Origin of the sequence: Variovorax sp. dw_954, from assembly GCF_018449755.1 — a bacterium.
Classification (GTDB): domain Bacteria; phylum Pseudomonadota; class Gammaproteobacteria; order Burkholderiales; family Burkholderiaceae_C; genus Variovorax.
Genome location: NZ_JAAVVD010000021.1, coordinates 1 through 114394, shown reverse-complemented (window position 1 = coordinate 114394; position 114394 = coordinate 1). Strand labels below are relative to the sequence as shown.

Sequence of the window (114394 nt, the reverse complement as noted above, 5' to 3'; positions counted from 1 at the left end):
CGTCTTGGCGATCACTTCATCGACGCGCGCATCGTCGATGGTTCTTGGCGGACCGCTGCGCGGCGCATCCAGCAGGCCATCGAACCGATGAGCAACGAACCGTGCCCGCCACTTACTCACCATCTGCGTATCTGTCCGAGCAGCCCCGTTGCTTGGTGGAATATTCAGATGTCCATCACGTGGCGCAGCATGTGGAATGGCACTCGCCCGGAGGAGGCGTCCTCGCATTCTGAAATGACAGTGCGAAAGCGAACCATCGAACACGCGTTCGGAACTCTTAAGCTGAAGTTCCACGACCAGTCAGGCGAGATTCCCTTGTGATTCAAGCACTTGCCTGAATTTGCGGGGATGGTTTCTGTCTACGGAGTGATGGCCTGGGCGAGCGCGAGGGCGCGCTGATGCAAGGGCTGCGCGGTGGTGACGATGTCGAAGGTCGGCGCATCGGGGGCGCCGTCGGGCGTGCGGCAGGTGTTGCGCACGACGGTGGCGAGTTCGTTCATCAACGTTGCGAAGCTGTGCGCGGGGGTGCCGTCGGCCAGCGTATGGGTTGAGACCTTTTGCTGCGCTGTCCCGGAGCGTTTGGCAGGGGCCACCGGATCGCGCGTGGCCTTGGCCTGTTGATCGGTATCGGCGAACATCAACTCGCGCCAGGCCTCGCGCAGATGCCACTCGACGTAGTAGGCCAGCATGCACAGGAAGATGTGCGCGCGCACCCGGTCGGCCAGGCGGTGGTGAATCGGACGCACCTTCAGATCGATCGTCTTGATCGAGCGGAATGCGCGCTCGACATTGGCCAGCGACTTGTAGTTGCGCACGCACTGAGCGGCGTCCATTTGCGCGGCGGCCACCGAGGTGCGGATGATGTACAGGCCGTCCAGCGCGGCCTCGCTGGCGATCTCCTCCAGCTTGCGCGTCCAGGACAAGGCGATGTCGGTGATGCTCAGCTCGAAGTGCTTGGCGACCTTGTACTGGTTGATGACGCGACCCACCCGCAGCCCGATGGCATCGGCCCCTTGGAGCTTGCCCGCGTGCACGCGCTGCTGGACCTTGGCCAGGTTGGCCTCGGTGGCGGCGAGCAGTTCCTCGCGCTTGTGCGCGCGCAGCTTGGCCAGCGCATCGTTGCGACACGCCACCAGGCGCTCGCCGGGATAGTCGGGCGAGGCGAGTTCCACCAGATTGCGCTCATCGAACAGGCCCAGTTGCAGTTGGCCCTGCTCGACCAGCGAGCGGATCGAGGCGCTCTTGAGCGCCGTGATCCAACCCACGCCGTCGCTCTCGCGTTCAGGAGACACGATGGCCCAGAGCTACGCACAGATCCAGAAGCAGATCGCATCATTGCAGCGACAGGCTGAAGCAATTCGCCTGAGCGAACTTAAAGGCGTTATAGACCGCATCAAAGTCGCAATCGCGCACTACGGTCTGACACCTGCGCAGTTGTTCGGCTCGACCAAGTCGCCCACGTCGAAGAAGACCGTTTCAGTCACTGAAAAGTTTGTCGACGGGAAAGGCAACGCGTGGTCAGGTCGTGGGCCCCGACCTCAATGGCTCCGCGATGCAATTGCGGCGGGAGCGAACATCGATGATTTCAAGCCTGCTCCGGTCTCAAGCGCTGTCGCCGACAAATCCTCAACAGCGGTGGCCAGCGCTACCGTTAAGAAAGTAAAGCGCGCGGCATCAAAGGCCCTATATGGCGACGATATGGGCAACACTTGGACCGGACGCGGACCCAAGCCAGGGTGGCTGAAGTCAGGGCTGACCGCTGGCAAAGATCTTAAGGACTTTGCAACGCAAGCAGACTGACCACGTCGCATCATTGGGGTTGCGGCAGGTCCACCTAGACTGCCAGTCGAAGCGGAGGTTCAGACTGTTTGCGGTTCGGAGCGCTTGTAGATGGTGACCGCTCAGCGCTACGTTGCAGGAGTCGAGCAGCCAGACGACCGCCCTGCTTGCTTCCATCGTTGGCCGCTGTTAGACATGTAGGGAGCCACGACTCAATCTAGGCGACGTGGAGTTCGCAGTTGCTGTTGTGACGTCTCCCCCGAATTCCGGACTTTTCAAAACTAGAGGTACGGTTGCTTTCCGGTGGCCCGAAGGGGCGCAAGGAGAAGCAATGAAAAGGTCGAGATTCAGCGAGGAGCAGATCGCGTATGTGTTGAGGCTGGCCGAGTCGGGGACGCCTGTCGTCGACGTGTGTCGCCAGATCGGCGAATTTGCGACGTCGTCCGCGTCGATGCGCCTTGTGATGCTGGCGGGCGAACAACATAATCAGCCCGGCAACTGCAATTCAAGAAAACAGGAATGCCTCGTCGTCTTGCTGTGCAAAGCGCGAGGCAATTCCCACCTGATGCCCCAAGCCCCCGCCGGGCGACTCGTGAGCTTGGCAACCTGAAGAAACGTGCCGTACGAATCGGGCGCAGTCAGGCATGAAGTCGGTCGGTCCGAGCCTGCGCGTGAACGTTTTTGATCCGGCGGACCATGTCAAAGTCCCTGCCATCGGCAGGCCCAAGACCGCAAGCATCCAGTAGACCCCGCAGTCCAAGGGAATGCGCATTGCGCCACGCCCAACATCAGGGCAGTGGTCTTCGAAGGAGTGAGCCTGTTCTCCGCCCCGTTGTGATCGAGGTGATCGCGCGCACCGGGTTACCGCCAAGCGCGTCCGACCACGACCCGCGCGCACCGGCATTCAAGGCATGCCGCGCAGTTCAGAAGGCCTCACCGCCGGTGGGGGGCCGCTACGGATGTTGGATCCTGTGTGAGGTCCCGAAAGCATCACCAGACGTTGCCGCGGCCTGCGCAAGCCAGTTCTTCAGTTCTTCAGCACCTCGCAGAATTGTTGCTGCCACTCGGGCCGCGAGAGTTGGTGGTCCGCCCCTCCGATGACATCGTGCTGCATGAGCGTGCGCCATACAGTGCGCGGGCATAGCTGTCGCTCACGGCATGCGGCACGATCTGGTCCAGGCCGGATTCGACGAGCAGCCCTCGAGGTGGACGAGCAACTCTTCGCCTCCGAACCGCGCGCACGCGCCGAGCGCCTTGTTCTGGCGCGGTTTCAGCGGACGCTTGCAATACGCCGCGAGGTCCTCCTTGTCGAGTTGCCGCCTTGGGCGTGGTCCAGCCCTCGTCCGACAATCCAGTTGCAGCGCGTGGAAGCGGTCCAGCAGACCGGACTGCGTCAGCCGGTCGACCAGAGGCTCTGGGCAGGTCAGACGGATCACGCCTGCGGCGTTGCGCTTGGAAACGACCAGCTCCTGTTCGAAGTCGCCGACGGCGACCTCGACCTCCCGCGGCCTGCAGCACTTCCGTGCCGAAGTCGGTGAGCCGGTAGCCGCCGGTGTGGCGCTGGACCAGCGCACAGCCGATGTTCGTGATGAGCGACAAGTTCGTCGACCTGCGCACCGGCGGAGGCCGACGTCGCGCTGCGCTCAGGCGACACCGACGATGCGGTGATGGTCGGGCGCAAGGTCGGCGACTCGCTGTGGCCCGTCTATGCGAGCAGGGACTATGTGGCGCGGCATGGCCAGCCCGCATCCATCGATGAACTTGCGGCGCACCCGCTGGCGGGGTTCGAAGAGCCCATGGCAGGCCATCGAGCCATCGAGCCATCGAGCGAGCCAATGGCTGCTCCAGGTGGCACCGGCCGTGAACATCGTGGCCCGCAGCGTCAGCGTGCTCGGGCTGCTGCTGTCGGTGAAGGCCGGTGTCGGCATTGCGCCGCTGCCGACTGCCCTCGGGGATTCCGAGGCGGACCTGGTCCGGGTGCTCCGGGCCGATTCCGGCGCTATCGCGGGACTGGCGCCTGCTGGCGATGCCCGAGATCCGGAAGACGGCGCGCGTCAGCGCCTTCTTCGACTTCATGGTGGCGGAGTTCGAGGCTCTCAAGCGATCATCACGGGCTAGCGAGGCAAGCCTCGGGCGCGCACGAAACGCACCTGCGCCATGTGCGGCAATTCGTCCCGCACCAGTTCCCGGGCGTCGTCGTCGACGCATTCGAAGAGCGCATCAGGGATCTCGTCCTGTTCCAGCGAGAACAGGATCTCGATGGCCTCCTGCTGGGCTACGGAGAAGGTACCGGTACGGTGCTGGAACTTGTCGGCCGCTGCGATGGGCACCAGTTCGCACAGATCGAGCAGTTCGAGCACGTGCTTGACTTGCGAGGGCGTGAGGGGCTTGGGGATCGCGGATGACTTCTTCATGGCAAATGAATCCTTGAGAGACGTGGCAGAGGACTGTTCCCGGGGTTGTGGAGCAGTCTCTGCGCCAGTGCTTAAGCGTCGCTGAAGTCGGCTTTGCCATGAGCCCTGCGGATCGCAGGAACCCGATCCCGGCGTGTGGAAAGTCTCCTCACGGCGCTGATCCTCCGCGGGCCGTCGCGCCATTGCGTCGGCATCCGCCGAAGCGACGCATCCGTCTCTATCAGGCGCCGCAGCGGGAGGCTCCGCAATCCGCGCTGATGCCAGGCTCTTCCCCGTTTTCTCCGGCGCTTGGCTTTTGGGCTGCGCCGAATAAACGGTTCACGCAGACCCTGCCGCGCGACGCGGGCCGCGGCTACGCCGCCTTGCGCAGTGGCACCGCCACGCGAACTTGCAGCGCGCAACAGACCTCTACCAGTTCCGCGGCAACGGCCGCCGGTTCACGGAGAAGTTCCGCCACATCGCGTTCTCCTACGCAGTGTCCCTCCAAGCGCACATAGATCCGCGGGAAATTCCCCCCGAGACCACGTGCCACATCAAGCAGGCAATCCGCCAGTGTGGCAAAGCCCTCGTCGACATAGGACACCGGTGGCACCACGCCATGCGCACGCGGCGCCCGAACGCCGTAGGTGTAGGTCGACGCGAGCTTCCGCAGTTCGACAACTGGCTGCATCACACGATCGGCTTTCGCAACAATTTCGAGCATGGCCCAGTCTAAGGGCCGCCGCCGCCGCCGCGACAACGGCTTTGGCGTTCCGACCGGCGGCATGGGCACGGGCAGAACAACCGCACGATTTCTTTACCTTACATAACCAGTGCAACGCCGGGCCTGTACGACAGGTATTTGCGGAGCCGCTGTAGGTCCTTGCCTAGCGCTTCGCGAGCGCGACGTGCCGGCTTGGGCGCAGGCACCGTCGAAGGCGACGCCATCGCGTGCTGCTGCGCGCCAATTGGGCAGACATCGAAACGCGCGAGTTCCTCGACACGATCACGCCCGGGCCGGCGCAGAAGAGAGGGCACGGCTGAATGCGCCGTGCGTCGCCGCATTCATCGTGGGCCTTGCGGAGTCGAAACGCGCTCCGAATTGCGGAACGCTTTCCCGAACCGGCTTCTTCTGCTCCGCTACTAGGCGAACGCGATCGAGCGGAGCGACCTGCATACCGACAGCAACCCGGCCATGACGCATCAGACAGCCAAGTTGGACGGATCACAACATGACGTCGCCCCCGTTGGGCGACAAGGTCTGGCCTGAGTAGAAAGCGCCGGCGTCCGACGCCAGCAGCAGGGCCGTCGGCGCGATCTCGTCGACAGTTCCGAAACGGCCGATCGGCAACTGCCCCTTCTTCATGTCCAGCCATTGGGCGCTGTGGCTGCGAAGCAGTTCCGTGTCGACGGGGCCGGGTGCGATCGCGTTCACCATCACGCCGACGGGAGCACCTTCGTAGGACAGCGCTCTCGTGAAACCAACGACGCCGGCCTTGGCCGCACAGTAGTGCGCAAGGCCCGGTGCGCCCTTGTAGGCCAGTTGCGATGCGATGTTGATGACACGGCCATGGTTGCGCTCGACCATGCCGCCGAAGAACGCCCGGGTCACCAGCATGGTCCCCCGGAGGTTGATGCCGACGATGCGGTCCCAGTCGTCGTCGCCCGTCTCGCTGAACGGCCGATCCCCGCCTCCCACGCCCGCGGAGTTGACGACGATGTCGACTTCACCGAGCACCGACCGGGTCCACTGGGCGAATGCCGTGACGGCGACCGGGTCGGACACGTCGCAGGAGGCCGCGTGAACCGACAGCCCCCGGCTGGACACCCGTTGATTGAGTGCACGGACTCCGTCTTCGTCGCCAACGTGGCAGATCGCGACCTGCGCACCGTGTTCGACAAAGGATTCCGCGATCGCTGCACCGATTCCGCGGCTGCCGCCGGTGATGACGGCCCGGCGGCCGGTCAGATCGAAAGTGTTTTTCACAGGGATGAATCCGGTTTGTAGGGGTGGAAGCAGTGCCAGTGCTGCGCGATCTCGACGCGTCGGGTGATCCATACGTCAGGGAACCGGGCGACGTGATCGAGAAATCGTTCGAAGGCCGCCGCTCGCGCGGGATGGCCCACCAAGCGCATGTGCAGGCCCACCGACATCATCTTGGGCTGGGACTTGCCTTCTCGATAGAGCATGTCGAAGGCATCGCGCAGGAAGCCGAACCATTGGTCCCCCGTGCTCACGCCGGCGGCGAACTGGCCGTCGTTGTTGGTGAGCGAATAAGGCACGACGAGGTGGGGTTGGCCCTCCACGAGCTGCCAGAACGGCAGTTCGTCGCCGTAGTAGTCGGAGTCGTAGAGGAAGCCGCCCTCCTCCTTCAGCAGGCGGCGGGTGTTCACGCTGGGCGAGTAGCGGCAATACCAGCCCAGCGGACGCTCGCCGATCGAGCGCTTCAGCGATTCCACGGCGCGACGAATGTGTTCACGCTCCTCGGCCTCGGAGAGAAGGTAGTGCTTGATCCAGCGCCATCCATGCGAGCACACGTCGAACCCCGACGCGCGGATGGCCTCGCACACTTCTGGATTGCGTTCCAGTGCCAATGCGCACCCATAGATGGTCGCCGGCATCTGGCGCTCCTGCAGCAGGCGAAGGATGCGCCAGAAGCCGACGCGGCTTCCATACTCGAACAGGCCTTCGGCCGCGAGGTCGCGCCCCGGCACGCCGCTGTTGAGTCCGCTGCTCTCGGTGAACCAGGTCTCCGTCTCGCTTTCGCCGTCCTGCAGGGATGGCTCGGATCCCTCTTCATAGTTCAGGACGAAGTTCAAGGCGAGTCGTGCGCCGCCGGGCCACTGGGGGTCGGGCGGGTTCCGGCCGTATCCGACGAAGTCTCGTTCAAGGTGATGCATGGTGACTGTCTTTCAAGGCGTATGGCAATGCGATGGCGAGCGGCGGAATGTTGGCGAAGCTTTCGTCGCTCCCGGTTCCGTCGCGCCACATGAAGATGGCGTGCGTCGACGCGCGGTCGAGCACGTGCAAGCCCAGGTGCCACGTGCCGGGAGCGTAGGTGACCGCCTGGCTTGCCGAGGCAACGAATGCACGGATATGGGCTGCGTCCGGCTGCCCACTGTCGTCGGGGGCGACCACCACCAGCCAGCGGGCGGCATTCATCGGGACGAAGGTTTGCGAGGAATGCGCATGGCGCTCGAGACTGCGGACCACCAGGCTTTCCCCGAGCATCGGCGCGTTGCGGACCAGGGACAGCGACGGCTTGGCGTGCGGTCGCGCCGTCGAAAGCGCGCCGTCGAAGTAATCGCGCCCCGGCTCGATGGGCGAAGGATGGACTGCGCCGAACGGTGCGAAGCGTTCGGCGTTCAACTCGACCGGATGCACACGCCTCACGATCGAACCTTCCTCTGATTGGCCAGCCATGCCGAGTAGCTCGCGATGCCTTGCTGTAAATCGACATGTGGTGAGTAGCCCAGATCGCGGCGAGCGGCTTCGATGCTGAATCTCGCCTGCTTCTCGTCGACGGGGTCGTCGCCGGCTTTCAGCTCGATGTCGGCATTTTGGTGGACGACCCTCACCAGCCGCGCAACCTCGCCGAGCGCAACCCGGCCATCGCCCGTGATGTTGTAGGCGTGCTGTCGAAGCTGTGGCGCATCCAAGGCCAGGAGCAGTCCGTCGACGGCATCGTCCACGTGGATGAACTGTCGAGGGAAGTCGAGGCCAAACGCCATGCGCGTGGGCCGTTGCGCCTGCGCGTCCTCGATCATCGTGCGGATGACGCAATCGGTGGTGCGCCGAGGGCCGTAGACCCAGGAAAGGCGCACGCTGACACCCGACAGCCCATACTGCTCGGCGTAGGCCTTCACGATGTATTCGGATGCCACCTTGCTGGCACCGTAGAGGCTGCCGGGCCGCAGCAGCACGTCTTCCTCGATCGACGACTCGCCGTCGGTCACTGTGCCATACGCGCTGGTGGACGAGCAGTATACGAAGCGGCGGGCTGCATGCACGCGGGCCAGTTCGAGCATGTTGGCTGTCCCGACGATGTTCACCTGCACCATCGAGTACGGGCTGTCCCTGGCAACCATCGGACCGGAGTAGGCGCCGCAGTGAACCACCGCATCGATGCCGTCTTTCGCGAGCGCGTGCAAGCAGTGGACATCGCCGAGGTCGCAAGGCTGCACGTCGACACCATCGGCAATGGATTGCGCTTCCCGGTCCAGCGCGATTACCGGACGACCCAGCCCCGCGAGCTTCTGGACCAGGGCGCGACCGACGAGTCCGGCCGCGCCGGTCACCAATGTCGGCTTTTGCGACAGCCCGGTCATTCGTGCACCTCCATATGGGGAAGGTTCTGGCGAGGCTGCGCACGAACTTCGATGGGAAGTTCGGCATCCAGCAGTTTGCGGGTGTAGGCCTCGACAGGACTGGCGAAGATCTTCTCCGTCTCGCCCTGCTCCACGATCTTGCCGTGACGCATCACGGCCACGTAGTGCGCCAGCGATCGGACGGAGTTCAGGTCGTGCGTGATGAACAGCGCGGACAGGCCCATCTGCGCCTGGAGGTCGCGCACGAGGTCGATGATCTGTGCTCGCACGCGGATGTCCAGCGCGGTCGTCGGCTCGTCGAAGATGACGAAGTCGGGTCGGACCGAGAGCGCTCTCGCAATGCCGACACGCTTTTGCTCTCCCGCCGTGAGCTCGTGGGGATACGACTCCAGGCGGTTGCGTCCGATGCCGACAAGGTCCAGCAGTTCCAGCACCCGCGAGGTCTGGTCGGCACGCGTCATGGCTTCGCCCAGCTTGAGGGGCTCCGCCACCAGGTCGCGTACGGTCCATCGCGGATTCAGCGCGACGTAGGGTTCCTGGAACACCATCTGCATTCGACGGCGGATCGGCCGGAATCCGCGGTCGGACAGCGGCAGCGTGTCCTGGCCGTCGAAGCGGATGACGCCGGAGTCGGCCGCGAGCAATCGCACCAGGCATTGGCCCATGGTCGTCTTCCCGGAGCCGCTCTCTCCGACGAGCGCCAGCGTCTCGCCCTTGCGGATCGATAGGGAGACGCCATCGACCGCCCTGACGACGGACTTCGAGCCATCGACCTTGAAGGTCTTCACCAGGTCGACCACTTCGAGCAATGGCGGTCTTGATCCGCCGCCGGCACCGGCGTCGCCCGATTCGTCCATCGGGGTGGGCCGGACGCTTGCCGCCTCCAGGAGTTCACGGCTGTAGCGTTGCCGCGGCCCCTCCTGCAGGAAGGATCGCACCGGTGCCAGCTCGATCAGCTGGCCCTTGCGCATGATGCCCACCCGGTCGCAGTAGCTGGCCACCATCCCGAGGTCATGGGTGATGAGCACGACGCCGAGGCCCAGTTCCCGCGCCTTCTGAACCATCAGGTCCAGGACCTGCAACTGGATGGTCGCGTCGAGGCCGAGCGTCGCGTCGTCGGCCAGCAGTACCTTCGGCTGCGCGATCAAGGCCATCGCGATCACGACGCGCTGCGCCATGCCGCCGGAGAGCTCGTGCGGATAGGCGTGGGCCCGCGCCTCGGGGTTGACGATCCCGACCTGCTCGAACAGATGGATCGAATCCCGCCACGCCTGTGCCTTGCCAATGCCGCGATGGGCCCGGAGCACGCGTGCGATCTGCTCGCCGACCTTGACGACCGGGTCCAGCAGTGCCTTGGCGTTGGTTCCGATCAACGCGACGCCAGCGCCCCTGAGCATGCGCTTCTCGGTGTCCGTCATCGTCGCAACCGGTTGCCCGGCCACGAGGACCTCGCCGCCGCTGATCCGGCCCGTGCCGGGCAGCATGTCGATGATAGCGCGGGCGAGGACCGACTTGCCGGCCCCCGTCTCGCCAACGATGCCGATGATTTCACCTTGCTTCAGCGAGAAGCTGACCCCTTGCAAGGCGGGTGTGTCGGCGTGCGCGAACGATACCGACAGGTTGCGCACTTCAAGAAGCGTGGGACTGGCGTCGCTCATGGTTGGGTCCTAGATTGCGGGTCGAACTTTTGCTTGGCTGAATCGCCCAGCAGCGCGAAGGTCAGCACGGAGAACACGATCGCCAGCCCGGGAAACAAGGCGATCCACCAGATGCCGAGGATCATCTGCTGCGCGCCATTGCTCACCATCAGGCCCCACTCGGGCACGGGCATGCGAACGCCTGCGCCGACAAAGGACAGCCCGGCGGTCAGAAGGATCGCCATGCCGATGCTGATCGAGATCTGCACGATCGCGGGAGTCAGCGCATTGGGCAGGATGTGACGGAACATGATGTCGACGTCGGTCGCTCCGCTGCAGCGCGCTGCCGCAATGAATGGCCGCTCGCGCAGGGAAAGGACTTCTGCCCGGATGAGGCGGGCGAACACCGGCGTGAACAGAACCGCGAGCACGATGGCCACGTTCCAGATCTCCTGCCCCATGACGGAAACCAGGACCATGCCGAGCACGAAGACAGGGAAGGACTGGACGAAGTCGAAGATTCGCATGGCCAGGGAACTCGCCCAGCCCCGGTAGTACCCGATGGCCAGGCCGATCGGGACGCCGAGCGCGAATGCGATGGCGACGGCCGTCACGCTGATGAGAAGGTTGATGCGGGTGGCAAAGACGACCCTGGAGAAGATGTCCATGCCGGACACATCGGTGCCGAAGAGGTGCTGCCAGGAAGGCGGCTGCAGGGAATTCATCGGATCGGCAGTGACCGGCGAATACGGCGCGATCCACGGCGCGAAGACGATCGCCACCACCTGGATGAGCAGGAGGACGAGACCGATGGACATGCCTCGGCCGCCCGTTCCCCGGAAGAATGCGTTCAGTCTGTTCATACTTCAATCCTTGGATCTGCCAGGCCGTAAAGGACGTCGACGACGGTATAGACGACCAGGATGAAAGCCGAGGCCACCAGGACAAAGCCCTGGAGCGCGGGATAGTCGCTGTTCATGACAGCCGATACCGCGTATTGCCCCAGGCCGCCCCAGGCGAAGATGGTCTCGACCAGCACCGCCGCCCCGAGAAGGAACCCGAACAGGAAGCCGACCATGGTGATGATGGGCGGCAGGCTGTTGCGCAAGGCGCTTCGGATGAGTTGCGCTTCCGTGAGCCCGCTGGCGCGGGCGTGCCGGATGTACTCGCTTCGATAGTTCTCCGCAAAGACCATCTGCGTCATCTTCATGAGTGCGCCGGCGTTCACGATGGCCAAGGTCAGGACGGGCAGGCAGAGCCGTCCCAGCGCCGATTGAAAGGCGGTCAGGTCGCCCGCCAGCAAGGAATCGATGGTCAGGAAGCCCGTGATGACCGGCGGCGCGGACACGATGGCATCGAGGCGGCCAAAGGGCGCCGGCGCGATCCCGAAAAGGTAGAAGAGGAAGTAGATGAGCAGCAGGCCGACCCAGAAATCGGGAACGGCGCCTGCGGCAAGGCCGTACACCTTGCTCACCCGGTCGACGACACCCTTGGGACGAACCACCGACACGATGGCCAGGCTGACGCCGATCGCGATCGTTAGCAGCATCGCGTACGTGATGAGTTCGAGGGTGGCCGGCACGCGGTCGAACAGATCGACTGTCACCGGGTTGGCCGTGAACATGGAGGTTCCCAGGTCCCCGTGCACCACGGTTGCGAGATAGCTCACGAACTGGGTCCACAGGCTTCCGGTCAGCCCGAGCCGTTCGCGAAGGCTGGCAATCTGTTCCGGCGTGGCCATGTTGCCTAGCATGAGCAAGGCAGGATCACCGGGCAACAGGCGGATCAGGAGAAAGGTCGCCAGCAGCACGCCAAACATCTGGGGGATCAGGATGGCGAGACGCGACAGGACGATTCGCAACGGTCGCGGAAGCGATCGAAAGGTCGAGCGTAAGGTGAACAAAGTGTCACTCCTTGGTGGATCTGGACAGGATGCGCCGCAGCGCATCCCTGGAGGATTCGGCGTGGGGCTACTTCTTGTAGAAGTCGTACCAGCTGTTGCTGTTGGGCGTGTACCAGCTGTAGCCGGCGACACTGGCGCGCGTGGCCAACTGGTAGCCGGGGTTCATCAGGAAGACCCACGGCGACTTCTCCATCACGATTTCCTGCACGCGCTTCATGCCTGCATCGCGCTTGGCCATGTCGTTGCTGGACAAGCCTTCGTTGATGAGCCGGTCGACCTCTGCGTCCTTGAACTTCGGGTAGTTGATCAGCGAGGCACTGTTCAACCAGAGATTCGCGACATAGGCGGCGTCGGGAACGATGGCCATGTCGCGGAAGAAGTACATGGGGATGGTTCCCTTCGAGTACCGCTCGACCAGCGTGGAGGCCGGGAGCTTGACGAGTTCGACATCCACGTTCGCACGCGCAAAGGCGGTCTTGAGGATGACGGCGATCTCTTCCTCGATCTGGTCGCCGGTGCGGTAGCCCAGTTGCGTCTTGAATCCGGCTTCGAGGCCGGCTTCCTTGAGCAGCGCCTTGGCCTTGGCGACGTCTTGCGTGTAGTGGAAGTACTGGTCTGTGAACGAGGGATAGATCTCCGAGATGGGGCTCTTGGTTGGCCGAGCCTTGCCGTAGTAGACGGCCTTCAGGATCTCGTCACGCGGGACCAGGTAGTTCAAGGCTTGCCGCACCTTGACGTTGTCGAAGGGCGCGCTCGTGTTGTTCATCTCGACGCGATGGATGTAGTTTCCGAACACCTGCCAGACCTTGAGTTGCGGATTCTTCTCGAGGGTCGCCAGTTCGCGCGGCGACAGCCATTCGGCCACATCGACCGCCCCGCCCTGTAGTGCGGCCAGCCGGTTGGCCGAGGTGGGCATCTCGCGGAAGATGATCTTCTTCAGTCGCGGCGCGCCACGGTAGTAGTTGGGGTTCGCCTCGTAGACCACCTCCTGCCCTGACTGGAACTTGGTGACCTGGTACGGCGCGAAGGATGAAGAGTGGTTCGAAAGCCAGCGCGAAGCCCAGGGATCCTCGGCGACGACGTGCTTCCTGGCCTCGGTGGCGTCGAGGATTCCCAGGTCATTGTTCACCCAGATGCGCTCGATCAGCGGTGACGTCTTCGGCAACGTGACCTTGACGGTCATGTCGTCCACCTTGGTGAACGAATCCTCGAACTTCTTGACGCCGAGGATCTGCGTCATGTACCAATGGAAGTTGGCATTCTTGTTCCAACCTCTCTCGAACGACCACATCACATCGTCCGCCTTCATTTCGTTGCCGGCCGCGCTCTTCACGCCCTTGCGCAGGAAGAAGGTGATGGAGGTCTTGTCCTGGGAAACTTCCCACTTCTCCGCGAGCCCGCCGACCAACCTGTCGAAGTTCTCGACCTGAACCCCATCCACGGTCTTCGCCTCATAAGCCAGCAGCCGCTCGTAGATGTTGCGCTTGGCCTCGTGCGTCGCTTCTGTCGGCGGATATTCCTGGTCGAGCGATTCCGGGGTTCTGGGGCCAGCGACGACGAGGATCGACTTCGCGTCCTGTGCGTGCGCCGGCGCCAGCGCCGCGCAGGCGAGGAAGGCTGCCAGGCCGAGGCGATACGCAGGCTTCAGGAACCGACGGTGCGGCGGTTGGGATTCGATGGTCATGGATGCTCCGGGTGTTGCTCAGGGGTTGATGGGATGGGGAAAGATCTCGTCGCGCGGCGCACGCGCAAGGACCGAGGGGCGACCTGCAGGCAGGAACTGGCCGCGATGGCGGGGGCCCACGAACGCCCGGCCGTCCCACATCACCTCGCCTCTCAGCAAGGTGCAGCCTGGCCAGGCCTTGAGTCGCATGCCTTCGTAGGGCGTGTAGTCGACCTGGTGGTGCAGTGCCGTGTTCGTGATCACGACGTCGCGCTCGTCCCAGATCACGAGATCGGCATCGGCGCCGATGCAGATGGCGCCCTTGCGGGGATGCAGTCCGTAGGTCTTGGCGGGGCCGGTGGCCGTCAACTCGACAAACTTTTCAAGGCTGATGCGACCGGACAGGACGCCCTCGGAATAGAGGAGAGCCATCCGCGTCTCCAGGCCCGGAATGCCGTTGGGGATGTGCCTGAAGGCCACCTGGCGGCCTTCAGGTTGCTTGCCTTCGGTGCCTTCGAACTTGAAGGGCGCATGGTCGGAGGAGAACACGGTGAAGAGTCCGTCCTTCAGGCCGTCCCAGATCACTTGCTGGTTGGCCTTGTCGCGCGGCGGCGGACTGCAGATGCACTTCGCACCGTGGTAGCTGTCGTCGATGCCCAGATCTTCCGCCGTGAGGAAGAGGTACTGAGGGCATGTCTCCGCGAAGATGTTGAGTCCCTGCGCCCGCCCCCACCTGATCTGTTCGATCGCTTCGCGGCCCGAGACATGAACGATCAGGATCGGCACGTCGACCAGTTCCGACAGCGCGATCGCGCGGTGCGTGGCCTCGCGCTCGACCAGCATGGGACGCGACTGCGCATGGAAGCGCGGCGCGGTGCGCCCCATGGCTTCGAGCCGCCTGGTGAGCCACTCGATGCAGTCGGAGTTCTCGGCATGGACCATCGCAATCGCCCCGTGCCGCTTCGCAATGTCGAGGACGTCCAGGATCTGCCCATCGTCCAGCTTCAGGTCGTCGTAGGTCATGTAGACCTTGAAGGACGTGTAGCCGCTCTTGATGAGGGCTGGCAGTTCCTCCCTCAGGACGACGGGGGTCGGATCACTGACGATGAGGTGGAAGGCATAGTCGACATGCGCCTTGCCTTCTGCCCGCTCGTGGTAGTCGAGCACCGCGCTCTTGAGACTGGAACCCTTCTGCTGGGCCGCGAAGGGAATCACCGTGGTCGTGCCTCCGCAGGCGGCGGACAGGGTGCCGCTGTCGAAATCGTCCGCCATCCTGATGGGTGACGGGGACGGCTGATCCAGGTGGCAATGGGCATCGACGCCGCCGGGCGTCACGATCCGGCCGCCTGCATCGATCTCCCGCGTGGCTGCGGCGAGCCCGACGCCGAGTTGGACGATCTTTCCGTCGCGAATGCCAATGTCGGCATCGAACACGTCCGAGGCCGTGGCGACCCGCCCGCCACGCACGACGACATCATATGAACATGCAGTCAATTAACTCTCCATGCACCAAAATAATCAACAAACCTTGCACATATTGTCGACAAAATATTGTATTTCAAGCAACTACTCGTTGTCAACGCTATTGTTGAATCCTGTGACGACAATAATTTTGTGCGCTCTGCCCCGTGTGTCGAACGAGTGGAAACCCTTGGTACGAGGGCGTAGGAGCGAAGGTGCTGGTCGCACCTGCCTGGGCGCTGCCATCTCGACGAAAGATCACTCGACCCTCGAGCGGATTGCCGTTGAGGTTTGAGGCACATTCGCACACGAAACCGGGCCACCTGCATCAACAACCAGGCGGGATTGGATTGTCGACAACCCTGTTGGCGATCCAGTTGCAACCGGGATAGACTTCAGTTTTGGCCCGGAAAATCCATCGATGCGAGCTGCTTCCCCCACTGCCATCCCCTCCACTCGTCAAGACAAGGAAGGGAACGAGGAGATCTATGAACGGATCTACGTCGCCATCCTTGAACACCGCCTGCTCCCCGGCTCCAAACTGCCGGAAGAAAAGATGGCCAAGGTGTTCAACGTCAGTCGCTCGCGCATCCGTGAGGTGTTGTCCCGACTCGCGTACGAAAAGATCGTCGAGCTGATCCCGAACCGCGGCGCCTACATCGCCAGCCCAACAGTCGCTCAGGCGCGCGACGTGTTCGAAGCCCGCCGCGTCATCGAGCCAGCGATCATCCACAGGCTGGTGCAGAACAAGAGCGAGCTGGCACTCGAGGGGTTGCGCAAGCACCTTGATCTCGAAGCGCTCGCCAGGAAGCAGAACGACACGCGGTCCGTGATTCGACTCTCCGGCGAATTCCACAACCTGTGCGCCAAGCATGCGGGCAACGCGGCATTCACACGAAGCCTGCGCGAACTCACCAGCTTGACCTGCCTGATCATCCTGCTCTATGACGCCGCACTTTCCGACAGTTGCCGAGCCGACGAGCACGCTCTGATCGTGGAGGCGATTGCAAGAGGAGACGGCGTGCAAGCCTCACAGCTCATGCTTCATCATCTGGATCACATCGAGAGCAGCCTGGAGCTGACCGACCGGTTGAATGCCGAGGTCGACATCGACGCCATATTTGGTGCGCCGCGGGTCGACGCCGCAGCCTGAAGGCTTTGCGTCGTAGGTGCTCGCTCTTGCCAGGCATCGCAATCCGCACCGCCCCCCCTCATGCCCTGCAGCACCTTGAATCAGCAGTTGGCGTTCCTGCGCGAGATTGATCGACTGAAGAGCGTAATTCGACAGTCGCCGCTCCTTGACCGAAGCCGCAAGGAGAACAGCGCGGAGCACTCCTGGCACCTGGCGATGTATGCCCTGCTCCTGCAGGAATACGCCGCTGGAACGGTGGACGCCGCACGCGTGATCCAGATGCTCCTGATACACGACATCGTTGAGGTGGACGTCGGAGACACGCCGATCCATCACGTCCCTGCAGGCGCATCGCAGGCCGAGCTGGAGGCACGCGCCGCAGTACGCCTCTTCGGCATGGTCCCGGGTGACCAGGGCGCCACCTTGCTCGCACTCTGGCGCGAGTTCGAACTTGGACAGTCCGATGATGCGAAGTTCGCCAAGGCCCTGGATCGGGTGCAGCCCCTTCTCGTGAATATCGGCACCGCCGGCGGCACCTGGACGGAAAACAACGTCACGCTCGAGCAGGTTCTTCAACGCTATGGCCCGACCATCGCACGAGGTTCGCCGACGCTATGGGCCGCTTGCGAGCAGTGGGTGCGAGAGCACTTTGCAGCGCGCGACGAGCGTCAAGGAGACTCCGCCTCAGTGCCGAGAGCCAACCCCGATCCACATCAAGTCCTGTCCGACGACCAGTGAACCGCTGAATCCCTGCTGCGCCTTGGACCAGCGTGCCGGGTTGCCGTCGGCGGGGGCAAGGTGCGACAGGACGAGCGTCTTCGCCTTGGCTGCCTGAGCCACCGCGCCCACCTCTTCAATCGTCGTGTGCGAGTGGAGCAGGTGGTGCGCCTTGGCCGCCTGTGAGGCGTTGCGCGGCATTGGCAGCAGTTCGTCGACCCAGCGCGTATCGATGACTTCGTGAACCAGCACATCGGCCTTGTCGGCAAGTCGAATCAGGTTGGCGCTCGGACTCGTGTCGCCAGAGAACACGATCGAGCCATCTGCCGTATCGAAGCGGTAGGCGAACGACGGATAGACCGGCGGATGGCTGACCAAGGTCGCGGTGACCTTGACCTTGTCGTCCTGGTAGACAAGGAACGGCGGCATCTCCGGCGCAGGATTCCTGTTTTCATCCACGACGACGCCTGCGGGGAGCCTGATGTCTTCGACCTGGACCAGCGAACGAGGATCAGGCTTTTGACTGTCCCTGATGTTGTCGTTGATGTCGATCGCGAACGCGCTGTAGATGGACTCGGTCATTCGAACGGTGCCAGGCGTCGGGTCCTGTGGACTGACGACCGCCACGGCTGCCTGCCTTCCCTCCATGGGCACCATCGACCCGCGCGATCCGGGGCCGAATATCCTGACTGGACTGCGTCGCGTGCTGAGGCCGTCCGAAGTGCCGAACATGAAGAGTCCCGGGTAGCCCACCACTTGGTCCGCATGCAAATGCGTGATGAAGGCGGCCCGAAGCGCAGCGAGCCCCCCGCCTGGATGCTTCCCGCCGAGCCCTGCCTGAAGGAAGTGACGTTGCCATCCCTCACCGAAGTCAACGAGGTAGACGTCGCCATCGACCTCAATGGCCGACGAGATGCCTCCCAGCTTCGTCCCATTCCATGAAGTGCGACCACCCGCGGTGCCAAGCAGCACAAGCTTGGTTCGGTAGTCGTGCTGGATCGTGCGAGCCGCGGACGCGGACTGCGCAGCAGGGGTGGTGAACGTCGTGCAACCCGCCATCCCGACCAACGCAACACATGCGCAGGCGAGAAGCGCCAGAGGGCCGTACACGGTCGGATGTCGTGCAATATTTTCCATCGGGGTCGAAGACTGGACTTGAATGCTCCGGCAGCGATCAGAAGGCATGGCGGATGCCAACATCGAACCCCGTCGACATGCTCGGCGCCCAGCGCGAATTGCCTTGCAGGTACGAGTAGGTCTTCAGGTTGACCGAGGCGCCCATCACCGACGGGTTGTTCTGACCGTCGTCAACCTTGATTCGCGCGACGGTGGTGTACAAGGCTGTTCGCTTGGAGAGGTTGTGCACGTAGCTCAATGCAACTTTCGTCGCCTTGGACGAGAGTTCACCGAGGCTTGCTGCGGGTGGTGACAGGAGGGTGCCGGCGACGTTGGTGGACCTGACCTGGCCATAGGACGCACGGATCAGCCCGGGGCCTACGGGAACCGTGGCGCCGATCATTGCGCCGCGGTAGCTGTCCTGGTAGGCCCTGTAGATCGGGCCGGCCTGCGGCGAAGTCGTCGAGACGCGTTGATCGTCCTTGAGCCTTGAGAACTCGCCAAACAGCTTGACCGGGCCGAAATCGTAGGACGCCCCCAAGTTGAGCGTCTTGATCGTGTCTTTCAGCGCGGCGGTATCCGTTTGCACGCTCTCCGCGTATGCGAGCGCTATATCCAGGCCGTTGGAAGCGTAGCCGAATCGACCACCCGTGTAGCGGGCGCGCACGCTGGGGTTCGGATTGGGCGCATTCGAAGTCTTCACGCCTTCGGGCAGTGCGTACATGACCTGCCCGTAGAACCCTCCAAGACCGGACGGAAGAAAGTATCCGATGCTGTTGCTGGCACGCGTGTAGTTGTCGGTGTTGCCCGACAGACCACCGTTCAGGCCTGTCCCGACATAGGGCGCGCTGAGCGATGGCCCGGCTCCGGGCATGAGTCCGGCATTGACGACAGAGAGGTTCTGCGCGACTTGGTAGAGCAGGCTCGCGCCGACTCCTACAGCGCCCATCGGATCGAAGATCACGTCGTTCCAGAACGTAGGAACGTTGTCGCGGCCAAGCCGCAATTCGCCAAGGCCACCTGTCAGACTCAGCGTTGAGCGGCGCTGGAAGAAGCCGACATTTCCAACGTCGTTGGCCAACGATCCTTCCAACCAGAATCCGGCGGCCAGTCCTCCTCCGAGATCTTCGGAACCGCGAAATCCAACGCGGCTCGAGTTGTAGCCAGAGTTGCCCAAGACGGTTTGGCTTTGGCTAGGCGGCGGCGTGGTAGCCGGGCTGCCGGGCACCACATTGCTCTTGACGGTGTAATGGCTCACCGAAGCGTCGACGACACCGAACAAGGTGACGGATGACTGCGCCGTCGCACTCCCGGCGATGGCAAGAACACTCAGGGCGGCTATCGAACGTTTCACGGTGGTTCCTTCTCTTTGGTTCAAACAAAAATCTGCAAGCGGCATCCGGCACGCGCGCTTGCGCCTGCGCGGCATGAGCGCTTCGCTCGAGCGATGGCTGATGGGGTTGCAGGGGGCGCCAGGCTTGGCGCCGGGGCGGGGCGCTATTGCGCCGGGCTCACTGACTTTCGAAGGGGAGAGGCGACGGTCAAGTCGTCGCTGTCGATGTGGGTGCCGCTCTCGTGGTCGCGTGGTTCCACAAGGGGTCGATAGCGGCCAAGCGAGAGCGCGAGGCCTGCCGCCAGCGCGAGCAGCACGGGCATGATCGCGAGTGGCATTGCGTAGGAGCCGGTGTTGTCAAAGTAGATTCCGACAACGATGGGCCCAGCGACGGCACCCAGTCCGTAACCCGCAAAGGCGATGCCGAACAGCGAGCCGAACGCGTCGAGACCGAAGTACGACCGGATGAGGTACGCGATCATGTCGCCCTCCGCACCGATGGTCAGGCCGACCAGGAAGCACGCCGCCAGCAGCAACGGATAGGTGTCGGACACACGGATCAGGTAGGTGCCGACGGCACCCGCCACGAAGAAGCCGCAGGCAACGAACGGCGCATGAATCCTGTCGATCAGGACGCCCGTCAGGATGCGACCGACCAGGAGCCCTGCCCCGACTGTCGAAGCGCTCCGCGCAGCATCCATGGCAGCGAAGCCCTTGCCGACAAGCATCGAAGGAAGATGCGGCCCAAATGACAAGGTCGCGGCGGAGGCCAGGACGAATATCGAGAAGATGGCCCAGAGGCGCCACGAGCGCAGCGCAGCCGCAAATGAACGGCGATAGGCGTGGCCATGCGCGTGCGCCAGATCCTTGTCGAGCTGCGTGCGACGTTCCTTGATCAGCAGCCAGGCAGGCACCGACAATAGCAGCGAGCCGCCACCCAGGACAACGTAGGCGGTCCGCCAGCCCAGGGCCGAGACCAGTGCCTGCGTGAGGCTCGGCATGACGATGGCGCCAGCGCCCAGGCCGCACATCGCGATGCCCACGGCCAGGCCCAATCGTTTGTCGAACCACTGCGGCAGAACGGCGAGGTATCCCAGGACGGACGTCGCTGCGCCAGTGATTCCGACGATCAGTGAAATCCCCGCCCACATCAGCTTGCTGCCATTCTGCAAACTCATCGAAGCGACGCTCGCGGCGAACAGCACGATGGCAACTCCGATGACGCGCTTCACGCCGTAGCGGTCCATCAGTCGCCCCACCAGCGGACTCACCAAAGCGAGTCCGAGCATCGATGCCGCATAGGACAGCGATGCATCGGCGCGGCTCAAGCCGAACTCATGCGATACCGGGCCAAAGAAGATGCCGGCCGTGCTGTTGAAGACCGGTGCGAAGCCCGCAAACATGCCGATCGACGCCGCAAGGACGACCGCGAGGTAGGTCCAGCGGGACGGTGTATCTCGGCGCGCTTTTTTCATCTTTGTCTCCATTGGTTTTGTTGCATGGCTCACGGCGCATGGCCCACGGTGCGCTGCCTGCAGCAGCATTAATTGATGCACCATTAATATGACTTTAGATTTTATTTGATGGTGCGTCAATTAATCGCTGCAACTTCGGTACGGGTGGTTACCCTCGCGCTGCACGCCAATGTCGGCCAGCGGGCGTTTCAAGCGCGGTTTTCGGGAGTTGCGAGCCTCCTGTTTGGAGGCATCGAACAGGCGAGAACGAAGGCGGGCGTGCTTCAGGGCAATCCGCTCAGCGAGGATTTACCAAGTCAAAGCCAGCTTGCCGATGTGCCCGTGGGACTGCATCAGCGCATGCGCATCGACAACCCGATCGAAGGGGAACTGCTGGTGAATGACAGGCACGAACCTCTTCTCCTCGAGCAAGGGCCAGACCACTTCCGACATCCCCCTGAGCACCGATCCCTTCGCTGCGGGAGACAGGGGGCGCAGCACGGAACCGAACAGCGACAGTCTCTTGCGCATGAGATCGACCAGGTCAAGCTCGACCTTGCGTCCGGCCAGCGCGGACACATAGACCATCCTGCCGTCGCGCGCGAGGACCTTGATGTTCTTCGGAAAGTACGAACCACCGATCATGTCGAACACCACATCGACGTGCTTCCTGACAGAGCCACCCGTGAGGACTTCTTCGAAGTCTTCCGAGCGGTAGTTGATGGCTCGCGTGGCGCCCTCCTCCTCGCATCGACGGCATTTCTCGTCGGTGCCAGCGGTGCAATAGACCTCCGCGCCCCAGGCCGTCGCCAGTTGGATCGCAGCGATACCGACCCCGCTCGATCCACCGTGCACGAGCAGTCGTTCACCGCGCTTGAGTGAAGCCTTGTCGAAGACGTTGAGCCATACCGTTGCGAAAGCTTCCGGCAGCACGGCCGCCTGCGCGAACGTCATGCCGCTCGGCATTGGCAGGCATTGAACTGCGGGCGCCGCCACGTACTCGGCGTATCCGCCCCCCGCCAGCAACGCGCAAACGGCATCGCCCTCCTTCAGGCTCACGACATCCTTTCCCACCTGCACGACTTCACCGGCGACTTCCAGGCCAAGGATGTCGGTCGTGCCCGGCGGCAAGGGGTACAGGCCGGCCCGCTGCGCAAGATCGGCGTGATTCATGCCGGCTGCGCGCACGCGAATGAGAACCTCGTCAGGCTCGGGCACGGGCTGCACGCGCTCGGCAAGGCGTAGGACTTCCGGCCCGCCTGCGCGTTCGACTTCGATGACCTGCATGATCGCTCCCGCGCCTATGCCAGCAACTTGCCGAAACCCGGCGTGGCCGCATCCAGCCCGAGCAAGTCCAGCATGTTGCGAACGGTGCAGACGGAGGTCGAGGTCACCGGAATGCCGAGCATGTCCTGTGCCTTCTGGATGGCTGGGATCGATTGCATCTGCACGCAGGCGGAAAGCACCACGACATCGACGTTGGCCGTATCGAGCCGCTTGACGTCATCGAGCAGGCGCATCGGATCCCGGCGCCCGACTTCGAGGTTGTCCGGAATCTCGAAGCTGACGCGATCCTGGACTTCGATGCCTTCGTTCTCGATGTATTCGACGACCTTGTCGGTTAGCGGCTTCATGTACGGCGCAAGCAGCGAGATGCGCCTGGCGCCGAGCGCCTTCAACCCATGGATCAAGGCGCCCGCAGAGGTCATGACCTTGGCGTCCGACTTGTTTTCATTCGCCACGCGCCTGAAATCCGATTCGACCTGGCGGTGATAGCCCAGCCCCTGCGCCATGATGGCCACCAGGCACGCCGTGCTCATCACATCGACGCGCGCGTCGGCCAGTTCCGCGGCGCAGCGCAGCCCCTCGCGGTTCATGGCGGCCAGTTCCTCCACCGTCACGCGATGCATGCGCATCCGGCTCGAGTGAAAGGAGAAACGTTCCGGCCGCAGCGCTTCGCGGGCGCGAAGCATGGCGGGAATCTCCGTTTCCATCGTGGTGTTTGAACTGGGAACGATCTGGCCAATACGAAAGAGAGTGGTCATGACAACGAATGCCTTCGGGAATCAGGTGTGGGTACGGAACGGGGCGAGCGCATCGAGCAGCGCGGGGGGAACGGGGGCGCGCACTCGCGCGTCGCGCCGGATGCAGATCGGAGAGAAGCGTGCGCTGAAGATCCGGGTACCGGCCTGGACCGCCTCGATGCGAAGGTCGTACCCGTGCTCCCGCACCTCGGGTACATCGAGCAGCATTTCGAACTCTTCCTCGGGCCAGAGCACCCGATGAAACTCGAGCGCCATGCCTTTGCAGGGTGTGTCGACGCCAAGGGCCTGGCGCCATGCGGCGGGATCTCCTTGCGCCAGTTCGGAAGCGAAGAGCGCCGCGGCATTCAGCACGTACTCCGTGAACTTCCCGGTGTAGACCACGCCGGCGGGGTCGCAGTCCGACCAGCGCACACGGCGACGAACGACGAAGGGCCGGCGTGAGACAACCGACTCGTAGCTGTCGATCATGCGACCTGCCCATGGGCTGCATCGGTGGACGAGGCGCCCTTGCTGCGTGCCGCTTCGATCTGTCGAACCAGTTCCGGATAGGCCTCCGCCAGGCGCTCGTCGCTCACACGCCCGGTCCGCGTCATGAATGCGTGGATGAACTCGTGCGGTGAATACTGGCGCATCCATTTCGCGATGTCCTCGTACCAGCGATAGGACTTTTCGGACGCGCCGATCAGCTTCGACTTTTCCTGGCCGCGTGTCTTTGCGAAGCGGCCGAGACGGTCCACGGGCGCCACGCCAGGGTCGTCGCCGTCGGCCACCAGCGCGTCGGCCAGCGCAATGGCATCGTCCATCGCGATGCGGGTTCCCGAGCCAATCGAGAAGTGCGCGCTCGTCTCCGCATCGCCTATCAACACGATGCGACCCGACGTCCAGTGCGCATTGCGGATGACGGGGAACTGCCGCCATGCAGAGTTGTTGGAGATCAATGGATGACCATCGAGCTCCGGCGCGAACACCTTCTCGAACAGCGCCTGGCGCTGGTCGGCCGACATCTCCGCCATGCCAAGGCGCTGCCAGGTGGCGTCATCGCACTCGGCCACGAAGGTGCTGTTCGACGGGCCATAGGGATAGTAGTGCGCGATGAACGCCCCGCCCTCGTATTCCCGAAACACCAGGGCGGCGGTTGCGAACGCCTTGCCGACACCAAACCACGCGAAATGATTTGTCAACGACTCGCGCGTCGTGCCCAACTCCCGCTCGTACGCTGCACGAACGACCGAGTTGATGCCGTCGGCTCCAACAACGACATCGGCGTCATCCAACCCGAACTGGCGCAGATCGTCGGGGTGCTGGATGCGCGTGCCAAAGCGGATGTCGACGCCAGCGCCGGTTGCGGCTTCCTGGAGCACGTGCAGCAGATCGATGCGTGCAATGGCGCCTCCGCCGGCGTTCGGGCGCTTCACCGCGATCGGCGTTTCCCTGGTCGTGATGATCTGGTGCGTCGTGAACGTCATCTTCGCGAGCATGGCGTTGTACGTCGCCTCGTCAGCAGCTTTCAGTCGGTTCAGGCCGGTCTCTGCCAGGACGACGCCGAAGCCGAAAGTCGAATCGGCAGCGTTCTGCTCGACTACGCTGACCTGCCAGTCCGGACAGCGCCGCTTCACGAGAATTGCCAAGTACAGCCCCGAGGGACCTGCTCCCACGATTGCGATCTTCATGATGCCGGCCTTTCCTCGCAGATGACCAGGTCGTCGTTGTCGAAGTGCTCGACGTGACCGACCAGGCCCCCGGTCAGGGCGCCGTGCCAGACCGCCGGCTTGAATCCCAATGCCTTGCGGTTCAACCGGATGTGCGTCGCTCCGTCCAGGCGGAAGTAGCCCAGCTTCGGACCACTCACCCTGAGAGAGTCGACGGTGCGCGCATGCTCGACCAGCGGCAGGAACTCCGGCACGTCGAGGACAAAGATGGCGGGCATCATTGCACCTCCATGTCTGCGGCCAGGCGCTCGCCCTTGCCGCGCCACACGTCGTCGATGGACGAAAAAACGGTTGTCCCTTCGCGGCTTGCGTTCTCGAGTGCGATGCCCGCTTCCAGCGTCCGGTTGGCGTCCGCGACATCAAGTTCAGTGAAGGGGCGAACCTGCCACGTGATCTCGAGCGAATAACCGTTGGGATCGTTGAAGTAGATCGATTCGATCACCTCGTGCCGGATCTGATAGTTGACCTTGAGTCCGGCCCCTTCGATCTTCGCGCGACATGCCAGGAGATCCTCCCGCGTCTCCACGCGCCAGGCGGTATGCGTGGCGCGGTAGCGATAGTCGTCGCGGGCGGTGGCGAACTCGGGCGCCTCGGTTCCAATGTAGTAGAAGAAGGCGATCGTGCTGCCCGTTCCGCTGTCGAAGAAGAAGTGGAGGAAGTCGGCATGGTCCTCCGGCCCCCAGCCCCGTGCGGAGATGGCATGCACCAGCGGCAAGCCAAGCAGGTCGCGATAGAAGTGAACGGTTTCTGCCAGCTTCCAGGTCGGGCGCGCCGTGTGGTGGACGCCCACGAGCGGAAGTCCTGAGGTGGGAATCATGTTGAGCTCCTTGCTTCGGAATGGTTGTTCGCGGCAACGCCCCGTTCGGCTGCCAGTTTGTCGACGATGACCTGCCTGAGCAGCGGTTTGCTCAACTTGCCGGTCTTCGTGAGGGGAAACTCGTCCAGGACCTCGATACGTTCTGGCCACTTGAACTTGGCGACACCAACTTCGCTGAGGAAGGCGCCGAGGTCTGCAACGCTCGGGGCCTCATGGCCTTCCCGGACGACCATGAAGGCACACACCCGCTCGCCGAAGACAGGGTCGGGCATGCCGACGACAGACGTCATGGCCACTGCCGGGTGGCGCGAAACGACACCTTCGACTTCTTCGCAGTTGATCTTCTCGCCGCCGCGGTCCACCACGTCCTTGGTGCGCCCGCAGAATTTGTAGTAGCGCTGGCCCTCGATGTCCCGGAACAACATGAGGTCTCCGGAACGGTAGAAGCCGCTTCGCGTGAAGGTCTCCTTGTTCCGCTCCGGCGCGCGGTAGTAGCCATGGATGGTGTAGGGCCCAGCGAACGCACATTCGCCTTCAACGCCTTCTTCCAGGATCTCTTCCTCCGTTCCGATCCGGAAGAGCTTGACCTCGTCGTGCGGAGAAACAGGTCGGCCCACCATGGAATCGCGTACGACTTGCGGCTGGTCATCCCGCGTCATCATGATGACACCCTCGGTCATTCCGAAGATGTGGTAGGCGGGCACGCCGAGGATGCTGCGTAGCCTCGGCGCACCGGTCGACGAAACGACGCCGCGCAACTGCTTCACCGGCATCTGGCCGGACTCGATGGCCGGACGCAGCTTCTCGAGGATCGGCCCACCCAGGACTGCCCAGGTTGGCAGGTAACGCTGGAAGATCGCCGTGAGCGATGCAGGCTGCAGATCGCTCGCCACCGTGACGGCACCACCGGTCAGCAGGAAGGGACCGAAGCAGCATCCCATGTTGAGGTTGTGCATCATGGGCAATGGCATGAACAGCACGTCGTCGGCCCGGTAGCCGTTGAACTGCGCGACCGCGCGCATGTTGTAGAGGTATTCGTTGTTGAAGCGCGGAATGATCTTGGGAACACCGGTCGTGCCACCCGACAGCTGGAACACCGCCACCTGGAATGGGTCGAGTTCGACATTTGCCAGCGCACGGCGCGCCACGTCCAGCGGCATTGCATCGATCATCGAATGCATGCCATGCGCATCGGAACGCGCCACGCCTCGGGCCTGGATGATCCATTTCAAGCCCGGAACCCGGGACCGCATCTGCTGCGCAAACGCCACGTCGTCGAACTTGCCGTCGTCGCCCTGGACGAAATGCGCGCGTGCTCCGCTGAGGCCCGCCAGGTACCCGATCTCGTGCTCACGGTGCGCAGCGAGCGTCGCAACCGGAATGAGGCCTGCCTTGAGGCAAGCGACGAATCCGATCACGAGCTCGTTGGAATTGGCAAACTGGAAGATGACCCGATCCAGTGTGCGCAGGCCCAAGGCGAGAAGAGCCGCCGCAAACCGGTCCGTGATGTCGTCAAGCTGCCGATACGTGAGGTCCCCTGCGCTCCCGCAGAGCGCCGTGCGATCGGCATGATTGGCGAATGACGCTCGGAGCCCGTCGGCCAGCGATTCATGTGTCAGCGCGCCGGCCTCGAGATAGCGTTGCAATCGCTCGATCGGGGGATAGACGACGCCTTCGATGGGCGAGGCGACGCCGATGCGGCGGGAGACGTTCGTTGCAAGAGTGTTCATTCCGGGATTGCTCCGATCGATTTGACGACGCCGCCAAACAGCGCCTTTTCACGTTTGACAAAGGCCTGTGCAGCCGCCACCGAGCCGGGCGTTGCGTAGGTTCCGAATTCCGCGAACTTCGCTGTCACGTCAGGCATTTGCAGCGCGGCGTTGAGCTCTGCGTTCAGTCGCTCGACCACGGGCTTCGGCGTGCCCTTGGGAGCGGCGATCATGAACCAGCCATAGACGTTGAGGCCCGGCACCGTGTCCTGCGCGAGTGGAATGCCTTCCAGCCCGGGCAAGACCTTGTCGGAAGCGACTGCGAGTGCGTGCAACCGGCCCGACTTGACCAGTTGCAACAACGGGCCAACCCCATCCGTGTACATCGAGATGTCGCCCGAGACGACGGCCTGCACGCCTTGCCCGGTCGTGGCAAAGGGAACCTGCTGGAAGTGCGTTCCGGTCTTCATGGCCAGCAGCTCGTTCGCGAGGTGCGGGATGGACGTGCGCTGCGGGTTGCCGATCGACACCTGGTCGGGCGCTGCCTTAGCCGCCTTGATCGCCTCTGCCAGCGTCCTGGCCGCGAACTTGGGCCCTGCGACGAACAGCATGGGCGTGACGCCGAGCACGGCCACCGTTTCGTAGTCGCGCTCGATGTCGTACTTTCCTTCCTTGTAGGTCAGCGGCGTCACCGTGGCAACGGCCGCGTGGACGAGCGAGAAGGTGTAGCCGTCGGCGGGCGACTGCCTGAGCTGGTTCATCGCGAGGATGCCCCCAGCACCCGGTTTGTTCTCGACGATCACGGGCTGCCCCATTGCCAACGCCAGCTTGTTGCCGATGATGCGGGCGATGGTGTCCGGCGCGGTACCGGGCGCGGTTGGAAGCACCATCTTCATGGGCTTGGTGGGAAAGGCTTGCGAGAACGCAGGGACGCATTGCAGCGTCAACGCGAGCGCACAGGTCCATCCGGCGAGGTGGTTTCTTTTCACGGAGTCTCCTGAATTCATCGGGATGCGGCGGCCCTGTCAGGCCATTGCCTCTTCTCGCAGCCACGACTGGACTGCACGACCGACGGCAACCTGCCCGGACTCCTCGCCCTCCACGAGCGGCATGCCGTGGTGATTGCCGCGAATCTTCTGGCGCGACTTTTCTGTCGTTCCAAGGGATTCGAAGATGGCATCCATGTCGGAGGGAAAGGCTGCCTGGTCTCCCGTGTACTCGAGCATCAAGGTCGGCAGCCGGAGTTCCTGGCCGCACTTTTCGAAGCTTGCGTTCGAGCTGAGGCCCGACCAGGTCGAAAGCCACGACTCGGGCGTGACCAGCCGTGCAAAACCGACGCTCCCGAGGTTCGATGTGAACGGGTCCTGGCCCCAGAGCGTCCCGACGTCGCGATCGGAGGGGTCGAGGCTCAGATCCCAGCAGCGCAGGTCCGCGTCGGTGCGCCACACCGGAAAGATCGGCGTGTGGGCGACCTTGCGCCGCAATGCGCCCGGGAGGGTTGCGTCTGGCCCATAGGCCTTGAGCTCCTTTCGCGCCGCGGCACGTTCCCGCAGAAGGGTCCTGGCGTGTGCGTCGATGCGCTCGACCCGAGCGCGCTGCGCCGCACGGTAGCGCGTTGCGAATTCGGAAGCGTAGGAAGACGATGCCGGCGCAGCACGATAGCCGTTGATGGGGTCGAAGGGATCCAGGGCTTCATCGACCGACATCGGATCGCGCTCGTCGGTCACCGAGGCATCGATGCAGTTCATCAGCAGCTTGCCTTGTCCCGGATGAGGCGACACGAAGATCAGCCTGTCCGGGGGTGGCATGTCGGCTGCCGCCAGCTTGACCGGACGGCCTCCCGGCGTGGCAGCGAGCCGTTCGGCGGGGGCGCGCAATGCCTGCTGCGTATAGAAGGCATAGAGGCCAGCGCCGCCAGAGTTGCCGAGCAACACCACTTCCTCGAAGCCAAGCGTGCGCAGGTGCGCGACGCCCGCTGCGACATCGAGCAGTGCAACCTCGTGTTCCAGGCGCAGGTCGTTGCCGATCGATCGCGGCGCCTGCACCCAGCATGCGCATCCCGCATCGAGCACGTCTGGCACCAGGTAAGGGGTACCCGAGAACTCCCGGGGGTGCATCAGGCACACGACTGTCTTCTCCTTGCCGGTCAGCGAGTAGAGGAAGCCCAGCGTGCGCTGGTTGTCGGCTGTTCGCAAGCCGTGCGGCCTGACGTTGTAGGGCCGGTCCATCCGGGCCGGGTTCCAGCCGGCGCCTCTCAACCCTGCAGTTACTTTGGCCTTCGCTCTGGGAGCTTCGATCATGCTGTTGTCTCCGTTAATTAACTACGCATTAATTAAATGTAGGGCAAAATTAATGGTGCGTCAAACAGGCAGAAAGCCCCTATGAAGACATCAGGCAAGACATTGAACCCAGTGCCCTCCGCCGTGCCGGCAGGGCGGAAACCACGGGCGCCGAAGAGCGGGATCGAGACGCCGGCAGTACCGCGTCGGCGCGGCCGTCCGAGCAAGGTCGATGGCCTCGATCCTTCGGTCACTCCGATGATTTCGAGGGAAGAGATCCTCAACAAGGCTGTCGAACTGGCGATGGTGGAGCCGCTCAACGAGTTGTCGATCGTCGGACTGGCGCGGCACTTCGGCGTGACGCCCGCCTTGATCCACTACTACGCCGGCAGCAGGGATGAGTTGATCTCCGGGGTGATCAACCGGTACTTCATGGACCGCGTCCAGCAACTGCGTCCGCTGACCAAGGAGAACTGGCGCAGCAACATGGAGGATCACGCCCACGCGATCTTCGACGTCATGAGGAAGTACGGCGGCGTACTGCGCTACCTCATGTCCCACAACCGCTTCCGCCTCTTCCAGCAGGTGGGCCCCGGCGAAACTGACTACGGGATGGTTTATCTCAACAGGATTGCCAGCATTTTCAGGGCGGGAGGCTTCACGCCGGAACAATGCGCATTGGGCTACCACCTGTTCATGCAGTACGTCATGACTTCCGCATACGCCGAGGTCAATCGCCAGTTGCCGGCGGAGCATGGCGAGTACATCCGCAGCCGCATCCGGATGACCTCGGAAGCGGAGTACCCTGACGCGCACTTCTTCGCCGAGGCGTTCTCGAAGGTCGACACGAAGACGGCCTTCGACGCGGGCCTGAAACTTCTGCTTGATGGCATGGAGCGTTGGCTCGCGCAGCCGGCCAAACGCGCGACGGGTCAGCGCGCTCGGAATTGAGCGATGACACGGAGTTCGCCCCGGTTCCGATGGGAGCGCCTACGCCGGGAAGTGGACTCTCCGACTTGAAGGGCACGGTGCCTGACGCGAGCCGCATCGCGAGCGTCGAGTACAGACTCTGAATGCTGTCATTCACGACTGTTCCACGGCGCTCGCGATTCGGAAAAGTGAACAGGCTACGATTGCCGCATGGACCTGCGTCAACTCCGCTACTTCGTCGCACTCGCTACGCAGCAGCACTACGGCAGGGCAGCAGGCGTCCTGCATGTGACGCAGCCCGCGCTTAGCCGTCAGATACAGTTGTTGGAAGAGGAACTCGGCGTACGACTATTCGAGCGTCACGCGAGGGGCGCCGCCCCAACCGAAGAAGCACTCCTGTTGCTCGAGCGCGCGGTATTCCTGCTGCGTTACGCGGAGCAGATGAAGACCGACCTTGTGGTGCGCCAGCGCGAACCGCGCGGGCCCGTGGCTGTAGGCCTGTCGCCAGGGCTCGCTCAGCAGCTGACCGTGCTGCTCACCAAGGCCGTACTCGAGCGTTTTCCCGACGTGCGCCTGCGCATCATCGAAGGCTTTGCACCCTCGCTGCAGCAAATGCTGGCGCAAGGCGAAGTGGACGTCGCTTTGCTGATCGAGCCTGTGGAGCGAGCGAACGTGCAGAGTATCCCGCTGATGAAAGAACAGGTCTGCCTGATTGCACGGCATGACGACGCGCGCTTTTCCAGGTTGAAAAAGGTTCGAGTGCGCGACCTCGATGGCGTGCCGCTGGTGATGACGGGCCGGATCAAGTCGGGCGTGAGGCTCGAGCTGGAGGTGGCAGCCGCGCGCGCAAAGATCGAGCTCAACCAGGTGGTCGAAGTCGAGACGGCCGAAGTGGCACGGCGGCTGGTCATGGCCGGCGTTGGCGTCACGGCCCACTTCGCCGCTGCCGTGCAGGAAGATCTGGACGCCGGCCGGCTGCGGGCCATTCCCATCGACGGGTTGTTCCTGCATCGCGTGATCGCCCGCGCGTCGGACCGCCCCGCATCGCGGGCCACCGAGGGCGTGATGGAGGTGCTGCGAGAAGCAATCGAGGCGCATGTGCGCGAGGGACGCTGGCCCAACGCCACCCTCGCCTGATCAGAGCGCCGATGCCGGCGGCTTATCGACCCGATCAGAAGATGTGCTTGGACGCGCTTGCCGGCCGCCCCTAACCTTGTGCCTCTCCTGAACCGCCTGGTTGCAGGAATCACAAGAACAGGAGACAAGCATGCTTCAAGACCGCAGGTCCTTCATCGGCGCACTGGCCGCCACGGCATTGGTGCCTCGCGGGGCGCAGGCCCAGGGCTCACAGCCGCTTCGCATTGTGGTGCCTTTTTCTGCCGGCAGCGGCACCGACATCACGGCGCGCATCCTCGCCGACGCCATCACCAAGGGCACGGGGCGGCCCGTGATCGTGGACAACAAGGCCGGCGCGGGGGGGTCCCTGGGCGCCCTCGAGGTGGCGCGCGCACGGCCGGACGGCAACACGGTCCTCTACACCACCGGCGGCTTCACGACGAACGCGGTGCTGATGAAGAAGCTGCCCTTCGACTCGATTGCCGATTTCACGCCGGTGACGCGCCTCACGCGCTCGTCGGGCTTCGCTCTGCTGGTCAGCGACAAGTCGCCGTACAAGACCATCGACGAGTTCATCGCTGCCGCCAAGGCCAAGCCGGGGTTCCTCAACTTCGGTTCGTCTGGCGTGGGCAACACCACGCATGTCATCGGTGTGCTGTTCTGCAAGGGCGTGGGCGTGGACCTGGTCCACGTTCCTTTCAAGGGCACGCCGACCACGGACCTGATCGCCGGAACGGTCGACTGCGCTTTTCTTTCGCCTTCGGTCGCATACCAGCAGATCAAGGCTGGGCAACTGCGCGCGCTGGGCATCTCGGGCACCACGCGATCCACGCTGTTCCCCGAGGTACCCACCTTCGCCGAATCGCGCCTGAATGTGCAGGACATCCCGGCCTGGAGCGGCGTGTGGGCACCCGCCAAGCTGCCGGCCCCGCTGTTGGAGTCCCTGCACCAGACCATGGCCAATGCCGCTCAGGCACCCGCCTTCGTCAAGTTCGCCCACGAGAGCGGTGCCGAGCCGGACGGCCAGCGCCCGGACGCTTTCAAAGCCTATGTCACTGCGGAGATCGAGCGCTACCACCAGCTGCTGCCCCCGCTGGGCATCGAGATGAGCTGAAGGGGCGTGACCTTGTCGGACACTCTGGAACTGAACGAGACACGCACTGCATACGAAGTGGAAGGCAGCGGGCCACCCCTGCTGCTGCTGCACGGCGCCGAAGGCAGCAGGCGGCAATTCGCACTCGTCCGGCCCGCGCTCGCCGAGCACTTCACGGTCATCACCTACGACCAACGCGACTGCGGTGACACCGCCAATCCCGAACAACCCGCCACCCTGGCGATGCTCGCCGACGATGCCAAGGCGCTGCTAGATGCGCTGGGCCATTCGACGGCCCATGTGTTCGGCACCTCTTTCGGTGGACGTGTCGCGCAGGCCCTGGCAGTGCGGCAGCCGGATGCGATCCGGCGTTTGGTGCTGGGCAGCACCTGGCCGCTCCAAGCGTCGCTCGCGCAGGCCAATCCTGAAGTAGCGCAAGCGCTGGCACGGCTGCGCGGCGAGCTGCCCGAATCGGCGGTGCAGATGGCTGAATACTTCTACCCGTCGGCCTACCTACAGGCGAATCCGGTCGCCCGGCGTCACTTTGCTTCGGCGCCAGTACGTTCGGCGCGTTCCGAACGGCGGGCCGCGGCCACAGGCGAAATGCCCAACCTGGACATCAGCCGCATCGCGAAGCCGACGCTGCTGATCGCCGGTGCGCTGGATCGTGTAGTGCCCACCGCACTCACCCTAGCCCTGGCCCAAAGCATTCCTGGCAGCCGAAGCATCGTGCTGCCCGACGTGGGCCATCTGGCCGTGACCCAGGCGCCGGCTTTGGTGGCCCGGCACCTGATCGAATTCCTGGCCTGAGCGCCTGAACCTGTGTGCGCCACGTGGCGCCTGGAGACCTGACACATGCTGGAGATTCCCGTCCTGATCATTGGTGGCGGCCCTGTGGGCCTCACCGCTTCTGTCTATCTGTCGCACTTCGGCGTCGACTCGCTGCTGATCGAGCGCCATGAAAGCACGGCCACGCTGCCCAAGGCCCGTGCGCTCAATGCCCGCACCATGGAGATGTACCGTCAGATCGGCCTCGAAGACGCGATTCGCGCCGTCGCGATGCCCGCGCGGTTCAATGGCATGGTGATGTGGGCAGAGAGCCTTGCCGGACGCGAGATCAATCGGCTGGTCCCCACGCGCGGAGCAGCCAGCCAGGCGTACTCGATCACGGGCAACTGCGGCTGCTCGCAGGACGTGCTGGAGCCGGTGCTGCGCCACCGGGCCGAAGCCGATGGCCCGGGACGTATACGCTTTGGCACAGAACTGGTCGGGTGGCACGTCGAAGGCGATGGCGTGCGTGCACGCATCCGCGACCGCGAAGGACGGGAACAAGACGTCCGTGCCCGTTACATGATCGCGGCCGACGGGTCGCAGAGCCGCATCCGGCGAGAACTGGGCATCGAGCGCGACGGCGAGCGCGACGTGTACGACAGCGTCAACATCCATTGCCGGGTCGATCTTACGCCCTGGGTGACCGAGCGGCCCGCCGGGCTGTACCTCATCGAGCAGCCGGAACTGCGCGGCACTTTCATGACCATCAACGGCACCGATCGTTGGGGCTTCCTCGTCACCTCGCTGGCGCACTACGGCTATACGCCCGAGCAGTTCACTCCCGACTTTTGCGTCGAGATCATTCGCCGGGCCGTGGGCGCCGGCGACATCGCGGTCGATGTGCTTGGCGTCGGCGCATGGAAGGCCTCGGCGTTGGTCGCCCAGCGCTACCGCGCAGGGCTTGTGCTGCTTGCCGGCGACGCGGCGCACGAGATGCCACCGACCGGCGGCTTCGGCCTGAACACCGGCGTACAGGACGCCCAGAACCTGGCGTGGAAACTGGCGGCTGTCGTCAACGGCGAAGCTGGCGACGCCTTGCTGGACACCTATGACACCGAGCGGCGGCGCGTCGGGCAGGCGGTGACGCAGACGAGCCTCCTGAATGCACTGTCGATGGGTCGCACGGCTCGCCAAGAGAAGGCTGTCCTGCCTCGCAAGGAATTCCTCAACGAGGTCGGACTGATCTTCGGTGCCAACTACGCCGCCGGGGCCGTGATGTCTGACGGAACCGAACACCATGTCGAAGACCCGGTGCTGCAGTACGCGCCCAGTGCAACGCCGGGTTGCCGCGCGCCGCATGTGGCACTCGCACCGGACGAACACACCCAGTCCACGCTCGACTACCTGGGTCGCGGGTTTGTGCTCCTGACGGCGCCCCGGGGTATGGCGTGGCGCGATGCGGCGGCAGGGCTGTCGCCGCCGCGCATCGAATGCGTGGTCATCGGCGACGAACGCCAGAAGGACGGCGTCGACTGGCTGCAGGCCTACGGCATCGACGCAGACGGTGCGGTGCTGGTACGGCCGGACGGCCACGTGGCCTGGCGTTCGCGAGGCGGCGCAAAATACGCGGCTGGAGTTCTTGGCAACGCGATGGACACGGTGTTATGCCGTGCCACGCAGGGAAGCACCGCATGATCGCCAACGTTTCGACACTCCATCACTTCACGGTGGGCTGCGCACCCGCCGACCTTCCGGTGCTGCTCGCGTTCTATACCCGCACACTCGGCTTGACGCAGGGCTATCGGCCGAACCTGCGGTACCCGGGTTACTGGCTCTACGCCCGCGGCCATGCCCTCGTGCACCTGAATGCATTGCTGAAGGAAACGCCGGCGCGTGGCGGCGGCGGACTCGACCACATCGCGCTGGTGGCACACGGGCTCCTGTTGACCCGCGAGTCGCTTCATTCCGCGGGCATCCATTTCGATGAGTCGCCGTTGAAGGGGACGCACCTGCACCAGGTCTTCCTCGAGGATCCGCTGGGCCTGAAGCTTGAGTTGAACTTTGACCTGGAGGCCGAAGGACTCCTGGCCGCGCCGTCGTTGCCATGAAGACCTCGCCGTCGGCCACAGAGGCGGCCTGGCGTACGCCGGCGGAACGGATGTTCATCGCGCGGGACGTGAGTTTTCGCAGCGGCGAGACCTTGCCGGAACTGCGGCTCAGCTACACGGTGCTTGGCAATCCCGCAGGCGCTCCGGTGCTCGTGCTGCACGGCACAGGCCGCGGCATGCTGTCGCCGGAGTTCGGTGGCCAGCTCTTCGGAGCCGGCCAGCCGCTGGATGCAGCCACGCATTTCATCGTGTCGGCGGATGCCATCGGTCATGGCCGCAGCATCAAGTCCTCGGACGGGCTGGGCACCGGCTTTCCGCGCTATGGCGACGAGGACATGGTCGACGCACAGCACCGGCTGGTGACCGAAGGCCTCGGCCTGCACAAGCTGCGCGTAGTGCTAGGGCGTCCATGGGCGGCATGCACGCGTGGCTGTGGGGGGTGCGCCATCCGGATGTTATGGACACGCTCATTGCGCTCTGGTCGCAGCCCGCGCCGATGTTGGGCCGCAACTGGTTGATGCGGCGCGTGATGAATCGATGCCATCCGGAATGATCCGCAATGGCAGGAGGGGCAGTACACCGAGCAGCCGCCCGCAGCCCGCGCCGGGGGGGAAGCCTTCAATGTGGCATCAATGGCGGCACGCTGGCCATCGTAGAGGCCGCGCCCGACCGCGAGGCTGCCGACCGGTGGCTGGCTGTCTTGCGGGCGCGACGCCTCGACACGGACGCCAACGACCTGCTCTACCAGTACGAGGCCGCACGCGACTACGATCCGTCGCCCGGTCTCGATGGACTTCGGGCGCCCGTGCTGACTGTCGTGTCCGCCGACGACGAGCGCAATCCGCAGGAAACCGGAACCTTGGAGCGCGCCATCGGCCATCTGCCGAACGCACGGCTTTTCGTCGTGCCGTCGAGCGCCAACACCTGCGGGCATGGCACGGTGCGCTTCGCGAAATGGTGGTCGGAAGAACTGGCGAATTTTCTAACTACAGTACTATCACGGCGGCTCTACTGCTGCGCGAGCTGGCGTCGCTGGTCAGCGACTCGGCCTTGCGCCGGCGGCTTCGCCACTGCGCCGCTCCGACCTGCTCATGATCGATGAGGTCGGCTACCTGTCGTACTCGAACCGCCATGCCGATCTGCTGTTCGAGCTGATCAGCCGGCGCTACCAACACAAGAGCGCACGGTGGCCACCACGAACAAACCGTTCGCAGAATGGGCCGAGGTGTTCCCCAATGCAGCCTGTGTCGTCTCGTTGATCGACCGGCTGATGCATCGCGCCGAGGTCTTGCGCATCGATGGCAAATCCTATCGCCAGAAGGAGGCCGACGAACGGGAGGCGGCGCGCAAGGCCGAGCGCGCTGCACGCAAGCCGTCGCCGCGCGCGAGCAAGGCCCCGTAATGACGCGACGCTCGACCCTACCGTCGCCGTTGTTCATGGTGCCGAGCCACTGGTCGCCCGAGCAGGCGCTGGCGGTGCTCGAGAGCCTGCACGCCGTACGTGAGGCCGTCTGGGCGGTCTACGGGCCGCAGGCCCAGCAGGCCTGCGCGATCAGCTTGTTCCCAACAGCGCACCGCCGGACTTCGACCACGACGCGCCGTTCTGATCTTGCGGCCGCAAGGCTCGACACAACGATGGCCCCTACGGGCCCATCGCCACTTCATCACTCGAATGTTGTTCGGTCACTGATCGCAGAAAACCGAGCCCTCGCCAGCGAATAGACGCGGATTTACACCAGCGCCAACAGCTGGCGGCTTCGTGCCTTTGCCGAAGTAACCGCCTCGGAAAAGCGGGCGCGCGGGGACGCAGGCGACGCCGGACTACGAGGGAACACTGTCTAGTTGCTTGCAACGGCCGCTTGGTTCGACCGTGCCCTACAGATTCTGCTTGGTCTTGGCCCTTGGGCCTTGAGTCGGCTATCGTTACGCGTACGATGCTGACGTCGTAACCCGAGGTGATGTCGGCCCTTCTACTGTCCGTCGGCATCGCGAGATGCCTGCCGCCAGCACATTGGGCTTGTAGCTGATAGAAAAGTCATTGGCTTCACAGTTCTCAGGGGGCGCCGCACCGGCCAAGGGCATGATGGCGTCGCTTCGAATCACGGTTGAGAACAACGGCTGCCGCGTCTAGCGGCAATCTGACGCGCAGGGCAACCCGGTCTACGTGGGCCAGGGCACGCACGTCGAGCGAGCGGTTTCGCATCAGGCGGGCGCCTCCAACTCGCGGTTTCGAGAGTGGCTGGCCAAGAACGAGCGGCAAGCGCAGGTTGAAATCATTGGGCCGCTTGGCTCCAAGGAGATGGCGGATGCGGTGGAGACGGCGCTGATTTCTGTGTGCAAACCAGCTGGCGCACTGAAGGACAAGTTCTTCAACGACCACCCTGGAGTCGGCGCCTTTGCGTTTCGACCCCTCGGCGTTCCACCGGAACTGGCAGCGCGTACCACCCAACCTGTGGGCACGGAAGACCTGGTCAAGGTCGCCCAGGAGTATGGGCCGCTCCTCTTCGTGCGGGTGAACAACAAGCCGGCGGTCAATGAAACGGAGGGCGTGGTGCCTGGCTACGACCTGGCAAATCCGCCAACCGACCAGCAAATCGCTCATCGGATGCGCGAGGCCTGGCAGCTTGCGTCCCGCATTCCTGGATTGATTGCGAACCCGGACACCTCGCCGGCGCTCCTCGTTGGAGTGACAGGAGGGCCTGGTACCCAGACCATCATCGGATGCGCACCCATCGACCGCGGTGGCTGGAATGAGGCCAAGCGCATTGACGGCAACCTGGTCATCGTTCCCCTGGCTGGTACCACCATTGATGTGGCAGAGCTGCGTGGTAGGCCCATCCTGCGCGACGCCGGACTGCGGTTTGACCGAGCCAAGTACGCCCACTTCCGTCTCTTCGGACCGAAGGGTTCTTGGTCAAGGCTGGCAAGTCCGCCGACTAACCGCGCGGTCAAGTATGTTGATGAGCTGCGGCACCGATTTGGCTGCGCACTGCAAATACTCGGCCACATTCGTCGCGCGAATTCTCAGGGGAGAAAAAGCCGCCGATCTACCCGTAGGGCGGCGTTCTCGGTTCGATCTCGCCCTCAATCTGGGCACGGCACGCGAGCTCGGCCTCTCGCTGCCGCAGTCGGTCCTCGCGCAGGCTAACATCGTGATCGAATAAGGCGCACGTCCCGCTCGGAAGTGTCAGGTCAGGTTCAAGAAATGCTTGAACGACTGTGAAGAACGCCTGACCTAGTCGTGGTCATCGCCTGGGTGACGGCGGCACTGGCTACCAAGCAGGCCGCAGCCAGATTCCGATCGACACGTACTCCGTCAACTTGAGGGAGCTTGCTTAGGGGGCAGCGAACCGACCGGCGACTTCGCAGCCGGATCCAGCCATCAGCTTCGCTTGCTTGTCGTGCCCCGGCGTCGTGAAAGAGGGCGCGCACGGGGTGAGACGAGGATTGACCGTGCCCCCGACGTTCGGGCGCCGGTTTCCGAGCGATCACCGGTCAACGATCGCTGCACGTCAGGTCGTCAACCCGTCCCGTCTGCAGACGATATGCAACTCCTCCACGAAGACGTCATGCACCCTGGTCGGCGACGCACTTGGGCGCAAGGTGCCGACTCGGCGCTTGCGTGGCCACTCGAGCGGCAGGGCACGCAACTCTTTCGACTTCAGCCAGGTCTGCACCTGCGCCCGATAGAAGACCGATAGGAGATCGGACTCCAGGACCATCTGGCGCCGCAGCGGAACGCTCTCGGTCTCGAGGACGACGTGTGGCACGGCCAAATCACGGAGGCGAAGGAAGTCTTGTAGGAGGTGCCGGGAGGCCTGCCCTTCCGGGCCAATGATCCAGCGCGCGTCGGTCAGCGCGGACGAGCGCACTTGCTTCGCCGAAAACAATGGACTGCGGGCGCTGCATGCGATGATGGCCTCCTCAATGTAAACCGTTTTTTCAACGATCGTTGGTCTGGGCGGCTGATCCGGAAGCGCTCCGAAGATGAAGTCGATCTGCGCGCTGAGAAGCTGGTCCACCATGCCCTGAAAGGACGCGACCTCGACGCGAATCGTCAGTTCCGGGAATGCCTCTTGGGTTTTCAGCAAGGCCTGGGCCGTGGGCACCAGCGGCGGCACTTCTGCGATGCCGATCGTTACCCGGCGCCGTTGGCCTTCGCGCAGCAACTTCATGCTCTTATCGGCACGCTCCAACTCCCCGCGAATGGCACGCGCGTGCTCGATCAGCGCGCCACCGGCTGCCGTCAGTTGCACCCCGCTGTTCGCGCGAACGAACAGGGCAGCGCCCAGGTAGGCCTCCGATCCCTGCAATGTCTTCGACAGCGCCGGTTGCGCGATGTGCAGCGCGCGCGCTGCCTGGCTCACGCTTCCATGCTCCGCGATGGCTAGGATGCGCATTAGGTCACGAAGCGGAAGCGGCATATCAAATAGTGATGGCAGTATCGGATATTGGTATTTTGCGGAATATACCCCTCCCACTAACCTTGGACTGGCCACGCGGCGCATCGACAGACATGCGATCCTGAAATGCGTGGTGAGCAGAGGAGACATATGCAGCAGTCGAAAAGCGCGATCGTTAGCCATTGCCAGCAGCTTGTCGCGGCGTTTGCGGTCCTTGTGGACGCGCGATGCGGTGACGCGGTGGCCGAACTGTTCGCGCAGGACGGTCGGTTCGAACGCCGCGGCGCCACCTTGGCGGGGCGTGAGGAGATCCGTGCAGCCCAGTCGCGGCGCCCGCCAGACCTGTACACCCAACACCTGTGCTTTCAATCACACATCGAGGTGATTGATGAGACGTCAGCGCGTGGCGTGACGCCTTTCCTCCTCTATCGCATCCAGTGCGCCGACCCGGCTGCGCCTGCGTTGCCACTGAGCCTCGCCGCACCGGAGATGGTTGGCCGATTCGAGGACGAATTCAGGCGGACCACCGACGGCTGGCGAATCCAGCACCGCCGTGCGGTGCTGGTACTGGCCGGGCAGTCCTGACGCTGAGGACGCGGGAAGGCAAAAGCGCATCCTTTTCCACAAGGAAACAAGCCAAGCAGCCATCTTGAATGACGAACTCAGGCGATCCCCGCAATCTCATTGCTCCAAGGCATCCTGGTGCAAGCGATCGCGATCAGGACGATCAGCAGCTTGTGCATGCAGGCCAGGAAAGCGACCTTTTTGGGCTTGCCAGCGGCCAGCAGCCTTGCGTAGAAAGCGTTGAGCACGGATTGAAGCGGGTTCCTACCAAGGAAGGGCGACCCGGGCTGCGCAGTGGCGAGTCCCCGTTCACTGAACGACGTGCTTGCCTGCACTTCGATCACTGAGGTTCGAATAATTTGAAAGATAAGGAGACAATCGTGAAGCAGAGACTATTGCGGCTCAGTCGCCTATTGTGCGCCGCCGCACTGGCGGTGGCGCAGGCCGCACTGGCGCAAGGCACCACGTTCCCCGACAAGCCAGTCCACATCATCGTTCCGGGTCCGCCAGGCGCTGCGACCGATGCGATCGCGCGGGGGCTCGGCGAGTTCCTGCGGCCGCGGCTGGGCCAGGCAGTCGTTGTCGAGAACCGGCCCGGCGCCACGGGGATCATTGGTACTTCGTACTTCGCGAAGTCGCCCGCAGACGGGTACACGCTGCTTCTCACCAACAGCGATCCGGTCATCATGAATCCGCTTCTCTATGACAAGCTGCCTTATGACGCCGAGCGCGACCTGGTGCCGGTCGCGAACCTTGGCATCATTTCCGGCATCGTCCTGGCGCATCCTTCCGTGCGTGCCAACTCGATGGTCGAACTGATGGAACTTGGCAGGGCGAAGCCGGGGTCGGTGAAGTGGGCGACATTCGGCGTCGGCAGCTTCGTGCACGTGTATGCGGAATGGCTGTCCAACTCGGGCGGCGCGGGCTTCCTTTCCGTGCCGTACAAGGGCGGCGGTCCGGCCTTGCAGGCCACCATCGCCGGCGAGGTGGATGTCACGCTGTTTGGCATCGGTCCAGCCATTCCCCTGATCGAGGCTGGCCGTGTCAAGCCGCTGGCGATCCTCGGCCCCAAGCGCAGCCCCTTGCTGCCGAATGTGCCCACCCTGGCCGAGCAGGGCTTTCCCCAGTACATCACGACCTGGCTCGGCCTTTTCGCCCCGCGCGGCACGCCGCAAGACGTCGTGCGCAAGATCAATGGCCTCGTGAATCAGGCCATGCAGGATCCGGCCTTCAAGACCAGTGTCATGGATCCGCAGACCATAGACCCGATGGTCGGAAGCCCGGAGGATTTCGCGGAGTTCGTGCGCAAGGACCGCGCCGTGGTCGGGCCCATCGTGCGGGAGTCGAAGGTCAAGATGACCATGGACTGATCGTATGCTGAAACAGATCGCAACATGAAACTTGCCAGAATTCGACACGGCGCGGAGGTTCGCTGGGTTGCTGCGGGACACGAGGGGCTGCGCATCTTGTCGCAGCAGGACGTCATCGACGCCTTGCGTCACACGGGCGCCCCCGGCGGCTGGACGGATGCCGCCGCAATGTCGTCCGAGCTGTCCGGCGCGGCGCTGGAGGTGCCCTTTGTCGAGGACGCCGCGCTGTTCTGCATCGGGCTCAACTACAAGGAACATGTGGAAGAGGTCGAGCGTGACATGCCGCCTTTTCCCTCAGTGTTCCTGCGGCTTGCCCGCAGCGTGGTCGGACACGGGTACCCGCTCGCCATGCCGTCCTCGTCGACGGCATACGATTTCGAAGGCGAGGTGGCGTTCGTCATCGGAAAACCGGGCCGCCACATCGCGCTGGCCGATGCCTGGGACCACGTGGGAGGCTTCACGGTCTTCATGGACGGCAGCGTCAGGGATGTCCAGAAGCAGTCGCTGACGGCAGGAAAGAACTTCCACGCCAGCGGGGCCTGCGGGCCCTGGATCGTGACCAGCGAAAAAATCTCGGATGTGGCCGCGATGCGCATCCGCACGACAGTGAATGGGCGCGAGATGCAATCCTCTTCGACCGACAAGCTGATTTACTCGATTCCGCGCATCGTCCACTACCTGTCTACGTTCACAGAGCTTCGCACCGGGGACATCATCGCCACGGGCACACCGGCTGGGGTCGGAGTGTCGCGCGAGCCCGCGCTGTGGCTAAAGGCCGGTGACGTGGTGGAGGTGACGGTAGATGGCGTCGGTGCGCTGCGCAACACGGTAGCGGCGGACGCGTCTGGCGGCCAGGTAGGCGACGTCCAAGGATTAAGACAGGAAGGTGAGAAATGAACCCAAGTCATGCGATGCGTACCCTGCCCGAGCAAGACCGTCCGCCCGAGAAGCTGGCGCACCTTGTCTTCAAGAGCAGGGACAAGAAGGCCATGATGGACTGGTACGCGACGGTCCTGCTCGCGCGAACCGTATTCGACAACCACTTCATCGGCTTTCTGTCTTTCGACGACGAGCACCATCGAGTGGCGGTGATCGAGATCCCGTCGCTGTCGGGCCCCGCGCCTGCCGCTTCGGGCTTGCACCATGTGGCCTTCACCTACAGCAGCCTTGGCGACCTGCTGCGCACCTTCGTGCGTCTGCGCGACGCTGGCATCATGCCGCACCATTCACTCAACCATGGCCCGACAACGTCCATCTATTACACCGACCCCGACGGCAACCGAGTCGAGCTGCAGATCGACAATTTCGCGGACATGGAGGAAGCGACGGCCTGGCTGTCATCGCCCGAGTTCGAGGAAAACCCGATCGGGGCGAACTTCGAGCCAGAAGCCCTGCTTTCTCGCTATCTGGCAGGCGAGCCGGAGGCGGACCTGAAGCGCCGTCCGAACGTGGGTCCCCGTTCAGCGCCGTCCCGCTAGCGTCGCCGACGACTGGACGCAGCTGTCGCAGCCGTACCGCTGTCCCTGGGGCCGCAGACCCGGGGAGCGCGCGGCTGTCTGCCAACGCAGACCCATTGAAGAAAGAATTTTCATGAACCCAACAGCCGGGCAGCCACAGGGCCCATCAGTCCATCCCGTGCTCATCGTAGGCGGCGGCCCGGTTGGCCTCATGATGGCCCTCCTGCTTGCGCGCCAGGGCCACCGGTCCGTCGTGTTCGAAAAGCGCACGCCGCGTGAGTCGAGTGCGCCCAAGGCCCATGTTTTCAATCCGCGCACCCTGGAGATCTGTCGCGCGCTTGCGATCGACGTCGACGCGCTGCGCGGCGCGTCGGGCCACGGACCCCGCAGCCATCATGCCTTGTTCATGCGCACGCTGGCCGGGCCCTTGCTCGGCAGCCTTCCGCTGGACAGCGAGACGGCCCTGTCGCCTGCCGGGGCCAGCCCGACGCCTCTGCTGAACATCGCGCAGCCGGACTTCGAGCGCGTGCTCCAAGCGCATGCCGCGGCCATGCCCCTGATCGACCTGCGCCACGGCCACACCTTCGTCGACTGCCGCGAGGAGTCGGGTGTTGTAGTCGCCCAGTTCGAATCGGCGGGGGAGAGCTACGTCGAGCGCGGCACCTACCTTGTCGCAGCCGACGGCGCGGGCAGCTCGGTGCGCGAGCGCCTCGGAATTCCGATGGGTGGGATTGCGTCCGTGCGGGCGCGCATCACCATTCATTTCGAGGCCGACCTCCGGCCGATCATCGGCGATCGGGAAGGCGTTCTGTACTGGATTCTCGGTCCCGATGCACCCGGGACGTTCATTGCCTACGATCCCGCCCGTACCTGGGTCTACTCTCCGCGGCTTGCGGCCGAACAGTTCGACAGCGCGGATTTCCCGGACGAGCGCTGCCTAGCAATGATCCGGCGGGCCATCGGCCGCGACGACGTGGACATCCGCATCAGGCATGTGCTGCCCTGGATGATGTCCGCGCAGGTCGCGCAAGAATACCGCGCAGGTCGCTGCTTCCTGGTGGGCGACGCAGCACACCGCTTTCCGCCGACAGGCGGCCTCGGCCTCAATACCGGCATCCAAGACGCGCACAACCTCGCCTGGAAGCTGTCGGCGCTCCTGCGCGAGACCGCGGCCGATGGCGAAGTGCTGCTCGACAGCTACGGCGCGGAGCGCCGGCCGGTGGCGGAGATCAACACGGCGCAGAGTCTCGCTAATGCGCAGAAGCTCCAGGGCCTGTTCGCGCTGGCGACAGGGGTCCTCGCCGATGGGCCGCCTTCGAGCGAAGGGCGCGCCACTCTGGCGGCGGAGCTGGCACTGCACAAGGAGCACTTTCTCAGCGAGGGACTGCAACTCGGCTTCAGCTACGGACCGCCAGTCCATGGGCCCGCCGATCCCCTGCGCTACGAGCCCTCGCTAGAGAGGGGTGCACGACTGCCGCATGCGTGGTTCGAGGAAAGCCCGGGCACGCAGCGCTCGACGCTCGACTTGCTGGATCCGGCGCGCTTCACGCTGCTCACCGGCCGTTGCGCCGACTGGAGCGACGTGGCGGGTGCGCTTCCCGACTGCCGCGAAATCCGCTTGCCGGCGAAATCGAGCTTTTTGACGGGCTGGCTAGCGCTGGAGGCCATCGGTGACAGCGGTGCGCTGCTGGTGCGGCCGGACGGGCACGTTGCGTACCTTGCCGGCGACGCTTCGGCAAAGAGCCAGCGCGCGCTGTGCGATGCGTATGCAGCATTCGGCCTGCGGCTGGGGCAGGAAAATGTGCAGCCCTCTGGGTGCGCCGTGCATTCAGCGACAAGGAGCTGACCACATGAATGGCGCCAAGAGTTTGGTGAAGACCCTGCTGGCCGCGGGCGTGGATACCTGTTTCGCCAACCCCGGCACCAGCGAGATGCACTTCGTGGCGGCGCTGGACCAAGTGCCCGGCATGAGGTGCGTGCTGGGACTGCAGGAGAACGTCGTGACCGGCATGGCCGACGGCTACTACAGGGTGACACGCAAGCCCGCCTGCACGCTGCTGCACTGCGGCCCCGGGCTGGCCAACGGCATGGGCAACCTGCACAACGCGCGGCGGGCACGCAGCGGCATTGTCAACATCGTGGGCGACCAGGCAACTTGCCACCGCCCCTTCGATGCCCCCCTGACGGCGGACACGGCCGGCATGGCACAGACCGTGTCGGCTTGGGTGCGCACCAGCACCCGCACCCCCGAGCTCGGACGCGATGCGGCAGAGGCGGTACGTGCTGCGCGCAGCTATCCCGGCCAGATCGCAACCCTAATCCTGCCGGCAGACGTCTCCTGGTCGGAAGGTGGCGAAGTCGGCACGCCCTTTGCGGCGCCGCCAGCTGCGGCCATCGACGGCGCTGCTATCGATGGCGCTGCCCGCATCCTGCGCGCCCATCAGGGGGACGTGCTCCTGCTGCTGGCCGGCAATGCCGTGTTGGCCGCATCGCAGCGCCTAGCCTGGCGCATCGCCAGCGCCACTGGGGCGAAGGTAATGGCCGACTACGTCACCAGCCACTTGGCGCGCGGACGCGGCAATCTGCCGCTCGAGCGCGTCCCCTACGCCATGGAGGCGGCGATCCGGGTTCTAGCGCCCTTCAAGCACATCATCCTGGTCAACGCTCGCCCGCCCGTGGGATTCTTCGGGTATCCCAACATGCCCTCCGTGCAGCACGCGCCCGATGCGCAACTGCACGTGCTATCGCGTCCAGATCAGAACCCGGATGAAGCTTTGCGCGGATTGGTCGAGGTCCTGAGGGCGCCCGACGTGGCGATGCCAGATCCCGGCCCCCAGCCGGAGGCAGGAAGTGGCGCGCCGACGCCCGAGGGACTGGCCCAGACGTTAGCGGCCCTGATGCCTGAGAACGCCATCGTTTCCGACGAAAGCATTTCCTACGGCCGCGGCTTCTACAAGTCCACCCATGCAGCACCGGCGCACGACTGGCTGCACTTGGCCGGTGGGGCCATCGGCGATGGTATGCCCGTGGCCACAGGTGCCGCGTTGGGAGCGGGCAAGAGGCGGCGGGTCATCAGCCTGCAGGCCGACGGTTCGGCGATGTATTCGCTGCAATCACTGTGGACGCAGGCTCGCGAGCGATTGCCGGTGACTACCATCATTCTGAACAACGGCAAGTACAACATCCTGATCGGCGAGTACGGGAACGTCGGCGCGTCGCCAGGCGAAACCGCCATGAGCATGCTGGACCTGGGGAACCCCCCGCTTAGCTGGGTCAAGCTGGCGAACGGCATGGGGGTGGAGGCCGCACGCGCGACCACGCTGGATGAATTGGGAAGGCTGATGCGTTCCAGCTTCGGACGAATTGGGCCGTTCTTGATCGAACTGATGGTCTGAGTCGCCAGGCGTCAGCGGGTGCCGCCGTCACAGGGGCCGCGCGACCCAGCGCGCCGACTCGCAGGATTGCCATATGCCGCGATCCGCGCGCAAGGGCGCGTCGCTGATGCGGCCCTTGCGGCGCAGGTCCCTGATCGGCATCGCGGCCGTACCCTGCTTGATGACCGGATCGGAGCGAACGCCAGCCAACAAGGCCCTACGCGAGTGCCTGGGGAACTCACAGGCCAGCATCGCCGCCACTGCTCAGCCGGCTACGCCTTGATGGCCGGCCATCAACGTCGAGCGCGCGTATCGACTCTATCGCGCGAAAGGTCTGATGGTGCGCAAGCGACGAGCAGTAGAGAAGTCGTCTCTGGCGCGGCGCGAGCTGCCTCGTGAAAGTCCCGAGGCCGCAGCCCCATAGAGCCGCCATTCGCGGCCGACTTGTCGCTGGCCCCGCGACCGCTCAATGCCAGACAGCGTGAGTACGTCCGGAGGCGACCACTGGCGCGCCGTGCTTCAGCAACGGGATCGGCGCCCCAGCCGTTGCGCTTCGCGGCGGGGACGACCAAAAGTCGCGCCTGCGAAAACGCGCATGGCCTCGAACCATTAAACGCACTTCCCAAGTCAATGAGCCTCCCGCACAGTCGCTGCAACGACAACGCCCGGAGACAACGTGCCAGGTTCCCATTCAACACGCGGTGCAAGCCGCCGACTGGCTGCGGCGCGATCCCGTCCCGGGCCGCGCGGCACGCCTGCTGAATTGCCTGTGCGCCGGCATCGCAGCGATCGCCGCGTCATTGACCGCCAGCGAGATTGTGCTGTTGCTGGCGTCCGGTTTCTGGTCGGACGAGGTCACAACAGTGGCACTGATTGGGTCGGCGTGCTTGGCGCAACGATCGCAGGTCATGGAAGGCACACATTCGCATCAGCGCCTTGGTCTCCGCACTGCCACGGCATCGCGACAAGTTCGACAGCGTGGCGACACTGGTGACGCTGGGGACGCTGTTGCCAGTGGCAATCGAATAACTGCTTCGCTGAATGGGGCCAGTCGTCACCCGCGCTCGGCATTCCGAACGCGGTGCGTCACGCGGCGCTGCCGGTCGGCCTCGCGCTGATGCTTATCTCCAATAGCCCAAGATCAGCATGCGCATCATCAATTCGGGATCGATCAATGGCCGTCCAGTGTGGCTATGGACTGAACCCAAGGACCAGCGCACGTAACAAGATGCAAATCATCGAAGCCTTTCCATTGCGGAGAAGCTCTGAGTCTGATGAAAAGCCCCGCGCTCCAAGCAGTCCGGAACGCTTGGCGAAAATCCGCGGCACAACGACAATGCCTCGCAATGACGGCGAACGAACCGGGAGCGAAAGCGCTACTGCCTCCAGACTTTCCCCATCGCGACTTTGTCACCCGCTCTGGCGCGACGATGCGGGTCCCTCGTCATGTCGTGCGAATCGAAATCAAGGATGGAACACGCGGATGGCAAGTGCGATACCGCGGCCGCACCAGATTCTTCTCCGACCGGAATCGGGAATTCCCGTTCGGCACGCCGCAGACTTCACTCGCGCGCGCCATAGACTTTCTCGCAGACATCTACGACGGCCCAAACCCACCATTGAGGAATATCGAGTCACGAAACAAGCTGTTCCCAACGGGGACTCCTGGCGTTCGCATCCGCCACAGAATGGAGAAGAGCGGTACCTGCCTCGTGACCTACGTGGAAGTTGATGCGTTGGAACGCGGTGCCGGCTCAAGACGCTTCTACGTCGGAACGAGCAGGACGGTGACCGAAGAACGCCTTCTGCACCAATTCGGTCTTGCCGTGGCCTACAGGAGCCAGAGCGTCGCAGAACTCCTGGAGAGACGCTCCCGCCCACCCATCACTTACGGCAGAGAAAGCGATCTAAGGCAGAAGGCGCCATAGACGGCAAACAGCGGCGTGTCCGCCGGTGCCGCACCCCGAGCATCGCCGTCAAGTTCCGGGGGCCGGCCCGTGAACACCCGCAATCGCTGCGGAGCCGCCGAGCAGTGGTCGATGATGGCGGACCTTCCGGCAAGATCGTCACCAGAGCCGCCACCAGGGGCGGGAGCGGGCGTCCAACGGCCTGGTGTCGAGCGCCATCATCGAAGATGTCGGGGTACCGAAGCGGCGGCGGATTTCGGCCTCAAGTGCGTGCGCGAAGCCGCGAGCGCGCTTGTCGCCGTGCAGCGCGCGCCGGCGCCATTCTTGGGCTTGAGCCAAGAGCGTCTCGTCAGGAAGTTCGCTGATTTCTGACATGGATGGATTTTCGTGCATGGCGCAACTCGGCCGACGCCTGCTCGCGCAATGGGAGCCGGCCCAGTCCGACGCGGAATGCGAGTACAACTTCCCAGGGTGCAACCCGCAAGCGCGCCAAGCGCGACGACTGCAACCTGTCACCTCGCCGCCAGTGGCGCAGGCCGAGGCCGACTAACCCAAAATCCGGCAGGTGCCCATCCCTATGAGCCCGTTCGGGGGTCTGAAGGGGCCGATGGCAGGCGCAATGCGCTGGCTGATGTAGCGCAGCATCGCCGCCCACGGGTCCTGCGTTTGAACTGCTCCGCAGTTGCCCTGACATGCGCCAAGGCCGCACGGATATTGGCGATCAGCGGTTTGAGGATGTGCGCCTTGCCGTGCAGCAGCGTCAGATACAGCGTCGTTCGCCCCGCATGGCTGGCCGCCTTGCCCACCGCCGCCAGCATCAGCGGGCGACTCGTGATCGCCTCCATGCGCGCGCTGGGTTTGGCCGCCCGGCAGTACCAGTCCACCAGTTGTAGACCAGCGCACAGGCCCGTGCCGCGGTCTGGCAGCGCCCGAGGTCCTGCGTGGTGAAGCCGCCCATGCCCCACAGGTTCTTCAACTCGTCGAAGCCGTTCTCGCAGTCGGCACGGTCCCGGTAGAGTTGCCCGATGGCTTCCAGCGGGTAGGCCACATCGGTCACCATCACCGCGTACTCCCATAGCCGCCCACCCTCATGCACGCTGGGGCTGGCCAGGTCCAGGCGCAGTTGCTGACCACCCCTGCCATCGTCCGCGCGCCGCTCGCGCGCGAGACCGCCGCGGATGCGCTGGCGCACGATGACCACGCGGCGCTTCCTGCTCCAGCCGTGCAATTGCAGTTGGTCTTCGATCATCTGGCAGCCATGGTTGTCCGGCCGGCTCCAGTCCTGGCGGGCGAACAGGCGCGCCACCAGGCGCTGCACGTTCTTGGTCTGCCTCAGGCGCAGCAGGTAGGGCTGCGAGCGGCTCTCCAACTCCAGCAGGATGGCTTCATTGCCGTAGCCCGAATCGCCTCGCACCAAGGCCGGGTGCTTGTCGCCCAACTCATCCAGCAACCGTCCCAACGCAGCTTTGGCGTGGGCGCTGGTGTGCTGCTTGCCCGAGCTGACCTGAACGTCCAGCACCAGACGCAGGTTGCCCACCCAGAAGGTGTGCAGCACGTGGCTGGGCCGCGCGGGCTTGCTCGGGTTGTAGCCCAACTCGGCGCCCTCCTGGCGGCCATACAGCGGCTTGATGCTGGCGTCGATGTCCAGGCTTGTCCAGTGCCTCGCGCACGGAGTGCATCAAGGCGGGGCGCATCCATGCGGCACTGGCCGCTTCGTCCATGCGCTCCAGCGCCCGGCGCAGCGCGTCTTCGCTGACGACTTTGTTCATGCCCAAGGCCTGCGCGGCAACGGTGTCCCCGCGCAAGGCGGTGATGTGGGCATACCGGCGATGGCCCGCCAGCAAGCCCAACATCAGGGTGCCCAGGACGTCGCGCTTGTCCGGCGCGTTGCCACTACGGTATTCCAGAGGGCAGGCCGACACCCAGCGATCGAACACGCCCGTGGCCGCCAGGAACTCCGCGAAGAAGACCAACTGGCCGTGCGGCGTGACCGCCGCACCTTCGTCCCAGTGCACGTGCATGCGCCCGCCCAGCGTGTCAACCACCTGCGCCGGGTTGACGTGCTCATCGCCCCGCGCGAGGGCCCCTTGTCGTTTGCGTCTGGCTTCACCCATCGGGTGAGTCTGCCAAATCAGCCGCGCTCCGCGCCAGTGCTGGATTCCCGCAGCTTTGGATGACGGTAACTGCCGTTTTTAGGCTAACTTGTGCGCAACGACGCGGTGCGCATCGAAGCTATGCAACGCGGACGCGCGTACCAGAGCATGTCGTCATCGACGCCAACGCCGGACGATCGTGCAGGTGTAGCAGTTGCAAGCGAAGCGCCTATGTATCGAGTCGGCGACGGCCGAGCCGGTTAGGGACTGTTGGCGATGACTACGCCAGCTCAGGATCATGAGCCGATCGCAAGGGCAAAAGGGTCACAGCACCAATCGGCGTTCGACGGGCTTGCGTGCGAAAAACGCGCCGTGGCGGTTATCGGATGCGAAGACGTATCGCGACGCCGTGGCGGTAACAGTGTCGCGCCATTTATTGCCCCCGATTCGTGCACGACACTGCTGATCACGGCGTCCGTCCGGACATGAGCAGTTCCCGATGACAACGCAGCAGCACCAGAGCTTGGCCCCTCCCTGTCATCTTGCTGTGCCGAGCTTGGGAAGTACCTCCTCAGTGAACTCTTTAGTTGCCTGGATAGTGGCCGGCCGCGATGTCCTCCAGCAGCGTCGCATGTGACCCGCAGGAGACTCCAGAAGCGTTTCGCATTGAGGTGCGTAAGACAGCCCTCGGCCAATTTGCTGCGCGGTGAATTGCGCCGCGATACAAAACAACTCGTATTGCCATCAAGATCGAACAAAGCGGCGCCAGGCCATCGCCTGGCAAGAGCCGTTGTTCGGATGCTCTGGCAGGAGCGGAAAAGCGACAGCCTGCGGCATCGAGGATGCAAATCATATCGGCACTTGCGCATCCTCTATCAGCGCCTGCAAGCTGTCCGTCGTCATTCTTGCTTGCCAATCTGACGTGAGTGTGAAGTCTGGAGGCGACGAGACGATGCATCTTGCGCTGGCCCACGCTGGGGCGCATTTCTGTTGGTGACCTCGGGTCGCGGAACCCGCTTGATCAGAACGGCTTAATTGCGCACCAACCGTCCGTCAGCCTGGCTCGCGCTCTGAAGCATCCTCGCAACACCGTCACATCGCCGACATTGCGGAAATCTACCGTGCCTTGCATATTGACAAGTTTGTCGGAGAGTTCGCGATGAAAATGTGCATGGTGCTCATGATGCCGGTGGCCGCTTTGGCTGGCATCGGCACAGCCTCGGCTCAGTCCTCCATCGTCATGTTCGCTGTGGTGGACAACTCCATCAGCAGCTACCGGAACCAGGCCAACGGCCCGTTCGGTACCTCCGTGACGACAAGCCAGACCGTTTTGACCAACTCCGCCCTCAGCTCCAGCCGGTTCGGCTTTCGCGGCAGGGAAGACCTGGGCGGCGGGCTGGGAGCCAGCTTATGGCTGGAAGCGGGTTTCAATTCCGACGACGGTTCGGGCGTTGGGTCGAATGGACTCATCGCGTTCAACCGCCGCTCGACGGTCAGCATCGACGATGGCGACTGGGGTGAGTTGCGCCTGGGCCGCGACTACACGCCGACGTACTGGAACGACAATCTCTTTGACCCGTTCGGCGTGAACGGTGTCGGGACAAGCCTGATCAGCACCGCCAGCGGACAGACTTCGCCAGGCAGCGTCAGAAGTGGCTGGACGAATGGGCAATACTCCCGCGCCAACAACTCGATCGGCTATCACTTGCCGGCGCTGGGTGGCTTCTACGGCCAGGCCATGTATGCCTTCAACGAGAAGGTCACGTACGACCCGGGCGGCACGACGCCTCCGGGCGTGGCCGCGATCGCCGCCAATCCGGCGCTGGCAGCCACCCCCGACAACGCGCGCGCCGGCAAGTACGTCGGGGCCCGCGGTGGCTACAAGAACGGACCGGTGGACGTGGCGCTGTCATACGGCGAAAGCACCGTCGGATCCAACTACTACGTCGGCTCGACCGCCACCATCAAGACATGGAACGTCGCTGCTTCGTACAACTTCGGCGTGGTCAAGCTCTTCGGCGAGTACTCGAACAACAAGATGGAAACGAGCCTCGCGACCAACACCTTCAATCCTTTAGGCGTCACCAAGCCGGAATTCGACGGCTTCCTGATCGGGGTGACAGCACCTATCGGAACGGGCGACCTGCGCGCCTCGTATTCCGCGGTCCGGTACAAGAACATCAACTTGAACACATTCGGGTTCAACCCGGACCCGAAAGCGGACAAGTTCGCGATCGGGTACGTCTACAACTTTTCCAAGCGCACGGCCGTGTACGCAACCGTCGCCTACCTGAGCAACAAGGACGGCGCCGGTCTGACTGTCGGGGGCCCGAGCTACTACACGCAGCCAGTCGCAGGCGTTGCGCCGGTGCCGGACAAATCGTACGGCTACGACCTGGGTATGCGCGTTTCCTTCTGATTCGCCGCGCTTCGCGGATCGAGCGCGGCAGTTGGCGCACTCAATTGTCGACTGGACGCTCGCCGGAAACGACACACCCAAGAGCCTTCCCTGCCGATCGTGCGCCCAAGCCCACCAACCAGACCGCCCACGAGCCTGCGCTCGCAACGACATCCGCCATTTTGCGGATTGCATCGTCGGCGCCCAGGATGATCCGATGAAGGTTGCGGGGCCGGGTGATTTTGCATAGACAGCCCACGTACCCTTACAGGCCCAACTGATCGTTCATCTATCGAGCGAGTTCCTCTCGCCGCCAGGACGCCCACCGACTGCGACTGCAATGCCTTCGACCGGGCGTTGATGATGTTGCAACTTCTTGAATCTGTCTGATCGTGGTTCCGTGCGCAAATGTTGCCCTCGTCGGAGGCGAATCTCCCGAGGTTCAGGCTGGAGGCCGACATGCACCACCCTACGCAATTGACAAACGCTCTCATGCAGGTCCCTGCAGCGCAATATTTGCGAATGTCTACGGATCACCAACGGTACTCGATTGCGAACCAGTGCCTTGCAATTCGCAACTATGCAGACCAACGAGGCATGGTGGTTGTCCGGACCTACGCTGATGAGGGCAAGAGTGGCTTGGATGCCGTCGGACGAGACGCGTTCTTGCAGTTGATTGCAGATGTCGAGAGCGGTCAGGCTAACTTTCGCGTGATTCTTGTCTTTGACGTGAGCCGCTGGGGCCGGTTTCAGAACACCGACGAGAGCGCCTTCTACGAGTACCGTTGTACACGGGCCAGAATACCAGTCGTCTACTGCTATGAGTCTTTCGACAACGATGGTAGCCCCTTGGCCACGCTGATCAAGAACATCAAGCGGTCCATGGATGGAGAGTACAGCCGGGTGCTGTCTGCCAAGGTGTATGCGGGGCAATGCCGTTTGGCCGAAATGGGGTACTTCCAGGGCGGCCCGCCCGGATATGGACTGCGCCGTCGCTTGGTCGGCGCCAACGGCGAAGCCAAAGGCATCTTGGAGGCTGGAGAGCAGAAGAATCTTCGTGGGGATCGCGTTGTGCTGATTCCCGGGCCGCCTGCAGAAACGCGCCGCGTGCGGCAGATTTTCTCCGCCTATGTCGAGCGAACCCTCTCGGAAGAGGCAATCGCGCAATGGCTGAACCGACTGGGTGTTCCTACGGATCTCAATCGTCAGTGGACAAGACAAACCGTGCACAACGTGTTGACCAACGAACGGTACTTGGGATGCTCGCTGTACAACCGACGTACCGCAAAACTCAAACAGAAAAGTACTCGCAACGCCCCTGTTCTATGGATTCGGCGAGAAGGAATGTTCAAGCCCATCGTAGAGGAAAGCCTCTTTGAGCGCGCCCAGGCGCTGCTGGCGTTTCGCTCCCATTGCGATGACGCGACCATGCTTCGCTTGTTGCGAGAGTTGTTCGCGCGTATCGGGAGCATCTCTGTGGCAATCATCGACGAACAAGACGATATGCCGTGCGCTGCGACATACCGCATGCGATTTGGTAGCCTGCCGAAGGCCTACGCTCTCGCCGGATTGGAGGCGGATCGAGACTACGCCTACATTGACTTGAAGCGAAGGCTCCGTGCGTACGGCGCGAAGGTGACTGATCGGATACTGAGGAGCCTCGAATCGGCGGGTTGCGAAGTCCTTCGGAGCCTTGGAAACTTCAGGTGCAACGGCTTGGCAGTGGCCTTGACGGTTGTTCGTTGCGGCAAGGCGCCCGATGGAAGGCCACAGTGGCGAATACCGAAGGCCCCGCGTGAAGCGCCGGACTTGCTCGCAGTGGTGAGAATGGCAGTGGGCAACACCGACCCGCTTGACTACTACCTGATACCGCGAGAGGAGTGTCAGTGGCTACCTGTGCGCTCGGGATCGGACGGATGCGCGCGATTCCAGCAATACAAAATTCAATCGTTCGACGGTGTGGAACAAGCCCTGCTAAAGACCCTTACCCAAGGACGCCGCTACGTCGACGGTCATTAGAAAGCTGCGCCAGTGGCCCGGCCTCAGGGGGTCGGTGCTTGCGACCGGCAGCTCGGCATCGTGCTTGAAAGCACTGCGCAAATCCAGGCTGCCCTTCTCGCAGTCGAGGTCGCGGCAGGGCGTGTCGTTCCATTTCGAGCACGTCACGAGCGTCTGCGCGATGAGCGGCTCCCGTACAGGAAATGCTGGTAGTTCAAGTCTTCGGCCAAACCTGCATCGCGCGCCGAAGCCAGCATGATGTCTCGCGCAAATGCCGCCACGGCCATGGGAGGATCGCTGGCCACATCGAACACGTCGGCGACGAGGGCATTGTCGTGTTGTTGTAGTACGCTCGTTTCGCTCGAAAGTACTGGGTAAGGTATCGGTTCCTCATGGCCGGCGCCCGACTTCCCGACCGGCGCGATGTTGGATGCGATGACAGATTGCAACAAGATGCATGGTGCTATTTCCGACCGTGGAGGCCAACGTTGAACCGGCTACGCGACATTGCGCTGTCTGTCGAGGAACAGGAGCTCGGCCGTTTCTGGTGGGTGCTCATGGAATCGTCAGGAGACGACATTTGGAGCGAGCTGGCCTCATCCCAGGTTTCGGAAGCCAGTTGGATAGACGCTTTCCGCGCCGGCTGCCTGGCACTCGGCAAACTGGTACCCGACGCGATCATTTGCCTTCACCACGGACGCTTCTCCGCCTGATGCTCGATTTGGCTTTGCCGTTCACCGGCGACCCCTCGGTCAAGTCCTCATGAACGGCCAGGTTCGAGCGCTTGCGCGACCAGGGGATCGCTCAAGGTGCGTGCGATCGACACAGTTGTCACAGAGCATTCACACTCACATTTCGTGCCGCGGCAAGAAAAGCCCCGTCGAAGACCTGCCCTTGAATCGCCGCCGTTCAACTGCCGTCTGGAGCGGCGCAATGAAGCGCCAACAAAGCCCGAAGCGGGGGCAGCAACCGCGCAAAGCAGCAGTAGACAAAATCAACAAGCCGCGAAGCGAAGCTGAGAACCTCGCTCCGATCACCTCGCGCGATCCAAGTGCGCCGAGTTTCAACAGCCTGCTGAAGCTGCTCCCCTGGTGCAGCAGCGCCATCGGAGATTTCGAACGCAGCTCGATGCCCCAGACTCGCAAAGCCCAACGGGGGAAGCCGCACTACAACTCCATGGATGTCATGCGCACGATCTGTGCCAACTGTTCCAGCACCTGCGCTTCGCGCTTCTCAAGGTATCGACGGACCGCAGCATTGTCCAGCAACTTGACGATGTAACCCCTGACCACCACGAGATTCAGGATGTCCTCGCCATAGGTGTTCTCGGCCATGCGGTACTGATCCTGCAAGTTGCTCATCTCGCGCTCCATGCACGCCATCTGTTCCTGGCTTGCACCGCGACGTTTTGCGGGCCGCCTGCCTTGCACGAGCATGTCCGCCGCGGTGGCGGCCAGCATCGCTTGCGCATACGAAATTGTCGTGTTGTTGGCTGACACCATCAACTGCATGCATTCGACCTGCCGCGCTGGTTTCATCTTCCGGAGCGCGCTGGAGACCTCGGTCGAGAACTGGCGGTCCTTCATCATCGCGATCGCTTCCTCGCAAATCCCGTCGAGCATCGACATCTTTTTTGTGATCTGCCGAACATCGACGCAAAGGGACCGGGCGAGGCGTTCAGGCGAAACACCCCGCTCGACTGCACGTCGTATCATCAGATGCTCCTGAACCGTCGAGAGCCGATTGACGCGGTTGTTGTAGGTGTAGCTTTCGTCATTCGTGGCGACTAGACAGGGAGCCTCCTGGTGACCCAGGCTCCTCAGCGCCTCGAGACGCAAATGCCCGTCCAGCAGACAGTGCTGCCCGGTCTTGCGGTCGACAGGCGCGATCGATAGCGGCTCGATCATGCCGATCGCCTGGATCGATGCGCAGATCTGCTTGAATTTCTGGGTCTGCAGGAGCCCGCTGGGCAACTTGTGCGAGGGAAGAATGCGCGCCAAGGCGATGCTCATCGGCTTGGGCAGGAACGCTAGCGCGACGTCTGTCACGTGGCGCTCCCATCATCGACCGCGCGCTCGAACACGCGTCCGTCCAGGTAGCGCGGCAGCGAGTCAAGCCCTTCTGCGCGAAGCAGGGTACGGAAATGTTCTTGCGCGAACAACTCGCGCAGGGCGCCGACCACGAACAGCAACCGCTGCTGCGCCAGCGCGGACTTGCGGACCAGCAACTGTTGGCGTTGCGCTTCCTTGCGATAGGCCCGCACCAAGCTGGTCGCGGTGACGCCATCGGGCTTCTCCGGCATGCTTCGCACCACGGAGGGGCCGAATAGCTGGCGCTGCTGAATCAGGCGGCGCGCGTCCAGCAGTTGCCGGCCTCGCAATTGACCCGTCTCGTACGCCTCATGAAGCGCCGCCTGCACGGCCTTGTCGTCGTTGCCCGCGCTGACGATCTTGAGGGCTGCCGAGAGCGGGATCTGGCCGCGTCCGACTCCTGCCAGAAGGCGCTCCTCGCCGCGCGCGACCAGCAGGAGAATGTCGTAGACGTATTGGGTCGAAAGACCGGTCTTCGCCGAAATTTCCTTGGCGCTGTGCCCGCGGCCGTCAAGTTCCGTGATGCCGGCCAGCAGTTCCAGCGGGTTGTACTTGCGCCGCGCGATATTCTCGGCCAGGCTCATGATGAAGGCATCCTCGTCGCTGACCGTGACGACCAGCGCGGGAATGCGAGCCTCACCCAATTGGCAGAACGCCTTGAAACGTCCTTCACCGCACACCAGCAGGTAGGTCTCGGCGCCATCCGCGCCGGCGCGGGGTGTCACCGTGATGGGCTTCTTCAGGCCAATCGCCTGGATGTTGTCAACGATTCCACCGAACACCAGTCCGTTCCTGTCGCGCGCATTCAGGACTTTGATTCGGTCGAGCGGGATCATTCGCAAGTCCCGCGCTGGCACACCCGCGTTCATGCGCATCTCCGAAGCGGGGTCTGCGACGCCATCCCGTACAGATAGTCCAGCGTTGCAAAGCGGTAGCTCTCCAACTCCACCGCGTTGCGTTCGGTCAGGCTGATGGGCACTTGCCCGAAGTCAAGCCGAGGCAGCAAGTAGTAGTCAAGGGCGGCGTCGTTGGCAGGGGTCAAGCGGACTGCCACGGTAACGTCCGGCAGGAGGCTTGTGTCGAAGCGCACCTTCCAGCGCCGGCGAGCGCCGCCCGCGTCGCAACAACGCGCCAGCACCACGGAAACGCTGAACTCGTGGTTCACGTCCAGCAAATCGGTGGCGGGGTCCCGAAACGTCCGCCCGCTCATCGCAATGATGCGGCTCTCGACGTCGGCCACGATGGTGGGATGAAACTTGCGCAGAAAGCGGTTGATCTCCAAGTAGCGATAGTCCCGGCCGGGCGCATAGCCGATCAATCGGTACGCGCGCAACAGGCTGCCGAACCGATGGGCGTATGCCGACGAGGGTGGCATGTCCTCAGCTTCGTCGATCACGATGCCGGAGAGAAAGCCCCGGTGCTCGTAGAGCCCCTTAAGCCGAGCGAGCAATTCATCGTCCGTGAAACGCAGTGCCCGTGCACGAATGATGCCTTGTGCGGTGTAGAAGACATCGGCATCGACAATCGCTTCAAAGGCGCTGTCCTTGCGGATCCAGTGCTCGGGGCTGTTCTCTACACGGCGCTTCTTGAGCTTGAAGGACCGGCGGTTGTAGACGTTGTTGCCGATGTATTTCTCGTTGGTCAACAGTTGGTGCACCGTCGCGCGTGACCACGCATGGCCCCGGTCCGTGGCGATGGACAGCTGGTTGAGTCGCCTCGCAATTTCGGTCTCGGGCAGCCCGCCGTCGACAAACCAATCGAAAATCCGGCACACGACGCCGACTTCACCCTCGGGACCTGGCTGAAGGATCACACGGTCTGTCTGCAGGCTTTTCTGCTCGCCGCGTTCGAGCAGTCCCTTGACCTCGCCAACCTGGTCCACCAGCACGCGGCGCAAGCCATATCCTGCCGGGCCCCCCTGACGGAACCCCAGTTCGACCAGCCTGCATTGGCCTGCGAACACCTTGGCGGAGAGTTCGCGGCTGTACTCGCCGGCCATCGCTCGCTTGACACCCTTCACGATGGTGGAGACAGGAGACCCGTCGTTCTCGAATTGCTCGGCGCAATAGGCCACCTGTATGCCCGCCCGCCGGCACAGATATTCGTAGTAGGCGCTTTCGTCCGCGTCCTGAAAACGCCCCCATCGACTGACGTCGTAGACCAGAATGACCGAGAACGCGACTGGGCCCGCCTGGACATCGTCGATCAATTGCTGCAAGGCATGCCGGCCGTCGATATGGAGTCCACTCTTGCCTTCGTCAGCGTAGGTCCTGACGATCTCGATGCCGCGCTGCATCGCGTACTCTCTGATGGTGTCGGACTGGTTGCGTGTGGAGTATTGCTGGTGCTCCGTCGACATGCGAACGTACTCGGCCGCGCAACGGCGCGCGCAACCGTCGGGCCGGGCCGTGTCAGCGGGATCGTGTTCCATCGCCAAGCCCCTTCAGAGAGTGGAAGGTGAATCGCGCGCGGCGTGCGCGATCTGCTGGCAAGGTAGCAGTTCCGGGGCGCAGCATCGATCAGGTCCTCTCTTTGCAATCTTCGGGCGCACGTTCGAACTCGCCGGACTGCCGGGCCACCACCGTGAGCCGCACCATCCAGACACCCATCTTTGCAACGGCGGCGGCATCCGTGCTACGCAATTCATACAGCCCATCGGGCAGGGTATGCGTATCGCAAGCCGAAGCGTCCATCCTTGCAATCCTGCGTGGCTGGCGCTGGACGTTGCGGACCTTCTGCTGCCTTCGGTTCTGCGCCGCGTAGGCCGGATGACTCGCGCGGTACTCTCGCCAGTAGCCGGGATTGCGCCCCGCCCACGCCCGTTGCGCCTGCGACTGGTTGTCGAGATAATCCGGGTCGCTGCGACGCTTGGCCTGCTGCCACAGACGGCGTCGTTCGCGCTGGCAATCGGGTTGCGCGCAGTACGACTGGCGCGGTGCCTGGGCTCTCGGCACGAACAGGTTTCCACAGGCCGTGCACCAACGACTCTCCATGGCGTGCTCCGTTTCCCAATGAACCAGCGACTGCCGGACAACATGGCCAACCAGGATCGCGAAGCGCGCATCGCGTGGTGGGCATCCCGCGCTATCGTCGATCGGCAATACGGCCTCGTCGCATTGGACGGCACGCGAGCGCACCCAGTGCGCATGTGGCCTCAAGCCCGGCAGGCGGTTGCGCGGCCACTGCTGCTATGCCAATATGGCGCGCAAGCACCATGATGGAAATTCGCGTGCGCTGGTCACGAGCGCAGTTCGACGAGGATGGCCAGCCGGTCACCAGCGGGTTGTGGATTCCGGACAACCCGATCAATCGCGAGCTGGCCGAGCGCATGGTGCGCGCCGGCGACGAGGTTTACGGCGAAGGTACACACTGGCTCGAAGAGCGCGAGGCGTGACGTCAGGCGCCCATTGCCTGCGCGATGCGTTGCCTTCGGAGAACCGTCGGCGTGCTTGCCCGTCTTTAGCAAAAGGAATCTTGATGCCCAAGTTGTTCATTCCGGCCGCGCATGGAAGTCGGACCGAGATCCCGCTCCGGGCAAATGCCAACTCCCTGGCCCGGGCCGCGCAGAACGACATCGTGGTGGACTCGGTCAGCGCAAGCCGCAGGCACGCCCGCATCATCGTGGCGCCTGCCTTCGTCACGATCGAAGACCTCGGCAGCAGCAACGGCACGTACGTCAACGGCGAGCGTGTCCAGAATCAGGTCCTCGCGGATGGCGATGCAGTGCGCATCGGTACTTTCGAGATGCGTTTGTGACTGACAACACCCAGGAATTCACAAAAGTGGAGGCCCTGAGGCTGCCGACCGTTCCTGGCCTGCTGGTGGACCTCGAGCGCGACTCCCCAACCATCCGCGACGTGCCGCACGGCCGCCGCAGCAAACCTTGAGGACAGGCGCGGCACCCCGGGGCCCCATGCTGCGCTCACTGATCCCCTACTTCGTACAGTCCGCGTCGACACCATCCCCACATGAGAAACCGCTACTTCCCGCAATACTTCCGCGCAGCAAGGCCGTACTACAACAACGCATTCGTCGCCGCGGTCTACAGGGCTGCGCACGATCCCTCGGTACCTGTCGTGCAGCTGGTGCGGGACACGATCATGGCCTCGGCCGAGGCGAATGGCATCGCCGCCAGCGTGAACCGGCAACACTTCCTGCACCGCGAGTCCCCAATCGCGCAGACCCTCGTGACGCTCGAGTGGAACGACACCCCGTTGTACGACATCAGTCCCGCCCTGCTCGAGGCCCTGACGCACTCCGACACCGGCGACACGCGCATCGCTGACCTGCGTTTGCCGAACCACATCTACTACCTGCACTGGGGGCCGCAGCCCGATCTGTTGCTTTACGGCAAGAACCCCGTCGAAGGCGCTATCGTGGCAACCGTCGAAACGCAGTGGCATGTTGCGCTGATCGCGCGCACGTCGGAATCCTGGCTGTCGATGAGGGAGCGGGATAACTTCCTGCTCAAGTTCCCGGAAGCATCGCGCGCACTGCCCTTCGATCGGGCGGTCGACCTCGCCATCGGGGCGGCGAGCGACGAGTTGCGCGAGGTCTTTGCAGCCTCGCAGGCGGGCCGCAACGACTGGAACATGTCGCTGGAAATTCGTGACCAGATGGAGAACGATCTGCGGGTCAACACGCCCGTGCTGAAGCAGGCGCTGTCGCTCGCAGGCAATTGCATGGCATACCTGACCACCTATCCCGGCGATGCGCGGTTCGGATGGGAAGTCGATGCGCCCGCGAAGATGGTTGCAAAGCTTGGCCAAGGCGAGAAGGAAGCCAGGCGGACCGCTTCCAAGATGAAGTCACTGGGATACCTGCAGGTTCACCGCGTCGGACTGGACTTCCAGCAATCGGTGGAGGCCGTCGAAGCTGAGCATGCGCATGCGGCAGGCGACGGCGAACATCCGAGCCGGCGGCCGCATTGGCGTCGTGGGCACTGGCGCCACCAGGCACACGGCCCCCAGCGCGCCCAGCGCAAGCTCATGTGGATGCGGCCCACGCGCGTGCTCGGGGGACCGGCGATGTCGCATTTCTGAACGCGGCACGGGCGCCTCGCGCTCCCTTCTGCGAGGTCACCGAGTGCGAGATAAGAATCATCGCGCGATGCGGCGGACTGCGAGAGTCGAGAAGGTCCAATACCGGCCGATGGAAATTCAATGGGCGGTCGGTCGGGACTGAGGGTCATTGCAAGTGTGTCTGGCTGCGCAGGAATGGGACGACTGCTTCCAAGACCGCGGTCGGGTTGTCAATCATCGGCCAGTGCCCGCTGTCCTGGAGCCGCACGACGCGCTGGACCGCAAACCATGCGCGTTGCATCTCGGCAAATCTGATCGGCACATACGGGTCGCGCGCGCCCCAAACCACGAGCGCAGGCAGCTTTGCGACGGAAATCTGGCTAATCCACCTTTTGGACAGTGCCCCAATATCTCCGGTGTTGCGATAGAGCTTGAGAACGGCCCGTCGCGTTCCTGAATCGAAATTTCTATACATCTCATCAAAGTACGCATCGGGCAGCCCACGCGGATTGCCATGGCGCAGCGCGAGCCTCAACGCGGGCCGGGTCGTGGCAATGAACAATGCACCAAGCAACGGCGTACGCCAGATCTTCGCCATGTAGTGCCAGCGGTATCCAGGCATGATTCCGATATTGATGAGCGTCACGCTGGCGACCCTTCCAACGTGTTGCGCCGCCCATTCGAGGCCCCAAAGACCACCAAAATCGTCAGTACCAAGTGCACGCGCTCGATGCCTTCTGCAACCAGCAACATGTCCAGATGCCTCGCATAGCCAGCAACCGAGTAGTCGAAGTCGCCTGGCTTGTCGGCTTGTCCAAAGCCTGGCATGTCGGGTGCAATGGCACGGCTTAAGGTCTGGACCTCCCGCAACAACGAAATCCAGTCCTTAGACGACCCCGGGTTTCCATGCACGAAGACGATGGCCTGCCTCGATGGCGCCTCACCTCCTCGCATGATCGGTGACCGGATACCTGCAACGGTCAGTTCAGCTTGTTCCATGGTGCCGCGCTCATGGGGGAAGTCGAATGCGAATGCTGCCCTGTTTTCGCATTGCCTCATAGCCATGACGAGCACGCAGACAACGCCCGCTGTGCACAACACCTTGAGTCGCCTTTCCAGGAAGCGAGGGCGCTCCAAGACTGTCTGCTGTCCCTCGAATTTGTCCGCCGAACGATGGCAACCATCGAAAGCTTACTTCGACGCTTGTTTCTCGCGAATTTCCGGTGTGCACTCGGAACTTGGCCTTCGCCGTCATTGAAGAAATCTGAGTCGGGGACAACAGCGATCGTCGCTGACGGCGGCGGCGACGCACGACAGGACGCCGTCACGCGCGAACGACTGCTTCCCGATTTCGCGAAATGGCGTTCAGGGCCCGACTTTTTCATAGCACCTTGCGCTGCCATTGGCAGCAAGCAATCGCGAGCCCCAGTTCGCGGCCGCCGGCCGAATATCCGGTCATGCGCGGCTGTGAGTTCACCGTCGAACCCGGCCAGCGCTCCTTCGGAGTGTTGGGCAGGGTGTCCCATAACAGTTTTCAGCGCAACCCGGCAACAGGTACTCCAAGCCAATCGCGAGCCGCAGAGCTACGAGCTGCTCTATAGCGACATCCGCAAATTCTGGCGACATCGGGATTGCGGAATGCAATCTGAGGCTGAGGTCCTGGTGCCCACCCGGTAGCCCGTAAGCCCTCTTACGAGTTAACAGATCGAAAAGCGGTCATTACCGTGATGAGCCGCGCAGACCCCAGCACGTAGACACAGGACAGAAGCGTCATGGAAATTCTCCGAAACGGCAGCTTCGCGAGTTGTAACAGGCCGACTCTGAGATTCAGGACGGCGAGGGCAAACCCGGCCAGTATCAAGCCAATACCAAGCGTCCGATCCACGGCAATCCAGCCCATCAAACCCGTTGAATTGGCATTTTCGAAAAGTCCTGCGGCAATCAACAATGCGCACAAAATCAAATTCTGAACATTCTCGAAAATCGACTTAATCAGCCTTCTTTTTTGACTATGACTCATTCTCATTCTTAAATTTTACTTTTTAGAAAGGCGTCGACAACGGCATGAAACAGCGATGAGCCCCAAAGAATTGCTGGAATTGATCGACGGCGCTATTGAATCGGAAAAACTGTTTTCCGAAGCTGCAAAATGCTCGCGTGCAGGCGAGCCGGTGGTCGCGCGGGACCGTCGATCATATAAGGGAAAACCCTTGTCACTCTCAGCGAGCCCCGAAAATGTGTACCAATTCGCAAGGAGCAAGGATGGACGATGTCTTTGCCCTGCGGCCTCCGGCGCCGCTGAAACCAGGGTCACTCCCATTCCTTGGTAGCTCCACAGCCCGGAGAAGGCTGAGATACACGGTGCTCAGCGAGCCACTGCGGACAGCCGATTGGGCGCAGTGTCGCTCAGGGCCTGCAGGCCACAAGAGGCTGATAGGCTGCCCACTCCACGCCCCGTTGGGCCAGAACGGATTTCCTCAACTTCTTGACGCGGTCGCTCAGGCCAACGAGACGGGCAACGTCTGCATCACTCTGGAAGCGGCCGTCGATTCAGAGGCCGACGCACCTCCAGACGACCGCAACCGGCATCACAGCGTGAGTTCGCCGGGCGGACGGGAAGGACGGCTCTCGCTGCTTATGGAGAGCTTTCCATAAGCAGCGTTGAACTAAACCGCTGGCTCGCGGTAGTGCCTGATCACAGGCGAGCGCCAATCCAACGCTGTGCATTTCCCGCGAAGTCTCCGATGGGGAACGATGTAGTTGCTGTTCGCAGCGCTTCATCCGTTCACTTGCAAAGGAGCTTCACCATGACACCGCTACGCCAGCGAATGCTCGAGGACATGGGCATTCGCAATCTCGCCGAGAACACACAGGTGTCGTACCTGCAACAGGTCTCGCGCTACGCCCGACACTTTGAACGCTCCCCTGAGGAGCTTGGACCAGAGCAGATTCGGACCTATCAGGTGCATCTGACGAAGACCCGCAAGCTCGCTCCGGGCTCAGTCAGCATCGCGACGGCGGCGCTGCGTTTCCTCTACAAGGTCACGCTCAAGCGCGAGTGGGCGCCCGACGCCATCCCGATGCCAAAGAAGCGTAAGCGCGCAATAAACCACGTTCTTCCCTCAAGCGCGATGAGGTGTGAGGCTACGTACCCATGTACAAGAACGTGGGCACGTAATGTCAGAGTTGATTTTGGATTTGGCCAGGCGCCTGGTAGTCGGGCACAAGCGCGATGGTCGCAGCATCTATGACGAGCAGGCCAAGCGCGAGCTGGTCCTCGCGTGTCGCGAGCCCGGGGCATCGATCGCGAAGCTTGCTCGCGATTGCGGCGTCAACGCGAACCAGGTGAACAGTTGGGTTCGCCTGTATGAGCGACAGTTGGCCAAGAGCACGGCGCCGAGCGTGGACGTTGTCGATGCGAAGACGCCGGCATTCGTGGCACTCGAAGTCGCAGCGACGCGCCAGGAAGAGACGTTGTCCATGGACATGCAGGCACGCCTTCCCAACGGAGTTGTGGTCGACTTGCGTGGCTGCGACATGCAGCAGGCATTGGCGATGATCGAGGCGCTCGGGAGAATGCGGTGTTCCGCTTCGAAGAAGGGCTGAAGGTCTACCTGCATCGCGAGGCCATCGACTTCCGGGTCGGCCTCAATGGTCTGGCAATCCTCGTCGAGCAGTCCCTCGGGCTGGATCCGTTCGCCGCGGCGGTGTACGTCTTCAGGAATCGGCGACGTGATCGCGTGAAGATTTTGGGTTGGCAGCGCAACGGATTTTGGCTGTTGATGAAACGTCTTGAGGAAGATCGTTTTATCTGGCCCGACGTCCTCACCGTGCCGACGTTGACGGTGGAGCAACTGCACTGGTTGCTCGATGGCATTGACCTCGCGGTGGTGCAGAAGCACCCTCGTCGCTTCTACGAGCGAGTGGCCTGAACGCTCAACGGCAGCTTGCAAAAAAGTTGTCGAATTCTTCCTCGACAATGCGATGTTCGAGGAACGCCTGCAGGTCATGTTGATCGAAGCAGGCGATGGTTCAAATGCCCACCGCCGAAGAATTCGCAGCCCTGCAGCAAGCCTTGGCCGAGGCCACTCGGCGCAGCGAATCTCTCGTCGGCGAACTGCGCGTCGTGACCACCGAGCGGGACCTGGCACTGGAGCGGCTGCGCGCATTGCAACGCCAGTTGTTCGCCGCCAAGAGCGAGGCTCGCGGCACTGAGCAGAAGGACCTGTTCCTCAACGAGGCCGAGGCACTCGCGCCAACCGCGCAAACACTGCCGGCCGAAATCGATGATGAGGACTCAACGCCAGTCGCGGGCCACCAGCGCAAGAAGCGCGGACGCAAGCCGCTGGACCCCGCACTGCCGCGCGACATCGTTCGCCACGAGCTGCCTGAGTCCGAGCGTGTCTGTGCTCACGACGGCCACGCGTTGGTGGAGATCGGCGCCGAGGTCACCGAGCAGATGCATGTCATCCCCGAGCAGGTGCGCGTGCTCCAGCACCATCGCATCAAGTACGCGTGCCCCTGCTGCGACCTGAGCCTGAAGGTCGCGCCGACACCAGCTCGCATCATCCCGCGAGGTCTGCTCACCGAGGAGGCGCAGGCCTGGGTCATCACGGGCAAGTACCAGTTTGGCATGCCCCTGTACCGCACGGCCGTGCTGTTGCGTCGCTTCGGCGGCGACATCGTCAGCAACACCTTGGCCGCTGGCGTCGTGCGCATCGGCCAAGCCGTGCAGCCCATCATCAACCTGCTGCGTGACCACCTGCTGGACTCGGACCTGATCTACGGGGACGAGACGACCGTGCAGGTGCTCAAGGAACCTGGGCGCAAGGCACAGACCAAGAGCTTCATGTGGGCTCAGATGAACGGCAGCGGGCCGCCGGTGCGACTGTTCGCCTATGCGCCGGGTCGCGGTGCTGTGCATGCCGAGAAGCTGTATGCCGGCATCCGGCGCGGCGCAACGCTCGTGAGCGACGGGTATCAGGTCTACGACGGCATCGCCGCGGACCATGGCCTGACGCATCTTGGATGCTGGGTGCATGCGCGCAGGCCTTTTATCAAGGCCGAGGAGTCGATCCCGAAGGCCGCCCGGTCGCCGGACCAGCTGGCCACACGGATCATCAGACTGATCGGCAAACTTTATCGCGCGGAGGCGCTGGCCAAGGGGTGGGCGCCGCAGCGCCGTCAGCGGCTGCGCCAGCGCTACAGCACCGCAGTGGTCAAGCAGATCGAACAGCTGCTGCTCGCGAACCTGCACGCCGTCGCGCCCTCGAGCCTGCTGGGCGAGGCGCTGCACTATCTGCACGGGCAGTGGCCCAAGCTCATCCGGTTCCTGGACAACGGGACCTGGCCGCTGGACTCCAACCCGGTGGAAAACGCAATTCGCCCATTTGTTGTTGGTCGCAAGTCGTGGTTGTTCGCCGACACCGTTGGCGGTGCGAACGCCAGCGCCAATCTTTATTCACTCATCGAGACGGCCAAGGCCAACAAAGTCGAGCCGTATCACTACCTCGTTGCCTTGTTCAAGAAGCTGCCACTGGCACAAACGGCCGACGACTACGAAGCCCTGTTGCCTTGGAACATTGAGCTGACCGCCTCGTAGTTGAATCGTAAGTCTGAAGAGGACAGGCCTGGACAGCTGAGCACTCAGCAGAACGCCGGGTTCAAAAGGTCAATCCCTGCGCCTTTGCACTTGATCCATGGCCCCGAGGGATGGTCTTCACCATCCCACGCCAAGAGAGCGGCCTGAGCATCGCCGCGCTGCTCATAGCAGTATCGACGCTCGTATCCGACAACGTCCATTCCAACGACGATCGCGGTGGTGAAGTTGAATCGCTTTACGGCACACAACTTCCCTTTGAGCATGCGCAGGTCCGTATACCCGCTTGCATCCAACGACTCGATCAAACTGGAGGCATCAACTGCAACGCGCGGCTGCGCGCCGACAGACCGCGAGTGTTCAGGGCTTGGGGTAGAGGCCATCTTCATCATTGTGACTGCGCTGGAACGAACGCTGATGACCCAAATCGAGAACGATCGGTAAGGACGCGCTTAATTGATCGCCTACAAAGAAGCCGCTCAAGCTGCCGGTCGTGCTCAGCCCCGAGGAGGTCATGCATTTCCTTGGGTGTGTCAACAACCTCAAGCAGCGCACGATTCTCACCACCGCCTATGCCGCCGGCCTGCGCGTTTCTGAGGTAACGCATCTGAAGGTGACCGACATCGACAGCCAGCGCATGGTGCTTCGGATCAATCAAGGCAAGGGCCGCCGTGACCGCTACGTGATGCTCTCGCCACGATTGCTGGAGGTGCTGCGCTCGTACTGGAAGGTGGTGCGACCCAAGACCTGGCTGTTTCCAGGCGACATCCCCGGCCGACCGATCACTACGGATGCCGTGGAACTGGCGTGCCGCAGAGCACACCGCGCGGCCTGTATCGCCAAGCCGATCACCCCGCATTCGCTACGCCACGCGTTCGCTACGCATCTGCTGGAGTCGGGCACCGATGTTCGACGCATCCAGTTGCTACTCGGGCATCGCAGCCTATCGACCACTTCACGCTACCTGAAGATCGCGACCAGCACGGTGTGCGCAACAACCAGCCCGCTGGATCTGTTGCCTGAGGTCCCGCTGCTGCCATCCGAGCCGACGCTGCCCCCGGTATTCTGAGCCGGCAGCGATGCGAGCCACCGGGCTCGAAGTGGCGGACATCTTCCGCCAGGTCGGGCCTGCCTACCGTCAGGACCACGCTGAGGCGATCAGCGGCGGGCAGCGTCGCGTCATGCGCGCCATCGAGCGTTGCCGCACGGCGGCGCTGGGCGGCCACGTCGAGCAGTGCGATGCCTGCGGCCACCAGCGCATCGCGTTCAACAGCTGCAGGGACCGCCACTGTCCGAAGTGCCAGTCGCTGGTTCGCGCACGGTGGCTCGAAGACCGGCAGGCGGAACTGCTGCCGGTCGAGTACTTCCACGTCGTCTTCACCGTGCCGCAGGAGATTGCCGCCATCGCGTACCAGAACAAGGCCGTGGTCTACGACATCCTGTTCCACGCCACCGCCGAAACCTTGCGCACCATCGCCGCTGATCGCCGGCACCTGGGCGCCGAGATCGGCTTCATTGCGATCCTCCACACCTGGGGCCAGAACCTGCTGCACCACCCGCACCTGCACTGCGTCGTGCCCGGCGGCGGGGTGGCCCCGGATGGCCAGCGCTGGATCGCCTGCCGCCCGGGCTTCTTCCTGCCGGTGCGCGTGCTGTCGCGGCTGTTCCGGCGCCTGTTCCTCACGCAGTTGCGGCAGGCCTTCGACGAGGGAGAACTGCGCTTCTTCAACAGTCTTGCGGCGCTACAGGATCCGGATTCCTTTGCCCGCTACCTCGCTCCGGTCGCGAATGCCGAATGGATCGTCTACGCCAAGGCGCCGTTCGGTGGGCCTCAACGGGTGCTGGACTACCTCGGGCGCTACACCCATAGGGTGGCGATCTCCAACAACCGCCTGATCGACTTCGCCGACGGCCGGGTTGCCTTTGCATGGAAGGATTACCGTCACGAGTCGCGTCGCAAGGTCATGTGCCTAGACGCGCAAGAGTTCGTTCGTCGCTTCCTACTGCATGTACTGCCGACGGGCTTCCAACGCATTCGCCACTATGGTCTGCTGGCCAACCGCTACCGCGAGATCAAGCTCGAGCGGTGTCGCCAATTGCTGGCCGAGCCCGCACCGGTCGTCGAGTTGCCGGCTGCATCGATGGACTATCGGGACCACTATCAGCGCCTCACGGGCGTGTCGCTGCGCGACTGCCCGCATTGCGGGCGTGGTCAGATGGTGCGCATCGAATCCTTCTCGGCTGGCACCTTGCCACGGGGTCCACCGAGCACGCCCGCATGAACATGATCTCGAACCGTCAGTGCCAGCACTTCTCGCCACGTCGCGCCCAGCGACAGGTCTCCCTTTGCGTGTTCGCGCCAATGATCGCTGAAGGTATCAGTCGGTACGCGCACATGGCACTCCCATCGCACACGTCACTGTCGCTGGCCCTCAAAGTCGGGATCAACCGGACCGCCCTGACGCCGCAGGTCTCCGCGACTTCAGCAGGTCGGCGCTGATTCAATTCCCATAGCACCACCGCTGCGCAGGCGGTTCAGTTCAACGGGATCTTTAGCCAACCGCCCGCGGACGAGGCGCGTCTTCTCGAAACAACGACTGCGCGCCGCAGCCGCTCGGCTAAAGACTCTCTGCATTATGCACAGCGCGTAGTTATGAACAGTTGGTCCAGCAGCGCGACGTTGCCGGCCTCGTACGGAGACGGCGGTCGCGCCTCTGAACTGAGCGAAATCACAACGTCTTGAGGAACTTCAACAGCTCGTCGTCTGCCCGGAACCGACGTGGGACCAAGTTGGGATCCTGAAGCCTGGCTAGCGCCTTCTCCTTCATGGCGAGATCGGCCTCTACGTACTGATGCGTTGTCGCCGGACTCTCGTGTCCGAGCCACAGGGCGATCACGCTGATGTCCACGCCCGACTGCAGAAGGTGCATGGCCGTCGAGTGCCTCAGGCAGTGCGGTGAGATAGTTCTCCCGGCCAGGCTCGGCATCGTGAGCGCGGCGGCCTTGACGGCCAATGCCAGGCGCTGCGTCACGTTGGATCGCGTCATCGCCTGTCCTCCACGGTTGGGCAGCAGCGCCGACGTGGGAGTCAGGTCCGGGTTGAACTTCAGCCAGGCGCGGATCATCTTGACCGTTGATCGCCAGAGCGGCACAGACCGCTGCTTGCGTCCCTTGCCATGCAAATGCACGCAGGCGGCAGGGGCCAGCACGACGTCGCCCACCTTCACGCCGATCGCCTCCGACACGCGGGCGCCGGTGTTGTACAGCAGGGCCAGCAGCAGGTTGTCTCGCTGGCTCACCCAATCCGCTCCCGGCGCGCCGATCACGGCCAGCATCTCCTCGCGTCTCAGGAACTCGAACATCGGCCGCTCGAAGCGCTTCATCGGCACGCCCAGCGCATGCTCGACGATCCGAAGCGCCGTTACGTCTCGCCGAGCCGCGAACTTCAGGAACGAGCGCAGCGCGGCCAGTCGCGCATTGCGGCTGCGGACGGTGTTGTGTCGATCGCGTTCCAGATGATCGAGGAAGTCCAGGATCAGCGCGGGCGTCAGGTCGGCTAGCAACAGCGTTATTGGTGTCTTGTGCAGGCGCGCCTGGGCGAAGTCCAGGAACAGCACGAACGCGTCCCGGTAGGCCGCAACAGTCTGTGGGCTCAACGCGCGCTGCTGTGTCAGGTGCTCGGCGAAGAAGGACTGGACCAGCGTCGCGAAGCTCGGCGGAGCCGGCTTGCGGTAGTCAGAGCTACTCATTGTCACTCTCCGCGATGTTGGCGAAGCTCTCGAATTTAGCGCCGGCCAGCGCCATCAACTCTGGCACGCCGCTCAGGTACCAGTAGGTGCTGGAGATGTTGATGTGGCCCATGTACGTGGACAGGGCCAGCATTCGTTGGTCGAGGTTCGCTCCCTGTTGATGCCATAGGATCATCCGCCTCACGGCGAAGCTGTGGCGTAGGTCATGCACTCGGGGTTGGCCATGGCCGCCGCGATCGATCCAGCCCAACTGCTCGCGCAGCTGGCAGAACATTCGATGCACCTACCGGTCTCCCAACGGCTCGCCGCGGCGCACGCCGCGCGAGCTGACGAAGAAGGTCATCTGCGGCTTCGGATGCACGTGCTGGCGGCGCAGGGCTCGGTAGGCCGCCAGCGGGCTGATCACACTGGGGTGCAGCGGCACCATGCGGGACTTGCCGAACTTGGTCTGCTGTATGGTCAGGACACCGCCTTCCAGATCCGCATCCGAGTCGGCCAGGTTGATCGCCTCAGAGACCCGAAGTCCGGCCGATGCGATCAGGCCGAACAGCGTCGCATAGGTGGCGGCACGAAGGCCATCCGAGGGGCCGAGTCGACGGGCCGCGACGATCAGTGCCGCGATCTCGGCTTCGCTGTAGATGTGAGGCGCCACGCGGCGCGGGATCGGACCGAAGCTGGAATCGTCAGGCACTTCGACGGTCGGATCGAACTGCTGCAGCCAGCGCATGAAGGGGCGCAGCGTTGCCAGTCGACGCGCTGCGGTGTCGACATTGACCTGACCGCCCACGAGGTACCGGGGCTGGACCTGGCGCGCCCACTGGACCATCACGTCCACCGTCAACGCGCTGTCCCGGCCCTCGCCGGCCATGAACCGGGTGAAGTGGCGCACGGCGAGATCAGAAGAACAGGGCTTGAAGCCGAGACGCCGGCGTTCAGCCAGGTACTGCTCGACCTTGGCGGTGAGGTCGATGCTCGCGGGTGACGGGGCGCTCATGATGCGCTCCCAGGCCAAGGCAGAGCGACCTCGGCAAGCAGTTGCAAGTCGAGCTTGGCGTAGATCAGCGAGGTGTCCAGCGATCGATGCCGAAGCACATCGGCAACCTCCTTGATCGAACTGCCGTTGTTGACCAGACGACAGGCCAGCGTGTGACGCAACGAGTGGCAACTGCGCGAGATGCCGGCACTTCGCAAGGCACGCCCGATTGCACGGCTCACCCCGTCGACGCCGATGGGCTTGTCGTGTGGCGCCAACCGACGGACGAACAGGGACGACAGCGTGGTTGCAGGTCGCTCGTGTCTCATGTACTCCGACAGCGCTTGTCCGGTGACCGCCGGCAGCGGCAGGACGTCCTGCCGCTGGGACTTCGTCCTCTTCAGGGTCACCGTGCCGGCGCGCCAGTCGAAGTCGCCAATCTCCAGCTTAGCGATCTCCCCCACTCGCAGTCCGAGATCCAGAGCCAGGCGCACCATGGCCACCAAGCGCAGCAGCGCCCCCTTGACCTGGGCACAATGCACTTCGAGCCGCTGGACTTCCTCGGTCGTCAGAGTGCGCGGCAACGATGCCTGGCTCCATCGCACCGGCGACGAGATGGCGCCGAGCAGGGCATTGACTGCGTCACCGCAGGTCCCGCGGTATCGGAAGTAGGCGCGCAGCGCCGCCGTGACCGCGCTGGCGTGCGACGCGCTGTTGACCCGCGTAAGCTCCGTCGCGATGAAGCCGCGAACGTCTTCCGGCTGCAACTCGCCGATGGCGATGGCCTTGCCCGCGACTTTGCGTTGCAGCAGCTGGCTGACGCGCGCGAGCCGATCCTCTCGGGTGCCAATTGCCAGGCCCCGGGCGTCGCGCATGTGGATGTTGTAGCGGGCCAGTTCCTCGGCCACGGGACCGCTGGGCCGAGGCAGTTCAACAATGACATGCTGCTCCCGCAGTAAAGCCAGCAGATGCCCGAGACTGGCGCACAAGTCATTGCGTGTGCGCAGAGCCGCGGGATGGCAGTCGCAGCGCGGCAGATGGGAATCCAGGAACTGCTCGACGATGGCCTCGTCGATTTGCTCGGCAGACAGTTGGCACTTCGTCATCCAGTGGGAAAAGTGCGACCAGGCACGCAAGGCCTTCTCCGAACTGCCTTCGGCGTACCGACCGCGCTCCAGCAATGCCTGGAATGCCTCGACGTACGAAGACAGCGGGCCGTCGAGCAACCAAGCCCTGGCCAACGGGTGCATTGAGTGGATCAAGTCCATGGCGATCTCCAGTTGTGAAATCGCCATTCCTGCACCGGCCACGAACTTATGTCCAGTTCAACGGCACCCTCATGGCAGTGCGCCCACGGAGATCGAGGCCTGCGGCCGGATCAAGCCCGAGAACTGTTCATAACTAGGCGCTGTGCATAACGCTGCAGTGCGGTCTCAGGACCGCCACCCCATTAGAAAAGCTCAGCCACTGCCCGACTGAGGCCTCCATACCCGGTGCAGCGGCAAAGGTTCCCGCACATGAGCTCGCCAGCCTCCGCCGCGTCCGGTCTCGGGATGCGCGTGTGCAGGTAAGTCATCGTCATCACCATGCCTGCGGAGCAATAACCGCATTGCACCGCGCCGCAACGTGCAAGGGCATCGCGAACCGGTGTGCTTGCCGGATCGACCGCCGTGGCCTCGATCGTCGTCACACTTCGGCCTTCGAGCTGCCACGCCATCACGAGGCAGGAATTGACGGGTTCGCCGTCGAGCCACACCATGCAGGCGCCACAGCGCCCGATCTCACAACCGGGCTTGGCTCCGACCAGGCCGAAGTCTTCCCGCAGCATCGGCAGCAGGCGGCGCTGCACCTCGCAGTACACGGTCACCGCTGTCTTGTTGAGCTCGAAGTGCACTTCCATCATGACGATTGCTCCAGAAAATCCAGCACCGTGTCCGCTGCCACCGGCAGCGCCTTCACGTGCATACCGAGCGCCACGCCCACCGCGTTGGCGATCGCCGGCACGGCGATGTTCACGCCGATCTCGCCAGCGCCCCGCGGACCGACGACGTCGCCTTCAGGCAGGTCCTCGATGGCCATGACCTCCATCTGCGGCATGTCGGCCAGCGTGGGAATCAGGTAGCCGTCGAGATTGCGCGCGAGATAGCGGCCAGCCTGCATGGCCAGCGACTCGATCGTAACCATGCCCTGGCCGATCAGCGCCCCGCCCTCGATCTGGCCCAGGAGCCCCATCGGCGACACCACGGGGCCAAGCGCCGCCGCGATCACGAGCCGTTCGACCCGCACGGCTCCGGTCCAGGTGTCGACAGCGACCTGCGCCAAGGCGGCGCAGGCACCGAAGACGAAGTGCGCCGCTTCGATGTCGCTGGGTGTTTCCTCGCCGTGCAGCTCGATCAGGCATTGCGGTCGCGCGTCGCCCAGTGAGGCGGCAAGCGCTGCGTAGCTCAGGCAACGTCCTTCCGCGTTCCACAGTCCCCCGGCGCCAGTGCGCAGCGAACCGGCGTCTGCGCCAAGCATGGACGCCCCCATGGCGCACAGGCGCTCCTGCCATGCCGGGCCTTCCGTCGTCAACGCACGCCAGATCAACGTGGTGGCGCGCGACGCCGCAACGGGCCCCGAGTCGGGCGCGAGCCCAGAGTCTCCGATGACTGCCCGCACGTCGTCGCCGCCGCAGCCCAGGCAGCGCACCGCGAGCGCGCGCATGCTGCCGACCAGGTTCTGCCCGAGCTCGGTGAAGCCCGTTCGCAGCTCCACGGCGCCGTCCTCGCCCAATGCGACGACGAGTCGTGTGCCATTGGGTCCGCCGCGGCCGAATCCATCGCTGCGATGCACCAGTGCCAGACCGACTCCGCGGCGCAAGCGACCTTCTGTCCATGTGCGCGGTCCCTGCCACATCGGATGCCGTGCGACCGCTTCGAGCGCCAGCGAAGGCCCGTTGGAAGGAACGACGACCTGCCCCAACGGTCCCGGCCCGTCGGGCGCTTCCAGGTTGATCCTTCGAAATGCCGCGGCGTCCATGCCCACGGCCTGCGCCAGGCGGTCCACCTGCTGCTCCAGCGCAAACTGCACCTGTACGGCGCCGAAGCCGCGGAAGGCGCCCGCGATGCCGTTGTTGGTGTAGGCCAGGCGCCCATCGATAGCGACGGCGTCGTAGCGGTAAGGCCCGACCGCATGCTCCTGCGCCGCATCGAGCACCTCAGGCCCGTGGGTCGCATACGCGCCGGTGTCGGCCAGGATGTCCACCTCGTGCAGGCGCAGCAGCCCTTGCGCATCGCACCCGGTTCGCATGCGGATGCGCATGCTGTGGCGCTTGACGCCCAGGTCCACGGACTGCGGCCGCCGCAACTGGAGGCGGACGGCCCGGCTCGCCTTCCAGGCCAGCAATGCGGCAATGGGCTGAATGGTCAATTCGTCCTTGCCGCCATAGGAGCCCCCCACCGGCGTGCCCACCACGCGCACCCGCTCGGGCGGCAGGGCCAGCATCGCGGCGATCACCTGGCGGTCGCGCTCGGGGTTGTGGCAGCCGAAGTGCACCACCCAGCCGCCCAGCCCGTCCGGCTCGACGACACCACCTTCGGTCTCCAGATAGGCGTGCATCTGTCGGGGCGACTGGTATTCGGCCTCGACCATGTGAACGCAAGCCTGCCGCGCCGCATCGGCATCGCCGCGACGGTGCGCTGTCGCGTGGAGCAGGTTGCCGCCGTCGTGGACCGCAGTGCTCCCCGCAAGGAGCGCCGCCGCCATGTCGTCCACGAGCGGCAGCGGCGCGTACACCACGCGGATCAGCGCTGTCGCCTGCTCGGCCAGTTGCAGCGTTTCTGCGGCAACGGCGGCAACCGGATCGCCCACGCAGCGGACCTTGTCGTCGCACAGCACCGGCCGATCGAGCTTGCGCAATCCGTAGCGCGCCTCGCCCGGAATGTCGGCGTGCGTGACCACCGCGTGGACGCCAGGCAGCGCGAGTGCCGCCTGCACGTCGATCGACACGATTCGCGCATGGGGATGCGCACTGCCGAGGATGGCGCCATGCAATTGCCCGGGGCGCAGGCGATCGCTCGGGTAGCCCGGATTGCCGCCGAGCTTGGCCAGCGCGTCCGGTCGGGGTGGGTGGCGGTCGAACTTATCCAGCACGAGTGGCTCCGCTCAGCCTGCCGGCGATCACGGCGGCAGCGAGCCGCGCCAGCGAGGGACTTTGTGCAAGATCGGCCGCGCAAGCATCACGCAGCCGCAGTCCGGTGGCATCCGTGGGCACGGCATCGTGGAGCGCCAGTTCGACATTCGGCAACCGTCGGGCGCGCAGGCCCGCCCCCGACACGGCAGCACGCGCATCTTGCAGGCGCCCCTCTGGGTCCAGGTCGGCGCTCAGGGCGACGGTGAGGCGGGTCGGCGAGAACGCGGCGCGATGGCCGACCTTCTCGAAGAAGCTGACGCGGCGAGGACTTGCAACGTTCACCGTCAGCGCCACGAGCAGCGTTCCATCGTCGCGCTTCAGCCATTGCGCCAGGGGCTCGCCCTCGTCTTCCGCCAATTCGACGTTGGCGCCGAGGGCCAGCAGTGCGGGCAGCGTGTCGCCAAAGCCCCAGCCCGCGTTGCCGCCGATCGTCGCCAGGTGCCGCACCGAGAGCGCGGCGATGCCATTGCACGCATCGATGAGCAGGGGCGCATGCAGACCGACCAGTGCGTCGCGACGCAGCGACTCGAGCCTTACCGCCGCGCCAATGCGCAAGCTGCCCTCTGACAGCGATATGCCTTGCGCCGCCGGCACGCGAGTCACGTCGAGCAGCGTCAGGGCCGCCGGCGGAGACGAGTCCCGCGCGAGTTGCAACGCCGTCCCTCCCGCGACGAAGGCGCCTTGCGCGCCAAGTTGGCTGCGCCGGCGCTGCGCAGCGATCGCGCTCGGCGGAAATTCGATCGCCGTCATCCAGGTCCTAGCGCGACACCCAGAACGCGCGTTGCATGGCCACCGTCTCTTGCACGATCTCATACACAGGGCCGATCAGGTCCACCGGCTTCTGGCAGTGGTCGAACACATGGCGGGACGACACACTCATGGTCGGGTTCTCGGCATGGCTGCCGGTTTCCGACAGCAGTTGCGCTTCGGTCATGCCGAACACCACCCGCCCGATATTGGCCCAGTACGACGTGCCCGCGCACATGCAGCAGGGCTCGACCGCCGTGTAGAGCGTGCATTGCCACAGGAACTCGGGCGTGTAGTTGGTGGCGGCCACGCGTGCCAAGGTTGATTCGGCATGGTTGACCGTGTCGATGTTGCACTGCTCCAGCAGCACCGTCTCGTGGTCAGGCGCGACGAGCACTGCGCCAAAGGGGTGATGACCCATGGCCACCGCACGCTGCGCGACTTCGTTGGACCGCCGCAGGTGGCGCATCATCTGCTCGTGGGTGGGCCGTGGACCTTGCGAGGGTAGCGTGGCAGGTGTGTTCATGTTCATGGCGGAATCAGTTCGGGGCCGACAGGCTCCACGGGAACAGGCGGCGATGCAGCCAAACGATCAGGCCATACAACAGCAAGCTGCTGCACACCAGGACGGCCAGCGACGCAAAGGCCACCGGCACCTTGAAGGACGACGTGGCAAACAGGATGAGATAGCCCAGTCCCTTTTCCGCTGCGACGAACTCGGCCACCACGGCACCGATCACCGCCAGCGTGATCGACACCTTGAGCGCGGCGAAGATGTACGGCACCGCGTAGGGCAGCCTGATCTGCGTGTATTCACGGGAGCGCGGTGCGCGCAGCGAGCGCGACAGCTCGATCAGCTCCGCCGGAACGGCCGCCATGCCCGTCGCTGTCGAGATCACCAGCGGAAAGAAGGCAATCAGCGTCGTGATGACCACGCGCGGCAGGTTGCCCGCGCCCAGCATCACCACGATGATCGGCGCGACGGCGACGATGGGCGTCGACTGCACGACCACCAGCCAGGGCATCAGCGTGCGCGACAGCAGCGGCGAGCTGGTGAGCGCCATCGCCAGCGGCAGCGCGATGGCGATGGCGACCACGTAGCCGATGAGCGCGACCTGCAAGGTGGCGGCCAAGTGTTCGCCCCAGCGCGCCAGTCCGAGATCGGCGGCGGCATGGAGGATCACGCTCGGCGCGGGCAGCACGAAGACCGGGATGGGCAGGGTCCGGCAGGACAGCTCCCACAGCGCGAGCACCACGATGAAGGTGCCCAGGGAAGCATGGCGACTTAGAAAATCACGCATCGCGATCACTCGGGTTTGCGCGTGAAGACCTTCACGCGGATGTCGTTCGCAAGGTGCGTGAAGACTGGGTCTGACAAGGTGGCCAGGTTGCGCGGCCGCGCCAGCGGCACGTCGATGATCTCCGCAACGCGGCCCGGGCGCGCGCTCATCACCACGATGCGGTCCGACAGCAGCAAGGCTTCCTGGATGGAATGGGTGACGAACACGACCGTCTTGGGACGCTCGCTCCAGATGCGCAGCAGTTCGAAGCTCATCTCGTCGCGCGTCAGCGCGTCGAGGGCCGAGAAGGGCTCGTCCATCAGCAGGATGTCCGGATCGTGCAGCAGTGCGCGCGCAATGGCCGCGCGTTGCTGCATGCCGCCAGAGAGCTCGCCGATGCGCTTGCGCGCGAAATCGCGCAAGCCCACGGTTTCCAGCAGCGACTGGGCGCGCGCCTTGTCACCGTCGTCGATGCGCCCGTACTTGTGCCGCATCGGAAAGGTGATGTTGTCCAGTACGTCGAGCCACGGCAGCAGCGTCGGTTTCTGGAATGCGAAGCCGATCTCGTCGCGCGGTTCGGTCACGGGCATGCCGAAGATCGACACCGCGCCCGACGTGGGCTTGAGCAGGCCGCCGACGAGGCGCAGCAAGGTCGACTTGCCGCACCCGGAGGGGCCGATGAGCGATACGAACTCATGGCGCCGCAGGCTCAGGTTGACGTCGTGCAGCGCCTCCACGCGACTGCCGTCGCTGGAGGTGAAGACCTGCCCGACGCCCTTGAACTCGATGACGGGCGCCAGGGCGGCGGCGTCCGCGACCGGAGCCTGCGGGGCGTTCAACGTAGCGTTCACCAGCGATGTCCCTTACTTGGCCACGAAGCTGCGATCGACCAACTTTTCGGGGTCGACCTTTGCAGGCGGATAGTTCATCGATTTGGCGACCCAGGTCCAGGTGGCGGCAAGCAGCTTGGGTTCGAAGGTGCCCAGGCCGTCGCGCTTGGAGATCTCGTTCTGCAGCAGCGGCACGGAGGCGCGGAACTCGTTGGCGACGACTGCCACATCGGCTTCAGGCACGGAGGCCTTCAGGTCCGCGGCCGCCTTGTCGGGATTGTCGATCGCGAACTGCAGCGACTTGCGCAGCGCCTTCATGTAGCGTTTGAGCACCTCGGGCCGCTCCTTGATGATCTTGTCGCTCGCCATGGCCGACCAGCCGTAGCCGTCGAGGCCATAGGACGACCACGGCACCACGACCAGTTCCTTGCCGGCCTGCTTGAGCACGGCCTGCACCGCCGGCGCCACCGTGACCCAGTTGATCGTTGCATCCACGCCGCCCTGGGCCAGCATGGGCGCCAGCGTGCTCGGGTCCACCTTCAGCAGCTTGATCTTCGACGGGTCGATGCCGTTGCTTTCGAGGACGACGGGCCACAGCGAGTTGGACGAAGAGAAGGTCGACGTCGCCACCGTCTTGCCGACGGCGTCCTTCAGGCTGTTGATGCCGCTGCCCTTGGTGGTGAATAGCGCATCGGGCTGCTTCGAGTACAGCGACATGACGGCCTTGACCGGCACGCCGCTTTCCGCGGCCGCCATCATCAGAGCGGAGATGCCACCGAAGCCCACGTCGGCCGCACCGGTTGCGATCTTGGTGATCGCATCGGACGAACCGCGCCCGGGCAGAACGGTGACGTCCAGGCCTTCAGCGGCGAAGAAGCCTTCCTTGAGGCCTGCATAGACGAAGCTCTTGTCGCCGCCGGGCAACCAGTCGAGTTGCACGGTGAGCTTGTCGGCGGCGTGCGCGGCACCGCCGAGCAATGCGCTGCCGGCAAGGAACAGCGAGGCAACGAGGGGGCGAAGGCGATGGTTCATGGGGTTCTCAGGTGGTCGAAGTGGAGGAAGAGTTAAGGGCTTGAAAAGGGCCCGCATGCGAATGCAGCATGGCCTCGAGGTGCGGCAGCAGCAGCTCGGTGAGCAACGCGGGCTGCGCCAGTTGGGGGACGTGGCCGCAATCCATCGACACGCAGGTCGCGCCGGGGCTCAGTTGCTGCATGCGTCGTTGCAGGGGCAGCACCACCGAGCGGTCGTCGCGGCATTCGACGTACACACGCTGCACACGGCCAAAACGGTCGGCGGTCAATTCATTGCGCATGGCACGGCCGCTCTCGGGCTGCGGTCGCAGCAAAGCGGCGGCGCCTGCAGCCGCCGCCGGCTTGCAGTCCTGCAAAAAGCAGCGCAGCGCGCCTTCGGGCCGAACCGTCGTGGTGTCTCGCGTGGCGTCGTACTCCAGCCAGGGCGTGATGCCGGCAAGTTCCGCTTGCGGCATGGCGGCCTGCACGTCGGCCACGACATCGACGAAGCTCATGCCCGAAGGCAGCATCATCCCGGCCAGGTAGACCAGGCCCGCGACGCGATGCGGCAACGCTTGCGCCACTTGCGAGGCCGTGATGCCACCGCCACTGTGGCCGACGACGACCACCGGCGCTCCGATGCGCTCGACGATTTGCGATACGTGCGCCACATAGCTTTCCAGCGACGCCGCTTGCCCGCCCAGCGGCGGCCAGCCGTTGCCGGGCAGGTTCACCGCGTGCGGCTGCCATCCTTTCCCCAGCAGCCAGGGCTGCCAGGCGTCGAATGCCCAACTGCCCTGCCATGCGCCGTGGATCAGCACGGCATGGCGTGCGTTGCGCTTCTCAGCCATAGGTGCGGCGGTAGCACTCGCGCAGATGTTCCTCGACGGTGACCGGCGCGAAGCGCGGCGCCTCGCCGGGCGTCAGGCACGTGGGCAGGCATTCGACGCGGTGCGCCGGATTGCCGGTGAAGAAGTACGGCACCGAATGGCGCTCGCGGCCCGACGCGTTGATGACGCGATGCAGGGTCGACTGGTAGCGGCCATTGGTCCAGCGCGCGAACAGGTCGCCGATGTTGACGACGTAGGTGTCGGGGATGGGCGGCGCATCGATCCAGCGCTGCTGCTGCGCGTCCCGCACCTGCAAGCCGCCGGTTTCGTCCTGCAGCAGCAGCGTGATGCCGCCGAAATCGGTGTGCTCGCCGCAGCCCTTCTCGCCGGGCGAAGGTTTGGGTGGCTGGGGCGGATAGTGAAGCAGCCGCAGCGTGGCGGCCGCATCCTCCAGATAGCCGTCGAAATGATCCGGCGTCAGCGACAGCGAGACCGCCAGCGCCCGCACCAGCAGCGTGCCGAGCGCGTGGGCCTCCGCGAAATACTCGCTCATCGTCTCGTGGAAGCCGGGCAAGCCATCGGGCCATTGGTTCGGACCCGTGTTGAACCGGCCCGCGAGAACGCGTGGATCGTCCGCAGGCGTTTCCTCGCCGATGTAGAAGCTTTCCTTGAGGTCTGGCGGCGCGCCAGCTTCAAGGGTTTGCGCGCGCAGCGGTTCGTACCCGCGGTTGCATGGCGAATGCGCCTTGTCGACCAGAAGCTTGGCCGACATCGGCTCGTCGAAGAAGGCCTCGGTGAAATGGAAGACCCGCTCGATCAACGCGCGTGGCACACCGTGGTTGCGCACGTAGAAGAAGCCCTGCTGCTCGCAGGCAGAGCGCAGCGCGGCGGCCACGTCCTGCCAGTGCGCCGGGTCGCCGTCGCGCAGGACCCGGACGTCGATCACGGGAATGCCGGGTTGGGGCGCTTCGGCCGGTGTCGGGAGCGTGGCCGTGAAGGTGTCGCTGCTCATGTCTGCGTTCGTCGTCGAGTGGTCGATGGACGCAGTCTAGGAAGCGCAACGCGCTCGCGATAGCAGAGAGTTTGGCGCGGGGTGATGCCGAATCGGCAGCAGCACCGCGCCGAAGCGCATCAGCCCGCGTTGTTGGGCTCCTCGGCTTCGCGCCGCTCGATCTCTTCGGCGACGATCCGGATGAACGCATCGACGGCGGTCGGCAATGTCCGTCCGGCCCGGACGTACACGCCCAGTTCCGTGGTGAGCCGGATCTGCGCCTTCAGCGGCACGTGGACCAGCAGACCCGCAGCCATCTCGCGCTCGAGCCCGAGCCGGGTCTGAAAGCCCACGCCCACGCCGCGCCCCACCATGCTCTTGGCCAGCTCGACCGATGCGGTCTCCAGCAACACGGTTAGCGCGCGCTTGTGGTGCGAGATCAGCGGCTTCATCACCGCATGGATCGACAACTGCGGCGCGGCAAGGATCAGCGGATAGCGCGCGCAATCGGCGAAAGTGACCTGCGACAGCTGCGCCAAGGGATGGTCCGCGCGCACCACCGCGCCAAGCCCGAAGCGGCCGACGGCGCACTGACGCAGGGCCTCGTTGCGCTCCAGCGCAAAGCCGATGGCCACGTCGGCATCGCCGCCGATCACGTCGGCGGCCGTTTGCGCGGAGCCGGCGGAGCTGACCTGGATCCGTATCGTCGGATAGCGCGTCATCATCCGCTCCAGGCATGTCGGCAGCAGGTCGGCATTGAGCCCTTCGACCGACACGACGCTGATCGAGCCGCGACGAATGCCACGCAGCATGTCCAGTTCGCTGGCCATGCGGCGCTCGTCCTGCAGCACGGTAATCACATGCAAGGAGAACACCTCTCCCGCGGGCGTGAGCTTGAGGCCGGTCGACATGCGCTCGAACAGCGGCGAGCCGATCTCGGCTTCGAGTTGCAGCAGTTGGCGGTTGACGGCCGACGAAGCGACGTGAAGCCTGCGCGCAGCCTCCCGGATGGAGCCGCACCGGCGAATCATGTCGAAGTAGTTGAGCGAGCGGGCGTGAATGTTCAAAGTAGCCATCGAGAGAAGATTCGCGCGTGTGCCAGACAGGGATGCTTGTGCGCGATAGTTTGACCGAATCGATGACGGCCATCGCAAATCTTCTGGTTGTGGGCCAAGCCGCCGGTTGGCAGTGAAAGTCACGGCCTCGTGTCTTGACCGGGGTGCTCGTCACGCACGCAAATGCGTGTTTCCGTCAAGTGCGGCTTCAGACTGGTTGCGGCTGTTCGAGATCTGAGCTGAACGGCGGCAGCAGCTAAAAGCTGAGGTCGGCATCTGGCCCGGTGCTCGACTGCTGTTCCTCGAAACTTGACATTCAATTGCAGGGCCCCAGTAGCGGCGAACCGAAATCACATTGAACGGCAGGTTCGGCACGTCGTGAACTGGCGTTCGAGGCCCTAAGCAGTCTTTGAGGTTACCGATCGCGCTGCCCGAAAGCTGTCAAAGGAATGCGACGCCGCCTCATCCGCCAGTTAGAAGGCCCGGAGTTCGCAGATCCGTTGAGCAATGCTGCGCTTGTCAGCGCCGCACTCATAGCAGAAACACGCCCCTGAGCCTCTTAACGAGCGCCCGCCACCCGGCCGGTGTCATTTCGGGCAGCACGACGCGGCTCGGCGCAAAGCCGAGACCATTGAATCCGATCTCCGTGGCCTCAGAGAGGAGCTGCTTGAGAACGTACTCTGTGACCGCGGTATTACAAAACCACGCCGCCACCAACTCGAGGTGGCTGCCGCGCTCGATGGATTCGCGGAGTGTCACGAGGCCGCCGCCAAGCCGCTCTAGTTGCCCGCTCGGCGAGATCGCGTCGGCACGAAATCCCTTGCACGCTGCGCTTGTGCACATCTCTTTGGCTTCGCCCAAAAGCAAATGTTGCCAAGAATCCGACGCGTCTAGCTTGGCGATTGTCTCAATGAGGAGACCGACCTTCATGCTCGACTCCAGCGATGATTGGTATTCGATGCGTAGCCCGCTGACCTCATTCAACACAAGCCCGGGCACCACGATGCTTCCCGCAACGTCGCTGGAACTTGTCGCCGATCTCACCGCGGAGGGCGAGTGGGGAATGCGTATGGTGTATGGAACGTCCACGCGCCACGAACCATCGGCCTGCACCGCAATCTCCGCCTTCAGGCGGCCATTCTCCGTGAGAATGCCGCCGCTTTTTATTCTCAACAAGTCGGTGTAGGCCGAGCGGGCGTGCTCTGGCACAGCCGCTGCGACCGGTGTCTTGGATCCTCGCCTTGAGCGCCCGCGCCCTCGTGTCCGCAGCCCGAGCGCGGCCAACTCCGCCTCAAGGGCCGCGATCTCGCCATCGAGGAAGTCATCGTCGTCTTCGCGAGTGAAGTAGCGATACAGGAATGCCGAGAAGACGTGCTGGCGCCAGAGCTCATTGTCTACACGGGGAAAGCGCCTGTCGGCCCCGGTCGCAGGGTACACAACGAGACGATTCCAGAGATGGAGAGCGCCGTCCTCGTCGCAGAGGTGTTCGGGGAGGTTCGTCGTCGCGACATCACGCCGCTCAATGCGGGTGCCGAGTTCTACGTCGTAGTCCCTGTGACGACGTCCCGTGTGCGGGAGTGGGCGGCTCGACTCGACAAAGATCGGCGGAATCGGCAGGGCCGGCAACGCGCGGACATACTTTCGCAAATCGAAATACGCTGATGGGTCCTCACTGAACCACGCCATCATCGCGTCCTGCAAATCGACATAGTGCGCGAACAGAGCGATGCAGTTGGCAATGGCCGGCGGCAGAGGCGCAGTCGTGGGCGGGTACTGCTTCCGCAGGAAAGCCAAGAATCTTCGGCTTTCCACCTGTGCGCGCGCCATCGATTCGCCGATTGTGCCGCCGCTCGTTAAGCGATGTGCAGTAAGGACAACATCTTCAACGTCTGCCCAATGGCCTACGTCGATTGCGGCTTGTTTGAGCCGCACTAGGATGTCCCAGAAAGCATCCGCTGGAGGCAGATCGCTGCAGAGCGACGCGTGGACTACGAGCGACATCGAATCGCCTGGAAACTGGCGGCCGCAGACAGCGTCGAGCAGGTCGCGCACAATCGTATAGACAGGCGTTTCCTTGGGTGCAATCAGCGTCCAGAAAGGTCGAATCGCGTCGACTCCGAAGGTTGTCCGGATAAATTCCTCCTGCGCGAGGATGGCGCTAGCCTCGAGGAGCGCAACTGCGGAGATTCCACCCTCGCGATGCACGCCTAGATTTGCGGCTTCGAGCTTCCGCTCCAACTCACCGGCTATGGCGACGAACTCATGGATCGCCTCGGGGGCGGGATCGATCTCTGGAAATCGCTTCCGCACGACTGGGCGGTCCTCCGTCCAGTGATGCAACGGGACGAATGCCTCGCTCCGTAGAAGGAGGAGATCTGGTGCTGCACCGGCGAAAAACGCGAGGCATTGGGAAATTCGCTGTCGAAAGTGGAAGCCCCCGTAAGGCGTCAGCAGCAAATCATGAAAGTGTCGCGCTTCGTGAGCGCGAAGGGAGAGGGATGCGGCGAGCCCACCGGCCTGCGCTCCGGCAGCAGACTGGATTGCAACGCGGTGGAGTGGGCTGGACGCGCCTCGAAGCGCTTGGACAGTGAGCTCGGCGTGTGCCAGCGCGGCGCTCGGGTCTTCGTTTGTCAGGAGCGCATCCAGCCTGACGACGAGAGCCAGCGAGTCCGTTTCAAGTCGCCCTCCGGCGGATGATCTCAGAGCATCCAGGCTCATACGCCCTTGCGCCCCTAGATTCGGCGCGACTTCCAGCGACCGTCGGGCTGCTTAGCGACGAGTGGATGGAGAGAGCCGTTGACTTGCTCCACCTGCGTTAGATTGTTCAGCAGCAGCTCGACTTCGCCCTCATCGAGCGCGAGATCTTTCGCGCGCGCCTGGAGATCCGGTATCGATTGTGGACCCGCCACCTCGAGCAAGCCGAGGACCTTCACTTGTTCGGGAGTCAGTGAACTACCTTTTCGCCAGGTCTTCCACGTCATGGCTGCGAATGCGCCGAGTGCCGCGACAACGACAGGGGCTGAGATGCCGGCACCAACGGCCGCGCCGACCACTGCGCCGACAGCACCTATGGCCTCGACGATGGGCAGATCCTCGTTTCGAATGACCCACGTCCCCAGACGAAAGTTGAGGCCTTGGCCGGCTGCGTTCAATTCGCTCACCGCCTCGCGCTCGCCGCGCACAAAACCGTCTTCGAGCACCGCGAGCACCTCGGGTAGGTGGACATCTTCCTCCACTCGCGCGCGGATCGCGTCGCGGAAGGAAAGTTCAGCTTCGGCGTGGTCGGGTCGGGACATGCAGAACGGACATTACGCGCTTTTGCCCGCTGCCGCTAGATAGACCTGCGGTTCACCGTCGTCGCCGGATGCGGGAAAGCCGAGTTTTCAGATCCCTCGTGCAGCCGTTGACAACTGTCTCTCGGATGGCGTCAGGTCGCTCATCGGCTTAGCCTCCCTGAAGCGGACTGCCGCGACCGGCTGCTCATGGCCGGGACCGCCTGTTCGCCAAACTGGCCGATAGCAGCCCTTGGCCAAGCGGGCGACTACGTCTAAGGTCAAGTCTCAGGCACGGCCGCGAACTGATGCTCGCCCAGAATCGGACCTACGGCCTGACCTAGTACAACATCCTATAAATACCTTTCATTGATATGGGATGTGAGGTAGTCTCGGGTGCATGAGTCGAGGACGACAAGCGCAGGCGATCAAGCTATCGCGAGAAGATCGCAAGTCCCTTGAACTATTGACCCGTCGAGGCACCGCCGAGCATCGCCAAGTGGTTCGAGCGCAGATCGCGTTGATGTGTCACGCGGGAGCGTCGACGACGGCGATCGCAGAGGCAGTGGGCGTTTCCGTGCAGACTGTCTCTCATTGGCGCACTCGATTGGCCCGGCATGGACTCAAGGGCTTGGACGAGGTGGCGCGGCCCGGGCGACCCCGGCGCATTGGCGCCTCGCAGCGTCTGGAGTTGCTCTCGCTGGCGTGCGAGCCCGCTGAGATGCAGGGACGCGCTACGCCGACGCTGGACGAACTGGTTGAGCGTGCTGTCGAGCGTGGCGTGGTCACGCAGATCAGCCGCAGCCACCTGCAACGCATTCTCCAGGCGGGCGACTTGCGACCGCACCGTGTGCGGCAGTGGCTGCACAGCCCGGATCCGCACTTCCGCCAGAAGGTCAACGCGATCTGTGCGCTGTACCGTCGGGCCCCCAAGGGATCGATCGTGCTGTCCGTCGATGAGAAGACGGGCATCCAGGCCATCGAGCGCAAGTACGCGGACCGAGCACCGGCGCCGGGCCGTGCGCGACGGCGCGAGTTCGAGTACGTCCGCCATGGCACCCAGGCCCTCATCGCCGCCCTGGACGTCCATTCAGGACGCGTGATGGGCAGTTGTACGGATCGGCGCACCCAAGCCGACCTCGTGGCCTTCATGGAGCAGGTCGCGCTTGCTCACCCGAAGGGGCGCGTTCATATCGTGTGGGACAACCTCAATACCCATCGCGCCCAGGCGGTGTGGGACGATTTCAACGCCCGACACGATCACCGGTTTGTCTTTCACTTCACGCCGTTGCACGCGAGTTGGGTCAACCAGATCGAGTTGCTCTTCGGCATCTATACGCGCCGTGTCCTGCGCCACGCCAGTCATTCGTCCATCGCGCAATTGCGCGAGCGCACCGAAGCCTTCATGGCGCAACGCAACCAGGCGCCCCAACCGTTCAAATGGACATTCGCCGGCTTTGAGCTACAAACCGGCGAACCCCTGAGGTTCAAACACCATGCCAACGTTCGAAGTACAAAGAAAGGCCGCTGAGCTTGAGCGCCAACTTGCCACGCTCACCGGACACCGGCGCGCGCGCGTCAAGCCCTACGGCAAGCATCTGCTGATCCAGATGCACAGCAATGGCGGTGACGACGCTGACGACCGCGTTGACACCATCGCACGCCTCACCGAGCTCGCGCGCAACTCCTACTCCGCCGCATTCCGCAGCCACACCGGCCGTTGGGAGCCCTTGCCCGCCATTGGGGACCTCGCCACGGTTGCCGACTTGGTTGTCTCTCTGCTCGGCCCCTACTTCGAGCCTAAAACGTAAAGCTATTTACGGGATGTTGTACTAGGTGGTTGCGAACCCACGTAACGGGAAGCGCTCTACACGCCTCTTCGCCATCAACGAAGCCGAGCGCCGCGTGCTGGCCACGTCATGGAAAGGTGCACCGCAGAGCATCGGGCATGGCATCGAGACGGCACCGGTCACGCTGTGCTGATCAAGCGGCCGAGCGCTTCTTTTCGATGGGGTTGGCGGTGAGCCCCTCGGCCGGATACGCCCGCATGAATTCGCGCGCTTTCTCCGGCTGGGCCGCGTTCAGCCAAGCGCCATACGAACCTTCGTTCAAAATCGCCACCATGCGCTTTTCGCTGCCCGGTTGCCCGTAACGGTGCATCAGCGCGTGGCTGTTGGCGTTCACTGTGAGCAGGCAGAAACTGACGATCACCCCGCCTTGCGCACCGGTCCAGGACTCCCACAGACCGGCCACGCCCATGGGTTTGCCGTCCACCCGCGCAACACGCGTGGACACCGCTTTGCCGCTGCGCAAGTCGTCTTCGTGAAACGCCATCATCGGCACGATGCAACGCTTCGCACCCAGCCAGGCGCCGCGAAAGTTGTTGGACGTAGTCGCGGTCTCCGAGCGCGCGTTGACCAGCTTGGTCGAACGCAGTTTTGCGTCAGAAGCGGATTTCACCCAGGGCGGGACCAAGCCGAACTGGCCCATGACGAGCTCGCGTTCGATCGCGCCCGGGTACGGGTGTTCGGCGCCTTCGACTGAAGGCGGTGCCGGTTGGTTGCGGATGAAAACGCCTGGGCGGCAGGGCCAAACCTGGCGACCCACCGCGGTGTCGCTGGGCGCGTCGACGTCAAAAATATCCCGGTACAGGTGGTCGGGACGCAGGCATTCGTATTGGGAGCTCATGGCGAGGATGGTAGACCGCGCGCTTCGGCGTTTTTTCGGTGTACGCGGGTGATGAGGCCCCGCTGCCGATCCGCCCAGAACACCAGTTCGCGCCATTCAAGCGCAGTCGTTGGCTATCGCAACCCGTCGCCAACCATGAGCGAAGTCGGGTTCCGGCTTAGAGCTGACGCTTGTCCCCAGAGTTGACGCAGGACAGCTTTCGGTAGCTGCTGTCATTCCAGCGCAAAACGCGACCGGCCCCAACCAGTCTTATGCCGTCATTGCAAGCACCTGGGCGCCATTTAAGTTGCTGGAAAAGCGCCCGAACTACCAACCAATTCTTCAAAGCGATTGCCATAGCACCGCTTGTGCGAGCGAACGAACGAACGAACGAACGAATTGTCCTCTCAGCTATGAGTGGCGCGACGCAGGCTTTCGTCAAGGTGCAATGCAGCCACCTCGATTTGCACAGCTTCGACCAGCCGCAGGCTTGCAGCCGATACCTTGCGGTCACTGGGCCAGGCGACCACCCAGCCTGTGTCGAAGCCCTTGATCGGCGCCATCGACAGAAAGCCGGCCTCGTACTCCGTCACCGCGGCCGAAAACGGGACCACCATGTAAGCCACGCCGCGGCAGACCAAGTCGATGCTCAGGTGCAGCGGCTGCACGTCGATGATGATGTTGAGCGGGCAGCCCAGGCGCAGTGCTTCCTTTTCGAGCCCCGTGGTCACCCGGTTGGAACGCGAAACGATCAGCGGATGCTTCGCGACTTCGTTCACGTCGACCGGGGTGTCCATCCGAAGTCCTGCGCGTGACTGCGCGGCAATCACGAGCGGTTCGTCGATGAGTTTGCGCGTCGACAGCGCTCGTCCCTTGGCATCGTCGCGGATGAAGACTGCCACGTCGCAAAGTCCGCGTGCCAGTGATTCGGCCATTGCGTGCGAGAGCCCTTCGATGACACCCAAATGGACCGCCGGAAAGCGCCGCAGGAAGCCTTCGACGAGATTGCCGGCGAAGAGCTGGCGCATCGACGGGGTGAGTCCAAGCACGATTTGCCCCGACGGCGTCTCGGCCTCGCCCAGCACGTCTTCCTTGAGTTGCGTGACGTCTTTGAACAAGCGTCCGGCGCGCTCGAGCAGGATCTGGCCTGCGGGCGTGAGCACGATGCCGCGCGAACTGCGGTCGAGCAGTCGCGTGCCGATCTCTTCCTCCAGCAACTGCACCTGCCGGCTCAGTGCCGACTGCGAGATGTACCGCGCTCGTGCGGCCGCCGCAAAGCCGCCGTGCTCTGCAATGGAGACGAAGTAGCCGAGTTGGCGAAGGTCCATGGTGGAGAGTATGCCCAGTGCTATCCAATTATTCGATAGGTGCGGCGCGAAAATTGAACTTCCTCCGCAGGCGCAGGCTGACGACACTCTCCTGACACCTATAACGTCGGAGACAAGACATGCTGACCCCGCAACAGGTCGAACAATACGAGCGCGACGGGCTGCTCGTGCTGCCATCCTTTTTCTCGCTCGAGGAAATTGGCGCGCTCATGGCGGACGTGCCTCGAATCGTCGCGATGGACCGCCCCGAGATTGCCAAGTCCGCTGCCGGCGAAACCTGCGCCGCGCTCGCGCTGCACCGGTACAGCGACGCCTTCGACCGCTTCATGCACCACCCCCTGCTGATCGAGACCGCGAAGCAATTGTTGGGCGGCGACATCTACTGTCACCAGTACAAGATCGTTTGCAAGGAACCGATGGGCACACTGGACTTTCCCTGGCACCAGGACTTCGGGAACTGGCAGGACCTCGATGGCATGCCTGAGCCGAAGGCTCTCAACATCTCGATCTACCTGGATGAGGTGACCGAGTTCAACGGACCGGTCGCTTTCATCCCGGGGTCCCTCCACCACGGCCGCATCCGTTCGCTGGCCGAGACACCGGCCGGACTCGTGAACACGACCACGCTCGCGCGCCTGAACCGCGGCGTGATCGAGGAACTGGTCAACGCACACGGGATCGTGGCGCCGAAGGGCCCGCGCGGGACGGTCGCGATCTTCCACGGCCTCACCGCGCACGCTTCCACGCCCAACATCAGCCCGTGGACGCGGCACATCCTCTACTTCACGGCGAACCGGGTGACCAATGCCATGCGCCGGCCAACGCGGCCCGACTACGTGGCACACCGCGATTTCACCCAGCTCGAGCCCGAGACCGTAGCGGCCTGACCGCGAGGAGTTGCAAATGATTCATCCCGCATCGCGGCTCGGGCGCCGCCGCCTTGTGCTGGGCGCCGCCGGCGCCGCCACGCTGCCGCTGATCACCCTGCCGCGCTTCGCGCACGCGGCGGAGTTCAACTACAAGTACGGCAGCGAACTGCCCGTCACCCATCCGCAAGTCATCCGCGCGAAAGAGGCCTGCGATGCCGTCAGGAAGGACACCGGCGGCCACGTCGACATCGAGATGTTCCCTGCCGGTGCGCTGGGCAGCATCACGGACATGATCTCGCAGGTACGTTCCGGGGCATTGCAGATGCTCAACGTCGCGACCGCGAGCCTGACCACCTTCGACCCCAAGGCGAACCTGTCCATTCCTTACGCTTTCAAGGACTACGCCGCGGTGTGGGCCGCGATGGACGGAGAACTCGGCGCGTACTCGCGCCGCGTCGTCAGCCGCTTCGGAATCCACGTGTTCGACAGCATGTGGGACCACGGCTTCCGCCAGATGACGACGCGCACGAAGGCGATCACTTCGCCAGAGGATCTGCAGGGCTTCAAGATCCGCGTGGCGCTGGTGCCGATGTACGTGTCGCTCTTCAAGGCGCTTGGTGCGGCGCCCACGGCAATCAATTTCAGCGAGCTGTACACGTCTCTGCAGACGCGCGTGGTCGATGGTCAGGAGAATTCGCTCGCCCTCATCGACAGCGCCCGCTTCTACGAGGTGCAGCAGTACGTGTCTGTCACCAACCACATCTGGGAAGGCTACGTCACGTCGGTCAACGATGCGACATGGAAGCGGCTTCCGGCCGACCTGCAGGGCATCGTGCAGCAGCGCTTCCGCGAGGCGACGCTGCGCCAGCGCAGGGACATGGCCGATCTGTCGGGCACCTTGCAGGCGCAATTGCAGACCAAGGGCATGAAGTTCAACAACGTGGAGCCGACCCCCTTCCGCGAAGCGCTGAGCAAGGCCGGCTTCTACAAGGAATGGCAGCAGAAGTTCGGACCCGAGGTCTGGAACATCCTCGAGAAGTACACCGGCGCACTGGCCTGATCGCACGAATCATTGAATCCAAGGAGACCTACCCATGCTTACCCCCGAACAGATCGCAAGCTACGAACGCGACGGATACCTGCTGCTGCCCGAGTTGTTCACCCCCGCCGAGATCGCCGTGGTGCGCCGCGCCGCCTCCGACATCTATGCCATGGACCGTCCTGAAGTCTGGCGCGGCAAGGACGGAGAGTTCCGCCTGGCATTCGGTGTACAGCACTATCACCCGGTGTTCGACCTTTTCCTGCGCCATCCCCGGCTGGTTGAGCCCACGCGCGAGTTGCTTGGTGGCGACGTCTATTGCCACCAGTACAAGCTCATCAACAAGCAACCCTTCGGCAAGCTCGATTTTCCATGGCACCAGGACTTTGCCAACTGGAGCAAGTTCGACGGCATGCCCGAGCCGCGCGCGCTGAACATTTCGGTGTTCCTCGACGAGGTCAACGAGTTCAACGGACCGGTCATCTTCATCCCGGGTGCGCACAAGGAAGGATTGATCCGAGCCGACGTGCTGCCGATGGAGGGGATCGACCAGGACGGAGCCCACACCATCCAGGGCCGCGAACTCGAGCGGATCGCGCGCGCCAACGGCATGGTGGCGCCCAAGGGCAAGGCAGGTACTGCCGTGCTGTTTCATCCGTACATGCCCCATGCGTCCTCGCCCAACCAGTCTCCATGGTCGCGCAGCACCATCTACCTCACGAGCAATCGCGTCGACAACCACATCAAGCGACCGACGCGACCCGAGTACGTGGCGCACACCGACTTCACGCCGCTGCGCGCCGTGGCCGACAACGCGCTGCTCACCTACGTCGAGGAGGCGGCCGCGGCCTGAGCCGTTGCCGCGCCGCCATGCAAGCCGCAGCCGACACAAATGAGTCGCTGATCCGTGTCATCGTGCAGTCGCACAACGATGCGCGCTGCGCAGCCATGCTCGAGCGCGACTTCACCGCGCTCGAAACGCTGCTGGACGATGCGCTCACTTACACGCATTCGACGGGCGTGACGGAATCCAAGGCGCAGTACCTCGATGCGTTGCGCACGGGCCGCGTGAAGTACCTGGGCCTGAAGCGCGAGTTGGACCATTTCCATGCCTGGGGCACTTGCGCCGTGATGCAGGGGCGGCTGGGGGTCGAGGCGGAGGTCGACGGCCAACCCTATGGCACCCGCGCGCTGTTTACAAGCACCTGGGTAAGGCAAGAGGGCAAGTGGAGGATGGCGGCCTGGGCCTCGACGCGTGAGAAAGCGGAGGCCTCGACATGAACCTGGAGCAAGCCTTGCCTCGCCCGAGTGCGTCCCGGGTGGGCGTCAATCTGACCGCCTGGCTGGTCAAGGGCGTGGAGGCGATCTGCGCCGCACTGCTGCTCGTCGAGATCGGCCTGCTGTTCGCAGGCGTGATCTGCCGCTACGTGCTGCACTACCCGTTGGTCTGGTCGGACGAACTCGCGTCGATCCTGTTCATCTGGCTCACCATGTTCGGTGCGGTGCTGGCCCTGCACAAGGGCTCGCACATGCGGCTGACCGCAATCACCTCGCGGTTCCCGCGCTGGGCGCCCCTGCTGGGCACGCTGTCGACCGTGCTGACGGCTGTTTTCCTCATCGTGCTGATGCAGCCTGTCTGGGAGCACGTGGAATCCGAATCGATCCTCACGACAGCGGCGCTCGGCATCCAGAACACCTGGCGGGTCTCTTCCCTGCTGGTGGGCCTCGGGCTGATGCTGCTGCTCACGCTGCTCGACCTCGCTCCGCGCATCGCGACGCGAGACTTCGCCATTTCCGCAGCGGTCGTGATCGTGCTGGGCACTGCCTTGTGGATCGCGGGTCCGGCGCTGCGCGCCATGGGCAACTACAACCTGGTGATCTTCTTCGTGCTGCTGGTCGGCCTGTGCATTGCGGCCGGGACGCCGATCGCATTCGCATTCGGCATCTGCACGGTGGCCTATCTCGTGTTCGCGAACGACGCACCGCTCACGATCGTGATCAGCCGCATGGACGAGGGCATGTCCCACATCATCCTGCTGGCGGTACCCCTTTTCGTGGTGCTGGGGCTGCTGTTGCAGATCACCGGCATCGCGAAGGCCATGATCGAGTTCCTCGCCTCGCTCCTGGGTCACGTGAAGGGCGGGCTGTCGTACGTGCTGCTGGCCGGCATCTACGTGGTGTCGGGCATCTCTGGCTCGAAGGCGGCCGACATCGCGGCCATTGCCCCGGCCTTGTTCCCCGAGATGCAGAAGCGCGGCTACAACAGCGGCGAGATGGGCGCGTTGCTGACCGCTTCCGCCGCAATGTCGGAGACGATTCCGCCGAGCCTGGTCCTCATCACGATCGGCTCTGTGGTGGGCGTGTCGATCTCCGCGCTGTTCACCGGCGGCGCGGTGCCTGCGCTGGTGCTGGCGATCGTGCTGGCCATCGTGGTCGGCTTCAAGGCGCGCCGCAATGCGCCGGCCGTCTCGCAGAAGGCGAGCAAGAAGGTCATCGCGAAGCTGTTCCTGGTCGCGGTTCCGGCGTTGTCCCTGCCGATCGTGATTCGCGTAGCTGTCGTGGAGGGCGTCGCCACGGCCACCGAGGTCGCCACCGTCGGCATCGTCTACGGTGTGCTGATCGGCCTGTTCGTCTATCGGCAGTTCGATGCGAAGCGTGTCTATCCGATCCTCATCGAGACGGCCACGCTGTCGGGCGCGATCCTGCTCATCATGGGCACGGCGACAGCCATGGGCTGGGCGTTGAGCCAGTCCGGCTTTTCGCGCCAGTTGGTGGCGGCCATGGCCAGCATGCCGGGTGGCGCCGCAGGCTTCATGGCGATCAGCATCCTGGTGTTCATCGTGCTGGGCTCGGTGCTCGAGGGCATCCCGGCGATTGTGCTGTTCGGGCCTCTGCTGTTTCCTGCCGCGCGTGCACTGGGCATCCACGACGTTCACTATGCGATGGTGGTCATCCTCGCGATGGGACTGGGCCTGTTCGCGCCGCCATTCGGCGTCGGCTTCTTCGGCGCCTGCGCTATCGGCAAGATCGATCCGAACGAGGCGGCGCGCTACATCTGGCCCTATCTGGCCGCATTGCTCGTCGGCGTGGTCGTGGTCGCCGCATTTCCGTGGCTGTCCATCGGCTTCCTCTGATCCCGCCGTTCCTCTCCAACCGAACTTCCAATGGCCATCACACAACTCTTTGCGCGCGGCGCAACGCTCTTTCCCGCGCGCATCTGCCTGCAGGATGCGACTGGCGCGCGGCGCTACGACGAGGTACATGCGATGGTCACGCGCATCGCGGGTCGCCTGAACGCCAGCGACCAGCCCACGGGCGAGAAGTGCGCGGTGTATTCGCCGAATGCGTCAGCGGCCGTCGAGTGCCTGCTCGGCATCCAGTGGGCTGGTGCGGTCTATGTACCGCTCAATCCCAAGAACCATGCAAGCGAGAACATTGCCATCCTCGACAACTGCGACGTGTCGACGCTGTTCTTCCATTCCTCACTGGCCAGCGAAGTCGACGTGTTGCGGGCGCATTCCCCGAAGCTCATGCGCTGCATCTGCATCGACGCAGCAGTCGCGGGCGCGCAGGCGCTGGAAAACTGGATCGGCGACATCGCGCCACGCCCGCAACCGTTCTCATGGGAGCCCAACGACGTGGTCAGCCTCTATTCCACCGGCGGCACCACAGGGCTGCCGAAGGGGGTGATGCTCACCAGCCTCAACTGGGACATTGCGGCCGCCAACTTTCATGCGCACACGCCCGTGCGGAGGCCGCCGGTGTTCCTGGCCGTGTCGCCGATCACGCACGCGGCAGGCACCTTCTCCTTCATGCTGATGGCGCTCGGCGGGCGCGCCGTGATCCTGCCGGGCTTCGATGCCGGCGCGATCCTGGACGCGATCGAGCGCGAGAAGGTCACTCACCTCTATCTGCCGCCGACGGCGATCTACATGTTGCTCGAGCACGCGAGCGTGCGGGGACGCGACTATTCGTCGCTCGAATATTTCATCTACACCTCGGCGCCGATGTCGGTGACCAAGCTGCGGCAGTGCCTGGAGATCTTCGGCCCGGTGATGATCCAGTTCTGGGGCCAGACCGAGGCACCGAGCTTCTGCACCTGCCTCTCGCGCGAGGACCACTCGGACTTGGCCGATTCGGGACGCGCACGCCGGCTGCTGAGCTGTGGCCAGCCCATGCTGCTCACGCCCGTGGCAGCCATGGATGACGACGGCCACCTGCTCGGTGCGGGGGAGAAGGGCGAACTCGTGGTCAATGGCCCGCTCGTGATGGCGGGCTACTACAAGAACGCGGCCGCCACCGCGGGGGTCTCGACGCACGGGTGGCACCACACCGGCGACGTTGGCTATGTCGATTCGGACGGCTTCGTCTTCATCGTCGACCGGAAGAAAGAAATGATCATCACCGGCGGCTACAACGTCTATCCGCGCGAGGTGGAGAGTGTGCTGCTGTCGCACACGGCGATCCAGGAGTGCGCCGTGGTCGGCGCGCCCGACGAGAAGTGGGGCGAAGCGGTTACCGGTGTGATCGAACTGAAGGCTGGCAGCACCCTCGATGCCGCTGAAGTCATGGCCTGGTGCAAGACGCAGCTCGGCAGCATCAAGGCGCCCAAGTCGGTCCAGATCTGGGCCGAATTGCCGCGCACCTCTGTCGGCAAGGTCGACAAGAAGGCCATCCGCAAGCGCTTCTGGGACGGCAATGACCGGGCCATCTGATTCCACTCATTTCAATCATCTGCAACCCAAGGAACAAACTCATGGATGACGTCTACGTGATTGGCACGGCCTGCACGGCCTTCGGAAAATTCCCGAACAAGAGCTTCAAGGACCTGACTCGCGAGGTCTACACCCAGCTGCTGTCGGACGCGGGGCTCGACGATGGCGAGCGCATCGACAGCTCGTGGTTCGGCAACGTGAAGATGGAGATGTTCAAGCAGCCGAACATCCGCGGGCAGGTGTGCTTCTCCGAACTCGTGGCCGAGGGCCTGTTCCCGGAGTATGTGCCGATGGTCAACGTCGAGGGGGCCTGTGCCACCGGCTCGCTCGCATTCCACGGTGCGTGGAAGGACGTGCTCTCCGGCACTGCGGACGTCTCGCTGGCAGTCGGCGTCGAGAAGACCTTCATACCGGACGATCCGAAGCGGCAGTACGAGTTGTTCACCGGTGGTCTCGACCAGATGAACCCGGAAGTCTGGCACGAATACTTCCGCAGGGCCGGCGAGAAGATAGACCGCCCGTTCGTGCTCAACGGCGCGGGTGGCACCCTGAACATGGACACCTATGCGATGCAGGCGGCCTACCACATGGCCAAGTACGGCACCACGCAGCGCCAGTTCGCGATCGCGGCTTCCAAGACGCACCACAACGGAAGCCTCAACCCGCTGGCCCAGTACCAGTTCGAGGTCAGCGTCGACAAGGCCATGACGGACCGCGAGATCAGCTTTCCACTCACACGCTCGATGTGCGCGCCGATCGGCGACGGCGCGGCTGCAGCGATCCTGTGCTCGAAGCGCGTCTTCGACACGCTGCCTGCCGCAGTGCGGGAGCGGGCGGTGAAGGTGCGTGCATCATCGCTTGCGAACGGCAAGTACCGCGACATCGACGAGCCCGGCGTCAGCCATGTCGCGGCGCGTCATGCCTATGCCTTCGCCGACATCGCACCCGGCGACATCGACCTGGCGGAAGTGCACGACGCCACGACCTACGGAGAGATCTACCAACCCGAGATGCTCGGCTTCTGCGATTTCGGCGAGGGTGGGCGCTTCGCGGAATCTGGTGGCTCCGCAATCGGCGGCCGCACGCCGATCAACACCTCGGGTGGTCTGATCTCGAAGGGCCACCCGGTCGGCGCCACGGGGCTCTCGATGATCCACGAGATCACCGCTCAGTTGCGCGGTGAGGCCGGGCCGCGACAGGTGAAGGACGCCGACATCGGCTTGGCTGAGAACGCCGGCGGCACGATGGGTTTCGACGACGCGATCTGCGCCATCACGGTCCTGCAGCGCGCCTGAACGCGGCGCGCGTTCCATTCGAATCGAATACAACGGAGACAAGCACCATGGCCACCACTATCACGCGCAGGAAGATGATCACCGGCTCGCTCGCGGCAGGCGCGGCAATTTCGACCCTGAGCCTTCCGCGCTTTGCCCGTGCCGCCGAGTTCAACTACAAGTTCGGCAGCTCGATGGCGCCCAACCATCCGTCGACCGTGCGCAACGAGGAAGCGTTCAAGAAGATCCGCGAAGAGAGCGGCGGCCGCGTAGACATCCAGTCCTTTCCCGGCGGCGCTCTTGGCAGCGACATCGACATGGTTTCGCAGGTGCGCTCCGGCGCCATGCATTTCATGTACCTGCCGCAGGGGCATCTGTCGAGCATGGACCCGCGGGGTGCACTGCACAGCGTGCCTTTTGCCTTCAAGACCTACGACGACGTCTGGGCTGCGATGGACGGTGACTTCGGTGCCTACCTGCGCACCATCTACACCAAGGTCGGCCTGCATGCCTTCGAGAAGGCGAGCGACCATGGCTTCATGCAGATGACCACGCGCACCAAGCCGATCAACACGCCCGACGACATGAAGGGCCTGAAGGTGCGCGCCTCGGTGGTGCCCCTGTACGTGTCCCTGTTTCGCTCGCTCGGCGCATCGCCGGTGGCCATCCCCTTCCCCGAGCTGTACGTTGCGCTGCAGACGCGGGTGGTGGACGCGCAGACCAATCCGCTTCAGCTCCTCGAGATCGCCAAGCTCTACGAGGTCCAGAGCTTCTGTTCGCTCACTTCCCACACATGGGAGGGCTACTACAACTGCGCCAATGCCAAGGTGTGGGCGAGCCTTCCGCCCGACATGCAGGCGATCGTCTCGAAGAACATCAATGCCGCGACGCTGCTCGCGCGGGACGACCTGGCCAAGTTCAACGTGACCGTCGAGACCAACCTCAAGGCCAAGGGCATGACCTTCAACCGGCCGGACCGCGAACCGTTTCGCGTCGCGCTGCAGAAGGCGGGCTTCTACAAGGAGTGGCGCGAGAAGTTCGGGCCCGAGGCCTGGGGTGTCCTTGAAAAGTATGCCGGCGGTTTGGCCTGAACAGGAGATGTCGCAATGAAACTCAGCGACGAGCAACTTCGCTTCTTCGACGAGCAGGGCTACCTGTTCTTTCCCGACTGCTTCGATGCCGAGGAGATGGCGGTGCTGCAGGCGCAGGCCGCCCGCGTGCTCGCCGAGCCGCGCGAGGAAATCCGTCGCGAGAGGTCAGGCGTGCCGCGCACTGCCTTCGCGGTGCACCGCTACAACGAAGTCTTCGATGTGCTGGCGCACGATCCCCGGCTTGTCGAGCCGCTGGAGCAGATCTTCGGCGAGCCGGTGTACATGCACCAGTTCAAGATCAATGCGATGGCCGCCTTTGCCGGCGAGACCTGGCAGTGGCACCAGGACTTCCCGTCATGGCAGCGCTTCGACGGGATGCCCGCGCCGCGCGCGATGAACATCGCACTGTTCCTCGATGAGGTGAAGCCGATCAACGGCGCTCTGATGCTGATTCCGAAGAGCCATCGGCACGGCGCGCTGCCGGACGCCTACGACGACATCACGACCTCGCATCCCGGTTGGTATCTGAAGCCCGACGTCGTCTCGGAGATGGCGGAGCAGGGCGGGATAATCGCGCCCACCGGCCGCCCGGGCAGCCTGCTCATGTTCCACGCGAACATGGCGCACGGTTCGCCTCCCAACATGACACCGTATCCGCGCCGCATCGTCTACCTGACGCTCTCTGCGGTGTCGAACCATCTGCGCGGCCAGCAGCAGCGGCCCGAGTACATCGCGCACACCGATTTCACGCCAGTGCGCGCGGGCTCGCCCGATGCGCTGCGTGAGCGGGCCCGACATGCAGAACCCGCCTGAGCGTGCGGCGGGGACGGCCGGCTTCGATCCCGAGAGGCTCGACGCCTTCCTGCAGCGCGAGGTCCCGGGCCTGCGCGGGCCGATGCAACTGGAACGCATCGGCGGCGGCCAGTCCAATCCGACTTTCTTCCTGAGCTACGACAACCGCCGCATGGTGCTGCGCAAGAAGCCGGCCGGCGTCGTGCTGCCGTCGGCACATGCGGTGGACCGCGAGTATCGCGTGATGCGCGCGCTCGCCGACAGCGCGCTGCCTGTACCGTCGATGGTGCTGTATTGCGAATCGGTCGACGTCGTCGGCACGCCTTTCTACGTCATGGATCGCATCGAGGGCCGCATCTTTCCGACGCATGCGCTGCCGGGTGTTGCGCCCGCGGAGCGCCGTGCGCTCTACCTCGCCATGGCCGACACGATGGCCACGCTGCATAGGCTCGACTGGGCCGGGTTCGGCCTCGAAGGCTTCGGCAAGCGCGGCGCCTTCTTCGAACGGCAGTTGCGCCGCTGGGCAGGGCAATGGGCCCTGTCGCGCACCGGCGAGAACGCTGACCTCGATACGCTGCTGCGCTGGCTCGGCCAAAACCTGCCGGAGGATGATGAAACCACCCTGGTGCACGGCGACTTCAAGATCGGCAACCTGATGTACCACCCCTCGGAGCCGCGCGTGATCGGCGTGCTCGACTGGGAACTGTCCACGCTCGGACATCCGCTGGCCGATGTGGCATTCAACACTGTGGCCTGGCGCACGCTGCCGACGGAGTACGACGGGATCCGCGGCCTCGACCTGGCAGCGCTCGGCATCCCGTCGGAGGTCGAGTACCTGGATCGTTACTACCGCGCGGCAGGACGGCGCTCCAAGGTGCAGCCTTTCCACTGGGCCTTTGCCTTCATGCGCTGGGCCGTCATCTTCGAGGGCATTGCCGCGCGCTCGCGGGCAGGTACCGCCGTGGCCGGCAACGCAGCGCATGTCGGTTCGCTCGCCGCCGCGATGGCGAGGCGCGGCCTCGAGGCCATCGACGAGCCGATGCACACCACCTGAACGAACAACACCAAGGAACACGTCCCTCATGGAATTCGCCTACACCGAAGCCAACCTCGCGCTGCAACGCCGCTTGCGCAATTTCATGCATGACCGGGTGCTTCCGCAGAACGCCGCGTGGGAGCGCATCGCGGCGAAGGGGCGCTTTCCGAGCGAGATCGTCGAACCGCTCAAGCGAGCGGCCCGTGCCGAGGGACTCTGGAACCTGTTCCTGCCAGGCTTGCGTTCGGGCGAGCCGGGTACGCGGTTGTCGAACATCGAATACGCCCCTCTTGCCGAAATCATGGGTCGTATCCCATGGGCCTCGGAGGTCTTCAACTGCAATGCGCCCGACACCGGCAACATGGAACTGCTGCACTTGTTCGCGACCCCGGCGCAGGCCAGTCGCTGGCTGGTGCCGTTGCTCGATGGCGTGATCCGCTCCTGCTTCTCGATGACCGAGCCCGACGTGGCCTCGTCGGATGCCACCAACATCCGCACCACGATCCATCGCGAGGGCGACGACTACGTCATCAACGGCCGCAAGTGGTTCATCACCGGCGCGTTGCATCCGCTGTGCCGCGTCTCGATCGTGATGGGCGTGAGTGACCAGAGCCCCGAAGCGCCGCGACATGCGCGGCACTCGATGGTCATCGTGCCGCTGGACACCCCGGGTGTACGCATCGTGCGCAATGTGGCGATCATGAACCACCACACGCCCGAAGGCCATTGCGAGATCGAGTACCGCGACGTGCGGGTTCCGGTGTCCAACCTCCTCGGGGAGGAGAACGCGGGCTTCGCGCTGGCGCAGGCGCGCCTCGGGCCGGGTCGGGTTCACCACTGCATGCGCACCATCGGACAGTGCGAACTGGCGCTGGACCTCATGTGCGACCGCGCCTTGCAGCGGCAGGCTTTCGGCAAGCGCTTGTCCGATTTCGCGAACGTGCAGGACTGGATCGGCTACTCGCGCGTCGAGATCGACCAGGCGCGACTCTTCGTGCTGCGTGCTGCCTGGGTCATGGATGAGCAGGGGAACAAGGCCGCGCAGATCGACGTGTCGGCGATCAAGCTGGTCGCGGCGCAGCTGCAGACCCGCGTGCTGGATCGGGCAATCCAGGTGTTCGGCGCGATGGGGCTGACGCCCGACACGCCACTGGCCTTTCTCTGGAGCTGGGGCCGTGCGTTCCGGTTCTTTGACGGGCCTGACGAAGTCCACCTGCGCACGCTGGCTCGCCATGAACTGTCGCGGGTCAAGAAGGAACCGGGTGCCGCCACGCGCTACCAGGTGCCCCCCATGGAGCACGAGGTGGTGGAGGCCGCGGCATGAGCTACCCAGAGCGAGCGAGCGCTGACGAGCCGGTGCTTGATTGGCGCAGCCCCGAAGGCGTGGCGCACATCCGCTTCAACCGCCCCCGCTCGCTGAACGCGATCGATGTGGCCGTGGCGCAAGGGTTCAGGATGGCCTGCCAACGGATTGCAGAAGACCCGCAGGTGCGCGTCGTCGTCGTCAGCGGCGAAGGTCGCGCCTTCATGGCCGGCGGAGATCTCGGCGCGATGCGCGACGACCCGCAGGCTACCGCGCAGTCGTTGATCGAAGGAATGCACGGTGGCATCCGCATTCTTGCGCGCCTGGCTGCGCCGGTCATCGCAAGCCTGCATGGCGCGGTGGCCGGCGGCGGGCTGGGACTGGCACTGGCCTGCGACTTGGGCATTGCCGCGGAAGGCACGCGCTTCAACCTGGCTTATCCGAAGATCGGCGCCAGCTCCGATTGCGCCACCTCCTGGGCGCTCCCGCGCTTGGTGGGACTGCGCCACGCCCTGGAGATCGCGCTGCTGTGCGAGCCGGTGGAAGCGCACGAGGCCTTGCGCCTTGGCCTCGTGAACCGGGTCGTTCCCGCCGCGTCGCTGCAGTCCGAGACCGAGGCCATGGCACTGCGTCTTGCCCAGGGCCCGCGCGAGGCGCTGGGGCGGCTCAAGCGCCTGGTGCGCGAATCGCTGGAACGCACCCTCGATCAGCAGCTCGACGCGGAGGCCGCATCCTTCGTTGCCTGTGCCGGCACGTCCGATTTCCAGGAAGGCGTGTCCGCCTTCCTCGAGAAGCGAGCGCCGCGCTTCGCGTAGCGGCCGCAACCGTCATGGACATACGACGACTCGAACATTTCGTCGCGGCCGCGGACGCCGGCAGCCTGTCGCTCGCCTCGCGGTACCAGTACATCTCCCAGTCGGCGCTGACGCGCCAGATCCAGCTGCTCGAGCGCGAATTCGACGTCGCGCTGTTCGAGCGAAACACGCGTGGCGTGGTGCTGACCGAGGCCGGCGAACTGCTGCGGGAACGCGCGAGGTCCTTGCTGACCCAGATCGGCCACCTCAAGCGCGAGGTCAACGAGCTCGATCGCGAGCCCTCCGGCACGTTGCGAATGGGCATGCCACCCTCGGTGCGCGAGGCCATGGGCGTGTCACTCATCACGCGTTATCGGAATGCGTACGCGCGTGTCCACCTCGAGGTGATGGAAGGCCTGTCGTACAACCTGGCCAAGATGCTGAGCGATGGCACGCTCGACTGCGCGATCTTCATTGGGGACGATGCGTCCGGCCTGCCCATCGTCATGCACAACCTGCGCACCGAGCCGGTGGTAGCCGTGAGCCACGTCGACGCAGGCCTGCGAATGAACCGGCCGGTCGACCTCGAGTGGGTCGTGCGGCAGCCGTTGGTGGTGGCGCGCTCGAATCGAAAGTCGCTCGGACTCGACCGCGAGTGCGCCCTGCGCGGCCTGGTCCTCAACGTGGTCATGGACATCCAGGCGCTGCACCTCGGACTCGACCTCGTGCAATCCGGAATGATCTCGCTGGTGGTCCCTTATTCGGCGGCGGCTGCTGCGCTGCTCGCAGGCAAGGTCAGCGCTGCGCCAGTCGAAGCGCTGAGCACGACCTGGGTCGCAGGCTGGCCTGCGGAAAACGCGCCCAACCTGGCGACGCGCAAGCTCATCGAATGGATCAAGCTCGAGGCCGAGCACTGGCCGGAACTCGCATCGGCCAGTTCATGAGGTGGCGCCGGTCGCGTTCTCGAACGCGGTCCAGATCTCCTTCGGGAACTTGCCCTTCCAGTCGTTGTAGAAGCCACTCGTGCGCAGTTGCGCCTTGAAGCTGGCCACGTCCACGTCATTGAACTTCAGGCCCTTGCCGCGCAGGGTCTGCTCTGTGTTGTTGTTCAGGTTCTCGTTGGTCTTGCGCTGCGCGATGGCTTCCTCGTTGAAGGCATCGGCGCAGACCTTGCGCAGGTCCTCTGGCATCGAGGCCCACGCCTTGCCATTCGCGAGAAACCACATGCCGTCCCACATGTGATTGGACTTGGAGCAGAACTGCTGTACCTCGTAGAGCTTGGCCAGGTTGATGAATCCGAGCGGGTTCTCCTGCCCGTCGACCACCTTGGTCTGCAGCGCCACGTAGGTGTCCGACCAGTTGATCGAGGTCGGAGCCGCGCCGAGTGACTTGAACAGCGACAGCCACATCGGGCTCACCGGCACGCGAATCTTCAGGCCTTCGAGGTCGCGCGCGTTCACGATCGGCTTGACGTTGTTGGTGATCTGCCGGAAGCCGTTGTCGTACATCTTTTCCATCGGCACCAGCCCGGCCTTCTCGATGTCGGCGCGAATCAGGCCTCCGAGCTTGCCGTCCATCGCGGCCCATACTTCGTCGTGGTTCTTGAAGGCAAAGCCAACGCCACTGATCGCGGAAGATGGCACGACGTTCGAAAGGATGAGCGTCGACAGCGTCTGAAACTGGATTGCACCGGCGCGCAGTTGCCCGAGCATCTCCGTGTCGCCGCCGAGCTGGTTGTTCGGGAACACGTCGATCTGCACCGCGCCGTTGGTGCGCTGCGCGATCTTCTCGCAGGCCTTGGCGGCATGGATGTGCAGCGGATGGTCCGTCGGGGCGTTGTGCGCGTACTTGAACTTGAAGTTGCTCTTGGCCATCGAGCCGATCGAGAATCCGGCCGTGCCCGCCGCAATGCTGAACTTCAGGAAGCTTCTCTTGTCCATGGTGTCCGTCTCCGTTGTGATGGTGTTGTCGATTCAGGGAAGCGCGCGAAAGGCCTCGCCGCGAAACGGCTGTCCGTTCTCGAGGCGCAGTTCGCGGAAGCATTCGGGGGTGTCCTTGCCGAACGCGCGCTGCAGGTAGAAGGCCTTGTCGCCGAAGAATCGCAGCGACAGCGTGCGGCGGCGCTGCCCCGCGCGTGTCGGGCCACCGCCGTGCAGGATCGACGGATGGAACATCAGTGCATCGCCCGGTGCCATGGCCCACCCGAGGATGTCGAAGTGCTCGCGTGCGTCCTCGATGCGCGGAACCGGCGGCAGGCCGGTCGTTCCCACGCCGCGCTGCTCGTAGAGCGGTCCCTTGTGCGAGCCGCGTACGAATTCCAGCGCCGACTCTCGCGGCACCGGATCGAAACTCATCCACAGCACGGCCAGATGCGGCCCGTCAAAGCTGAGGTACGAAGTGTCCTGGTGCCAGGCCGTGCGCTGGGCTTTCTCGGCGCCGCCCTCCTTGAAGAACACCTGCTCGAAGGCGAACCACAGCTCGCGCGTGCCCATCGCCTCGCGTACTCGGTCCTTGAGCGGCGCGTGTTCGAGAAAACTCGCGTAGCCGTCGAAGGCTTCCGGGTTGCCGGTGTCGACATAGAAGGTGCCTGAGTCGCCCTTGGTGTAGTTGGAGCTTCGCGGCCCCGGGTGCGCGATGCTCCATTCGAAGCACTTGCGCGCCTCGTCCAGCCAGTGTCCGGTGAGCGCGGCGGGGATGTGCACGACGCCGTCGCGCTCGAAGTTCATCTGCTGTTCTGTCTTCATTCGCTGGTCGCCTTTTCCGTTGATTGCCTGTCACGCTGTTCCTGCAGCCCGTCCCAGGTGTTCGCTGTGACGCCCTGGAGGCGCAGCTCTGCCTTCTTCACCTTCGCGGTTGCCGTCTTCGGCAGCCCCGGCATGAATTCCACGTAGCGCGGCAGGCAGAAGCGGGGCAGGCGGGTCGAGAGGAAGGCCACGAGTTGTGACGGGTCGAGCATCGCGCCCGGCCGGATGACGACGCAGGCCTTGACTTCATCCTCGACGTATTCGCTCGGAACGGCCACGACCGCGCATTCCTCGACTTCCGGGTGCTCGCCGATGGCCTGCTCGACCTCGAAGCTCGAGATGTTCTCGCCGCGGCGCCGGATCGCGTCCTTGATGCGATCGACGAAGACGATCTGCCCATCCTCCGCAAAGCGTGCGGCGTCGCCAGTGTGGAACCAGAAGTTCTGCCAGGCCGCCACGGTCGCTTCCGGCATGGCGATGTAGCCGTTCATCATGGTCCACGGCTCCATCGGCCGGACCCAGAGTTCGCCGACCTCACCCTGCGGCACCGGCAGGCCTTCGGCATCGACCACGACAGCTTGCACTTCCCTGCGCACCCAGCCCGCCTTGCCGGCCTCGGCGAAGCCCACCGGTGCACGGCTCACGACCGCGGCCTCGGTCGAGCCATAGGCGGCCGCGACCTGTTCGATGCCAAAGCGCTCCTGGAAATGCGGCAGTTCCTGCGGCACTGGAACCAGCAGCATCTTCCGCAGGCCATGCTGGCGGTCCTTCGGCCCCGGCGGTTGGCCAAGCAGGAAGTGCACCATCGAGCCAAGCAGGAAGCAGTAAGTCGCCTTGTAATGCGCCGCGGTCTCCCAGAACGCGCTCGCGCTGAAGCGCGGCACGATCACCGCGCTGGCACCCGCCACCAGCGCGTTGTAGACGCCAGCCCATTGGCCGCCCATGTGGAACAGCGGCAGCACGATCAGCGCCACGTCATCTTCGCTCGCCGCACCGAACATGGATGGGTGGGCATAGGTGTAGGCATGCGCCTGGCTGTTGATCGAACCCTTGGAAGGGCCCGAGGTCCCGGAGGTGTAAAGAATCGCGATCGCGTCCGAGGCCCTGTGCTCGGCCGGCGAATCCGGCACGCCGCGTCGCAGTTCACCGAAATTCATGACGCTCAGGCGCGGTGCATGGACGGTATCGCTGTTGCCGCGCACGACCAGCGTGCGCAGTTCCTCCAGCTCGCCGCGGATCGCAAGCACACGCTCCACGTACTGCGCCTCGATGATCATCACCTTGGCGCCGGACGTGTTGATCGCATGAGACAGCGAGGCACCCACATATGCTGTATTGATCGGCACTTCGATGCGCGCCGTGAGCGCGGTGGCCATCCAGCACCGCACGAAGTCGACGTGGTTGTCCAGCATCATCAGCACGGTCTCCTGGCGACCGACGTTGAGGCGTGACAGGCCGCCTGCAATCAGCAACGCGCTGTCGTGCAGCTCACGGTAAGTCAGGCCCTCGCGCGTGTCGTGCACCGCGAGCTTGTCGGGGTGTTTGTCCAGCGCGCGGGCGAAGACGCTGCCGATATGGCGGTCCTGCAACGGCGGCAACTCGCCAAGGTTGAATTCGGGAAGGGACATGTAGGTCTCGTTTCAGTACTTGAGCAGTGTCAATTGAGGAACGAAGGCAACGACCAGCAAGCCGGCAAGCACGACGGCGAGGTACCGCCAGATGTGCCGCGAGGCGAGCGCGGTCTCGACCTTGCCCATGCCGCACGCGAGGTAGAAGCCCACACCGATCGGCGGTGCGAAAAGGCCGATTCCCATCGCCAGGATCACAACCATCGCGTAGTGCACGTCGTCGATGCCGAGGGCGCGCGAGGCTGGATACAGCAACGGTGCGAACAGCACGATGGCCGGAATGCCTTCGAGCAGCGAGCCGACGAGGATGAAGATGCAGATGCTCACGAGCAGGAACATTGCCCGCCCGCCCGGCAGCGTCTTCACCAGCCCGGCCAATTCATTGGACACGCCGGACTGGCTGATGACCCAGGCCATCGCCGTTGCGGTGCCCATGATGAGCAGGATCGCGCCGGAAGTGGTTGCCGTCTCGACCAGCAATGGATACAGCTTTCTCAGGTCCAGGCACCGGTAGATGAGCCAGCCGGCAAGCAGTGCGTAGACAATGCCGAGGGTCGCCACCTCGGTGGCGGTCGCCACGCCGTTGACGATGGCGCCGCGGATGACGAAGGGCAGCCCGAACGCGGGCAGCGCGACAACAAAGAGGTGGCCGACCTCGCGCGCGGGAACCTTCCGGGCCGAAGGCTTGGGCAACTTGCGCGCACGCAATGCGACATACAACCACAGCGCGACTGCGATCACCAGCGCCGGCATCAATCCGCCTTTGAACAAGGTCGAGATCGAAATGCCCATCACCGAACCGATTGTGATCAACACGAGGCTCGGTGGGATGGTCTCGGACATCGCAGCCGATGCGGAGAGCAGGGCAGCCATGTCTCCTTCGTCGTAGCCGCGGCGCTTCATGTCCGGGAACAGTGCCGGCGCGATCGCCGCGATGTCCGCGGCCTTGGAACCCGAGATGCCGGAAACCACGTACATCGCCACGATCAGCACGTAGTTGAGCCCCCCGCGCACGCGCCCAAGCAGTGACGCGAGAAATCCGATCATGGCCTGTGCGAGCCCGGTCACCTGGAGCAGGAGGCCAAGCGCGACGAACAGCGGTATCGCGAGCAGGATCAGGTGCGACATGCCTTCCTCGAAGCGCATGGTGACGATGCTCATGGGCGTACCGTCAGCGCACAGAACGTACAGGGCGCTCGCCGCAGCAAATGCGAACGCGATGGGGATGCCGGTGACCAGCAAGGCGCCGAGCACCACGAAGAACAGCAGCAGTGACCAATGACCCAGTGCTTCTATCTGTTCGGAGAAACCGTAGAAGCCCGCGACCAAGATGCCCACGCCAACTGCTGCAACCGCGATGTGCGACCACGCGCGTCGCCGTATGACGAGTTCGAGTTCGGAGACCAGCATCAGCGAGAGGCCGACCGGCAGCGCCGCATGACGTACCACGTTCGGAATCCCAAGTGCGGGCGATGACTGGCCCCATTCAGCGAAGCAATATTCGACGGCCACTGGGATAAGCGTACCCAGTGTCACCAGTGTCGCCACGCTCGCGACGGCGGCGAACTTGTCGCCATGCCGAGGCAGCGCGGAGACCAACGCGCTCATGCGAATGTGTTGCCCTCCATGGCCTGCGAGCGTTGCGCCAAGCACGCCGACCCAGATCAGCACCACGCTTGCCACCTCGTCTGACCAGACCAACGGACGATGCAGCGCATAACGCCAGAACACCGACGCCAGAAGCAGCACGATTTCGACGGCGATCAATGACGCGGCGATCGCGGCGATGCCGGCGTAGAGGCAATTCAGCAGGCGCGCCGCTCGCCCCGGAACGGGATCGCGGCGCGGCCAGTCGGCGGCTTGCGTCGCGAATTGAATGGGAACCTGCACGTTTGCTCCGGCCGTTGTCGTTGCAGCGACTGTGCGGGAGGTCCCGTGGCTTGGGAAGTGCGTTTATTGGTTCGCGGCCATGCGCGTTTTCGAAGGCGCGACCGTTGCGCATGTCGACGAGGAGGGGAGGGGCTTGGCGCGATCGTGTCGCCTGCAGCAAGGCGGGTATGCAGCGTTATGCACAGCGCGTAGTTATGAACAGTTGGTCCAGCAGCGCGACGTTGCCGGCCTCGTACGAAGACGGCGGTCGCGCCTCTGAACTGCGCGTAATCACAACGTCTTGAGGAACTTCAACAGCTCGTCGTCCGCCCGGAACCGACGTGGGACCAGGTTGGGATCCTGAAGCCTGGCTAGCGCCTTCTCCTTCATGGCGAGATCGGCCTCTACGTACTGATGCGTTGTCGCCGGACTCTCGTGTCCGAGCCACAGGGCGATCACGCTGATGTCCACGCCCGACTGCAGAAGGTGCATGGCCGTCGAGTGCCTCAGGCAGTGCGGTGAGATAGTTCTCCCGCCCAGGCTCGGCATCGTGAGCGCGGCGGCCTTGACGGCCAATGCCAGGCGCTGCGTCACGTTGGATCCCGTCATCGCCTGTCCTCCACGGTTGGGCAGCAGCGCCGACGTGGGAGTCAGGTCCGGGTTGGACTTCAGCCAGGCGCGGATCACCTTGACCGTTGATCGCCAGAGCGGCACAGACCGCTGCTTGCGTCCCTTGCCATGCAGATGCACGCAGGCCGTGCCCGGCGGCGGGGTGGCCCCGGACGGCCAGCACTGGATCGCCTGCCGTCCGGGTGTCTTCCCATGCGGGTGCGGGCGGCTCCGGTCCGGGCGACCTCTTCGACGCCAACGTGGTAGTCGCGCTTGTAGTTGAAGGTATGGACGATCACGGTGACGAACAGTGTGCCGGTACGGGTGCTGTCGCCGCTGGCTTCGTCGACGTCCAGGTGGCCTTCGCGTGGAAAGACTATCGCCACGAGTGGCGACGCAAGGTCCTGCGCCTGGGTGCGCAGGAGTTCGTCTGCCGATTCCTGCTGCATGTGCTGCCGACGGGCTTCCAGCGCCATTCGTGACTATCGCTGGCCAATCGCTACCGCAAGATCAAGCTCGACCGCTGTCGCCAACGGGCGTGTCCAGATGGTGCGCATCGAATCCTTCCTGGCGGGAATCTTGCCGCGAGGTCCACCGAGCACGCTGCCATGAACGCGATTTCAAACGGTCGGTACCAACGCTCGTGCGCAGCGACAGCGTCACCTTGCGCGCTGGCGACATTGGCAGAGAACATCCCATCGCCGCGCGCACTCGGCACCAGCAATGCACATGTCGGCGACGCTCCCGCTCCGGATCGGTCTCAAGCCGGCAACACGCACGCCGCCCATCCGCGGACCTTTGACAGCTCGGTCCGGATTCATTCCCCATAGCAGCCTAGTCTAGGCAGCGCCCCCAATATCATGCCGTCGATCAATAGCTGCTCTCGACGGCAAAGCTTTGCGCCCAGCGACTCTCCCAGTGCGCAAGGTAGCGCTTCGCCAGGCTCGCGTTGTCCCACACCACGAGGACTTTCTCCGAATTGGATTTCGCAGCAGCTTGGCTGTAGTTGAAAGAGCCCGTTTCCGTGTGCCTGCCGTCGACAACGATGTACTTGTCGTGATGGATCGCATAGGAAGAGATCGCGCGGATCGGAATGCCAGCCCCTGCGATGAGGTTCATCGCCGCGATGCTCGACTTTCCCCTGTTGCCCTTGTCATCGACGAACGTGAATGAATAGGCGGGCAGCCGGATGGATTGGTGCGCCGAATCGAGCACTTTGATGACGAGCGCTGCAGAGCCTGCTTCCGGCGAAAAGACAACTTCGATGCGGGCAGCAGACCCCGCAGCGATTGCGGGTGCTGACTGGGTCGCGGCCAGCGGTAGCGGTCCACGCGACCACCAACAGCGTATTGATCAGGATTCTCAAAGGGAGAGCTTGTGCAATGACTTGGGTTTGAAAAGACCACTCTACAGCGGTGTGCACGACGTGGGCGATTGCGGCATTTGCGCAGCACGTTGCGCAGTCGATCCTTCTGCGGGCCGACTTGGAATTCCAACAAGAAGACCACGACTTAACACTCGCCGGCCGCGCCATTAAGGCGATCGATGCTGAAGGCGATTTATCACCGAGCAACTTGGATGTCACGCCCATCCACAAGGAGGCGTCGAGGGCAATTTGCGTAGGGTGCCGCCGACAGACACGCGCGAAAGGCGCGCACACCGTCGAAAGCGTTGTGAGCGCGAACTCGCTGCTTTCCACGTCACACTGAAGGAGACTCACATGACAAAACTGAAATCAGTCGCGCTGTCCGCGTGCCTTGCGTTTGGCTTCGGTTGCGCATTCGCCCAAACCGGGGGCGGCGCTGCTGGCGGTAGCCCAAACGGCGGTCCGCCGCCCAACACCAATTCATCAGCGGCCGGATCGGTCAATGGCTACAAGGACTCTAAGCCGAGCGCCAGCGATAGCAAGGCCGGCGGATCGACGTCCGACGCCGGTGCACGCACCACCACGCCCATCGATGCGATGAACAATGCTATCTCCAAGGATCCGCGCGTCAAGGACCCCAACTCGAATGACGGCCTGCCGTCGCGCGCGGCCGCTGGCGGTAAGTCGACATTGGACACAAAGTGATGCATTCCGGTTTCAAGATGTGCGCTGGCGAGCGGCTGCCAATGGTCTCGGCAACACTGCCTCCCAGCCGGCCGGCTTGGTCATTGGAACGGCCGGAATGGGCCGGCTTTCATCACTTGAAGCCTCGGCATCTAATACAGATGAGGCCATGACGCCGCTGCCCGCGCGGCGCTTTGTGCGGCGCCCGACCGGAAAGCCGAGAGCGTCCGCCGCGACTTGCGTTATGACGGTATAGGAGCCGCTTCGAACTTGGTGACAGCCGCATGCCGAAGTCGCCCGTGTCGGCCGGATCACAGACCTGCCAGTGTCTCTCCGGCGATTCAACGTCGAAGCTGACCCGGTCGCCGAAGCAGACGTAGGGAACTACTGCGTACTGAACCCTGTCGAGTAGCGCCTGCCTATTGCTATCGAAGTCGTTCAGCACAGATAGGCGGAGGACACCGTCCTTCGCATCGCACATGACATCCGATGCCACGGCCGCGTTGGGCGGCATCCTTCACGTTAGAGCGCATCGCCGCGCGCCTCAGAGGTCCAGTACCAGCATGGGCGACTTCGAGCGCGAGCAGCAGGGCGTGAACTGGTCGTTGGCACCCTGTTCTTCCGGCGTCAGGTACATGTCCTTATGGTCGGGCTCTCCTTCCAGCACGCGCGTCAGGCAGGTGCCACATACGCCTTGCTCGCAGGACGTGGCGACCTCGATACCGGCGGCGGCCAGTGCTTCGACCACCGTCTTGTCCTTCGGCACCGCGATGATCCGCCCGGAGCTCGCCAACTTGACCTGGAAGCTCTCGTCGCTTTCGGACTTGGCGATCTCGGCACCAAAGAACTCGTAGTGCAGTTGTTCTTCGGGCCAGCCGGCCGCGCGGGCCGTGCCCAGTACCCAGTCCATGAAGCCCTTCGGGCCGCAGACGTACAGATGCACGCCGGCGCGGCGCTCCGCCAGGACCGCGTCGAGTTGCAGTTTCTGCGCGGCTTCACCGTCATCGAAATGGAACGCCACCTGCGTGGCAAAGCCCGAGCGCTCGATGCGCTCGCGGAACGCCGCGCGGTCGGGCGAGCGTACGCAGTAGTGCATGTCGAACGGCGCGCCGGTGACGGCCAGTCGCTCGGCCATGCACAGGATCGGCGTGACGCCGATGCCACCAGCCAGGAGGATGCTGTGGGCCGAACCATGGGCCAGCGGAAAGTGGTTCTTCGGAGCACTGATGTGCAGTAGGTCGCCCTCGGCCACCTCATCATGCATGGCGCGCGAGCCGCCGCGGGAACCGGTGTCGCGCAACACGCCAATCATGTAGCGGTGCGACTCGCCCGGGTCGTTGCAAAGCGAGTACTGGCGTGTCAGGCCGCCCGGGAGGTGCACATCGACGTGCGATCCCGCGGAAAACGCGGGTAGCGGGCGGCCGTCGTCGCGCACCAGCTCGAAACTGGCGATGTCAACCGCCTCGGTCGTCTTGCGCGCCACGCGCACCTGCAGGTCTGAAGCATTCACTGGGGTTCTCCGTGCAATGAAGATCGCGTCAGGCCGACACAGTCGCCGTCGCAGCCGTGTTCGACACCGCTGCGGTGTCCGCCTGCTCGGCTGCGAGGATGCGCTCGAGCACGCGGCGGGACTGGACGCCGCCCGAGTCGATGTTGAGCTTCAGCAATTGCCGCTCGGGATGCGCAAGAAGGTTCTGCTGCTGGCGTTCCAGCATCTCCAGATCCTCCGAGAAGATCTTGCCCTGGCCTTCCCGGATGCTGGCCGTGAGCGCCTTGTCGTGTGGATTGAAGTTGCGTGCCATCCCCCAGAAGTACCAGATCGAGGTCTCGGTCTCCGGCGTGATGAAGTCGACCACGATGCTCGAGGCCTTGACCTTTGGATCGGCGTTGTAGCCGCCGTGGCCGGCGTG

At 63.9% G+C, this 114394-nt stretch carries 107 protein-coding genes and 8 pseudogenes (1 of these 115 cut by a window edge); 51 read left to right on the top strand and 64 right to left on the bottom strand.

Annotated elements, in window-relative coordinates:
- Both HB681_RS38405 and HB681_RS27290 read right to left on the bottom strand, forming a co-directional pair.
- A pseudogene (locus HB681_RS38405) lies at window positions 1–120 on the bottom strand (helix-turn-helix domain-containing protein) (its annotated part extends 3 nt beyond the left edge of the window); the annotation flags it as partial.
- Between the two features lie 239 nt (window positions 121–359).
- On the bottom strand, window positions 360–1292 hold the full coding sequence (locus HB681_RS27290; RefSeq protein ID WP_213958007.1) for a transposase: 933 nt from the start codon (window positions 1290–1292) through the stop codon (window positions 360–362).
- A gap of 1 nt (window position 1293) precedes the next feature.
- Between HB681_RS27290 and HB681_RS27285 the strand changes: the two genes are divergently transcribed.
- Together HB681_RS27285 and HB681_RS38400 are read left to right on the top strand one after the other, a co-directional pair.
- A complete protein-coding gene (locus HB681_RS27285) occupies window positions 1294–1800 on the top strand; it encodes an H-NS family nucleoid-associated regulatory protein (protein ID WP_213958006.1) in 507 nt (168 codons plus the stop codon).
- A 310-nt stretch (window positions 1801–2110) separates the two neighbouring features.
- A pseudogene (locus HB681_RS38400) lies at window positions 2111–2206 on the top strand (transposase); the annotation flags it as partial.
- Between the two features lie 724 nt (window positions 2207–2930).
- On the opposite strand, the gene HB681_RS27275 reads toward HB681_RS38400, so the two are convergent.
- Complete coding sequence (locus tag HB681_RS27275) at window positions 2931–3353, bottom strand: hypothetical protein (RefSeq protein WP_213958004.1); 423 nt, start codon at window positions 3351–3353, stop codon at window positions 2931–2933.
- Window positions 3354–3639: 286 nt separating this feature from the next.
- Between HB681_RS27275 and HB681_RS38395 the strand changes: the two genes are divergently transcribed.
- Window positions 3640–3897, top strand: coding sequence for a hypothetical protein (locus HB681_RS38395; RefSeq protein ID WP_256735124.1), 258 nt, complete (start codon window positions 3640–3642; stop codon window positions 3895–3897).
- Here HB681_RS38395 and HB681_RS38390 read toward each other — a convergent pair.
- The 11 genes from HB681_RS38390 to hydA form a co-directional block, all read right to left on the bottom strand.
- Window positions 3894–4193: a hypothetical protein gene (locus HB681_RS38390; RefSeq protein WP_256354470.1), complete on the bottom strand. Its 300-nt coding sequence runs from the start codon at window positions 4191–4193 to the stop codon at window positions 3894–3896. The two genes, HB681_RS38395 and HB681_RS38390, sit on opposite strands and share 4 nt — an antisense overlap.
- A gap of 352 nt (window positions 4194–4545) precedes the next feature.
- Window positions 4546–4896, bottom strand: coding sequence for a hypothetical protein (locus HB681_RS27265; RefSeq protein ID WP_213958003.1), 351 nt, complete (start codon window positions 4894–4896; stop codon window positions 4546–4548).
- Between the two features lie 501 nt (window positions 4897–5397).
- Complete coding sequence (locus tag HB681_RS27260) at window positions 5398–6159, bottom strand: SDR family oxidoreductase (protein WP_213958002.1); 762 nt, start codon at window positions 6157–6159, stop codon at window positions 5398–5400.
- The gene (locus tag HB681_RS27255) at window positions 6156–7073 is read right to left on the bottom strand and encodes an allantoinase PuuE (protein ID WP_213958001.1); all 918 of its coding nucleotides are present in this window, start codon (window positions 7071–7073) and stop codon (window positions 6156–6158) included. Before HB681_RS27255 ends, HB681_RS27260 begins: the two co-directional genes overlap by 4 nt.
- On the bottom strand, window positions 7060–7596 hold the full coding sequence (locus tag HB681_RS27250) for an ureidoglycolate lyase (RefSeq protein WP_345944760.1): 537 nt from the start codon (window positions 7594–7596) through the stop codon (window positions 7060–7062). The genes HB681_RS27255 and HB681_RS27250 overlap by 14 nt, the downstream gene beginning before the upstream one ends.
- Entirely contained in the window at window positions 7563–8471 is a 909-nt protein-coding gene (locus HB681_RS27245) for an NAD(P)-dependent oxidoreductase (protein ID WP_345944759.1), read from the bottom strand. Before HB681_RS27245 ends, HB681_RS27250 begins: the two co-directional genes overlap by 34 nt.
- 26 nt (window positions 8472–8497) lie before the next feature.
- The gene (locus HB681_RS27240) at window positions 8498–10159 is read right to left on the bottom strand and encodes an ABC transporter ATP-binding protein (protein ID WP_213957998.1); all 1662 of its coding nucleotides are present in this window, start codon (window positions 10157–10159) and stop codon (window positions 8498–8500) included.
- Entirely contained in the window at window positions 10156–11001 is an 846-nt protein-coding gene (locus HB681_RS27235; RefSeq protein ID WP_213957997.1) for an ABC transporter permease, read from the bottom strand. Before HB681_RS27235 ends, HB681_RS27240 begins: the two co-directional genes overlap by 4 nt.
- Window positions 10998–12041: an ABC transporter permease gene (locus HB681_RS27230; RefSeq protein WP_213957996.1), complete on the bottom strand. Its 1044-nt coding sequence runs from the start codon at window positions 12039–12041 to the stop codon at window positions 10998–11000. The genes HB681_RS27235 and HB681_RS27230 overlap by 4 nt, the downstream gene beginning before the upstream one ends.
- A 67-nt stretch (window positions 12042–12108) precedes the next feature.
- Window positions 12109–13725: an ABC transporter substrate-binding protein gene (locus HB681_RS27225; protein WP_213957995.1), complete on the bottom strand. Its 1617-nt coding sequence runs from the start codon at window positions 13723–13725 to the stop codon at window positions 12109–12111.
- A gap of 18 nt (window positions 13726–13743) precedes the next feature.
- Complete coding sequence (gene hydA / locus HB681_RS27220; RefSeq protein WP_213957994.1) at window positions 13744–15198, bottom strand: dihydropyrimidinase; 1455 nt, start codon at window positions 15196–15198, stop codon at window positions 13744–13746.
- Window positions 15199–15586: 388 nt separating this feature from the next.
- Between hydA and HB681_RS27215 the strand changes: the two genes are divergently transcribed.
- Window positions 15587–16318, top strand: coding sequence for a GntR family transcriptional regulator (locus tag HB681_RS27215; RefSeq protein WP_213957993.1), 732 nt, complete (start codon window positions 15587–15589; stop codon window positions 16316–16318).
- A gap of 60 nt (window positions 16319–16378) precedes the next feature.
- Entirely contained in the window at window positions 16379–17035 is a 657-nt protein-coding gene (locus tag HB681_RS27210; RefSeq protein WP_213957992.1) for an HD domain-containing protein, read from the top strand.
- On the opposite strand, the gene HB681_RS27205 is transcribed toward HB681_RS27210, so the two are convergent.
- The 12 genes from HB681_RS27205 to HB681_RS27155 form a co-directional block, all read right to left on the bottom strand.
- The gene (locus HB681_RS27205) at window positions 16982–18151 is read right to left on the bottom strand and encodes an MBL fold metallo-hydrolase (protein WP_213957991.1); all 1170 of its coding nucleotides are present in this window, start codon (window positions 18149–18151) and stop codon (window positions 16982–16984) included. The two genes, HB681_RS27210 and HB681_RS27205, sit on opposite strands and share 54 nt — an antisense overlap.
- Window positions 18152–18188: 37 nt before the next feature.
- The gene (locus HB681_RS27200; RefSeq protein WP_213957990.1) at window positions 18189–19484 is read right to left on the bottom strand and encodes a porin; all 1296 of its coding nucleotides are present in this window, start codon (window positions 19482–19484) and stop codon (window positions 18189–18191) included.
- A gap of 143 nt (window positions 19485–19627) precedes the next feature.
- Window positions 19628–21007 carry an MFS transporter gene (locus HB681_RS27195; RefSeq protein ID WP_345944758.1) on the bottom strand — a complete coding sequence of 460 codons (1380 nt, stop codon included), beginning with the start codon at window positions 21005–21007 and terminating at the stop codon, window positions 19628–19630.
- 219 nt (window positions 21008–21226) lie between these two features.
- On the bottom strand, window positions 21227–22204 hold the full coding sequence (locus HB681_RS27190; RefSeq protein ID WP_213957989.1) for an NAD(P)H-quinone oxidoreductase: 978 nt from the start codon (window positions 22202–22204) through the stop codon (window positions 21227–21229).
- Between the two features lie 14 nt (window positions 22205–22218).
- Window positions 22219–22962: an Asp/Glu racemase gene (locus tag HB681_RS27185; protein WP_275946418.1), complete on the bottom strand. Its 744-nt coding sequence runs from the start codon at window positions 22960–22962 to the stop codon at window positions 22219–22221.
- Window positions 22963–22983: 21 nt separating this feature from the next.
- Window positions 22984–23430: a thioesterase family protein gene (locus HB681_RS27180; RefSeq protein ID WP_213957988.1), complete on the bottom strand. Its 447-nt coding sequence runs from the start codon at window positions 23428–23430 to the stop codon at window positions 22984–22986.
- Window positions 23427–24632 carry an FAD-dependent monooxygenase gene (locus HB681_RS27175; protein WP_213957987.1) on the bottom strand — a complete coding sequence of 402 codons (1206 nt, stop codon included), beginning with the start codon at window positions 24630–24632 and terminating at the stop codon, window positions 23427–23429. The genes HB681_RS27180 and HB681_RS27175 overlap by 4 nt, the downstream gene beginning before the upstream one ends.
- Window positions 24629–24889 (bottom strand): hypothetical protein, encoded by a 261-nt coding sequence (locus tag HB681_RS38830; RefSeq protein ID WP_345944757.1) that lies wholly within the window; start codon window positions 24887–24889, stop codon window positions 24629–24631. Before HB681_RS38830 ends, HB681_RS27175 begins: the two co-directional genes overlap by 4 nt.
- Window positions 24889–25488, bottom strand: a complete 600-nt coding sequence (locus HB681_RS27170; protein WP_345944756.1) for a VOC family protein — start codon at window positions 25486–25488, stop codon at window positions 24889–24891. Before HB681_RS27170 ends, HB681_RS38830 begins: the two co-directional genes overlap by 1 nt.
- On the bottom strand, window positions 25485–27218 hold the full coding sequence (locus HB681_RS27165; RefSeq protein WP_213957986.1) for an AMP-binding protein: 1734 nt from the start codon (window positions 27216–27218) through the stop codon (window positions 25485–25487). Before HB681_RS27165 ends, HB681_RS27170 begins: the two co-directional genes overlap by 4 nt.
- Window positions 27215–28186, bottom strand: a complete 972-nt coding sequence (locus HB681_RS27160; protein WP_213957985.1) for a tripartite tricarboxylate transporter substrate-binding protein — start codon at window positions 28184–28186, stop codon at window positions 27215–27217. Before HB681_RS27160 ends, HB681_RS27165 begins: the two co-directional genes overlap by 4 nt.
- Window positions 28187–28222: 36 nt before the next feature.
- Window positions 28223–29425 carry an alpha/beta hydrolase gene (locus HB681_RS27155; RefSeq protein WP_256354481.1) on the bottom strand — a complete coding sequence of 401 codons (1203 nt, stop codon included), beginning with the start codon at window positions 29423–29425 and terminating at the stop codon, window positions 28223–28225.
- Between the two features lie 309 nt (window positions 29426–29734).
- Here HB681_RS27155 and HB681_RS27150 point away from each other — a divergent pair, with 309 nt between their 5' ends.
- The 9 genes and pseudogenes from HB681_RS27150 to HB681_RS38380 all read left to right on the top strand — a co-directional run bounded on the left by HB681_RS27150 (window position 29735) and on the right by HB681_RS38380 (window position 38642).
- A complete protein-coding gene (locus HB681_RS27150) occupies window positions 29735–30427 on the top strand; it encodes a TetR/AcrR family transcriptional regulator C-terminal domain-containing protein (protein WP_213957983.1) in 693 nt (230 codons plus the stop codon).
- Window positions 30428–30616: 189 nt separating this feature from the next.
- On the top strand, window positions 30617–31543 hold the full coding sequence (locus HB681_RS27145) for a LysR family transcriptional regulator (protein WP_213957982.1): 927 nt from the start codon (window positions 30617–30619) through the stop codon (window positions 31541–31543).
- Window positions 31544–31673: 130 nt separating this feature from the next.
- Complete coding sequence (locus tag HB681_RS27140) at window positions 31674–32636, top strand: tripartite tricarboxylate transporter substrate binding protein (RefSeq protein ID WP_213957981.1); 963 nt, start codon at window positions 31674–31676, stop codon at window positions 32634–32636.
- A gap of 12 nt (window positions 32637–32648) precedes the next feature.
- Window positions 32649–33425: an alpha/beta fold hydrolase gene (locus HB681_RS27135; protein WP_213957980.1), complete on the top strand. Its 777-nt coding sequence runs from the start codon at window positions 32649–32651 to the stop codon at window positions 33423–33425.
- A 45-nt stretch (window positions 33426–33470) separates the two neighbouring features.
- Complete coding sequence (locus HB681_RS27130) at window positions 33471–35081, top strand: FAD-dependent monooxygenase (RefSeq protein ID WP_213957979.1); 1611 nt, start codon at window positions 33471–33473, stop codon at window positions 35079–35081.
- Entirely contained in the window at window positions 35078–35494 is a 417-nt protein-coding gene (locus HB681_RS27125; RefSeq protein ID WP_213957978.1) for a VOC family protein, read from the top strand. Before HB681_RS27130 ends, HB681_RS27125 begins: the two co-directional genes overlap by 4 nt.
- Window positions 35491–36012, top strand: coding sequence for a hypothetical protein (locus HB681_RS27120; protein WP_213957977.1), 522 nt, complete (start codon window positions 35491–35493; stop codon window positions 36010–36012). The genes HB681_RS27125 and HB681_RS27120 overlap by 4 nt, the downstream gene beginning before the upstream one ends.
- Before the next feature lie 493 nt (window positions 36013–36505).
- A pseudogene (locus tag HB681_RS38385) lies at window positions 36506–36896 on the top strand (ATP-binding protein); the annotation flags it as partial.
- Between the two features lie 762 nt (window positions 36897–37658).
- Window positions 37659–38642 carry a hypothetical protein gene (locus HB681_RS38380; protein ID WP_256354467.1) on the top strand — a complete coding sequence of 328 codons (984 nt, stop codon included), beginning with the start codon at window positions 37659–37661 and terminating at the stop codon, window positions 38640–38642.
- Window positions 38643–39006: 364 nt separating this feature from the next.
- Here HB681_RS38380 and HB681_RS27105 read toward each other — a convergent pair whose 3' ends face one another.
- Window positions 39007–39894 carry a LysR family transcriptional regulator gene (locus HB681_RS27105; protein ID WP_213957975.1) on the bottom strand — a complete coding sequence of 296 codons (888 nt, stop codon included), beginning with the start codon at window positions 39892–39894 and terminating at the stop codon, window positions 39007–39009.
- Between the two features lie 153 nt (window positions 39895–40047).
- Between HB681_RS27105 and HB681_RS27100 the strand changes: the two genes are divergently transcribed.
- Window positions 40048–40482, top strand: a complete 435-nt coding sequence (locus HB681_RS27100; RefSeq protein ID WP_213957974.1) for a nuclear transport factor 2 family protein — start codon at window positions 40048–40050, stop codon at window positions 40480–40482.
- Window positions 40483–40559: 77 nt separating this feature from the next.
- Here HB681_RS27100 and HB681_RS27095 read toward each other — a convergent pair.
- Window positions 40560–40735: pseudogene (locus HB681_RS27095) on the bottom strand (IS110 family transposase); the annotation flags it as partial.
- Window positions 40736–40841: 106 nt separating this feature from the next.
- Here HB681_RS27095 and HB681_RS27090 point away from each other — a divergent pair.
- The 5 genes from HB681_RS27090 (at window position 40842) to HB681_RS27070 (ending at window position 46683) form a co-directional block, all read left to right on the top strand.
- Window positions 40842–41831 (top strand): tripartite tricarboxylate transporter substrate binding protein, encoded by a 990-nt coding sequence (locus HB681_RS27090; RefSeq protein WP_213957973.1) that lies wholly within the window; start codon window positions 40842–40844, stop codon window positions 41829–41831.
- A gap of 24 nt (window positions 41832–41855) precedes the next feature.
- A complete protein-coding gene (locus tag HB681_RS27085; RefSeq protein ID WP_213957972.1) occupies window positions 41856–42728 on the top strand; it encodes a fumarylacetoacetate hydrolase family protein in 873 nt (290 codons plus the stop codon).
- Window positions 42725–43309, top strand: coding sequence for a VOC family protein (locus tag HB681_RS27080; RefSeq protein WP_213957971.1), 585 nt, complete (start codon window positions 42725–42727; stop codon window positions 43307–43309). Before HB681_RS27085 ends, HB681_RS27080 begins: the two co-directional genes overlap by 4 nt.
- A 112-nt stretch (window positions 43310–43421) precedes the next feature.
- Window positions 43422–45134, top strand: coding sequence for an FAD-dependent monooxygenase (locus HB681_RS27075; protein WP_218511086.1), 1713 nt, complete (start codon window positions 43422–43424; stop codon window positions 45132–45134).
- A 4-nt stretch (window positions 45135–45138) separates the two neighbouring features.
- Complete coding sequence (locus HB681_RS27070; RefSeq protein ID WP_213957969.1) at window positions 45139–46683, top strand: acetolactate synthase large subunit; 1545 nt, start codon at window positions 45139–45141, stop codon at window positions 46681–46683.
- Between the two features lie 2045 nt (window positions 46684–48728).
- Here the strand turns inward: HB681_RS27070 and HB681_RS27065 are convergent.
- A complete protein-coding gene (locus HB681_RS27065; protein WP_213957968.1) occupies window positions 48729–48944 on the bottom strand; it encodes a hypothetical protein in 216 nt (71 codons plus the stop codon).
- Here HB681_RS27065 and HB681_RS27060 point away from each other — a divergent pair.
- Window positions 48943–49119: a hypothetical protein gene (locus tag HB681_RS27060; RefSeq protein ID WP_213957967.1), complete on the top strand. Its 177-nt coding sequence runs from the start codon at window positions 48943–48945 to the stop codon at window positions 49117–49119. The two genes, HB681_RS27065 and HB681_RS27060, sit on opposite strands and share 2 nt — an antisense overlap.
- Window positions 49120–49386: 267 nt before the next feature.
- Here HB681_RS27060 and HB681_RS27055 read toward each other — a convergent pair whose 3' ends face one another.
- Window positions 49387–50163 carry a transposase gene (locus HB681_RS27055; RefSeq protein WP_256354572.1) on the bottom strand — a complete coding sequence of 259 codons (777 nt, stop codon included), beginning with the start codon at window positions 50161–50163 and terminating at the stop codon, window positions 49387–49389.
- 1658 nt (window positions 50164–51821) lie between these two features.
- On the opposite strand from HB681_RS27055, the gene HB681_RS27050 reads away from it, so the two are divergent.
- Both HB681_RS27050 and HB681_RS27045 read left to right on the top strand, forming a co-directional pair.
- Window positions 51822–53081, top strand: a complete 1260-nt coding sequence (locus tag HB681_RS27050) for a porin (protein ID WP_213957966.1) — start codon at window positions 51822–51824, stop codon at window positions 53079–53081.
- Window positions 53082–53519: 438 nt separating this feature from the next.
- Window positions 53520–55079: a recombinase family protein gene (locus HB681_RS27045; RefSeq protein WP_213957965.1), complete on the top strand. Its 1560-nt coding sequence runs from the start codon at window positions 53520–53522 to the stop codon at window positions 55077–55079.
- Between the two features lie 143 nt (window positions 55080–55222).
- On the opposite strand, the gene HB681_RS27040 is transcribed toward HB681_RS27045, so the two are convergent.
- Complete coding sequence (locus tag HB681_RS27040) at window positions 55223–55510, bottom strand: hypothetical protein (protein WP_213957964.1); 288 nt, start codon at window positions 55508–55510, stop codon at window positions 55223–55225.
- Window positions 55511–55546: 36 nt separating this feature from the next.
- Here HB681_RS27040 and HB681_RS27035 point away from each other — a divergent pair, with 36 nt between their 5' ends.
- On the top strand, window positions 55547–55771 hold the full coding sequence (locus tag HB681_RS27035) for a hypothetical protein (RefSeq protein ID WP_213957963.1): 225 nt from the start codon (window positions 55547–55549) through the stop codon (window positions 55769–55771).
- A 453-nt stretch (window positions 55772–56224) separates the two neighbouring features.
- Here HB681_RS27035 and HB681_RS27030 read toward each other — a convergent pair whose 3' ends face one another.
- The 4 genes from HB681_RS27030 to HB681_RS27015 all read right to left on the bottom strand — a co-directional run bounded on the left by HB681_RS27030 (window position 56225) and on the right by HB681_RS27015 (window position 60249).
- Window positions 56225–57106, bottom strand: a complete 882-nt coding sequence (locus HB681_RS27030) for a plasmid partitioning protein RepB C-terminal domain-containing protein (protein WP_213957962.1) — start codon at window positions 57104–57106, stop codon at window positions 56225–56227.
- Window positions 57103–57984, bottom strand: coding sequence for a plasmid partitioning protein RepB C-terminal domain-containing protein (locus HB681_RS27025; protein ID WP_256354570.1), 882 nt, complete (start codon window positions 57982–57984; stop codon window positions 57103–57105). Before HB681_RS27025 ends, HB681_RS27030 begins: the two co-directional genes overlap by 4 nt.
- A 29-nt stretch (window positions 57985–58013) precedes the next feature.
- Entirely contained in the window at window positions 58014–59579 is a 1566-nt protein-coding gene (locus HB681_RS27020; RefSeq protein WP_256354569.1) for a recombinase family protein, read from the bottom strand.
- Window positions 59580–59667: 88 nt separating this feature from the next.
- A complete protein-coding gene (locus HB681_RS27015) occupies window positions 59668–60249 on the bottom strand; it encodes a hypothetical protein (RefSeq protein ID WP_256354568.1) in 582 nt (193 codons plus the stop codon).
- A 113-nt stretch (window positions 60250–60362) separates the two neighbouring features.
- Here HB681_RS27015 and HB681_RS27010 point away from each other — a divergent pair, with 113 nt between their 5' ends.
- From HB681_RS27010 to HB681_RS27000, 4 genes are all read left to right on the top strand, one after another.
- The gene (locus tag HB681_RS27010; protein WP_213957960.1) at window positions 60363–60542 is read left to right on the top strand and encodes a hypothetical protein; all 180 of its coding nucleotides are present in this window, start codon (window positions 60363–60365) and stop codon (window positions 60540–60542) included.
- Window positions 60543–60634: 92 nt separating this feature from the next.
- Entirely contained in the window at window positions 60635–60904 is a 270-nt protein-coding gene (locus HB681_RS27005; RefSeq protein ID WP_213957959.1) for an FHA domain-containing protein, read from the top strand.
- On the top strand, window positions 60901–61035 hold the full coding sequence (locus HB681_RS38375) for a hypothetical protein (protein WP_256354567.1): 135 nt from the start codon (window positions 60901–60903) through the stop codon (window positions 61033–61035). Before HB681_RS27005 ends, HB681_RS38375 begins: the two co-directional genes overlap by 4 nt.
- Window positions 61036–61116: 81 nt before the next feature.
- Window positions 61117–62190, top strand: coding sequence for a hypothetical protein (locus HB681_RS27000; RefSeq protein ID WP_213957958.1), 1074 nt, complete (start codon window positions 61117–61119; stop codon window positions 62188–62190).
- A 145-nt stretch (window positions 62191–62335) separates the two neighbouring features.
- On the opposite strand, the pseudogene HB681_RS38825 reads toward HB681_RS27000, so the two are convergent.
- Window positions 62336–63123, bottom strand: a pseudogene (locus HB681_RS38825) (alpha/beta hydrolase).
- Between the two features lie 736 nt (window positions 63124–63859).
- On the bottom strand, window positions 63860–64189 hold the full coding sequence (locus HB681_RS26985; RefSeq protein WP_213957956.1) for a hypothetical protein: 330 nt from the start codon (window positions 64187–64189) through the stop codon (window positions 63860–63862).
- Window positions 64190–64976: 787 nt separating this feature from the next.
- Here HB681_RS26985 and HB681_RS26980 point away from each other — a divergent pair.
- From HB681_RS26980 to HB681_RS26965, 4 genes are all read left to right on the top strand, one after another.
- The gene (locus tag HB681_RS26980) at window positions 64977–65420 is read left to right on the top strand and encodes a site-specific integrase (RefSeq protein ID WP_213957955.1); all 444 of its coding nucleotides are present in this window, start codon (window positions 64977–64979) and stop codon (window positions 65418–65420) included.
- The gene (locus tag HB681_RS26975; protein ID WP_213957954.1) at window positions 65347–65775 is read left to right on the top strand and encodes a transposase; all 429 of its coding nucleotides are present in this window, start codon (window positions 65347–65349) and stop codon (window positions 65773–65775) included. Before HB681_RS26980 ends, HB681_RS26975 begins: the two co-directional genes overlap by 74 nt.
- Window positions 65751–66101 carry an IS66 family insertion sequence element accessory protein TnpB gene (gene tnpB, locus HB681_RS26970; protein ID WP_213957953.1) on the top strand — a complete coding sequence of 117 codons (351 nt, stop codon included), beginning with the start codon at window positions 65751–65753 and terminating at the stop codon, window positions 66099–66101. Before HB681_RS26975 ends, tnpB begins: the two co-directional genes overlap by 25 nt.
- 104 nt (window positions 66102–66205) lie before the next feature.
- Window positions 66206–67771: an IS66 family transposase gene (locus HB681_RS26965; RefSeq protein WP_213957952.1), complete on the top strand. Its 1566-nt coding sequence runs from the start codon at window positions 66206–66208 to the stop codon at window positions 67769–67771.
- 44 nt (window positions 67772–67815) lie between these two features.
- On the opposite strand, the gene HB681_RS26960 is transcribed toward HB681_RS26965, so the two are convergent.
- Window positions 67816–68160, bottom strand: a complete 345-nt coding sequence (locus tag HB681_RS26960) for a hypothetical protein (protein WP_213957951.1) — start codon at window positions 68158–68160, stop codon at window positions 67816–67818.
- A gap of 101 nt (window positions 68161–68261) precedes the next feature.
- Between HB681_RS26960 and HB681_RS26955 the strand changes: the two genes are divergently transcribed.
- On the top strand, window positions 68262–68837 hold the full coding sequence (locus HB681_RS26955) for a tyrosine-type recombinase/integrase (RefSeq protein ID WP_345944755.1): 576 nt from the start codon (window positions 68262–68264) through the stop codon (window positions 68835–68837).
- A 10-nt stretch (window positions 68838–68847) separates the two neighbouring features.
- Window positions 68848–70050 (top strand): IS91 family transposase, encoded by a 1203-nt coding sequence (locus tag HB681_RS26950; protein WP_213957950.1) that lies wholly within the window; start codon window positions 68848–68850, stop codon window positions 70048–70050.
- A gap of 447 nt (window positions 70051–70497) precedes the next feature.
- Here the strand turns inward: HB681_RS26950 and HB681_RS26945 are convergent, their stop codons facing one another.
- The 16 genes from HB681_RS26945 to HB681_RS26875 all read right to left on the bottom strand — a co-directional run bounded on the left by HB681_RS26945 (window position 70498) and on the right by HB681_RS26875 (window position 86700).
- Window positions 70498–71517, bottom strand: a complete 1020-nt coding sequence (locus tag HB681_RS26945; protein ID WP_213957949.1) for a tyrosine-type recombinase/integrase — start codon at window positions 71515–71517, stop codon at window positions 70498–70500.
- Window positions 71510–71791, bottom strand: a complete 282-nt coding sequence (locus HB681_RS38370) for a hypothetical protein (protein WP_256354566.1) — start codon at window positions 71789–71791, stop codon at window positions 71510–71512. The genes HB681_RS26945 and HB681_RS38370 overlap by 8 nt, the downstream gene beginning before the upstream one ends.
- A gap of 9 nt (window positions 71792–71800) precedes the next feature.
- Entirely contained in the window at window positions 71801–72511 is a 711-nt protein-coding gene (locus HB681_RS26940; RefSeq protein ID WP_256354565.1) for a tyrosine-type recombinase/integrase, read from the bottom strand.
- Entirely contained in the window at window positions 72508–73758 is a 1251-nt protein-coding gene (locus HB681_RS26935) for a tyrosine-type recombinase/integrase (protein WP_256354564.1), read from the bottom strand. Before HB681_RS26935 ends, HB681_RS26940 begins: the two co-directional genes overlap by 4 nt.
- 182 nt (window positions 73759–73940) lie before the next feature.
- Complete coding sequence (locus tag HB681_RS26930) at window positions 73941–74384, bottom strand: 2Fe-2S iron-sulfur cluster-binding protein (RefSeq protein ID WP_345944754.1); 444 nt, start codon at window positions 74382–74384, stop codon at window positions 73941–73943.
- Window positions 74385–74389: 5 nt separating this feature from the next.
- Window positions 74390–76621 carry a molybdopterin cofactor-binding domain-containing protein gene (locus tag HB681_RS26925; protein ID WP_213957947.1) on the bottom strand — a complete coding sequence of 744 codons (2232 nt, stop codon included), beginning with the start codon at window positions 76619–76621 and terminating at the stop codon, window positions 74390–74392.
- Window positions 76611–77411: an FAD binding domain-containing protein gene (locus HB681_RS26920; protein ID WP_213957946.1), complete on the bottom strand. Its 801-nt coding sequence runs from the start codon at window positions 77409–77411 to the stop codon at window positions 76611–76613. Before HB681_RS26920 ends, HB681_RS26925 begins: the two co-directional genes overlap by 11 nt.
- 7 nt (window positions 77412–77418) lie before the next feature.
- On the bottom strand, window positions 77419–77940 hold the full coding sequence (locus HB681_RS26915) for a nucleoside deaminase (protein ID WP_213957945.1): 522 nt from the start codon (window positions 77938–77940) through the stop codon (window positions 77419–77421).
- Between the two features lie 7 nt (window positions 77941–77947).
- Window positions 77948–78709 (bottom strand): ABC transporter permease, encoded by a 762-nt coding sequence (locus HB681_RS26910; RefSeq protein WP_213957944.1) that lies wholly within the window; start codon window positions 78707–78709, stop codon window positions 77948–77950.
- Window positions 78710–78714: 5 nt separating this feature from the next.
- The gene (locus HB681_RS26905) at window positions 78715–79488 is read right to left on the bottom strand and encodes an ABC transporter ATP-binding protein (protein ID WP_213958046.1); all 774 of its coding nucleotides are present in this window, start codon (window positions 79486–79488) and stop codon (window positions 78715–78717) included.
- Between the two features lie 63 nt (window positions 79489–79551).
- Window positions 79552–80550: an ABC transporter substrate-binding protein gene (locus HB681_RS26900; protein ID WP_213957943.1), complete on the bottom strand. Its 999-nt coding sequence runs from the start codon at window positions 80548–80550 to the stop codon at window positions 79552–79554.
- Between the two features lie 7 nt (window positions 80551–80557).
- Window positions 80558–81379 (bottom strand): alpha/beta hydrolase, encoded by an 822-nt coding sequence (locus tag HB681_RS26895; RefSeq protein ID WP_213957942.1) that lies wholly within the window; start codon window positions 81377–81379, stop codon window positions 80558–80560.
- Window positions 81372–82370, bottom strand: a complete 999-nt coding sequence (locus HB681_RS26890) for a 2-oxoglutarate and iron-dependent oxygenase domain-containing protein (protein WP_213957941.1) — start codon at window positions 82368–82370, stop codon at window positions 81372–81374. The genes HB681_RS26895 and HB681_RS26890 overlap by 8 nt, the downstream gene beginning before the upstream one ends.
- Before the next feature lie 119 nt (window positions 82371–82489).
- A complete protein-coding gene (locus tag HB681_RS26885) occupies window positions 82490–83425 on the bottom strand; it encodes a LysR family transcriptional regulator (protein ID WP_345944753.1) in 936 nt (311 codons plus the stop codon).
- 510 nt (window positions 83426–83935) lie between these two features.
- Window positions 83936–85714 carry a hypothetical protein gene (locus tag HB681_RS26880; protein ID WP_213957940.1) on the bottom strand — a complete coding sequence of 593 codons (1779 nt, stop codon included), beginning with the start codon at window positions 85712–85714 and terminating at the stop codon, window positions 83936–83938.
- Between the two features lie 422 nt (window positions 85715–86136).
- Window positions 86137–86700: a hypothetical protein gene (locus HB681_RS26875; protein ID WP_213957939.1), complete on the bottom strand. Its 564-nt coding sequence runs from the start codon at window positions 86698–86700 to the stop codon at window positions 86137–86139.
- Window positions 86701–87076: 376 nt separating this feature from the next.
- On the opposite strand from HB681_RS26875, the gene HB681_RS26870 reads away from it, so the two are divergent.
- Window positions 87077–88207: an IS630 family transposase gene (locus tag HB681_RS26870; RefSeq protein ID WP_213957938.1), complete on the top strand. Its 1131-nt coding sequence runs from the start codon at window positions 87077–87079 to the stop codon at window positions 88205–88207.
- The gene (locus HB681_RS26865; RefSeq protein ID WP_213957937.1) at window positions 88173–88487 is read left to right on the top strand and encodes a hypothetical protein; all 315 of its coding nucleotides are present in this window, start codon (window positions 88173–88175) and stop codon (window positions 88485–88487) included. The genes HB681_RS26870 and HB681_RS26865 overlap by 35 nt, the downstream gene beginning before the upstream one ends.
- Window positions 88488–88659: 172 nt before the next feature.
- Here HB681_RS26865 and HB681_RS26860 read toward each other — a convergent pair whose 3' ends face one another.
- Both HB681_RS26860 and HB681_RS26855 read right to left on the bottom strand, forming a co-directional pair.
- Window positions 88660–89364 carry an SOS response-associated peptidase family protein gene (locus HB681_RS26860; RefSeq protein WP_213957936.1) on the bottom strand — a complete coding sequence of 235 codons (705 nt, stop codon included), beginning with the start codon at window positions 89362–89364 and terminating at the stop codon, window positions 88660–88662.
- 386 nt (window positions 89365–89750) lie between these two features.
- Entirely contained in the window at window positions 89751–90671 is a 921-nt protein-coding gene (locus HB681_RS26855; protein WP_213957935.1) for a LysR family transcriptional regulator, read from the bottom strand.
- Window positions 90672–90790: 119 nt separating this feature from the next.
- Here HB681_RS26855 and HB681_RS26850 point away from each other — a divergent pair, with 119 nt between their 5' ends.
- From HB681_RS26850 to HB681_RS26790, 13 genes are read left to right on the top strand one after another with little or no spacing between them, the layout of a single operon-like run.
- The gene (locus HB681_RS26850; RefSeq protein WP_213957934.1) at window positions 90791–91558 is read left to right on the top strand and encodes a phytanoyl-CoA dioxygenase family protein; all 768 of its coding nucleotides are present in this window, start codon (window positions 90791–90793) and stop codon (window positions 91556–91558) included.
- A 16-nt stretch (window positions 91559–91574) separates the two neighbouring features.
- Window positions 91575–92600 carry a TRAP transporter substrate-binding protein gene (locus tag HB681_RS26845; protein WP_213957933.1) on the top strand — a complete coding sequence of 342 codons (1026 nt, stop codon included), beginning with the start codon at window positions 91575–91577 and terminating at the stop codon, window positions 92598–92600.
- Window positions 92601–92634: 34 nt separating this feature from the next.
- The gene (locus HB681_RS26840; protein WP_213957932.1) at window positions 92635–93432 is read left to right on the top strand and encodes a phytanoyl-CoA dioxygenase family protein; all 798 of its coding nucleotides are present in this window, start codon (window positions 92635–92637) and stop codon (window positions 93430–93432) included.
- 17 nt (window positions 93433–93449) lie between these two features.
- Window positions 93450–93860, top strand: a complete 411-nt coding sequence (locus HB681_RS26835; RefSeq protein ID WP_213957931.1) for a nuclear transport factor 2 family protein — start codon at window positions 93450–93452, stop codon at window positions 93858–93860.
- Window positions 93857–95713, top strand: coding sequence for a TRAP transporter large permease subunit (locus HB681_RS26830; protein WP_213957930.1), 1857 nt, complete (start codon window positions 93857–93859; stop codon window positions 95711–95713). Before HB681_RS26835 ends, HB681_RS26830 begins: the two co-directional genes overlap by 4 nt.
- Before the next feature lie 30 nt (window positions 95714–95743).
- Window positions 95744–97294: an AMP-binding protein gene (locus HB681_RS26825; RefSeq protein WP_213957929.1), complete on the top strand. Its 1551-nt coding sequence runs from the start codon at window positions 95744–95746 to the stop codon at window positions 97292–97294.
- Window positions 97295–97335: 41 nt separating this feature from the next.
- The gene (locus HB681_RS26820; protein ID WP_213957928.1) at window positions 97336–98589 is read left to right on the top strand and encodes a beta-ketoacyl synthase N-terminal-like domain-containing protein; all 1254 of its coding nucleotides are present in this window, start codon (window positions 97336–97338) and stop codon (window positions 98587–98589) included.
- Between the two features lie 47 nt (window positions 98590–98636).
- Entirely contained in the window at window positions 98637–99659 is a 1023-nt protein-coding gene (locus HB681_RS26815) for a TRAP transporter substrate-binding protein (protein WP_256354563.1), read from the top strand.
- A gap of 15 nt (window positions 99660–99674) precedes the next feature.
- Window positions 99675–100472, top strand: a complete 798-nt coding sequence (locus HB681_RS26810; protein ID WP_213957927.1) for a phytanoyl-CoA dioxygenase family protein — start codon at window positions 99675–99677, stop codon at window positions 100470–100472.
- The gene (locus tag HB681_RS26805) at window positions 100456–101505 is read left to right on the top strand and encodes a phosphotransferase family protein (protein ID WP_213957926.1); all 1050 of its coding nucleotides are present in this window, start codon (window positions 100456–100458) and stop codon (window positions 101503–101505) included. Before HB681_RS26810 ends, HB681_RS26805 begins: the two co-directional genes overlap by 17 nt.
- A gap of 28 nt (window positions 101506–101533) precedes the next feature.
- Complete coding sequence (locus HB681_RS26800; protein WP_213957925.1) at window positions 101534–102811, top strand: acyl-CoA dehydrogenase family protein; 1278 nt, start codon at window positions 101534–101536, stop codon at window positions 102809–102811.
- The gene (locus HB681_RS26795) at window positions 102808–103605 is read left to right on the top strand and encodes an enoyl-CoA hydratase-related protein (protein ID WP_213957924.1); all 798 of its coding nucleotides are present in this window, start codon (window positions 102808–102810) and stop codon (window positions 103603–103605) included. The genes HB681_RS26800 and HB681_RS26795 overlap by 4 nt, the downstream gene beginning before the upstream one ends.
- Before the next feature lie 14 nt (window positions 103606–103619).
- Window positions 103620–104528, top strand: a complete 909-nt coding sequence (locus HB681_RS26790) for a LysR family transcriptional regulator (RefSeq protein WP_213957923.1) — start codon at window positions 103620–103622, stop codon at window positions 104526–104528.
- Here the strand turns inward: HB681_RS26790 and HB681_RS26785 are convergent.
- The 5 genes and pseudogenes from HB681_RS26785 to HB681_RS26765 all read right to left on the bottom strand — a co-directional run.
- Entirely contained in the window at window positions 104523–105524 is a 1002-nt protein-coding gene (locus tag HB681_RS26785) for a TRAP transporter substrate-binding protein (RefSeq protein ID WP_213957922.1), read from the bottom strand. The two genes, HB681_RS26790 and HB681_RS26785, sit on opposite strands and share 6 nt — an antisense overlap.
- Before the next feature lie 33 nt (window positions 105525–105557).
- Entirely contained in the window at window positions 105558–106328 is a 771-nt protein-coding gene (locus HB681_RS26780) for a phytanoyl-CoA dioxygenase family protein (protein WP_213957921.1), read from the bottom strand.
- Entirely contained in the window at window positions 106325–107956 is a 1632-nt protein-coding gene (locus tag HB681_RS26775; protein ID WP_213957920.1) for an AMP-binding protein, read from the bottom strand. Before HB681_RS26775 ends, HB681_RS26780 begins: the two co-directional genes overlap by 4 nt.
- Window positions 107957–107968: 12 nt before the next feature.
- Entirely contained in the window at window positions 107969–109846 is a 1878-nt protein-coding gene (locus HB681_RS26770) for a TRAP transporter large permease subunit (protein ID WP_345944752.1), read from the bottom strand.
- Between the two features lie 270 nt (window positions 109847–110116).
- Window positions 110117–110581 (bottom strand): annotated as a pseudogene (locus HB681_RS26765) (tyrosine-type recombinase/integrase); the annotation flags it as partial.
- A 140-nt stretch (window positions 110582–110721) separates the two neighbouring features.
- Here HB681_RS26765 and HB681_RS26760 point away from each other — a divergent pair.
- Window positions 110722–110916 carry a transposase gene (locus HB681_RS26760; RefSeq protein WP_213957919.1) on the top strand — a complete coding sequence of 65 codons (195 nt, stop codon included), beginning with the start codon at window positions 110722–110724 and terminating at the stop codon, window positions 110914–110916.
- Between the two features lie 388 nt (window positions 110917–111304).
- Here the strand turns inward: HB681_RS26760 and HB681_RS26755 are convergent.
- A pseudogene (locus HB681_RS26755) lies at window positions 111305–111700 on the bottom strand (phospholipase D-like domain-containing protein); the annotation flags it as partial.
- A gap of 454 nt (window positions 111701–112154) precedes the next feature.
- Between HB681_RS26755 and HB681_RS26750 the strand changes: the two are divergent.
- Window positions 112155–112505, top strand: a complete 351-nt coding sequence (locus HB681_RS26750; RefSeq protein WP_213957918.1) for a hypothetical protein — start codon at window positions 112155–112157, stop codon at window positions 112503–112505.
- Between the two features lie 523 nt (window positions 112506–113028).
- Here HB681_RS26750 and HB681_RS26745 read toward each other — a convergent pair.
- Complete coding sequence (locus HB681_RS26745; protein ID WP_213957917.1) at window positions 113029–113994, bottom strand: PDR/VanB family oxidoreductase; 966 nt, start codon at window positions 113992–113994, stop codon at window positions 113029–113031.
- 28 nt (window positions 113995–114022) lie between these two features.
- A pseudogene (locus HB681_RS26740) lies at window positions 114023–114394 on the bottom strand (aromatic ring-hydroxylating dioxygenase subunit alpha); the annotation flags it as partial.

Bases quoted from the DNA above. Each gene is read 5' to 3' on its own strand.
- HB681_RS27070 (WP_213957969.1), top strand. From the start codon at position 45,139: ATGAATGGCGCCAAGAGTTTGGTGAAGACCCTGCTGGCCGCGGGCGTG.
- HB681_RS26830 (WP_213957930.1), top strand. From the start codon at position 93,857: ATGAACCTGGAGCAAGCCTTGCCTCGCCCGAGTGCGTCCCGGGTGGGC.
- HB681_RS26775 (WP_213957920.1), bottom strand. From the start codon at position 107,956: ATGTCCCTTCCCGAATTCAACCTTGGCGAGTTGCCGCCGTTGCAGGAC.
- HB681_RS27025 (WP_256354570.1), bottom strand. From the start codon at position 57,984: ATGATCCCGCTCGACCGAATCAAAGTCCTGAATGCGCGCGACAGGAAC.
- HB681_RS26965 (WP_213957952.1), top strand. From the start codon at position 66,206: ATGCCCACCGCCGAAGAATTCGCAGCCCTGCAGCAAGCCTTGGCCGAG.
- HB681_RS26945 (WP_213957949.1), bottom strand. From the start codon at position 71,517: ATGAGTAGCTCTGACTACCGCAAGCCGGCTCCGCCGAGCTTCGCGACG.
- HB681_RS26980 (WP_213957955.1), top strand. From the start codon at position 64,977: ATGACACCGCTACGCCAGCGAATGCTCGAGGACATGGGCATTCGCAAT.
- HB681_RS27265 (WP_213958003.1), bottom strand. From the start codon at position 4,896: ATGCTCGAAATTGTTGCGAAAGCCGATCGTGTGATGCAGCCAGTTGTC.
- HB681_RS26750 (WP_213957918.1), top strand. From the start codon at position 112,155: ATGACAAAACTGAAATCAGTCGCGCTGTCCGCGTGCCTTGCGTTTGGC.
- HB681_RS27170 (WP_345944756.1), bottom strand. From the start codon at position 25,488: ATGATTCCCACCTCAGGACTTCCGCTCGTGGGCGTCCACCACACGGCG.
- HB681_RS26915 (WP_213957945.1), bottom strand. From the start codon at position 77,940: ATGAACATGAACACACCTGCCACGCTACCCTCGCAAGGTCCACGGCCC.
- HB681_RS27165 (WP_213957986.1), bottom strand. From the start codon at position 27,218: ATGAACACTCTTGCAACGAACGTCTCCCGCCGCATCGGCGTCGCCTCG.
- HB681_RS27240 (WP_213957998.1), bottom strand. From the start codon at position 10,159: ATGAGCGACGCCAGTCCCACGCTTCTTGAAGTGCGCAACCTGTCGGTA.
- HB681_RS26890 (WP_213957941.1), bottom strand. From the start codon at position 82,370: ATGAGCAGCGACACCTTCACGGCCACGCTCCCGACACCGGCCGAAGCG.
- HB681_RS27255 (WP_213958001.1), bottom strand. From the start codon at position 7,073: ATGCATCACCTTGAACGAGACTTCGTCGGATACGGCCGGAACCCGCCC.
- HB681_RS26785 (WP_213957922.1), bottom strand. From the start codon at position 105,524: ATGGACAAGAGAAGCTTCCTGAAGTTCAGCATTGCGGCGGGCACGGCC.
- HB681_RS26835 (WP_213957931.1), top strand. From the start codon at position 93,450: ATGCAAGCCGCAGCCGACACAAATGAGTCGCTGATCCGTGTCATCGTG.
- HB681_RS26860 (WP_213957936.1), bottom strand. From the start codon at position 89,364: ATGAGCTCCCAATACGAATGCCTGCGTCCCGACCACCTGTACCGGGAT.
- HB681_RS26760 (WP_213957919.1), top strand. From the start codon at position 110,722: ATGGACGATCACGGTGACGAACAGTGTGCCGGTACGGGTGCTGTCGCC.
- HB681_RS26810 (WP_213957927.1), top strand. From the start codon at position 99,675: ATGAAACTCAGCGACGAGCAACTTCGCTTCTTCGACGAGCAGGGCTAC.
- HB681_RS27195 (WP_345944758.1), bottom strand. From the start codon at position 21,007: ATGCTGCTGCAGGCAGCGCACCGTGGGCCATGCGCCGTGAGCCATGCA.
- HB681_RS26935 (WP_256354564.1), bottom strand. From the start codon at position 73,758: ATGGACTTGATCCACTCAATGCACCCGTTGGCCAGGGCTTGGTTGCTC.
- HB681_RS27085 (WP_213957972.1), top strand. From the start codon at position 41,856: ATGAAACTTGCCAGAATTCGACACGGCGCGGAGGTTCGCTGGGTTGCT.
- HB681_RS27285 (WP_213958006.1), top strand. From the start codon at position 1,294: ATGGCCCAGAGCTACGCACAGATCCAGAAGCAGATCGCATCATTGCAG.
- HB681_RS27120 (WP_213957977.1), top strand. From the start codon at position 35,491: ATGAAGACCTCGCCGTCGGCCACAGAGGCGGCCTGGCGTACGCCGGCG.
- HB681_RS26805 (WP_213957926.1), top strand. From the start codon at position 100,456: ATGCAGAACCCGCCTGAGCGTGCGGCGGGGACGGCCGGCTTCGATCCC.
- HB681_RS27125 (WP_213957978.1), top strand. From the start codon at position 35,078: ATGATCGCCAACGTTTCGACACTCCATCACTTCACGGTGGGCTGCGCA.
- HB681_RS27130 (WP_213957979.1), top strand. From the start codon at position 33,471: ATGCTGGAGATTCCCGTCCTGATCATTGGTGGCGGCCCTGTGGGCCTC.
- HB681_RS26780 (WP_213957921.1), bottom strand. From the start codon at position 106,328: ATGAAGACAGAACAGCAGATGAACTTCGAGCGCGACGGCGTCGTGCAC.
- HB681_RS27065 (WP_213957968.1), bottom strand. From the start codon at position 48,944: ATGTCAGAAATCAGCGAACTTCCTGACGAGACGCTCTTGGCTCAAGCC.
- HB681_RS27185 (WP_275946418.1), bottom strand. From the start codon at position 22,962: ATGACCACTCTCTTTCGTATTGGCCAGATCGTTCCCAGTTCAAACACC.
- HB681_RS26795 (WP_213957924.1), top strand. From the start codon at position 102,808: ATGAGCTACCCAGAGCGAGCGAGCGCTGACGAGCCGGTGCTTGATTGG.
- HB681_RS26870 (WP_213957938.1), top strand. From the start codon at position 87,077: ATGAGTCGAGGACGACAAGCGCAGGCGATCAAGCTATCGCGAGAAGAT.
- HB681_RS26920 (WP_213957946.1), bottom strand. From the start codon at position 77,411: ATGACGGCGATCGAATTTCCGCCGAGCGCGATCGCTGCGCAGCGCCGG.
- HB681_RS26800 (WP_213957925.1), top strand. From the start codon at position 101,534: ATGGAATTCGCCTACACCGAAGCCAACCTCGCGCTGCAACGCCGCTTG.
- HB681_RS26865 (WP_213957937.1), top strand. From the start codon at position 88,173: ATGCCAACGTTCGAAGTACAAAGAAAGGCCGCTGAGCTTGAGCGCCAA.
- HB681_RS27175 (WP_213957987.1), bottom strand. From the start codon at position 24,632: ATGAAGATCGCAATCGTGGGAGCAGGTCCCTCGGGGCTGTACTTGGCA.
- HB681_RS26790 (WP_213957923.1), top strand. From the start codon at position 103,620: ATGGACATACGACGACTCGAACATTTCGTCGCGGCCGCGGACGCCGGC.
- HB681_RS38830 (WP_345944757.1), bottom strand. From the start codon at position 24,889: ATGCCCGCCATCTTTGTCCTCGACGTGCCGGAGTTCCTGCCGCTGGTC.
- HB681_RS27235 (WP_213957997.1), bottom strand. From the start codon at position 11,001: ATGAACAGACTGAACGCATTCTTCCGGGGAACGGGCGGCCGAGGCATG.
- HB681_RS26850 (WP_213957934.1), top strand. From the start codon at position 90,791: ATGCTGACCCCGCAACAGGTCGAACAATACGAGCGCGACGGGCTGCTC.
- HB681_RS26910 (WP_213957944.1), bottom strand. From the start codon at position 78,709: ATGCGTGATTTTCTAAGTCGCCATGCTTCCCTGGGCACCTTCATCGTG.
- HB681_RS27190 (WP_213957989.1), bottom strand. From the start codon at position 22,204: ATGCAGGTCATCGAAGTCGAACGCGCAGGCGGGCCGGAAGTCCTACGC.
- HB681_RS27020 (WP_256354569.1), bottom strand. From the start codon at position 59,579: ATGGAACACGATCCCGCTGACACGGCCCGGCCCGACGGTTGCGCGCGC.
- HB681_RS27145 (WP_213957982.1), top strand. From the start codon at position 30,617: ATGGACCTGCGTCAACTCCGCTACTTCGTCGCACTCGCTACGCAGCAG.
- HB681_RS27205 (WP_213957991.1), bottom strand. From the start codon at position 18,151: ATGGAAAATATTGCACGACATCCGACCGTGTACGGCCCTCTGGCGCTT.
- HB681_RS27100 (WP_213957974.1), top strand. From the start codon at position 40,048: ATGCAGCAGTCGAAAAGCGCGATCGTTAGCCATTGCCAGCAGCTTGTC.
- HB681_RS26815 (WP_256354563.1), top strand. From the start codon at position 98,637: ATGGCCACCACTATCACGCGCAGGAAGATGATCACCGGCTCGCTCGCG.
- HB681_RS26845 (WP_213957933.1), top strand. From the start codon at position 91,575: ATGATTCATCCCGCATCGCGGCTCGGGCGCCGCCGCCTTGTGCTGGGC.
- HB681_RS26820 (WP_213957928.1), top strand. From the start codon at position 97,336: ATGGATGACGTCTACGTGATTGGCACGGCCTGCACGGCCTTCGGAAAA.
- HB681_RS26855 (WP_213957935.1), bottom strand. From the start codon at position 90,671: ATGGACCTTCGCCAACTCGGCTACTTCGTCTCCATTGCAGAGCACGGC.
- HB681_RS27215 (WP_213957993.1), top strand. From the start codon at position 15,587: ATGCGAGCTGCTTCCCCCACTGCCATCCCCTCCACTCGTCAAGACAAG.
- HB681_RS38370 (WP_256354566.1), bottom strand. From the start codon at position 71,791: ATGTTCTGCCAGCTGCGCGAGCAGTTGGGCTGGATCGATCGCGGCGGC.
- HB681_RS26940 (WP_256354565.1), bottom strand. From the start codon at position 72,511: ATGAGCGCCCCGTCACCCGCGAGCATCGACCTCACCGCCAAGGTCGAG.
- HB681_RS27050 (WP_213957966.1), top strand. From the start codon at position 51,822: ATGAAAATGTGCATGGTGCTCATGATGCCGGTGGCCGCTTTGGCTGGC.
- HB681_RS26895 (WP_213957942.1), bottom strand. From the start codon at position 81,379: ATGGCTGAGAAGCGCAACGCACGCCATGCCGTGCTGATCCACGGCGCA.
- HB681_RS27105 (WP_213957975.1), bottom strand. From the start codon at position 39,894: ATGCGCATCCTAGCCATCGCGGAGCATGGAAGCGTGAGCCAGGCAGCG.
- HB681_RS27210 (WP_213957992.1), top strand. From the start codon at position 16,379: ATGCCCTGCAGCACCTTGAATCAGCAGTTGGCGTTCCTGCGCGAGATT.
- HB681_RS27075 (WP_218511086.1), top strand. From the start codon at position 43,422: ATGAACCCAACAGCCGGGCAGCCACAGGGCCCATCAGTCCATCCCGTG.
- HB681_RS27250 (WP_345944760.1), bottom strand. From the start codon at position 7,596: ATGGCTGGCCAATCAGAGGAAGGTTCGATCGTGAGGCGTGTGCATCCG.
- HB681_RS26975 (WP_213957954.1), top strand. From the start codon at position 65,347: ATGTCAGAGTTGATTTTGGATTTGGCCAGGCGCCTGGTAGTCGGGCAC.
- HB681_RS27000 (WP_213957958.1), top strand. From the start codon at position 61,117: ATGAGAAACCGCTACTTCCCGCAATACTTCCGCGCAGCAAGGCCGTAC.
- HB681_RS26900 (WP_213957943.1), bottom strand. From the start codon at position 80,550: ATGAACCATCGCCTTCGCCCCCTCGTTGCCTCGCTGTTCCTTGCCGGC.
- HB681_RS27180 (WP_213957988.1), bottom strand. From the start codon at position 23,430: ATGATCGACAGCTACGAGTCGGTTGTCTCACGCCGGCCCTTCGTCGTT.
- HB681_RS27155 (WP_256354481.1), bottom strand. From the start codon at position 29,425: ATGGACCGGCCCTACAACGTCAGGCCGCACGGCTTGCGAACAGCCGAC.
- HB681_RS27150 (WP_213957983.1), top strand. From the start codon at position 29,735: ATGATTTCGAGGGAAGAGATCCTCAACAAGGCTGTCGAACTGGCGATG.
- HB681_RS26875 (WP_213957939.1), bottom strand. From the start codon at position 86,700: ATGTCCCGACCCGACCACGCCGAAGCTGAACTTTCCTTCCGCGACGCG.
- HB681_RS27060 (WP_213957967.1), top strand. From the start codon at position 48,943: ATGGATGGATTTTCGTGCATGGCGCAACTCGGCCGACGCCTGCTCGCG.
- HB681_RS26825 (WP_213957929.1), top strand. From the start codon at position 95,744: ATGGCCATCACACAACTCTTTGCGCGCGGCGCAACGCTCTTTCCCGCG.
- HB681_RS26840 (WP_213957932.1), top strand. From the start codon at position 92,635: ATGCTTACCCCCGAACAGATCGCAAGCTACGAACGCGACGGATACCTG.
- HB681_RS27225 (WP_213957995.1), bottom strand. From the start codon at position 13,725: ATGACCATCGAATCCCAACCGCCGCACCGTCGGTTCCTGAAGCCTGCG.
- HB681_RS38390 (WP_256354470.1), bottom strand. From the start codon at position 4,193: ATGAAGAAGTCATCCGCGATCCCCAAGCCCCTCACGCCCTCGCAAGTC.
- HB681_RS27045 (WP_213957965.1), top strand. From the start codon at position 53,520: ATGCACCACCCTACGCAATTGACAAACGCTCTCATGCAGGTCCCTGCA.
- HB681_RS26885 (WP_345944753.1), bottom strand. From the start codon at position 83,425: ATGGCTACTTTGAACATTCACGCCCGCTCGCTCAACTACTTCGACATG.
- HB681_RS26960 (WP_213957951.1), bottom strand. From the start codon at position 68,160: ATGATGAAGATGGCCTCTACCCCAAGCCCTGAACACTCGCGGTCTGTC.
- HB681_RS26985 (WP_213957956.1), bottom strand. From the start codon at position 64,189: ATGAGTCATAGTCAAAAAAGAAGGCTGATTAAGTCGATTTTCGAGAAT.
- HB681_RS26950 (WP_213957950.1), top strand. From the start codon at position 68,848: ATGCGAGCCACCGGGCTCGAAGTGGCGGACATCTTCCGCCAGGTCGGG.
- HB681_RS27010 (WP_213957960.1), top strand. From the start codon at position 60,363: ATGATGGAAATTCGCGTGCGCTGGTCACGAGCGCAGTTCGACGAGGAT.
- HB681_RS27140 (WP_213957981.1), top strand. From the start codon at position 31,674: ATGCTTCAAGACCGCAGGTCCTTCATCGGCGCACTGGCCGCCACGGCA.
- HB681_RS27080 (WP_213957971.1), top strand. From the start codon at position 42,725: ATGAACCCAAGTCATGCGATGCGTACCCTGCCCGAGCAAGACCGTCCG.